Origin of the sequence: Bradyrhizobium sp. BTAi1, from assembly GCF_000015165.1 — a bacterium.
Taxonomy (GTDB): Bacteria; Pseudomonadota; Alphaproteobacteria; order Rhizobiales; family Xanthobacteraceae; genus Bradyrhizobium; species Bradyrhizobium denitrificans.
Genome location: NC_009485.1, coordinates 4,508,423 through 4,623,765, shown reverse-complemented (window position 1 = coordinate 4,623,765; position 115,343 = coordinate 4,508,423). Strand labels below are relative to the sequence as shown.

The window sequence follows — 115,343 nt, the reverse complement described above, 5'->3', positions numbered from 1 at the left end:
CGCTGCCCCCAGGGGCCGGCCAATTCGACCGTATCATCGTCACCGCGGCGATGGACCAGATTCCACAGAGCCTGCTCGACCGGCTGGAGCCGGACGGTATCCTGATCGCGCCAGTGGGACCGCAGCACGGGGTGCAGACGCTGGTGCGGGTCACGCGGACGGGCGATCATTTCGACCGGAAAGAGCTCGTCGACGTGCGATTTGTGCCGGCTATTCCGGGGATTGCACGCGAACTTTGAGGCAGCGGATCAGCAGGCCGCACAACGCTTTATTCGCGGCTTAAGCGCTTATTTACCGCGGCTGTGTTTACTCAAATTCGTTGTTTGTTGCGTACGAGTGAGTAACCATGCCCGCTATCGTCGAGTTGCCTCGCTCGCGCCGCCTGCCGCAGTTCGCGGCGCTGGCGCTGATGTCATTCGGCGTTGCCGGCTGCAGCGCCGATATGTCGACGCGGCTGTCGCAAGCGCAAAATCCCTTTTCGAATCCCTTCGCCTCCGACGCCACCGGTTCGGTGCAGGCGCCCCCGCGGCAGCATCAGCCGGTCGCTCAGCAATACACGCCCGCACCTGCGCCGGCCCCCACTTATTCGTCCTCGGCGCTGCCGCCGCCGGCGGTCGCCACGCCGCAATCCTATCCATCCGGCGGCGGGTCTGGAGGCGTGTCGGGCGGCGGGCGCGGCGTTGCGTCCTATGTGCCACCGGCGGCGGTCCCGGCGGCAGCGCCGCAACCGGCTTACGCCCAGCCGACCCATTCCTATGCGCCGCCGGCGCAGCCGCAGCTCGAGACCACGGGGGCCGTGCCGCCTCGCTCGGTTGCCGCGGCGCGTCCGACGGGAGGCACCAAGATCATCGTCGGGACCAGCGATACGCTCGAGATCCTGGCCAAGCGCTACCGGGTGAGCCCGGCTGAGATCCTTGCGGCCAATGGCTACAAGGGCCCGCGCGCGCTGTCGCCGGGGCAGCAGCTGACCATTCCGCATCCGGGCGCGGTCGCTGCAGCGCCGGCGGCTCAGCCCGTCGCGACGCCCGTGGCTGCGGCGCCGGTCGCGCCGAAGCCGGTGGCGGTTGCAGCAGCCACGGCCCCGTCCACCGTGCATTTCGTCAATCGCGGCGAGACGCTTGCCAGCATCGCGCGCCAGAACCATCTGACGCCGGCCGAGCTCGCCCGCGCCAACAATCTCGATCAGGCTTCGCCCTTGAAGCTCGGTGCCAGGCTGACCGTCCCTGCCAAGGCCGCTGCTGTGGCTGCACCCGTGGCTCCGGTCGCAACCGTTCCCCAGGCGGTTGCGACCGTGCCGGCCCCGGCGCCGACCACCCGGGTGGCGGCGGCGGGTCCGGTCCAGACCGCTCGGCTGGCGCAGGCCAATCCGGCGCCTGAGAAAGAGGAGGAGCCGGCGCGCCCGGCCGAGACCACCAGCTCGCTGCCGACCTTCCGCTGGCCGGCACGGGGCAAGGTGATCACGAGCTACGGCGCCAAGACCAACGGCAAATCCAACGACGGCATCAACATCGCTGTGCCGGAGGGCACGCCGGTGAAGGCCGCCGAGGATGGCGTCGTGGCCTATGCCGGCAACGAACTGAAGGGATATGGCAATCTGGTCCTGGTGCGGCATTCCAACGGCTATGTCACCGCATATGCCCATGCGAGTGAGCTGATGGTGAAGCGCGGTGATCCGATCAAGCGCGGCCAGGTCATTGCCAAGTCGGGTCAATCGGGAGAGGTCGGATCGCCGCAGCTCCACTTCGAGATCCGCAAGGGATCGTCGCCGGTTGACCCGCTGCAATTCCTCAACGGGGCGTGAGGCCGGCGAGCTGTCGCCTCTGGGAAACTGTCATCGTCCGCGCAGGCGGACGGCTTAGTAGACACCGGCTTCTCGGGACGCATGAACGTCCCGGCGCACTGCATGCCCGCCTGCGCGGGGCATCCCAATTTTGAGATCGAGGCGGTGTGCCTCCCACGGCCTGCGCGGGATGACAACCGAGATTGCTATTTCGCGCTCAGCCTTACGCCGAGACGACCTGCCAGATCCTGCGTGAATTGCCAGGCGACACGGCCGGACCGCGAGCCGCGCGTGGTCGCCCATTCCAGCGCCTCGCGCTCCAGCGCCTCATCATCCACCTTGATGGCGAAATGGCTGCAATAGCCTCTGACCATTGCAAGGTATTCGTCCTGGCTGCAGCGGTGGAAGCCGAGCCACAGGCCGAAGCGATCCGACAGCGATACTTTTTCCTCGACGGCTTCCCCCGGATTGATGGCGGTGGAGCGCTCGTTCTCGATCATCTCGCGGGCGAGCAGATGGCGCCGATTCGACGTCGCGTAGAGGATGACGTTCTCGGGGCGGCCTTCGATGCCGCCTTCGAGCACAGCCTTGAGCGACTTGTAGGAGGCATCATTGCCGTCGAAAGAGAGATCGTCGCAAAACACGATGAAGTGGAACGGCGCCGCGCGCAGGATGTCCATCAGGGCCGGCAGGCTCTCGATGTCCTCGCGGTGAATCTCGATCAGCTTCAGCCGGTCGGCCGGCTTGCGGGTGGCGTTGATGCTGGCGTGGGCGGCCTTCACCAGAGAGGACTTGCCCATGCCGCGCGCACCCCATAGCAGCGCGTTGTTGGCGGGCAGGCCGTTGGCGAAGCGCTCGGTGTTCTCGATCAGGATGTCGCGCATCCGGTCGATGCCCTTGAGCAGATCGATCTCGACGCGACTGACGCGCGGCACGGTCGAGAGCCGGCCGTCCGGATGCCAGACGAAGGCGTCGGCCGCATTCAGATCCAGTGCCGGCGCCGCCGCGGTACGGGTGGCTGCCAGATGCGCCGCAATCGCCTCCAGCGCCGTGGCGATCCGCTCCCGCGTGTCGGCGGGAGCAGGGCCGCCGGGACGTTTTGCCGCGACTTTTGCAGGCTTTTGCACTGCGGCCTTGGGACGCTTGGCGAGCGCTCTGAGCACGGTTTTGGCGGAGGCGGGGGACGGGGCTTTGGCTGGTTTTTTCGGCATGCTGCAAGTTCCTGATGGGGCAGCCATATCGGGCCGCGCCGGCGGCCGCAAGCCAAGGAAATGAAGGGGCTCTGTGCCTTGCTATTGGGACCACGGCCGCTATATTCCGCGCCAAATTCACAAAGGCCGGCCCGCGCTGACCGCCGCGGTTCGCCGGCTATTCCCGTCTCACCGGGCTCTGGCCCACGAGGATCGACCGCATGCTGATTACCCCTGCCTATGCCCAGGCCGCCGGCGCTGGTGACACCAACAGCATGCTGATGTCGCTGCTGCCCTTCGCGCTGATCTTCGTGATCATGTACTTCCTGATCCTGCGGCCGCAGCAGAAGAAGGTCAAAGAGCACGCCGACCTGGTCAAGAACGTCCGCCGCGGCGACACGATCGTGACCCAGGGCGGCCTGGTCGGCAAGGTCACCAAGGTCGTCGACGATGATCAGGTCGAGTTCGAGATTGCCGACGGCGTCCGCGTGCGCCAGATGCGCCAGATGATCACGGGCGTGCGCACCAAGGGCGAGCCGGCCAAGGCCGACGCCAAGGACGAGAAGGCGGCGAGCTGAGTTCAGGCTTGCCGGCGCCAATCTGGCCGGCGGTCTGATCTTCGTCTGATGTTCTGATTTTCGGGCCGGCTCGGCCCTTATGGACAACCTCCATGTTGTATTTCACGCGGTGGAAGGCGCTGGGCATCATTCTCACGGCGCTCGTGGTGTGCCTGTGCGCGGTGCCCAACTTCTTCCCCGAAGCGACGGTCAAGACCTGGCCGGCCTGGGCGCAACGCCATATCGTTCTCGGTCTAGACCTGCAGGGCGGCTCTTATCTGCTGCTCGAAGTCGACTCCAACTTCGTCAAGAAGGAGCGGCTCGATGCCGTGCGGGACGACGTTCGTCGGACGCTCCGCGATGCCAAGATCGGCTATACGGGGCTGGTGAGCCGGGGAGACGGCGTCGAGGTCCGGATCACCAAGGACACGGACGCTCCGACCGCATTGTCCAAATTGCGTGAGCTCTCCCAGCCACTCGGCGGCCTGCTGGGCTCCAGCGGCCAACGCAGCCTCGAGGTCAGCGATGCCGGCGGCGGCCTCATCCGCCTGACGATTCCGCAGGCCGCGATCACCGAACGCATCCGCCAGACCATCGAGCAGTCGATCCAGATCGTCGAGCGCCGCGTCAACGAACTCGGCACCGTGGAGCCGGTCATCCAGCGCCAGGGCACCGACCGCATCCTGGTGCAGGTTCCCGGCCTGCAGGATCCCACTCAGCTCAAGGATCTGCTCGGCAAGACCGCGAAGATGGAATTCCGCATGGTCGACACCTCGGTGCCGCCCGACCAGGCGTTGCAGGGGCGGGTGCCGCCGGATTCCGAAGTCCTGCAGAGCGCATCGCCGCCCAACCAGCCCTATGTCGTGAAGAAGCAAGTGCTGGTCTCCGGCGGTGATCTCTCGGACGCGCAGACCGGCTTCGACCAGCGCACCAACGAGCCGATCGTGACCTTCCGCTTCAACTCGGCCGGGTCGCGCAAATTCGCGCAGGCGACCACCGAGAATGTCGGGCAGCCCTTCGCGATCGTGCTCGATAACAAGGTGATCTCGGCGCCGGTCATCCGCGAGCCGATCACCGGCGGTTCGGGCCAGATCTCCGGCAATTTCACCGTGCAGTCCGCCAATGAGCTTGCGATCCTGCTGCGCGCCGGCGCGTTGCCGGCGCCGCTGACGGTGATCGAGGAGCGCACCGTCGGTCCGGGCCTCGGCGCCGATTCGATCGCCAAGGGCGAGCTCGCCTCCTATGTCGGCTCGATCCTGGTCATCGTGTTCATGCTGGTGACCTACCGGCTGTTCGGCGTGTTCGCCAACATCGCCGTCATCATCAACGTCGCCATGATCTTCGGCGTGCTGTCGCTTTTGAATGCGACGCTGACCTTGCCGGGCATCGCCGGCATCGTGCTGACGGTCGGCATCGCCGTGGACTCCAACGTGCTGATCTATGAGCGCATCCGCGAGGAGCTGCGCGGCGGCCGCAACGCCATCTCGGCGATCGACGCCGGCTTCAAGCGCGCGCTGGCGACCATTCTCGACTCCAACATCACGACCTTCATCGCCGCCGCCGTGCTGTTCTACATCGGCACCGGCCCGGTGCGCGGCTTCGCCGTGACCTTGGGCGTCGGCATCCTCACCACGGTCTTCACCGCCTTCACGCTGACGCGTCTGATCGTCGCGTGGTGGGTGCGGTGGAAGCGGCCGCAAAGCGTGCCAATCTAGGAGCTACTGTGACACACTGGGTTCTTATCGGGCTTGGCATCCTGATCGCGGTGCTGACGGTGGTCAGCGCGCTCGGCCTGCTGCCGTCGCTGCGCATCGTCCCCGACGATACGCATTTCGATTTCACGCAGTTCCGTCGCATCAGTTTCCCGATCTCGGCGACGCTGTCGATCATTGCCATCGTGCTGTTCTTCACGCACGGCTTGAACTTCGGCATCGATTTCAAGGGCGGCACGCTGCTCGAAGTCCGCGCGAAATCGGGGACTGCCGACATTGCCAGCATGCGGAGCGAGCTGTCCAAGCTCAATCTCGGCGAAGTCCAACTGCAGCAGTTCGGCGGTCCGGCGGATGTCCTGATCCGCTTCGCCGCGCAACCGGGCGGCGACAGCGCGCAGCAGGAGGCCGTCAACAAGGTGCGCGGCGCACTGGGCGATACGGTCGATTATCGCCGCGTCGAGGTGCTCGGTGCGCGCGTGTCGGGCGAACTGCTGGCGATGGGCATGCTCGGCCTGATGCTCGCGATCGTGTCGATCCTGATCTATCTCTGGTTCCGGTTCGAATGGCAGTTCGCGCTCGGCGCCATGATCGCCAACGTCCACGACATCGTGCTGACGATCGGCTTCATGTCGATCAGCCAGGTCGATTTCGACCTCACCAGCATCGCGGCGCTGCTGACCATTCTCGGCTACTCGCTCAACGACACCGTCGTCATCTACGACCGGATCCGCGAGATGCTGCGGCGCTACAAGAAGATGCCGATGCCGCAGCTGCTCAACGAATCGATCAACTCGACGCTGTCGCGCTCGATCATCACCCACGTCACGGTGACCCTGGCGCTGCTGGCGCTGCTGCTGTTCGGCGGCACCGCGATCCACAGCTTCACCGCCGTCATGATGTTCGGCGTCGTGCTGGTCGGCACCTACACCTCGATCTTCATCGCGGCGCCGATCCTGATCTATCTCGGCGTGGGAACCGTGCGCGGCGATCAGGTCGACGAGCCGAAGAAGAAGCCTTGATGGGACGCCAGCCATTGGACCCGGATCGGGGCTGAAAGGTTGGTCTCGCATGGCGGCTTCCGGGGACGCTCCACACTTTCCGCGATCGGCGTCGATCGACGGCTATGGCAAAGGCGGTTTCGCCTTTGCAGACATGTCGCATCGCGGCTCGCTGTTGTGCCTGCCGGATTCGATCTGGGCCTGGGACGTCACCCAGCCGAGCCAGATCGACCGCTATGCGCTGCAGCGGGTCTTCGATGCCGCCAACAAGATCGACACGCTAATCGTGGGAACCGGCACCGAGGTCTGGATTCCGCCGGCGCCGTTGCGCACGGCGCTGCGCGGTGTCGGTATCGTGCTTGATGCGATGCAGACCGGGCCCGCGATCCGCACCTACAATGTCATGATCGGCGAGCGGCGGCGTGTGGCCGCTGCGCTCATTGCCGTGCCATGAGCGAAACCAGCGCCAGCACCGACGCTGCGTTCTGCGCCAGCCTCGTCCGCGAGCATGATTTCGATCGTTACGCGTCGACGCTGTTCGTTGCGCCGGAGATCCGGCGTGCGTTGCTGTCGCTCTACGCCTTCAATGTCGAGGTAACCCGGATTCGCGATGTCGTGTCACAGCCGCTGCCGGGCGAGCTACGCCTGCAATGGTGGCACGATACGCTGACAGGCCAGGAACATGGCGGTGTCGAAGGCAATCCCGTCGCCGCTGAACTGCTGTTGACGGTGCAGCGCTTCGCCCTTCCGGTCGATCGCCTCACACGCCTGATCGACGAGCATCAGTTCGATCTCTACAACGATCCGATGCCCACGATGGCCGCATTGGATGGCTATCTCGGCGACACGCGCGGAGCGCTGTTCGCGCTGGCTGCACGGATCGTCGTTGGCGCGGTGGCCGACATCGATCATCTCGCTCATCATGCCGGACTTGCCCAAGGCATCCTGCACCTGATCGCCTCGTTGCCCCGGGATGCCGCCCGCCGGCAGTTGTTCATTCCGCTCGATCTCCTCGCCCGGCATGGGCTCGGCCAGGAGCAGGTGTTCGCTGCCAAGGCCACGCCGGTGATCCGGGCCATGCTGGCCGAGCTGCGTGGGCAGGCCCGGCAGCATCTCGATCACACGCTGGAACTGGCGCGCGAGGCGCCAGGCGGCGTGCGACCGGTGCTGCTGCCGCTCGCGCTCGTCAGCCGCGATCTGGTGCGGGCGGAGCGCCGCATCGACGCCGATCCATTCCAGCCGCAGCTCCGCTCGCGTCTGGCAACGCTCTGGACGCTGTGGCGCGCCGCGCGATCGCCGGCCTTTCGGGAGCGCTGACCTCAAGGCGCACGTCACTGTTGAGCCCGATTGGTCCGGAGACTGGTTCCCATCTCCGGATCATCGTTCAAACAGTCGACAGCGCGTTCCAGAGCGGGGGACTGTGCCAGAGCCTCGGCAGGTCCGAAGCCTCGCGCCGGTGGATCGTGCAGCGCGTGTCCCACACAACGAAATCGCCCGGACGGCAGGTGTGAGCCCAGGTGAATTCGGGCCGCTCCGCGATCTGCCAGAGATCGTCGAGCAGCGCGTCCGATTCGGCGCGGTCGAGTCCGGCAATGATGGCGTGATGGCGGTGTCCGAGCGCCAGCATCGACCGGCCGGTGTCGGGATGAGGAGCAACCAGCGGATGAACTGCGCTGGCGAAGGTGGTGTGACAGCCGTTCGCTTCGGCGGCCAGATGACGAATCTTCAAATGAGCGACGCGGCTGCGCAGTGCCGGCGAGAGCGCATCATAGGCTGCGTACAGGCTGCAGAATGTCAGCCTGTCCCCCGACAAAGTGCTGGGCGACGTGTAGGCGAGATCGGCATGGCCAAAGCGACGGCTGAATACGGCGATGTCGCGCTCGCTGAGACGCTGACCGCGGACCAGCAGGACCTGATGCTTGAGCAGCGCGCGCATGAAGGACGCGAATGCCCAATCGTCGAACGATTTGAGATCGACATTGCAGGCCTCGGCACCGAGCGCCTTTCCCATCGGGATGACCTGGATGAGGCCGCTTTCTGCGTTCCGGGCAGCGTTGCTTCTGAGACTCACTTGCGCCATCTCCCAAGTTTCACCAGCCCCGCAAATCAATCACTGTAATTTGTCGGGGGTGTTTCGGCTCGGAGGCAATTCGCGGAAGGATCGCGGCACGATCTGCCGATTGTCGGCACAGTCTGCCGCTCTGAGTCGGAAATTGGACGCTTCAAGGCGACGCGCGAGGAAATATCGAGCAACCTGCAATTCATTTGCAGGCAATGCGACGCCTGATCATGCAGATCTGGCGCGCGAGCGAATCACTGCGGGCGCTCTGTTCCCTTGATCTGGGTTCGGTGCATGATTCGCCGCGCCTGATCGTCGAACGGATCGCGTCGATGCATCGTGGAGCGGTTGTCCCAGATGACGAGATCGCCAACCTGCCAGACGTGCTCCCAGGCGAACTCCGGGCGCGCGACATAGGTCCATAATTCATCAAGCAGCGCTTCCGACTCGGCGAGCTCCAGGCCGACCAGATAGGCGTTGCGCCGGCGGCCGAGATACAGCATCTGCCGGCCGGAATCCGGATGCGTACAGACCAGCGGATGCACAGCGCCCGGCGAGCTCCGCGGATCATCCGTCGGCGTCACGCCCTGCCGCACGAAGCCGCCGCTGTTGTAGGTGCCGTCGTGCTTGATCTTGAGATCCGCGATGCGATGCTTCAGTTCGGTCGGCAGCGCGTCGTAGACCGCGTACATGCTGCAGAACGAGGTGTTGCCGCCGACGGGAGGAATCTCCAGCGCATAGAGCGCGCTCGCGATCGGCGGCGTCTCGAGATAGGACATGTCAGTGTGCCACACGGCCTCGCCTGCGCCGAGGCTGCCGATCGCCTCGCCGTTCACCTTCACATTCGAGACGATATAGATTTCCGGGAGGCCCTCGACGAAGCGCCGGCCATTCTCCTGCACTGGCGCCCAGTCGAGATCGCCGAAGCGGCGGCTGAAGGCGATCAGATCCTGGTCAGACAGGTGTTGTCCGCGGACCAGCAGTACGGAATGAGTGTGGAAGGCGCGAAGCACGGCGGCGAAGGCCGCGTCGTCCAGTTGCCGGAGATCGACATTGCGGATCTCGGCTCCCAACGACCGGTCCGTCGGAACAATCTCGATATTGGCTGACCGAGCGGCCGGGGGCATGCGGGTCTCGACATTCATGGCCAGATCCTCCCAACGGATGGCGTTGCTCGGCAGATTAGAGCGGAAGAACCGCGAAGTTTCGCCGCTCAGGCCGAGGGCAGCTTCAGGTCTGCCTCGAAATTGAATCGATCGCGCAGGTTCTTTCGGGAGTCGAGGATGTCCTTGAGGAACGCGCGGTCGCTGTCGCTCGTGATCATCGGCTCGATCAGGTCGATCTGGTTCATTGCAACCAGCTGCAGCAGCTCGGTGCGCGGCCTGCCGCTGGCGTCGCGTGGCAGCGCATGGACGACCTGAATATGCTCCGGCGGCTTCGGCCCCTTGGCGGATGCCAGCTCGCTCTGCAACTGAGCTTCGAGCCCAGGCTGCTCCGCCTCGACGAAGGCATAGAGGCCGACGCCGGTCCGGCGATCCGCGAAGGCGACGATCGCAGCGTCGCGCACGGCCGGGTTCTTGCGGATCATGTCCATCAGCACCGGCGCATCGTTCACGAGGCGCCGTCCACCGCCCTCGCGGTCGGTGAAATTGAAGATGCCGCGGGTGATCGCGCGGTAGACCTTCTTGCCCGTCATCAGCCAGACCCGCGCGAACAGCGATTTGCGCGCCAGGATCTTGCGCTCTCGTGGCGTCAGCGCCTCGGGCGCGTAGCTGCGCTTGTGCTTGAGGAGATGACGGAGGTCCTCATAGGCCGCGATCCGGAACAGGCGGCTCCGGCGCGAGAAGCATGCGGCGAGCTGGAAGTCGGTCACGTAGCAATGGCCGTCATGGCCGACCAGCCAATTCTGCTCCTTGGCGAGGTCGTTGTGGGTGATGCCGGCGCGATGCAGCCGGCGCATCATCTGCTTGGCCGAACGGAAATAGGCGACGTTGCCGTGCGGCTTGGCCAGATGCAGCGCCACGCCGTTGATGAAGCCGCGCACCAGCGCCCGGTCGCCCGCCCACAGCAGGTCGGGGCCGGCATTGAGGCCCTTCGCGCGCATCAGTGCCTTGCGCTCGCGGGCGAACAAATGGCGCGCCAGCACGAACGACCACCATGGCACCTCGTCGAGCCGGCGCAGCACCGCGTCGACCTCGCCGGCATCGCTCTTGAAGCGGCCGCGCTCGACCGTCGAGAACACGTCGCGTTTGAGCAGGACGCCCTCGCTCCAGCGCGCTGACAGCAGGGCAGAGTCAGTCTTCGGCAAGCTCATCGCACTCTCATGCAGCCGCGGCGACGCGCAGATGTTCGGCGATCCAGCCATCGAGATCTGCCAGTGCGCGGGCGCTCAGCGCCTGCTTCTTCGCGACGGTCTTCTCATTGCCCTTCAATCGGCTGCCATCGGGCTTTCGGGTCGGCGCCACCGCCAATGGTGGGAACAGGCCGAAATTGATGTTCATCGGCTGAAAGGAGCGCGTCGCGCCGTCGATCGTCTCGATATGCCCGCCGGTGATGTGGCCGAGCAGGGCGCCGAGCGCGGTGGTGGCGGGGGGCGGCGACAGGCCTGTGCCGCGCGCTTCCGCAGCCGCGTACAATCCGGCGATGAGACCGATGCTGGCCGACTCGACATAGCCCTCGCAGCCCGTCATCTGGCCGGCAAAACGAAGCCGCGGCTGAGCGCGCAGACGCAGCTGCGCATCGAGCAATTTCGGCGAGTTGAGGAACGTGTTGCGATGCAGGCCACCGAGCCGCGCGAATTCGGCGTTCTCGAGCCCGGGGATGGTGCGGAAGATCTGCTGTTGCGGGCCGTATTTCAGCTTCGTCTGGAAGCCGACCATGTTGTAGAGCGTGCCGAGCTTGTTGTCCTGGCGCAACTGCACGATGGCATGCGGCTTGACTGTCGGGTTGTGCGGATTGGTCAGGCCGACCGGCTTCATCGGACCATGGCGCAGCGTCTCATGGCCGCGCTCGGCCATCACCTCGATCGGCAGGCAGCCGTCGAAATAGGGCGTGTTGGTCTCCCAGTCCTTGAAGTCGGTCTTCTCGCCGGCGAGCAGGGCCGCAACGAATGTGTCGTACTGGTCCTTGGTCATCGGGCAGTTGATGTAGTCGGCGCCGGTGCCACCGGGGCCGACCTTGTCGTAGCGCGACTGGAACCAGGCCTTGGACATGTCGATCGTGTCCCTGTGCACGATCGGCGCGATGGCATCGAAGAAGGCGAGCGCGGTCTCGTCGGTCAGGTCGCGAATCGCTTCGGCCAGCGGCTGAGAGGTGAGGGGGCCGGTGGCGATGATGACATTGTCCCAGTCGGAAGGCGGCAGGCCGGTGATCTCGCCGCGCCGCAGTTCGATCCGCGGATGCCCGTTCAGAGCGGTGGCCACGGCTGCCGAAAAGCCCTCACGGTCGACCGCCAGCGCTCCGCCGGCCGGAACCTGGTTTGCGTCGGCCGCGCGCATGATGAGGGAGCCCAAGCGGCGCATCTCGGCATGAAGCAGGCCGACGGCGTTGTTGGCGGCATCGTCCGAACGGAACGAGTTGGAGCAGACAAGCTCTGCCGGCGTCGCAGTCCGATGCGCCTCGGTCATGCGGTCCGGCCGCATCTCGTGCAGAACGACGTCCACACCCGCTTCCGCGAGCTGCCACGCAGCCTCGGATCCGGCCAGCCCGGCGCCGATCACGTGAACGGTATTCGAAGATGATTTGGTCCCTGTCATGCGCGGGACAGGTAGCGCTTTTCCCGGCGGCTGCAAATGCAACTGTGCGGTTCAGCGCAAGAAACCGGGCGCCTGTGTCAAGGGGCGCCCCAGAAACGGCAACGCCCGCAGCGAGGCGGGCGATGTCCGGTAGGGATCGGAAGCAGGCTGATCAGCCGTTGTACTGACCGGCAGCAACGCGCGGAATGTCCGAACGGTCGAGACCGATGTCGGCGAGTTCGCGATCGCTGAGCTGCGACAGCTCGGCAACGTTGCGCTGATACTCACGGAACGCCTGGATCATGCGGATGAGCGAGAGCAACATGAGAAATCTCCTTTAGTTCGCGATTCAGTTCTTCGCTGGAACCTCATCGTTGAAATGAACATAGAAGAGATTGTTGCGGTGCGGAAGCGTTGATGTTGCGATGCAGCTAAACCACCGGCGCATAGCTCGGGTAACGGTCGAGTAAGAATCGGGCAAGGGCGCCTAGCACGTATGCGTGCTGTAAAAGCTCCGTATTCATGCGGATTCTCGATCGTGCGTTCGATTTGGCGTATCGAGGGATACCGGCTGAATGGTGAAGCTGTCATGGCGTGGCCTCCTCTCGTCACATCCCCGAACGCATGGGTGAATCATTGTGAATTATAATTCATTTTTAGAAGCGTAGCTTAGTTCACGAGCCGATCGCGGTGATGTCATTTCGCCCGACATCACGATGGTGCGACATAATGTCGCGTCTTCGGCAATGATGCCGTCGCACCAGCGAGGAAGAACAATGAACAGCAAACTGTTGGGGGCCGCGCTCATCACTGCGGCAGTTGTTGCGGTTGGACCGGCCCAGGCGGCCAAGATGCATGGCGCCGGCTGCAGCGGGGCCAATCTGGAAAAGACCGAGACGGCGATCGAGGGCATGGCCGACGGCGATGCGCGGTACACCGCGCAGCGGGAGATTGCGGCGGCCCAGGACGCGCTGCTGAGCGGCAAGATGGCGGCCTGCAGCGTGCATCTGACCAAGGCGATGCAGGCCGGGATGGCCAAGTAACGCGGCGCAGCTCGGTCTCGCCAACGATCGGCCGATCGCGACAGTGCGATCGGCCTCATTGTTTTCTGGGACGACGGCTTATGACTATGGAGCCCGCGCCAGTTGCGTCGCGAAGGTCGCGATCGTCCGGGCGTAGACGTCGCTCTTGTTCCATTGCTGGATGACCGCGAAATTGGGACTGCCCGGCTCCCAATCCTTGCCCTTCTGCCAGCCGTAGCCTTTCAGATAATTGGCGGTGGAGGCGAGCACGTCGGGCGCGCTGCGGATCAGGTCGCGGCGGCCATTGCCGTCGAAGTCGACCGCGTATTTGATCCATGACGACGGCATGAACTGCGTCTGTCCGATCTCGCCGGCCCAGGCTCCGCGCATCTCGGCCGGCTGGAGATCGCCGCGGTCGACGATGCGCAGCGCATCCAGCAGCTCGCCGCGGAACTGCTCAGCCCGGCGGCAATCATAGGCCAAGGTTGCCAGCGCGCGGATGGTCGGGAACTTGCCGACATTGACGCCGAAATCCGTCTCCAATCCCCAGATCGCCACCAGCACCTCGCCGGGCACGCCATAGGTCTGCTCGATGCGGGACAACACCGAGCCGTACTGCTTCATCATGTTGGAGCCGCGGGTCAGGCGCGGCGGCACCATGCGGCCGGAAAACTCCTCGAAGGTCTGGCTGAAGACTTTCTGACCGCGGTCGCGATTGAGCACGCTCTGATCCGGGGTCACGCCGGTGAGGGCGGCGTTGATGGCGTTCTGCGAAATGCCCTTGGCTGCGGCCTCGGTCTTGAACTCCGCCAGCCACGCATCGAAATTGCCGGTCCCACAGGGGACCGCAGACTGCGCCGACGCGCAATTTGTCATCACAGCAGCACAGAGGGCGGCGGCGGAGAGGACGCGACGAATCATCGAAACACCTGAACGGCAATGGTCTGAAAAAGCATGTGCGGAACCGATCATGTCGGGCATGACCGCGGCGGCAGCAAGGCCCTTCAGTCAACTTGCCGTTGGTTTGTCGTGAGTATGGTTGCTTGGTGGCTGACCGAAGCCGTCGGACGCTCTCCGCCGCGGCCGCCGCAGAGCGGCGGCCGTCGACGGTCGAGCGATGGTTGTCACATCCGGTCACGCGAACGCCACGGGAACAGGTTGGCCGGGAAGTCGGCGGCGGGCTTGGATCCGCGCGGCGCCGGCGGCACGATGCGGGCGGCGTCGGGATGGATCGCGATGGCCTCGCGATAGAGATGCCAGGTGGCGTGGCCAAGCACCGGAATGACCACGGCGAGCCCGAGGAAGAACGGGATCGTTCCGGCGACGAGCAGCACGGCCACGATGAGGCCCCAGGCCGCGACCGGAACCGGGTTGCGCGCCGCCACACGCAGCGAGGTGACGATCGCTTCGAGGGCGCCGGCGTGACGATCCAGCATCAACGGAAATGACACGATGCTGAGACACAGCGCGAGCAGCGCGAACAGGAAGCCGGCGCCGCAGCCGACGGCCATCAGCCACCACCCTTGCGGCGTGGTGACGACGCGCTGAAGGAACTCACCGACCCCGGCGGCGCCGCCATAGCCGAACACCGCGACATAGATCGCCTGTGCCGTTGCCACCCAGGTGACGAATAGCGCCAGCAGCAGGGTGCCGAGCCCGAGCATCGAGCCGAAGGACGGCGAGCGCAGCACTTCGAACGCATCCCAGGCGCTGGCCTCCTCGCCGCGGTCGCGCCGGCTCGAAAGCTCATACAGACCGAGCGCGGCGAATGGGCCGAGCAGGGCGAAGCCCGCCGCCAGCGGGAACAGCAGCGGCAGCACCGCATAGCCGAACACGGCGCGGGCCAGCACCAGGCCGAGCACCGGGTAGATGGCGCACAGCATCACGGCGTGGCTCGGCACCGCCTTGAAGTCGTCCCAGCCGAGCCGCAGCGCGCGCATCAGGCTGGACAAATCGATCGTGCGAATCGTGATCTCGGCCGCCACCTCGTCGGCGGGCCGAACATGTGCAGCGACATTGCTGTGATAAGTGGCCATCGTCGTTCGCTCCCTCGTGCCTCATGGGCGCTTCCCAACCACGCAGGCCGGGCTGCGCTTGTCGTTGGACGGATCGCGGATGGCCAGACGCGACGAACCCCGGGACGGCCATTCGCGAACGGAAGTGATGAGCATAATCGTGATCACCGCGGCGCCTACTCACGCCTCGGTGAGAGTTGTGAATGTCGCGGTGCATTCAAGCGGCATCTGCGACCAACGAAAGTGAGCATTCCCCGGACAAAGTCATTCCGCCGTCATTCCGCCTTGGGTAAGCTTCACATTCGTCGCGATGTCCGCGTTGGCAGGACGTCGCGGCTGGCGGATGAGCTTATGCGGGCTAATCCGCAACGGAACACCGCGGGCCGAGTTCTTCATTCGATCACTATCCATTGGGAGCCATTGATGAGCGTTTTCGGAAAGATCATGGGCGCGATTTTCGGCCATCATGCCGAGGCCGCGCCGGCCGGCGGCGGCGCCCCGGCTGCAGGTGGCAGCGCGCCGGCCGGCAGCCCGGCTGCGGCTCCGACCTCGGCTCCCGCTGCTGCGCCGCAAAGTGTCGACGTGGCTGCGATCGTCGACAAGGCCGCCGCCGCCAAGCACGAGAAGTTGGAATGGCGGACCTCGATCGTCGACCTGATGAAGGCGCTCGACATCGATTCGAGCCTCGCGGCGCGCAAGGAGCTGGCCAAGGAACTCGGTTACAGCGGCGACACCAATGACTCCGCCAGCATGAATGTCTGGCTGCACAAGCAGGTCATGAGCAAACTCGCGGCCAATGGTGGCAAGCTTCCGCCGGAGATCAAGCACTGAGGCTGTGCCGCTGCCCACAACAAAGCGAAAGGCCCGCCATCGTGCGGGCCTTCGTCGTCTCGGATATTGGTCTTGCTGACGATGCTGCAGAACGATCTCAGGCGAGCACGAAGCCCGCGCGCCGCCAGGCCTCGGCATGCAACTGATCGCGGTTGAAACCGATATCGCGCAGCGTCCTCTCGTCGAGCTGGTCAACATAGGCGAGCTGCGTGCGGTAATGGACGTAGCGCTTGAGAATGTCGAAAATGGCCGTGATGAACATGAGCCTCTCCCCATTGGTCTGGTTGTCTGTTCGGCGGGGGATTGCTGATCCATCCGGGTAGCCATGGGGTTAAGGCCAAGACGTCAATCGTTGCGTTCAGTAGTTCTACGGTCCGCTCACGCCATGATGTCCCGGTTCTCCGGATGGTCGCGGAGGTAATCTGCGACGAAACTGCAGCCTGCGGCCACCTTGCGGCCCTCGCCGCGGATCAGCTCCAGCGCGCCCTTCACCAGCTCGGAGCCGATGCCCCGGCCGCGCAAAGCCGCCGGGGTCTCGGTGTGGGTGATGATGACCGCCAGCGGCGTCGCGCGATAATTGGCAAAGGCGATGTTGCCGTCGATGTCGAGCTCGAAGCGGCTCTTGGCCTTGTTGTCGCGGACTGACGTCATGGGCTCTACCTTCGTGTCGGTTTGTCGGTCAGCTTGATGAACTCTGCCAGCATCTGGCGGATCGACCACGGCTTGCCGTCCACGGCGCCCTTGATGTCGTCGATCTTCCATTGGCCGCCATCGCGCACGAAGTCGTAACGGATGACGTTGTCGGCCTGTTCCTTGCGTTCGGTGCGATGGCCGGCGATCGTGACCGCGACGGTGGCCTTGTCGGCCTCCTGCGTCTCCGGCGTCACCTTGAACGATGCGACGGCAGGGTCCTGCGAATTGGTGATCGGATCGAAATCGACCGCGCCGACCTCGCCCTTGGGCGTGCGGGCGTCCATCCTGGCCCATTCGGCCGCCAGCGATCTGGACAGATATTTCGCGCGCGCCGCCTTGGTCTCGATGACGAAGGTGCCGCCATCCTCGCCCTTGCCCTTGGCCACGCGGGTGTAGATCGCGCTGACGATGCCGGCGGGATCGGTGGCCGCTGACGTCTGCGCGTGCAGCGGTGACGCGGCGACCACGCTGGCAAGGCCGAGGAGCAGAAGGCGACGATCGATCATGGATATCCTCACATCAGATTCGGTGCGCGGTGAGACGACGGAATGCGCGACCGGCTCGGGTTTGTCGCACGATGCCTGCATTCGTTCGAATGACGCGGTCGCATGGGAGCGATGGGCAGGGCGGCCTTGCGAGGGCGCGCCGGACCACGATAAACAGACCGGAGGTAACGGGCGGCTTGAGACCGCCCGACGCATCGATCGAGGGGACGCCGTCATGGATCTATTCATGCACCGCGGGGACGCGAGGGCTCGCCGATGACTGGCGCACAGCTGCGGATGTCCCGCCGGGTGATGAACCTCGCGCACATCGTGACGCAGAATGGCCGCCGGCTCGGCGACCGTATCGGCTTCGTCTGGGGCGACCGGTCCTGGACCTGGCGCGAGCTCGACGCGATGGTGTCGGCGCTTGCGGCGGCGCTCGCCGAGCAGGGCATCGTGAAGGGCGACCGCATCCTGGTACACTCCAAGAATTGCGAGGAGATGTTCGTCTCGATGTTCGCCGCGTTTCGGCTCGGCGCGGTCTGGGTGCCCACCAATTTCCGGCTCATGCCCGACGAGGTCGCCTATCTCGCGACCGCGTCGGGCGCCAAGGCATTCCTCTGCCATGGCGATTTTCCGGAGCATGCCGCGGCGGTGACGACGACCGATTTCACCTGGCGCATCGGCGAGGGGGGCAGCCTCGGCACGCGCGCGGTGGCCGAGGCGATCAGGGCACATGCCGGCGCGGAGATCGCCAACGCCGCGGTGGAGCACGACGATCCCTGCTGGTTCTTTTTCACCTCGGGCACCACGGGCCGCTCCAAGGCCGCGGTGCTGACCCACGGCCAGATGGCCTTCGTCATCACCAACCACCTCGCCGATCTGACGCCGGGCACCACCGAGCACGATGCCTCGCTGGTCGTCGCGCCGCTGTCCCATGGCGCCGGCGTCCACCAGCTGATGCAGAGCGCGCGCGGCGCCAAAACGGTGCTGCTGCCGAGCGAGAAGTTCGATATCGCCGAGGCGTTCAGCCTGATTGAGCGGCATCGCGTCAGCAATCTGTTCACGGTGCCGACCATCCTGAAGATGATGGTCGAGCATCCCGCCATCGATCAGTTCGATCATTCCTCGCTGCGCCATGTCATCTATGCGGGCGCGCCGATGTATCGCGAGGACCAGAAGCGCGCGCTGGCGCGGCTCGGCAAGGTCATCGTGCAATATTTCGGGCTCGGCGAAGTCACCGGCAACATCACGGTGCTGCCGGCCGCGGCGCATGAGGAGGAGGACGGACCGGAGGCGCGGATCGGCACCTGCGGCTATGAGCGCACGGGCATGCAGGTCTCGATCCAGGACGATCAGGGCCGCGAGCTGAAGCCGAGCGAGACCGGCGAGATCTGCGTCATCGGCCCGGCGGTGTTCGCCGGCTACTACGACAATCCGGAAGCCAACGCGAAGGCGTTTCGCGACGGCTGGTTTCGCACCGGCGATCTCGGCCACATGGATGCGCAAGGCTTCGTCTACATCACCGGCCGCGCGTCCGACATGTACATTTCGGGCGGGTCGAACATCTATCCGCGCGAGGTCGAGGAAAAGATCCTGACCCACCCCGCCATCGGCGAGGTCGCCGTGCTCGGCGTGCCCGATCCGGTGTGGGGCGAGGTGGGCGTCGCCGTCTGCGTCGCCCGCGAGGGCGGGGCCGCGCCGAGCGAGAGCGAGATCGCCGGCTATCTCGCGACCAAGTTGCCGCGCTACAAGATGCCGAAGCGCTTCTTCTTCTGGGATGCCTTGCCGAAGTCCGGCTATGGCAAGATCCCCAAGCGCCTGGTGCGCGATGAGCTCGAGGCGCGCGGGCTGCTCGACCTCACCAAACAGGGCTGAGCGCGGATGCGATCCATCAAACAGCCCGGCGCGCCCGTCGCGGACCGCATCCAGTGGGTTGAGGCGCGCGGCCGCGCGTTCACCTTAACCATGGAGCGCGGGCTGCCGCTGCTCGAAGCCGCGCATCGCGGTTTTGCGGCGCAGGGCTTTGCCGGCGGCGTGCTGGACATCAGCGCCGGCGCGCTCGGGCCGTTCGCCTATGTGATGCCTGCGCTGTCGAAGACGCCGGATCATGCCGCGTTCTACAGCGAGACCCATCGGCCAAGCGGGGTCACGCAGCTCTCCACCGCCACGATGACGCTCGGCGTGCGCGACGGCGCGCCGTTCTTCCATTGCCATGCGCTGTGGATGGAGGAGGGCGGCCGCAACGGCGGCGGTCACATCCTGCCCGAGGAGACCGTGGTCGCGGAGCCATTCGAGGTCGAAGCGTTCGGCCTTGATGGAGCGATCTTTGCCGCCGAGCCTGATCCGGAGACCGGCTTCAAGCTGTTCGGACCTGTGGCGGCCGCGCCGCTCGCCGCAACAACCGATCGTTGCGCCTTCGCGCTGCGGCTGCGGCCGAACCAGGATTTTGCCGCCTGCCTCGAAGCGTTCTGCCAGGCGCAGGGCATCCGCGAGGCCCGCATTCGCGGCGGCGTCGGCTCGACCATCGGCGCGCGCTTCGCGAGCGGTGAGGTGGTCGAGCCGTTCGCGACCGAGTTGACCATCACTGCCGGCGTCATCGCGCCCGGCGCCGACGGTCTCGAGGCCGTGCTCGATGTCGCGCTGGTCGACTATACCGGCGCATTGGCGCAGGGCAGGCTGGTCCGCGGCGACAACCCGGTGCTCATGACCATGGAGCTGGTGCTGGAGGTCCTCGCGTAGCCCGCCGGGGGCACTGGCCGCGCCCGCCGCCTTGTGCAAGATGGCCCGTGGTGTCACCGCATTCGTGAAGGCGTCATGGCGAGGAAGCAACGCGAGATCCGGCTGCGCGCGCCCTATCTGAAGCGGCTGTGGCTCGATCCGGCGAAGATCGCGGACCGCAGCGAATATCCGTTCTGCCTGCCGTTCCTGCAGGACGCGTTCGAGCTGAGCTTCACGAGCGCCATCACCATGATCGTCGGGGAGAACGGCACCGGCAAGTCGACTTTGCTCGAAGGGATCGCGGCGCTGGCCGGCTATGACGAAGCCGGCGGTGGCAAGGGCTACATGCCTGTCAATCATGCGCGTGCCGTGGAGCGGATGGGCGGCGCGCTCGGCGCGGCATTCCGCGCAAGCTGGCTGCCGAAGATCACCAAGGGCTGGTTCTTCCGTGCCGAGAGCTTCTTTTCGGTCGCGCGCTATCTCGATGAAGCCGCCTTGGACGATCCGTTCGGCGGTCCGCCGCCCGACTTCCTGTCGCATTCCCATGGCGAGGGTTTCCTGCGCTTCTTCGAGGAGCGCTGCCGGCGCCAGGGCCTCTACATCTTCGACGAGCCGGAATCGGCGCTGTCGCCGGCGCGGCAGATCGAGTTTCTCAAGCTGATGCGGCGCATGGACGAGGCCGGCCATTGCCAGGTGCTGATGGCGACGCATTCGCCGGTGCTGATGGCCTATCCCGGCGCAACCCTGCTGCGGTTGACCAAGTCCGGGTTGGAGCCCGTGCGGGTGCAGGACACCGATCATTTCAAGGCCCTGCGCGAGTTTTGCGCCGACCCGGACGGCTTCGTGCACGCGGTGCTCTCTGAGTGAGGTTGTGCTGTCGCGCATGGCCATTGGCGAGGTCCAGCGGCTTGCTCTGCCGTCATTGTGAGCAGCGAGGCAATCCAAGGCTGGGCAAGGACTCTGGATCGCTTCGTCGCTTTGCTCCTCGCGATGACGGGAAGACATGAGGAGACGTCCCCGCGACGCAGATTGCGCCCAGGTCTTGCTTCATGCGTTGCCCTCTTCAGTGAGAGGGCGCAGGGAAGGCCGGGCATCCGCTGATGCCCGCGGCCCCCGTGCAGGAAAAAATGCACGGGGCAGGAACCACAGGCTCAGCCGAGATGACCCGGCCTTCCCTGCGCGACGGTTTCTACCGGCTTATACGTGCTCTCCTCGGTGCGCCGGGCTTTCTGGCCACCGTCATCGGCGCGATGCGCTGACACATCGACGCCCATTTGACCTCAGCATCGGGAGGCCAGGACCACACGATTTCGCCGTCCACGTCCAGGCCCGTCGTCTTGCGCAAAAGCGCCGGGCCGGCCGCGTCCATCGCATCCCCCACTCAACGCTCGTGACGACCGCGAAGCGCCCCTCTCATGAGTGCAGGATGCGGACAGGAGAACGCAGTTTCCGAAAAAGCGAAAGAAGAATGTTTTTCGCGGCACCACTGGACAGGGGTGATGGCGCGGATCCCGCATCGGAATTTAGATTTTGCGCGCATGGCCGTTTTGGTGTCAAAACGAGCGCGTTGCGCCTTCGCGGGGGGGCGTCGGGCAAATCAGGTCGGGACGCGCGTGAGGGAAGCAGGGTTGCAGATGTCGGAGCAGGCCAACCGTCTCGACGAGCTCGACCAGGCGCTGCTCGCCCTCGACGACCCCGCCATGGTGCTGGAGGAACTCGACGGGTTTATCGCCGGCCTCTTGATCCTGCCGGAGCCTGTGCCGCCGGGCGAGTGGTTCGCCGCAGCGTTCGGGCTTGGCAGGCGTCGGCGCTCGGTGTTTGCGAGCATCGACCATGCCAATGCGGTGCTTGATCTGGTCATGGCCTATCACGACGAGATCGCGCGGACGCTGGCGCAGGAGCCGGAGCTGTACCAGCCGCGTTTTCCAGTCGATCCCGTGAACGGCGATGTGATCTGGGAGCTGTGGATCGAGGGCCTTGCCGCCGCGGTGAACCTGCGTCGCGAGCGGTTCAACGCCTATCCGCAACTCGGCGGCGACGCGGCCATCGCGAGTCGGAGCCTCTCGACGGCGATCGACATCGCGCTCGACGATCGGCGCGACCGGATCAATTCTGCCGCTCTCGATCCCGCGTTGCCCGCTGGCCTCCGCGAGGCCGTGCTGACGCTTTACAAATACCGGCAGAGCGGGGCGCCGGTCCCGGACCGGCCCCCATTCGCCGTCCGTCTCAATCCGTTCGCCGCCTTCGGCAAAATCGGCCGCAACGATCCCTGTCCCTGCGGTTCCGGCAAGAAATACAAGCGCTGCTGCGGGGCGGCCTGAGCGGCCGGCGGCCGCCACGACACGGTCTTTTTTGTTGCAACAATTGGAAGCGGTGCAAAGATGGCGCCGCCGGGCGCACAGATGCGCCGGCCAATGAGAGTGACCGAGGAAACGAGATGAGGATGGTGTTCGGCAAGGCGCTGGCGGTAACGGCGGCGCTCGCGATCGCAACCACGGGCCTGACAATTACGCCCCTGACCACGGCGGATGCGCATGGTCCGACCCGGCGCAAGGTCCAGGAGCATGTCGAGATCAACGCCGCGCCCGCCAAGGTGTGGGCCGTGATCGGCAACTTCCAGGACATGAGCTGGCTCGGCGTGGTCGAGAAGACCGAGGGCGACAAGGGCAACGAGATCGGCGCGACCCGCAAGCTGACCCTCAAGGGCGGCGCGACCGTCGACGAGGAGCTCTACAAATTTGATGCCGAAAAAATGAGCTATTCATACCGGATCACGGCCGTCGACGTGAAGGTGCTGCCGGTGACGAACTATTCCTCGACCATCTCGGTGGCGCCCAGTGCCGACGGCAAGGGCAGCGTCGTGGAGTGGACCGGCGCGTTCTACCGCGGCTTCCCCAACAACGATCCGCCGCCGGAACTGAGCGACGAGGCCGCGGTGAATGCCGTGACCGGGCTCTACAAAGGCGGACTTGAAGGGCTGAAGAAGAAGGTGGAGAGCGGAAGCTAGTGCGGATTGACGACGTTGACGGGGCCGCGCTCTCCATCTCACCGGAATGCGACGAACGACCCGGCCAATCGGTTGCTCCGTCATGGCCGGGCTCGTCCCGCCTGCGCGGCGGAAGCCGCTTCGGCGCGGCGAAGGCCTGGGCATCAACGTCTTTCCGAGCATGCCGAACGACCTGGATGGCCGGAACAAGCCCGGCCATGACGGTCTGGAGACAGACGGGCGCCAGACTCCCATTGCCATATGCAATCGTACGTCCGCACATGGGCAGGGTCAGATGCCGAGCCAGCGGCTCAAGCGCGCATCGTCTCTTGCATCGTCTCCGAGGACTTCTCTCGGCTGTCCTGCTTGTTTCCACCACGTGCACGGCCCACACCGAGGAAGCCTTCGTCACCAATCAGCTGAGCGATGATCTGACGATCGTCAACCTCGCGACCTCCACGCCGGTGGCGACGATTCCGATCGGCGGCAAGCCGGCGGGCGTTGCCGTCGCGGCGGACGGGCGCTTCGCCTATGTGGCGAGTCCGGACGACAAGGCCGTCAGCGTCGTTGACGCCGCCGAACGAAAAGTCGTCGGCCGCATCGAGGTCGGCGGCGGGCCGCTCGGGATCGCGGTCACGCCGGATGGCGCGACGGTCTACGTCGCGGACTGGTACAATGCAGCCATTCGCATCATCGACGCCAAGACGCGGGCCGTGACGGCGAGCATCGCCGTCGGCGCCTCGCCCTCGGGTCTGGCGGTGACGCCCGACGGCAAGCTGCTGCTCTCGGCCGACCGAGACGACGATATGGTGTCGGTGATCGACACTGCGACGCAGACCCGGCTGAAGACGATCAAGGTCGGCACGCGCCCGTTCGGCGTCACCATCGACGGCGATGGCCAGCGCGCTTACACGGCCAATGTCGGCTCCAATGACGTTTCGGTGATCGATCTCGCAGAGGCCCGCGAGGTCGGCCGGATCAAGACCGGCTTGCGCCCCTATGCGGTGGCGCTGGCGCAGGGCAAAGGCTTCGTCACCGACCAATATGACGGCACGGTCACCGTGTTCGACGTGGCGAGCCTGCAGCCGCTCACGCGCATCACCGTGGGCGATTATCCCGAGGGCATCGCGGCGACGGCGGACGGCCGGCGCATCATCGTGGCGAATTGGGAGAGCAACATCCTCAGCGTCATCGACGTCGCGACGTTGAAGGTGACGGGAGAGATCAAGGTCGGCAACGGCCCGCGCGCGTTCGGGTCGTTCCTGCGACGGTAGGTCAGCTCCGGTCGTGTCGGCTTGAGAATATCATCGAAGCCGCAATCTCTGTCATTGCGAGCGCAGCGATGCGGAGCAGGCGGCGGTCGTGTTTGTCCTTGATGTCGCTGATCCTCACACAGGCGCAGCATCCTGTCCGGCCGGCAGGCTCGTCAATCGCTCCACGATCTCTTCCATCCGCTCGAACACGTAATCCGGTTGGCGGTCGCGCAACGCCTTCTCGGCGGCATAGCCCCAGGTCACCGCCCCGCAGGCGATGCCGGCGGCGCGCGCCGCCTCGATGTCGCGGGTCTCGTCGCCGATCGCGATCGCGTCATGGGGGGCAAGACGCGCGCGCTTCAGCACGCGGCGGAATTTTCGCGCTTTGCCGAACACGGAGGCCGAGCAGTCGAAGTCGGCGAACAGCGCGGCCAGCGGACCGAGCTTTTCACGCGCATTGGCCTCCGTGTCGGATGACACCAATGCGAGCTGATGACCATGGGCTGCGAGCGTATCGAGCATCGGGCCGACGCCGGCGAACAGCGGAATGCTGGCGGCGTGTGCGGTCTTCAGCCTGCGCATGTGGCGCGCGATGAACGGCAATTTCCAGCTGGGGACCGCGAGGAAATCAAGGATCTCTCGCGTCGAGGCGTGACGCAGCCGCTCGACATCCTCGTCCTTCACCTGGCGAAAGCCGTAGCGCGCGGCAACCGCGTTCACATGGAGCCGAAACCACGGAAAGCTGTCGGCCAAGGTGCCATCGAGATCGAAGATGATGAGGGTGTAGGGCATCGACAAGGAATTGAAGGGATCACCATGGCTACGCGAGCCAGCGCACGCTGACAAGCGGGCGATCGGGCTGGCGCAAGTAGGCTTGCGGTCGCAACCGATCAACACTGCATCACGCGTTTTGTGAGCGTGCACTGCGGGAACGGCGCCGCAGTGCGGTCGTTGACCCCCGCACAAGCAGCAAGGAGAGACACATGCAACGCACGATCAAGATGGCCGCGCTGGCCGCCGCCACGCTGGTGATCGGGACGGCCGCAGCGTCTGCGCAAGGTTACGCCCGTTACGGCGACTCGATGGCTTGGGTGCCGCCGGCAGCTTCGACCTATGATTCCGAACCGGTCTATGGCGGCGCCCCGGCGCGGGTCTTCGCGCCGGCCCCTGCAACCTGGGGCCGCGGCTACAACGGCACCAACCACCCGACCCCCGGCTCGACCCAGGGCGATGTCGGCCCTGATGGCAACAACAACGGCACGCTGACCGGTGTCTATCGGCAGTGGTAGGCGTCGCCTCGCGCTGAGTGAAGAGATCAGGCCCGCCGCTTGAACACGAGCGGCGGGCCTGTTGTGTCTGCAGGTCAGCCGCGCGCCTGGTGATGCCAGGGCATCGGATCCGGCGCTCGCGGCCATGTCATCGCGGTCACGTGAGCGCGGACATGTGAGCGGTGCGTTGTGTCGCACGATGATCGGCCGCATCGCGGGAACTGCGAGCCCTCGTGATTGTTTGTTCCTCGATGAATTCAGGAACAACGGAGCAAACTCATGACACGTATCCTTGGATTGGCCGCGCTGACTGCCGTCGCGCTGGTGGCAGGCGCCGCCGGAGCCACGGCCGGCGAATATGGTCCGGGCGGCTATGGCTATGGCGGCCAGGTCACCAGCACCTACGCCTATCGCGACTCCTATGCCTGGGCGCCGGCCCCAGTCTATGAGGAAGGCTACGTCGCCGTCGCGCCGGGCCCGTATTATGGCCGGGGTTGGGGCGCCGGGTATAACGGCACCAACCATCCGACGCCGAGCTCGACCCAGGGCGATGTCGGCCCGGGTGGCAACAACAACGGGACGCGGACCGGATATTATCGCTGGTAGGCCGATCTCATAAGAGAGACAATCGTAACAGAGAAGATAAAGCCCGCCGCTCTGTCGAGAACGGCGGGCTTCGCTTTGATTACCTGGGATGCATCACACGCGTCATTGCGAGGAGCGCAGCGACGACGCAATCCAGAGTCGCGCACGCGGCCCTGGATTTCTTCGCTTCGCTCGCAATGACGTTCGACGCGAGGGCACGCCTGTCTCGCGGGCAGCGCCTAGCCCGGATGAGCGCAGCGATATCCGGGATCAGCCCCGGCGCTCGTGGAGAACCCGGATGTCGCTGCGCTCATCCGGCCTACGATGGCGCGGCTACTCCGCCGCCTCGCTGGCCGCGCCGCGGCTGCGCTTCTTCGGCTTGGCTGACTTCTCCAGCACCGGCTTGAGGAATTGCCCCGTATAGCTGCGCGGCGCCTTGACGATGTCTTCGGGCGGGCCCCAGGCGACGATCTCGCCGCCGCCGTCGCCGCCTTCGGGGCCGAGGTCGATGACCCAGTCGGCGGTCTTGATGACTTCGAGATTGTGCTCGATCACGACCACCGTGTTGCCCTGCGCCACCAGCTCGTGCAGCACCTCCAGCAGCTTCTTCACGTCGTGGAAGTGCAGGCCGGTGGTCGGCTCGTCCAGGATGTAGAGCGTGCGGCCGGTGGCGCGCTTGGACAGCTCCTTGGCGAGCTTGACGCGCTGCGCCTCGCCGCCTGAGAGCGTGGTGGCCTGTTGTCCGACATGGATGTAGTCGAGGCCGACGCGGCGCAAGGTCTCGAACGTGTCGCGCACGCGCGGCACCGCCTTGAAGAAATCGGCCGCCTCCTCGACGGTCATGTCGAGCACGTCGGCGATCGACTTGCCCTTGAACAGCACGTCGAGCGTCTCGCGGTTGTAGCGCTTGCCCTTGCACACATCGCAGGTGACGTAGACGTCGGGCAGGAAGTGCATCTCGATCTTGATGACGCCGTCGCCCTGGCAGGCCTCGCAGCGGCCGCCCTTGACGTTGAAGGAGAAGCGGCCGGGCTCGTAGCCGCGCGCCTTCGATTCCGGCAGGCCGGCGAACCATTCGCGGATCGGCGTGAACGCGCCGGTATAGGTCGCGGGGTTGGAGCGCGGGGTGCGGCCGATCGGCGACTGGTCGATGTCGATGATCTTGTCGATATGCTCCAGGCCCTCGATGCGGTCATGCGGGGCGGCGGCCTCGTTGGCGCCGTTGAGCTTGCGCGCGATGGCCTTGTAGAGCGTGTCGATCAGCAGCGTCGACTTGCCGCCGCCGGAGACGCCGGTGATGGCGGTGAACAGGCCGAGCGGGATCTCGGCCGAGACGTTCTTCAGATTGTTGCCGCGGGCGTTGACGACCTTGATGGTGCGGCGATGGTTCGGCGGCCGCCGCTCGGGCACCTCGACCTCGAGCTCGCCGGTGAGATATTTGCCGGTCAGCGACTTCGGATTGCGCATGATCTCGGCGGGCGTGCCCTCGGCGACGATGTTGCCGCCATGGGTGCCGGCGCCCGGGCCGATGTCGAGCACGTAGTCGGCGAGGCGAATGGCGTCCTCGTCATGCTCGACCACGATCACGGTGTTGCCGAGGTCGCGCAGCCGCTTCAACGTGTCGAGCAGGCGGGCATTGTCGCGCTGGTGCAGGCCGATCGAGGGCTCGTCGAGCACGTAGAGCACGCCGGTCAGGCCCGAGCCGATCTGCGACGCCAAGCGGATGCGCTGGCTCTCGCCGCCGGAGAGGGTGCCGGAGGAGCGCGCCAGGGTGAGATAGTTCAGGCCGACATCGAGCAGGAAGGTGAGGCGGTCGCGGATCTCCTTGAGGATGCGGGTCGCGATCTCGGTCTGCTGCGGATTGAGCTGCTTGGGCACCTCGGCGAACCATTCGCCCGCGGCCTTGACGCTGAGCTCCGAGATCTCGCCGATATGCTTGCCGCCGACCTTGACGCACAGCGCCTCGGGCTTCAGCCGAAAGCCACGGCACGCCGCGCAGGGCACGTCGTTGAAGTATTTGCCGAGCTCCTCGCGCGCCCATTCGCTCTCGGTCTCGCGGAAGCGGCGCTCGATATTGGTGATGACGCCCTCGAACGGCTTCTTGGTGTCGTAGGCGCGGACACCGTCCTCATAGGTGAACTTGATCTCGTCATCGCCGGAGCCGTGCAGCAGCGCGTTCTGCGTCTTCTTCGGCAGGTCCTTCCACTTGGTGTCCAAGGTGAATTTGTAGAACTTGCCGAGCGCGGTCAGCGTCTGCAGATAATAGGGCGAGGACGACTTGGCCCAAGGCGCGATCGCGCCCTTGCGGAGGGTGAGGTCCTTGTCGGGGATGACGAGATCGGCATCGACATGCTGCTCGACGCCGAGGCCGCCGCATTCCGGGCAGGCGCCATAGGGGTTGTTGAACGAGAACAGCCGCGGCTCGATCTCGGGAATCGTGAAGCCGGAGACCGGGCAGGCGAATTTCTCCGAGAACAGGATGCGCTCGGGGCCGCTCTTGTCATGGATCTTTGCGACCTTCTTCTTTTCGTCATGGCCGGGCTTGACCCGGCCATCCATCTCTTTTGCGGAGGATGGATCACCGGGTCTCGCGCCTTCGGCGCGGCCCGGTGATGACGACGGAGGGGCGTCGGCGAATTCGATGACGGCGAGGCCCTCCGCGAGCTTCAGCGCGGTCTCAAAGCTTTCCGCCAGGCGCTGGCCGATGTCGGGGCGCACGACGATGCGGTCGACGACGACGTCGATGTCGTGCGGAAACTTCTTGTCGAGCGTAGGCGCCTCGGCGAGCTCGTGGAAGGTGCCGTCGATCTTGACGCGCTGAAAGCCCTTCTTGAGGTACTCGGCGAGCTCCTTCTTGTACTCCCCCTTGCGCCCGCGGACGACCGGCGCCAGCAGATACAGGCGGGTGCCCTCGGGCAGCGCCAGCACGCGGTCGACCATTTGCGACACGGTCTGGCTTTCGATCGGCAGACCGGTGGCCGGCGAATAGGGCACGCCGACGCGCGCCCACAACAGGCGCATGTAGTCGTAGATCTCGGTGACGGTGCCGACCGTGGAGCGCGGGTTCTTCGACGTCGTCTTCTGCTCGATCGAAATCGCCGGCGACAGGCCGTCGATCTGGTCGACATCCGGCTTCTGCATCATCTCCAGGAACTGGCGCGCATAGGCCGACAGCGATTCGACGTAGCGGCGCTGGCCCTCGGCATAGATCGTGTCGAAGGCGAGCGAGGATTTGCCGGAGCCGGACAGGCCGGTGAACACGACAAGCTTGTCGCGGGGGATCTCGACGTCGATGTTCTTGAGATTGTGCTCGCGGGCGCCGCGGATGGTGATCGCCCGCAGGCTCGACGAGTTGGCTTGCGCGCGCTGCTTGGCCTTGAGCACTTCATCCATGACGATCGTCCCACGGCGCGAGGTCGCGCCATCGTTGCAGGCGCGTTTCGCCGGGAACCGGCCATCGGACGCCAGAGGGAAAAGGTATGGTCGGAACGTAGGAAGAACGGAGCTGGATTTCCAGTGCCGTCAGCGAATCATCAACAATGCGCTGGTGGAATGGCAGCGATTGGCAGGAGCGGAGGCACGCGGGGGCGATTCTGGGCCCGAACCGTCAATAAAAAAGCCTCCGCTCTGGCAGAGCGGAGGCTGTGTGCGTTGGCCCGAAGGGCGACGTTCTTAGAAGTGATAGTTCACGCCGACCTGGAAGGTGTGCAGGTTGAGCGTGCCGAGCGGAACAGCGCCACCGAAATAGGTGCTGCTCTCGAGGCTCTTGTAGAGGTACTCGCCCTTCAGCGACCACTTCGGAGCGAACATCCACTCGACGCCAGCGCCGGCGGCCCAGCCGCTCAGGAACTTGGTCTCGGAACCGGCCACGCCACCCACGGTGGCGGACAGCTTGTTGTTGCCCCAGGCGTAACCACCGGTGCCGTACAGCAGCACGGTGTCGAAGGCGTAGCCGATGCGGCCGCGGACGGTGCCGGTCGATTCGATGCGGTCGGTCAGGCCGAAGACACCCGGGATGCCCACGGTGGCGTTGATGTCAGCCCAGGCTGCGTCTGCTTCCAGACCGAACACCAGCGGTCCCTGCTGCCAGTTGTAACCGACAGTGCCGCCTGCGAAACCGCCCTTCAACGCTGCGGTGCTGGCGTCTTCATTGGCATAACCGCCAAAGGCACCGATGTAGAAACCGGTCCAGGTCTGCACCGGCGCGAGGACGGGGGCCTTGGTGTAGGTCGGGCGCGCGGCGAGATCTGCGGCGGCGGCGGGAGCGGCCAGGGCGGCCAGGGCCACGGTCGCGAGCAGGATCTTCTTCATTATTGTCTCCAGTTTCTTCGACGAAGTCCGTATCGCACCGACAATTGCACGCACGAAACAGACTCACTCGTTCAAGTTGACCTCCATCCTATAGCCGGGTTCCTCGCAGATTACCGTCACCCTGAAGCCACAGTCGCGGCGAAACCGCGTTCCCCTGGCGGGGTTCCCAAAAGCTTATGTGGCTCAACTGCTTGGTTCCGGGTGTGGCATCCGGCCCAGGTGGCCTCGGCGCAACAAAAAGGCCGGCTCCGAGCCGGCCTTGGGAACCCTCCAGGGAGGATGACGGTCAGTATTTGGCGATGACCGGCCCACCGAAATGGTAGTTCAGACCCGCCTTGACGGTGTGAACGCTGTCCTTCCACTCGGAGCGTCCGGGAACCCCGACATACTGCAGCGTGCTCTTGCCAAAATCGAGATAGTTGTATTCGAGCTTGGCCGACCAGTTCGGCGCGAACATGTATTCCGCACCGGCGCCGACCGTGTAGCCCCAACGGGTGGTGTTCTGACCGAAGAAGACACCGGCAGCACGGTCGTAACGATGCTGCAATTCGCCGACTGCCGCACCACCGCTGACGAAGAACAGGGCGGGGCCGACCGCGTAGCCCAGACGGCCCTTGATGTCGCCGAAGCTGGTGAGCTTGGTGAAATAGGTGTCGCCGACGCCGGCATTGATGACGGCAGAACGGCCGTTGATATCGGACCAGTGATAGTCGCCTTCCAGGCCGACCACCAAATTGTCGAACTGCCAATTGTAGCCGATCACGCCGCCGACGAAGCCGCCATTGGTGTTGTAGTTCTGGGTGCCCAGGAAGCCCGGCGCATTGAAGCGGCCGATAAAGGTTTCCTTGCTGGTGCCCCAGCCGCCGCCGCCCTGAATACCCGCATAGATGCCCGACCAGCTCAGGATCGGCACAACCACAGGCGGCGCCTTGGTGTAGGGCCGGGCTGCGAGGTCCGCCGCCGATGCGGGCATGGCGGCTGCGATGCCGACGAGGGCCGTCGTGATCACAAGCAACTTCTTCATCAAATGCTCCCCCAAGGAGTTGGAATGACAGGCGATGAAGCCGTCATACACGGGGCATTCCGAACCGGCTGTAACGGATCCGCCACAACCGTGAAAAAGCGTTATAAATCAAATATTTAACACAAAAGAGCCGTCTCGATGCCGGGCTAAGGACACGAAAAAGGCCGGCGCGGGCGCCGGCCTTTGTGATCAGCCTTGGAGCGTGGATTGGGCGCTCAATAGCGCGCCGCCGCCGGGCCGCCGAATCGGTAGTTGACCCTGACGGTCGCCATGTCGATGTCCTGCTTGATGGTGTCGACGCGGGCGTTGACGATGGCGGTGGCCGGGAAGGTGATGTCGCGCGATCCCATGAACAGGTGATCGTACTCGACCGCCACCGACCAGTTCGGTGCGAAGCCGAACTCGACGCCGGTGCCGACGGTGCCGCCCCAGCGCGTCTCGCTTGCTGAATCCAGCAGGGTGCCCACGGCCACGGGCGCTGCCGCATTGGCCGTCCCGGTGTATTTGTTATGCGCGACCGCGGCGCCGCCCTTGACGTACCAGAGCACGTTGCCCCAGGCATAGCCGATCTGGCCGGTGAACAGCCCGATCGCGTCGGTCTTGGTGTTGTTGGTAATGCCCGCCGCGAATGCGGCCGAGCTGGCATTCGAGGATTTCAGGTCGGTCCAGTTGCCCTGGGCCTCGAGGCCGAACACCCAGCTTGCGGCCTGCCAGCGATAGCCGATCTGGCCGCCGATGAGGCCGCTGGTGGCGTTGTGGCATCCTTCGGATTGTGTCGGCACGACCGGCACACCGTTGACCCGGTTCAGCGTCCAGCAATTGCGGCTCCAGTCCGCACCGCCATTGGCGCCGAGGTAGAAGCCGGCCCAGCTCGGCAGCGGCGTGACATAGGCCGGCGGCGGTGCCTTGCCATACGGACGCGCGGCGAAATCGGCGGCCGAGGCGGGCGCCAGGCCCAGCGCAGCGACGCCGGCGGTGACAAACAGAGTGCTTTTCATGGCAGTCTCCCCAATCCCAGTTTCATCGCGTCGGATCCCTCCGATCCGAGCCCACTCGCGTGGTCCGGGGCTGGTTGTAGGAAACACTGGTTGCCAAAGCGGTGATGGCCCGTCCGCGGGCGGGCGGATCTGCTGGTCGTGCTTAAGGGCTGGTAAATATACGGGGTGCCGCGAAGGACAGCGCCACCGGGCAGATCGCAGTCCCGCTGCACTCGGGCCGCAGCGCGAACCTGTTCAGTGCTTGGAGACGACGGGGCCGCCCCAGCGATAGTTGACCCGGACGGTGGCCATGTCGACATCCTGGCCGACGGCGTCGGTTCGCGTGGCAGCGCCTCCGGGCACACCTGAGAAGGTCAGGGTCCGGTTGCCCATGAAGAGATGCTCGTACTCGGCTGCGATCGACCAGTTATTGGCGAAGCCGACCTCGACGCCGGTGCCGACGGCAGCCCCCCAGCGGGTCGCGCTGGCTTGATCGAACGGCGTCCCGGTCGCGGTCGCCAGCCCGCTATACTTCTCGCCAGTGACGGCGGCGCCGCCTTTGACGTACCAGAGCACGTTGTTCCAGGCGTAGCCGATCTGGCCGGTCAACAGGCCGACACCGTTGATCTTGGTCTGGTTGGTCACGCCGGGCGCCAACTGGCTCGCGTTGCGGCCCTTCAGATTCGCCCAATTGCCCTGGCCTTCGACGCCGAACACCCAGCCGCCGGTCTGCCAGCGATAGCCGACCTGGCCGCCGGCCAGCGCGCCGGTCGCGTCATGGCAGCCCTCGGCATTGGTGGCCGCGACGCCGGCAATGGTGACCTGGTTGGTCCAGCAGGTCCGTGCCGATCCGCCGCCGGCATTGAAGCCCAGATAGAAGCCGCTCCAATCATAGATCGTCGCGATCATCGCAGGCGCTTTGGTGAAGGTGCGCGCGGGCAAATCGGCAGCGATGGCCGGCGCAATCCCCAGCGCCAGCGAAGTTGTCGCCCCCAGCAACAGACTTCTCATCGCAGTCCCCAAACCTCGTCCGACGCCCGCACGCACGCTCTCACCAACGCCCACCCGCCAAACCTTGATAGCTGCTCTGATCGGAAAAAGCCGTCACCCAAATGACACAACGGCCCAGCAAGTGCTGGTTATGGCACACAAAAAAAGGCCGGCGCATGGCCGGCCTTTGGTCGTATTCAATTCGAGCGTGTGATCAGTAGCGCGACACGCCCGGACCACCGAAGTGGTAGGAGATGCCCGCCTTGACGGTGTGAACCGTATCGCTCCACTCGGAGCGGTTGGATGCCACCAGTGGGTTGTTGTACTGGAGCGTGCTCTTGCCAAAGTCGAGATAGTTGTACTCGACCTTCGCCGACCAGTTCGGGGCGAACATGTATTCGGCGCCGGCACCGATCGTCCAGCCCCAGCGCCAGTCGTTCTGGATGGTGCTGAAGGCTGGATTGTCGTAGCGGTGCTGCAGGTCGCCGACGGCGGCACCGCCGCTGACGAAGAAGAGCGCCGGACCCGCCGCCCAGCCGAGCCGGCCCTTGATGTCGCCGAAGCCACGCAGCTTGGTGAAGTAGCTGTCGCCGAGGCCCGCGGTGATGACACCCGAGCGGCCGTTGATGTCGGCCCAGTGGTAGTCGCCCTCGAGGCCGAACACGATGTTGTCGACCTGCCAATTGTAGCCGATCACGCCGCCGGCGAAGCCGCCATTGATGTCGTAGCGCTGCGTGCCGGCAAAGCCGAATCCGTTCGGCGCGTTGAAGAAGGTCTCATCGCTGCGGCCCCAGCCGCCGCCGCCCTGCAGACCGATGTAGAAGCCGGTCCAGGTCGGAAGCGGTGCGGGCGCCGCCATCGGCGCCTTGGTGTAGGGGCGGGCGGCAAGATCGGCGGCTCCCGCGGGCGCCAGGGCGCCCAAAACCATCAAGCTGACGGCTCCAAGAAAAACTCTCTTCATCCCAAGTCTCATCCCAACTCTCCCGGGTTTGGCGCCTCCAATTGGTCCCCGGAGGCGCGCTTCTGTGAATTGGTGCGACCGCGCTTGCGGCCTCAATCCATCCGCAAATATACGCGATTCAACCCTGGATACCGTCTCCCAAAAGCCACAGGCGAGGAGGATGTGAGGCGATCTAACCTAATGAAAGTTAATTACTTTTTCGTGATTTAGGGAACTTTTAAGGGGTTCCATTCGGGGAACTCGAGGTTCCATTGGGTTTCATGGAGCTCGACGCGAGGTTGCAACGCGCTGGTGTGAACAAAACTGGAACAATGGCGGTTCTCCTGCTATATGTGGATAAGCAACGAGAAAACGGGTGGCTGGCGCGGCAACCGTATAGGGTCCGCGCCGAGAGGACGGGCGCGCCAGCCTGCACCGGGAGGCCGGTGGGATGACCGGCCCAGTGATGAGATAACCGCGGGAGAGTGTGATGGCGGGTAGCGTGAACAAGGTGATTCTGGTCGGCAATCTCGGGAAGGACCCGGAGATCCGCCGCACGCAGGACGGTCGGCCGATCGCCAATCTGAGCATCGCGACGTCGGAAACGTGGCGCGACAAGGGAACGGGCGAGCGCAAGGAAAAGACCGAGTGGCACCGCGTGGTGATCTTCAACGAAGGTCTCTGCAAGGTTGCCGAGCAATATCTGAAGAAGGGCGCCAAGGTTTACATTGAGGGCGCGCTGCAGACCCGCAAATGGACCGACCAGAGCGGAGTCGAGAAGTACTCGACCGAGGTCGTGCTGCAGGGCTTCAACTCGACGCTGACGATGCTCGATGGCCGCGGCGGTGGCGGCGGCGGCAATTTCGCCGACGACATGGGTGGCGGCGATTTCGGCAGCAGCGGCCCGTCGATGGCGCCCCCGCGCCGCGCGGTGGCTTCGGCTGGCGGTGGCAGCCGCAACAGCGACATGGACGACGACATTCCGTTCTAAGGTCACGCTCCCAGGAATGCGCCCTGCCGCCGATCACGGTGGCAGGGTGTCCATCACCTTTTGCAGTGGGGGCGGACGCACAGGCGCTCGCCAGATCGGCGCGGTTGTCGTGATCTCGATCGCCTCGTCGTCGGACCCGTGCATTTCGATCTCCAAGCCGCGGTCGCGCTGGTCAGCCTCGTCGTAGGCACTGATCCAATCGGTGGCTTCTTCAGCGCCGGTTCGGAGTTCGGCACGACGATCAAGAGCCATAGTCCAACTGGACCACAACGGTTTGGCCGAGCAGGTCTGAGGGCCTGCCGGATCTGGCCGCGGATGTCGCGCCCGGCGAGATGGACCGGCTTCACGTCGGGCTTTTCGTCGCCGGTCGTCGCGCCGTGCGGAGCACGTGAATCGTGGCTGTGGCAGGACGATGTCAAGGGCGCCTGCGGCCGGCTCCCAAGCGAGGCGCGGTGTCCTCGTTAAGTAACTGGAAATGCGACAAAAAAATCCTTCGGGCTGGAGCGTCGGGGGGTGGCCTGCGGCGCAGCGATGCGCTATATGATTCCACGCGATTTTCGCGTGTCAAAACCGACCGGTATCCCCTTTGTCCGATCAAGAAGATGAGAAGCCCGGCGAGCCGGGCGGACCTTCCGACATTCGTCCCGTTTCGATCCTCGATGAGATGAAACGCTCCTATCTCGATTACGCCATGAGCGTGATCGTGTCGCGAGCGTTGCCGGATGCGCGCGACGGCCTGAAGCCGGTGCACCGGCGCATCCTGTATTCGATGTACGAGCAGGGGCACACGCCCGACAAGAAATACGTCAAGTCTGCGCGCGTGGTCGGTGACGTCATCGGTAAATACCATCCGCATGGCGACCAGTCGATCTATGACGCCATGGTGCGCATGGCGCAGGACTTCTCGATGCGCGTGCCGTTGATCGACGGCCAGGGCAATTTCGGCTCGGTCGACGGCGATCCGCCTGCGGCCTATCGATACACCGAGGCGAAGCTCGCCAAGTCGGCGATCCCGCTGCTCGACGACATTGACAAGGATACTGTCGACTTCCAGGCCAACTACGACAACTCCGACAAGGAGCCGTCGGTTCTCCCGGCCAAGTTCCCGAACCTGCTGGTCAACGGTGCCGGCGGCATCGCCGTGGGCATGGCCACCAACATCCCGCCGCACAATCTCTCCGAGGTGATCGACGCCTGCGTCGCGCTGATCGACAATCCTGCGATCTCGATCGACGAACTCACCCAGATCATTCCGGGTCCGGATTTTCCGACCGGCGGCATCATTCTCGGCCGGGCTGGCATCCGCAGCGCCTATCATCTCGGCCGCGGCTCGATCATGATGCGCGGCAAGGTGACCATCGACACCATCCGCAAGGATCGCGAGGCGATCATCGTCTCGGAGATCCCGTATCAGGTCAACAAGGCCACCATGGTCGAGCGCATCGCCGAACTGGTGCGCGAGAAGAAGATCGAAGGCATCTCCGATCTGCGCGACGAATCCGATCGCGACGGCTATCGCGTCGTCATCGAGCTGAAGCGCGACGCTGTGGCCGACGTGGTGCTGAACCAGCTCTACAAGTTCACGCCGCTGCAGACCAGCTTCGCCGCCAACATGCTGGCCCTGGACGGCGGCCGTCCGCAGACGATGACCTTGAAGGATCTGCTGACGATCTTCGTCGCGTTCCGCGAGCGGGTCGTCACGCGCCGGACCAAGTTCCTGCTCAACAAGGCGCGCGACCGCGCCCACATCCTGGTCGGTCTCGCGGTCGCCGTCGCCAATATCGACGAGATCATCCGCGTCATCCGGACCTCGCCCAATCCGACCAGCGCGCGCGACGCGCTGATGTCGCGTGACTGGCCGGCGCGGGATGTCGAGGCGATCATCACCCTGATCGACGATCCGCGTCACAGGCTCGCGGAAGACGGCACGATCAGGCTGTCATTCGAGCAGGCCAAGGCCATTCTCGATCTGCGCCTGCAGCGCCTGACCGCGCTCGGACGCGAGGAGATCTCCGACGAGCTCGACAAGCTGAAGATCGAGATTGCCGACTATCTCGAGATTCTGCGCTCGCGCGCGCGTGTGCAGGACATCATCAAGACCGAGCTCGCCGCCGTGAAGGCGGAGTTCGGAACGCCGCGCCGCACCGCCATCATCGAGCAGGAGGGCGAGGTCGAGGACGAGGACCTGATCCAGCGCGAGGACATGGTGGTGACCGTGTCGCATGCCGGCTACACCAAGCGCGTGCCGCTGTCGGCCTATCGGGCGCAGCGCCGCGGCGGCAAGGGCCGCTCGGGCATGCAGACCCGCGAGGAGGATTTCGTCAGCCGGCTGTTCGTGGCCTCGACGCATACGCCGGTGCTGTTCTTCTCGTCGCGCGGTCAGGTGTATAAGGAGAAGGTCTGGCGGCTGCCGATCGCGGCGCCCAATTCGCGCGGCAAGGCGCTGATCAACATCCTGCCGCTGGAGCAGGGCGAGCGCATCACCACCATCATGCCGTTGCCTGAGGATGAATCCTCCTGGGCCAATCTCGACGTGATGTTCGCGACCACGGGCGGCAATGTCCGCCGCAACAAGCTGTCGGATTTCGTCGACGTGCGCCGTTCCGGCATCATCGCGATGAAGCTCGATGACGGCGAGGAAATCGTCAACGTGCAGATCTGCACGGAGCGCGACGACGTGCTGCTGACCGCGGCGGGCGGCCAGTGCATCCGTTTCCCCGTCACCGACGTGCGGGTCTTCACCGGCCGCACCTCGATGGGCGTGCGCGGCATCGCCCTGGCCGAGGGCGACAAGGTGATCTCGCTCTCGATCCTGCGCCACGTCGAAACCACCTCGGACGAACGCACGGCCTATCTGAAGATGCGCCGGGCGATGTCCGGCGAGACGACCACGGAGGAGCCCGTCGAGACCGAGGGCGAGGAGGCGGCGGGTGCAATCCAGCTGTCGCAGGAGCGCTACGTGGAGATGTCGGCGCAGGAGCAGGTGGTGCTGACCGTGTCGGTCAACGGCTACGGCAAGCGCACCTCGTCCTACGAGTACCGCACCACCGGTCGCGGCGGCAAAGGCATCGTCGCGATGTCCGTCAACAACCGCAACGGCAAGCTGGTCGCCTCATTCCCGGTCGAGGACAGTGATCAGATCATGCTGGTGACCGACAAGGGCCAGCTGATCCGCTGCCCGGTCGACGGCATCCGTATTGCCGGCCGTTCCACCCAGGGCGTCATCGTGTTCAACACGGCTGATGATGAGCATGTCGTCTCGGTCGAGCATATCGGCGAGGAGACGGAGAACGGCAACGGGACGAATGGGACCGAAGCGGGGAATGGCGAATAAGGGCGAGGGGCGAGTACGGGCAAATGGCGAATAGGGAGTAGTGAATAGGGACGAATCACGTCTTCCCGCTTCGCTATTCGCCTCACTGCGTCCGGTCGACGCCGACCATTCGCGCCTGACCAACGGTCGCCTTGGTGCCGGCGCTGCGCAGGCAGGAAGCTTCGAAATTCGGCCAGGCCTGTTGCGAGCAGTCGCGGCCGATCGGACGGATGTCGAGGCGATCGCCCTTGGCGAGCGGGCGCGGCACGCTGGCTTCGACCTGGGGAGCGAAGCCGGGCACGACGGAGAAGGCGGCGGCCACGAAGCCGGCGGCGGCAACGGCAGAAAGCGCTTTGATCATGACGGACCCCTGTCAGGGCCGATTTCGGCCCGTTGTTCGTTGATGTCTTGTTAACCATCTCGGGTTTCGGAAGATCTTCGCCGCCGCAAAAAAAAGGTTTCGTGGGAGCACGGAACTGTTTCGTGGCGGCTGTTCCGACGAAACAATCAGGACCCGGACTCAGGGGGCCGATCTCTTTTGCTGCAGTCGCCGGTCGGCATCACAGCTCCGCCATCGGGCATGACGGCCAGCTTGCCGGCCTGTTCCGGCCGGTATAGGACGGGCACATGCAACGCATCGCGCTCTATCCGGGGTCGTTCGACCCTGTCACCAACGGCCATCTCGACGTGGTCCGGCAGGCCGTCCATCTCTGTGACCGGTTGATCGTCGCGGTCGGCGTGCATCACGGCAAGAAGCCGCTGTTCTCGACCGAGGAGCGGCTGGCTATGGTCCATGAGGTGTTGGAGCCGGTGGCTGCGGCGGCCGGTTGTGGCTTCGAAGCCTCCACCTATGACGATCTCACCGTCACCGCCGCGCAAAAGGCGGGTGCGATCATGATGATCCGGGGCCTGCGCGACGGCACCGACTTCGACTATGAGATGCAATTGGCCGGCATGAACCAGACCATGGTACCGGGAATTCAGACCGTGTTCGTCCCGGCCTCGGTGGCTGTCCGCCCGATCGCGGCGACGCTGGTGCGCCAGATCGCCGCCATGGGCGGCGACGTGTCTCACTTCGTTCCGGCCGCCGTCGCCGCCAGCCTGAAGGCCAAATTCAACTGATCCGTCGGGCGCTGGCCGCTCGGCGCGGTGCCGGTCTCTTTACAGCCTCACATCTCATCGGAGTTGCCATGATCCGAGCTCTTGCTTTCGTTGTTGCTCTCGTCTTCGCGTTGCCAGCGCTGGCGCAATCATTGCCGGCTGGTCTCGACAAGCAGAATGCGCTGGTCATCGACACCACCAAAGGCCGCATCATCATCAAGCTGCGCACCGATCTGGCGCCGCAGCATGCCGAGCGGCTGAAGACGCTGGCGCGTGAGGGCTTCTACAACAACGTGCCGTTCCACCGCGTGATGGACGGCTTCATGGCCCAGACCGGCGATGGCCAGAACTTCAATGGCACCGGCGGCTCGAAATATCCGAACCTGAAGCAGGAGTTCTCCCAGACGCCGTTCAAGCGCGGCACCGTCGGCATGGCGCGGCGCGGCGACAGCAACGATTCAGCCAATTCGCAGTTCTTCATCTGCTTCGGCGACGCGTCGTTCCTGAACGGCCAGTACACCGTGATCGGTGAGGTCGTGCAGGGCATGGATGTCGTCGACAAGCTCAAGAAAGCGCCTCCGGGCTCGGCCGGCGGAGCCGTCACCGACCCGGACAAGATGGTGAAGGTGCAGGTCGCCTCCGATATCAAGTAGGCCGGCGAGAGCAGGGCACCCGGGCCCAGGCCCGGGTTCCCCTTCCTTTAAGGAACCCTTTGCCACGCGCCGCCCGTTGCATCGACAGGACCGGCGGCTTCAGCTTTAAGCCGGATCGGTTTATCCTGCGCCTGCATCGCCCGGGCCCGTCGTCCCCGGCTCGCCGTCAGAAGGGGTGACGGCCGCACATTGGAAGCTCGACATTTCAGACCCAGGATGCCCGTCCTGACCCCGATTCATCCCTAGCGAACGAGAGACCAGCATGGCTGTGACCGAAAATACCTTGATCCTCGAAACCACCCAGGGCCCCGTCACCATCGAGATGCGCCCCGATCTCGCGCCCGGCCATGTCGCGCGCATCAAGGAGCTCGTCCGCGAGGGCTTCTATGACGGCATCGTTTTCCACCGCGTCATCGACGGCTTCATGGCGCAGACCGGCTGTCCGCAGGGCACCGGCATGGGCGGCTCAGGCAAGAAGCTGAAGGCCGAATTCAACGCCGAGCCGCACGTCCGCGGCACCGCCTCGATGGCCCGCGCCGCCAACCCGGATTCGGGCGACAGCCAGTTCTTCATCTGCTTCGACGACGCCCGCTTCCTGGACAAGCAGTACACGGTCTGGGGCAAGGTCACCGAGGGCATGGACAACGTCGACAAGATCAAGCGCGGCGAGCCGGTGCAGAACCCGGACAAGATCGTGAAGGCGTATATGGCCGCCGACGCGGCTTAAAATAGAGACCCTCATGGTGAGGAGCGTGCGCAGCACGCGTCTCGAACCATGAGGCCGACATCGGGGCCTCATCCTTCGAGACGCGCTACGCGCGCCTCAGGATGAGGATCCCGATTGTCGTTCCAGGACGACGATGCGCACCGACCTGTTCGATTTCCATCTTCCCCCTGAGAACATCGCGCTGCGGCCGGCGAGCCCGCGTGAGGCCGCGCGCATGCTGGTGGTGCAGGGCGATGGCGTGCTGCGCGATCGCATTGTCGCGGATCTGCCGGACTGGCTGGAGCCGGGCGATCAGCTCGTGGTCAACGACACCAAGGTGATCGCAGCCCAGCTCTCAGGCCGCCGCGTCAGCCGCGAGACCGAGGCGAAGATCGAGGCGACCTTGATCAAGCGGCTCGACGGCTCGCGCTGGCAGGCGCTGGTCCGTCCTGCGAAGAAGCTCGCCCCTGGCGATACGATCCGTTTCGGTCATGAGGGCAAGGTCTGCCTGCTCGGCCATCTCGACGCGACCGTCGAGGCCAAGGGCGAAGAGGGCGAGGTGACGCTCTCCTTTGTCTTCCATGGCCCGGCGCTCGACCAGGCCATCGCCGATCTCGGACGGCCGCCGCTGCCGCCCTACATCGCCGGCAAGCGGCCCGCTGATGAGCAGGATGCGGCGGACTATCAGACCATGTTCGCGGCCAAGGAGGGCGCGGTGGCCGCGCCGACGGCCGGGCTGCACTTCACCCCGGCGCTGGAGCAGCGGCTGCGCGCCCGCGGCGTCGGGTTGCAGCGGGTCACCTTGCATGTCGGGGCCGGGACGTTCCTCCCCGTGAAGGTCGAGGACACCGAGGGCCACCGCATGCATGCGGAGTGGGGCAGCCTCTCGGCCGAGACGGCCGCCGCGCTGAACGAGGCCCGGGCCAAAGGCGGCCGCATCGTCGCCGTCGGCACCACGTCGATGCGGCTGTTGGAGAGCGCGGCGTTGCCGGACGGCACCATCGCGCCGTTCGAGGCGGAGACCTCGATCTTCATCACGCCCGGCTATCGCTTCCGCGCCGTCGACATCCTGATGACCAATTTTCATCTGCCGCGTTCGACGCTGTTCATGCTGGTCTCGGCCTTCGCCGGCCTGGAGACGATGCAGGCGGCCTATGCGCATGCGATTCGAAGCGGCTATCGGTTCTATTCGTATGGCGATGCGTGTTTGTTGTTTCGCCAGCCGGACGAGCGCATCGTCGAGCCGTAGCTGATAGCCCGCTGGCGCAAAGGCATTGGCGATCGTGACATCCGGGTGTCGTCATTTCGCGCGGCTCTCCACGTTGCGTCGCTCATGGCAGGCCGTGCTCTCACCACGTCATTGCGAGCGCAGCGGCGCAGCGAAGCAATCCAGGCTGCCGCTGCGGCGGGAGTCCTGGATTGCTTCGTCGCCTTCGGCTCCTCGCAATGACGCGTGGAGATGGCTAAGCCATCACCCGCTCCGGCAACAACTCGGCGATCTGCACGGCGTTGAGCGCGGCGCCCTTCAGCAGCTGATCGGCGGCGACGAACATCGCGATCGAATGGCCGGACGGATCGGACAGATCCTTGCGGATGCGGCCGACCAGCACGTCGTCCTGGCCTGACGCGTCGACCGGCATCGGGAAGTAGTTGTTGGCGCGATCGTCGACGATGCGCACGCCTGGCGCGGTGGCGAGGATGCGGCGGACCTCATCCTCCGAGATCGGCTTCTCGCATTCGAAGGTGATCGACTCGCAATGGGCGCGCAGCACCGGCACGCGGACGCAGGTGACGCCGATCGCGATCCCCTCATCCTCGAAGATCTTGCGGGTCTCGTTGATGACCTTCGTCTCTTCGTCGTTGTAGCCCGTCTCCGGATCAATCGCGGTGTTGTGGCTGAACAGATTGAAGGCGAACGGGTGCGGCATCACCTTGGGCGCATAGACTTGGCCGTTGAGGTTCGCGCGGGTCGATTGCACCAGCTCGTCCATCGCGGCCGCACCGGCGCCGCTGGCGGCCTGGTAGGTCGAGATGATCACGCGCTTGATGCGGTTCTTCTGGTGGATCGGCCACAGCGGCACCAGCGCGGTGATGGCGGCGCAGTTCGGATTGGCGATGATGCCCTTGTGGTCGCGGATGCGGCGGGCGTTGATCTCGGGGATCACCAGCGGCACGTTCGGGTCCATGCGGAAGGCGGACGAATTGTCGACCACGACGGCGCCGGAGCGCACGGCGATCGGGGCAAACTTCTTGGAGATGCCGCTGCCGGCCGAGAACAGCGCAATGTCGACGCCCTCGAATGAGCGCTCATTGAGCTCCTCGATCACGATGCTCTGGCCCCGGAAGCTCACGGTCTGGCCGGCCGAGCGGGCGCTCGCCAGCGCCTTCAGCTTGCCGACGCGGACGTTGCGGCGGTCCAGGGTGGCGATGAACTCGGCGCCGACCGCGCCGGTGACGCCGACAATGGCAATGGTGGGATCGTGGGGCACGTCTCAGGTCTCCGGTTGAAATTTAGGCAATAAAAAAGCCCCGGACCTTCATCAGGCGGGGCTTCGGTTCGAAGATGGTCGCGATCGAGGTCGATTACGCGCGCACGCCTCCCGAGGCCCGCAAGGGCTTGGTGGTTTTCGTCGTGCGTTTGGTCGAGGTCGACATGGCGGGGGACCATAGGGGCGTGAGGCACCGCCGTCAACGGCCGCGAGGGGCCGAACTTGTGCCGATCGCGGTTGAATCCGGGGCCGTCCTGACGCAATAAGCCGGCCATGAGCTCCCCCGGCACCGAACTCCCCAATCATTTCGAACTTCTCGGCACGGATGGCGCGGCCCGCACCGGCCGGCTGACCACGCCGCATGGCGTGGTCCGGACTCCCGCCTTCATGCCCGTCGGCACGGCCGGCGCGATGAAGGGCATTCACTGGCGCGACGTGCGCGACGCCGGCGCCGACATCGTGCTCGGCAACACCTATCATCTGATGCTGCGTCCCACGGCCGAGCGCATTGCTGCGCTCGGCGGCCTGCAGCGCTTTACCGGCTGGGGCGGACCGATGCTGACCGATTCCGGCGGCTTCCAGGTCATGTCGCTGTCGGCCCTGCGCAAGGTCACGGAGCAGGCGGTGACGTTCCGCTCGCATATCGACGGCGCCAAGATCGAATTGTCGCCGGAGCGCGCCATCGAGGTGCAGCGGCTGCTCAACTCGGACATCGCGATGCAGCTCGACGAATGCGTGCGGCTGCCGGCCGAGCCTGCTGATATCGAGCGCGCGATGCGGCTGTCGCTGCGCTGGGCGGAGCGCTGCCGTCGTGCCTTCGAGAGCGCGCCGGATGGCTATATGCTGTTCGGCATCGTGCAGGGCGGAGATGTGCCCGCGCTGCGCGTGGCGAGCGCCGCGGCGCTGGTCGACATCGGCTTCCATGGCTATGCGATCGGCGGTCTCGCGGTCGGCGAGCCGCAGGCGGTCATGCTGGAGATGATCGAGGCGACCGTGCCGGCGCTGCCCGGTGACCGCCCGCGTTATCTGATGGGTGTCGGCACGCCGGATGATCTGCTGGAGTCGGTGAAGCGCGGTATCGACATGTTCGACTGCGTGCTGCCGACCCGCAACGGCCGGCATGGCGTCGCCTTCACGCGCTTCGGACCGGTCAATCTGCGCAATGCGCGCCACGCCGATGATCCGCGTCCTCTCGATGAGGAAAGCCCGTGGCCGCCGGCGCGCAGCTATTCGCGCGCCTATCTGCACCATCTGATCAAGGCCGGCGAGGCGCTCGGCGCGACGCTGCTGTCGGAGATCAACATCGCCTATTTCCAGCTGCTGATGGCCGGAATGCGCGCGGCGATCGCGCAGGGCCAGTTCGCGGATTTCTACGCGCGCACCAAGGCGGATTGGACGCGCGGCGACATTGCACGGATCTAGTTGCGCGGCCTTCTGCAAGGCCGCAACGCGCTTCGGCGTACGTCACCAAGCTGCGTGGCACGCCGCCGGGATTTTCAGTTGCAGGCGAACCGGCTTTTTACCGCGTGCTTGGTCACGAAGCCATAGCCGCAGGTGTCGCAGGTCCAAAGGTAGCTGATCGCATTGTCGGCCAGATAGGCCGAGGCCTCGGCAGCAATCATGGAATCGGCGCAGACTGGACATGTCGGCAGATCGCAGCCGCGAGGATCGGGGCGGGGCGTTGCGGTCGACACGAGATCAGCAAGTGCTGACATAGTGACCTCCTGGGCGATCTTTTCTTGTCGAACTTTGCAGGCGCAAATAGATTGCAGTTCAGGCACGAAACGAGGCTCAAAGTTACAACCGGCATCTCCGTCTGACTTCGACTATAGACTGATTTGTTTGACTGTGTCGCAACACAAATGCGTTGGTTTGGCGAAATTTAACAACAAGTTGTTGTGCGTCGCGACGATCAGGCCATCGTGGAAACGTGCTTGCGCAGTGCAGCAGCCTCGTCGAAGATGAACGGACGTGGAAGAGTGTCGCAGTTGCGCCGGAGTGCGCGAGGGGTGAGATCATGGAAACAGCAGCCGCAACGCCGCGTCCCGGGCGTGGACGTGTATTTGACTCAATTGTCGATGCCTTCGGCAACACGCCGATTGTGCGGCTGCGAAAGCTGCCGGAGCAGCACGGAGTCAAAGCGACGATTCTCGCCAAATTGGAATATTTCAATCCAGCCGCCAGCGTGAAGGACCGCATCGGCGTCGGCATGATCCTGGCCATGGAGCAGGCTGGCGTGATCAAGCCGGATACGGTGCTGATCGAGCCGACCTCCGGCAATACGGGCATTGCGCTGGCCTTTGTCGCGGCAGCGCGCGGTTACAAGCTGAAGCTGGTGATGCCGGAATCGATGTCGATCGAGCGGCGCAAGATGCTGGCCTTCCTCGGCGCGGAGATCGTGCTGACCCCGGCGGCACAGGGCATGAAGGGCGCAATCGCCGCCGCGGAAGAGCTGTTGCGAACCACACCGAACTCGGTGATGCCGCAGCAGTTCAAGAACCTCGCCAATCCGGAGATCCACCGCCGCACCACGGCCGAGGAGATCTGGAACGACACCGCAGGCAACATCGACGTGTTCGTCGCCGGTGTTGGCACCGGCGGCACCATCACCGGCGTTGGCCAGGTGCTGAAATCGCGCAAGCCGGGCCTGAAAGTGGTCGCCGTCGAGCCGGAGGAGAGCCCGGTGCTGTCCGGCGGTCAGCACTCGCCGCACAAGATCCAGGGCATCGGCGCCGGCTTCGTGCCTGATATTCTCGATCGCTCGGTGATCGATGAGATCGTCAAGATCAACAGCACGACCGCGATCGAGACCTCGCGTGCGCTGGCCCGCAATGAGGGCATCCCCGGCGGCATCTCCTCGGGCGCCGCGATCGCGGCGGCGATCGAACTCGGCAAGCGGCCGGAGAATGCCGGCAAGACGATCCTGGCGATCGTGCCGTCGTTCTCCGAGCGCTATCTGTCGACCGCGCTGTTCGAAGGGATCTGATCATGGCCGACCAGCCGCGGCGTCCACGGACCCTGGCCGACGCTCGCACCGAGGCGGAAGCCGCTTTCAAGAAGGTCACCACGAAGCCGGTGGAGGCGCCGCCGAAGAAGGCGGCCGTCCCCGGCGTGCGCGAGCAGGTGACCTTGCGGATTGATCAGGACGTGCTGGAGCACTTCCAATCCGAAGGCCCGGGCTGGCAGGACCGCATCAACGCCGTCCTGCGCAAGGCCGCGGGTCTGTAGCGCGATAACCAAGTCCCCGGCTTAGGCGTCGGACGGCTGACTCTCTGGCTCGGCCGGTCGCGGCCGCGCCTGCTCTGCACGCCTTCGGTCACAGGTCAGTGGTGAGGCAATGTGACCGCTTCCGCGCGGCTGATCGCCCCGATGACCGCCGAAGGTCATGGCGGCAGATCACGCGAGGCATTTGCGACACCCCGTCGCATGATCGCAGCGATATATTGGCGCAGCACACGTCTTGGTGGAACTTTTTCTTCTCACCGCCTCGATCCTGATCTACTGTCGTCGAACGTGTTCTTCCATTGTCTCTTGCGTTTCCATCCGGCTACGCGGCGATGTTGTTCAGAGCAAGCCTCTGCAGCGGTCGTCTGCAATGCCTTAATTGTCCCGACTGAGCGATTTCGACGCCTCTCCGGGAGCGTTTCATGAGCGCCGAAGCTGAGCTTCCGGTTCGTGTGCTGCTCGTCGAGAGTGGTCCAGCGAGCGGGCAGGTGGTGCGGGATGCGATCACCGGCCCCTCGATGATGGATGGCTGCGAATTGGTGACTGTTGCAACAGTTGCGGAAGCGCAAGCCATCTTGACGCACCAGCCCATCGACCTGGTGGTGTTGGACGTGGACGATTCCGACGCGCACAGCGTCTTGGATGTCGGCAAGCTCAGAGCCGCTGGCCAGGATATCCCGATCATTGTCGTCAATGGACCGGCCAATGCTGATAGCGCCGCGGCCTATGCTGGGGCTGGAGCTCGTGATTACCTGCCCGGAGCGGAGACCGGACCTTCGACGCTGCGGCGCGCGATGATCTATGCGACCGCTCGGCGCCGCAAGGATCGTATCGAGGACAACAGGCGCTCGCTTGCCAATGATCGGGACTTGTCCTCGGCCGGCCGCGTCACCAGCGTTTCGGCGCATCTGGCCGGACACGGGTCGATCCGGGAGCGCAGGCCTGAGGCCTTCGGTGACCTCGTGGAGCAATATCTGCACCTGTTTCGCGAATACCTGGACCCCAGCGGTGAGCCTCATGCTCGTCCGCTCCGCATGATGGAGAGGATTGCGACATCGATTGGCGATGAAGGCGGCGGGCCGCGCGATCTCCTCGATCTTCACGTTGTGGCGCTCGAGAGGGCGATCGGCGGGACGACCGTCGAGCGGACGAGCACGCTGGTGTTCGAAGGCAGGCTGCTTGCGCTCGAGATGATGGGACTGCTGGTCGACTATTACCGGCTCGGGCATCGACGCCGCATCGCACCGGGAGACAGGGCATGACCCTGCAACTCGGATTGTTCATCACAGGTCAGACATCGAACTCGCTGCGCGCGATGGAAAACCTCCGCAGGATCTGCCAGCACGAGCTGAACATCCCCTGCGAGATCGACATCATCGACGTGCTGGAGCATCCGCAGATCGCCGAGGACGAGAAGATCGTCGCGACACCCACGCTGGTGAAGCGCCATCCCGGCCCGGTGCGAAAGATCATCGGCGATCTCAGCGACACCAGGAAGGTCCTGCTCGGGCTCGGGATCCTCCAGAATTCGTCCGCGGGGCGTATGGGAAAGGAGGAGGGGGCGGGGAATGAGCGCGAGTAGGGCTTTCGAACTTGAGAAATTGCGCACCGGCATCGCCGGATTCGATCAGATTTCGAACGGTGGCCTGCCACTGAATCGAAGCACGCTGGTCTCCGGCACAGCCGGCAGCGGAAAGACCGTGCTCGCGCTGCAGTTTCTCGTCATGGGCGTGCAGACCTGTGCCGAGCATGGCGTCTGTGTCACGTTCGAGGAGGCTCCAGAGGACCTGATGCGCAACGTCGCGTCGTTCGGCTGGGACTTCGAATCCTTGAACCGGAACGGCCAGATCGCGATTGTTGATGCCACGCCGGAGCAGGGCGAGGAGATGGTCGAGGCCGGCGCCTATGATCTCTCGGCGCTGATGGTCCGGATCGAGAATGCGATCCGGAAGGTCAATGCGAAGCGGGTGGTGCTGGATTCGGTCGGCGCGCTGTTTCCGCAGTTCTCGGACGCCAATGTGGTGCGCCGGGAACTGCACCGCATCGCCAGCGCGCTGCGGCTGCTTGGCGTGACCACGATCATCACGATGGAACGTCTCGACGAGGATGGCGGGCTGGCGCGCTTCGGCGTCGAGGAGTTCGTGGCCGACAACGTCCTGGTGCTGCGCAACCGGCTCGAGCAGGAAAAGCGCAGGCGGACCATCGAGATCCTGAAATTTCGTGGCGCCACGCATCAGAAGGGCGAGTATCCGTTTACGGTCGACCACGCCGAGGGTGTTACGATTATTCCGCTCTCGGCCATCGAGCTGAAGCAGCGCTCGAGCGATCTCCGGGTATCCTCCGGCGTGCCCGAGCTCGATCAGATGTGCGGCGGTGGCTTCTACCGCGACTCCATCATTCTGGTGAGCGGAGCCACCGGCACCGGCAAGACGCTGATGGTGACGCATTACCTGAGGGCCGCCATCGAGCGCGGGGAACGTGCGCTGTTGATCGCGGCGGAGGAGAGCCGGGAACAGTTGACCCGCAATGCGTCGAATTGGAACGTCGATTTCGATTCAGCGGAGAAGGAGGGTCTTCTCCGCATCATTGCCAGATACCCCGAGACCATGGGCCTGGAGGATCACCTGCTCTACATCCAGCGGGAGATCAACGAGTTCCAGCCGAGCCGGATTGCGGTCGACAGCCTGTCGGCCTTCGAGCGCGCGGGCACGCCGAAATCCTATCGAGAATTCGTCATTGCGCTGACGAGTCATATCAAGAAGGTCGGGATCACCGGGCTTTTCACCAACACGACATCGATGCTGATGGGCGGCGCGTCGATCACCGAGACCCATATCTCCACCATCACCGACATGATCGTGCTGCTGCGCTACGTCGAGCTCTATGGCGTGATGCGGCGTGGCCTGGCGATCCTGAAGATGCGCGGCACGCAGCACGACAAGGACATCCGCGAGTATGTCATTGACGGTCACGGCATGCATCTGGTCTCCACCTTCCGCGACGTGCACGGAATTCTGACGGGGGCTCCCACCTACATGTTTGCACGCGAGCGCGACCATCTTGCCGAGATGTTTGGCGGATCGCAAAGCGAGCTCTAGGCAGGGACATCCGACATGGACGCATCAACCTACCGAGTGCTGGTGATCGGCGGCGAGGCCGCGGCGCCCCTGCTCGCGGCGGGAGGAAGTGAAGGCGGCGACAAAGCCGAGTTCGACCTGAGCCGGGCATCGACGATCGCGGAGGCGCGCCGCAGGCTCGAAACAGCCTCCTACGACACCATCCTGATGAACCTGGCGTCCTCGCAGGTCGCTGCCGCCTTCCCGGAGGAACTGTACGCGCTGGCTTCCGCGAGCCCCGTCGTGCTCTTCAACCAGTCCGCGGACGGGCACGACGGTGCCGGACAGGCCCGCCTCAGACTGCCGCTTGGCGCGCCCGCGACGCGCGCGTTGTCGGCGGAAAGTCATCGTCACTTCGGCCAGTTGCTCGAGGCCGTGCCGGACGCGTTGATCGTCACCAATCAGGACAACGAGGTCGCCTTCGTCAACCGGGCGGCCCATGAGCTGTTCGGAAAGGCGCGCGACGACTTCATCGGCGAACGCGTCAGCTTCGCGGTCAGCGAAGGCGCGGTTTCGGAGATCGAGGTCTATCGCGGTAAGGACGTCCGGCGCTGCGAGCTGCGCGTGTCGCGATGCGAATGGGAGGGGGCGCCGGCGCAGCTTCTTCTCATTCAGGACGTGACCGAGCAGAAGCGGCTAAACGAGGAGCTTCGGCAGTCTCAGAAGATGGAGGCGGTCGGGGTGCTCGCAGGCGGGATCGCCCACGACTTCAACAACCTTCTCGTCGTGATGATGATCTATGCCGAAATGCTGCGTGAGGAATGTCTCGGCGACGATCCGCGGTTGCCGGATGTCATGGAGCTCATCAAGGCGATTGAACGAGGCCGCGATCTGACGCGGCAGCTGCTGGCTTTCTCGCGCAAGCAGCCGGCGACCCCGACCTTGCTCGATCTCGGCGCCACTCTGGCGGATCTGCAGAAGATGTTTCGCCGGCTGCTGCCCAGCAATATCGAGATCAGCATCGATGTCGAAGAGCAGAGCTGGCCCGTGATCGCGGATCGGGTGCAGGTCGAGCAACTGATCATGAACCTCGCTCTCAACGCCCGCGATGCGATGCCCTCGGGCGGGCAGCTGACGATCAGGTTGGCCAACAGGACGATCCAGTGCGGCGACGAGGGCATGGAGCCGGGCGACTATGTCATGATGACGGTGAGCGACACCGGCACCGGGATTCCTCCCGATGATCTGGATCGCATCTTTGATCCGTTTTTCACGACCAAGGTCCGCGGCGGCGGCACCGGACTCGGACTTGCGACCTGCTACGGCATCGTGAAGCAGGCGGGCGGCAGCATTGCTGTGCGGAGTGCGATCGGCGAGGGGACCAGCTTCATCGTGCTATTGCCGCGTGCGAACGAGACCATCCAGACCGAGGCTGCGCCGGCTCCTCCCGTTCAGCAAGCCAGGGGAGGCGAACGGATCCTGCTGGTCGAGGACAATTCTCTCGCCCAGCGCGCAACAGCGGCGATGCTCACGCGGGCGGGCTATTCGGTTCAGTCCACGAGCAATGGCGAAGAGGCGCTGCGCTTTCTTCGCGAGCATGCAGATGCGGTGGACCTGGTCCTGAGCGACGTGGTCATGCCGCGGCTCAGCGGGCCGGAACTCGCCCGGCAACTGGCCGTTTCGCATCCTGATCTGCCGGTGCTGTTCATGACAGGCTACTCGAACGATCCCATCATCGCTGATGCCGGAGAGCACCGGATCGGCGGCCGGCGGACGATCATGAAGCCGTTCAAGCGCGAGGACCTGCTGGCCTTTATCAGCGACGCCATTGAACGCAAACGTTGCGCCGAGGCCAGCTGACCCGACCGACCGGGCAACGCGTCTTCGGCCGCCTGCAGCCGCGCGGTTGCCGAGATCAGCGACGGAAGGCGCCGCCGAGAATGCCGCCCATCATTCCGCCGATGAAGGCTGCGCCGGCGTCCGGACCGCCGCCGCGATGATGGCCACCACCCCCGCCACCGTTGCTGCGCTGCGTCCGGCGGGCCGGGCGCTCATCCTCGCTGGCGCTTGCCGTGACCGAGGCCGGGATGATCTCGGCGAGCAGGGCCTTGTGCTGCAGCTTGGTCAGATAACCGCTCGACGGATAGCCGCGCGCCGCCTGCCAGCGCTTGAGCACGGCTCGGGTCGGTTCGTCGAACTTGCCGCTGGCCTTGGTGTCGAAGCCGAGGCCGGTCAGGCGCCGCTGCACGTCGCGGCGCTGCCCCTTGTCGAGCCCGATCTGGTCCTCCGTCACCTGGGTGCCCTCTTCGGTGAAGGTCGCGGGATCGACGCCGGTGGTCAGGTTGCGCGTCGTGGTGGACGGGCCATTCTCGAGCGAAGCCACCCGCGCCAGCGCCAGCGATCTGAACTGGCCATTGGGATAGTTGGTCAGATAGGCCTTCAGCTCCTCGGCCTTGTTGGAGTCCTTGACCGAGCGCCAGAACTCCAGCTCGACATCGTTCGCGGGCTGCACCGCCGCGACCGCCGCCGGAACAGTCCCGGCGCTCGGGCCTGCGGGCGCTCCTCCGGCTGCCGGGTTCAGATAGACCGCGCCGATAAGGTTGGTGTGGCCCCATGGCAGCTGGCCCTTGCCGGTCTCCTCGTTTACCTGCGCGCGGACCTGGGTCATGGCCTGCTGGATTTCCAGGCCGGGCTGGGTGATGTGCGCGATCAGAGCCCTGGTGAACGGGCTGTTGGTGCCGGCTTCGCCGTCCAGTGCGGTCTGCCCCGGACCCGTGGCAAACGCGATCAGCGTGCCTTCGCCGGATTTCATCTCGGCGAGGCCGGTCTGCACCGAGACGCTGCGCGTCGATGCGCTCGACCGGATCTTGGCCGCGAATGGATTGTCCCGGCAGGCGTCGAGGAACACCAGCTTCACCTTGGCGTCACCCAGCGTCTGATCGAGCGTCACGTCGACATTGATGGCGGCGCCGAGCTTGGCGTCCATCTCCGATTTGATGTCGGCGTCGATCGGCAGCAGATAATTGGTGCCGGAAATCGCGATGCCGTGACCGGCGTAATAAAACACGGCGACGTCGGCGCCCTGGCTGCGGCGGCCGAAATCGAGCAGTTTCTCCGTCATCTGCTCGCGGTTGAGATTGGTACCCTCGACAACGTCAAAGCCGACATTGCGCAGGGTGACGGCCATGGCCTTGGCGTCAACCGGCGGATTGGGAAGCTGGGCCACGTTCTTGTAAGCGCCATTGCCGACGACGAAGGCCACGCGCCGGTCCGCCGATGCGCTGTCGATCGCAAGCGTAACCAGGACCAGCGCCAAAATGAGCCTTGGAATGAGGCTGATCCCCCGCATCTGAAATCTCCTTGGCGAAGCATAGGCGACGGCTGAAATTCGCCTCCATATCTACACCAAAAAGCCGTGATTGGCCCAGGTCAAATCGGCGGTTGTGGCTGCCTTGTCGGTCGGCAGCAAAAGCCCGTGCCTTGCGGCACGGGCTGACAGCTGTTGTCGAATGATAGCAGGAGAAACTAGCGACGCAGCGCGCTGCCGAGAACGCCACCCATCATGCCGCCGATGAACGCGGCGCCCGCGGCATTGCCGGCGTTGTCCTGCGGCGGCGGGTTGCGATAGACCGGCGCGGCCTGCGGCGGCGGCGCGCCAGCGGCGACATTGCCGGCCGGCTTGGCGCGGCGGGGCTTGGCCTCGTCGCCGACCGCGGCCGTCGCCGGAGCCGGCTGAGGCTCGGCCAGCAGCGCCTTGTGCTGCAGCTTGGTCATGAAGCCGGTCGCAGGATAGCCACGGGCCGCCTGCCAGCGCTTCATGACGGCGCGGGTCTCGTCATCGAACACACCCGTCATCTTGGTGTCGAAGCCCAAACCGGTGAGGCGACGCTGTATGTCACGCCGCTTGGTCTTGTCGAGGCCGATCTGATCCTCACTGACCTGTGTGCCTTCTTCCGTGAAGGTGGCGGGATCGACACCCTTGGCGACGTTGCGGGTCGCGGTATTGATGGCGCCGCTCTCGATCGACGCGATGCGCGCCATCGCCAGTGACTTGAACTGCCCGTTCGGATAGGTCGAGAGATAGGCGTTGAGCTCTTCGGGCTTGTTGGAATCCTTCACCGAGCGCCAGAATTCAAGCTCGGCCTCGCCGGCGACCGGACTTGCGACGACGGCGGCCGGAGTGGTTCCGGAAGAGGCGGTGGTTGCGGCGGGGGATGCGGCCGGATTGAGATACACCGCGCCGATCAGGTTGGTATGCCCCCAGGGCAGCTGCCCCTTGTTGGTCTCTTCATTGACCTGGGCGCGCACCGAGGTCATCGCCTGCTGGATCTCGACGCCGGGCTGCGCGATGTGCGAGATCAGCGCGCGGGTGAACGGGCTGTTGGCGCCGGCATCGCCATCGAGTGCGGTCTGGCCGGGACCGGTCGCAAACGCGATCAGCGTCCCCTCGCCGGATTTCATCTCGGCGAGGCCGGTCTGCACCGACACGCTGCGGGTCGGTGAGTTCGACTTGATCTTGGCGGCGAACGGGTTGTCGCGGCAGGCATCGAGGAACACCAGCTTGACCTTGGCGTCGCCCATCGTCTGATCGAGTGTCACGTCGATATTGATCGCCGAGCCCAGCTTGACGTCCATCTCCGATTTCAGGTCGGCATCGACCGGCAGGAGGTAGTTGGTGCCGGCGATCGCAATGCCGTGGCCTGCGTAATAGAACACCGCGATGTCGGCCCCCTGCGCCTTGCGGCCGAAGTCGAGCAGCTTCTCGGTCATCTTGTCGCGCGTGAGATTGGTGCCCTCGACCACGTCGAAGCCGACATTGCGCAGGGTTGCCGCCATGGCCTTGGCGTCGACCGGCGGGTTCGGCAACTGAGCCACGCTCTTATAGGCGCCGTTGCCGACCACGAAGGCGACGCGACGGTCGGCGCGTGCGGCTTCCGCCGTCAGCACCATGCAGAGCAGGGACAATGTGATGGTGAGAAAGCGCATCAGGAGATCCCCCAACGAATTAGCGAAGCGATCACTTCCGCATTTGTCGCTGCGCGGGCCGAAAAGTCTTGTTCCGATGTAAAAAATCTCGCTTTGGCCGCAAAGCTTTTTGGCGAGTGTTGCGCCGGACCAACGCCAACCACGTGCAGGGGCTGTCTTCCGTGACGAGGATCACAGCGCAGCCAGCGCCTCGGAGGGGTGCTCCGGGACTCAGGTCCCCGCTGAGCGGCTCAATGGAACCGGGCGAGCCGGGGCAGGGCGCAGGTTCAGGAGGTTTCCGGCCAGGATCAGAGCTGCGCCGACCAGCGTGAAGCCGTCGAGCCGTTCCGAATAGACGAGCCAGCCGACGGTGGCCGTCAGCGGCACCCGCAGGAAGTCCATCGGCACGACCACGGTTGCATCGGCATAGAGCAGCGCTCGCGCCATGCAGAAGTGCGAGAACGTCCCGGCAAGCGCGACCACGACGATCCAGCCCCATGCCGTCGCCGACGGCCATGCCCACATCGCGATCGAGGGGGCAAGCCCCGCCATGGCTTGGACCGCGAGCATCCAGAAGATGATCGAGGCGGTCGGTTCGGTGCGGGTGAGGATTTTGACCAGGGCGACCGAAACGCCGAAGCCCACGGCGGCGGCGAGCGCGATGAGCTGTCCCGGGTTCACGGCGCCGGCGTCAGGTCGAACGATCACGACCACACCGACCAGGCCGAGCACGATGGCGATGAGCTTCGAGAACGTGATGCGCTCACCGAGGAATGTCGCTGCCAGCAACGCTGTCCAGATCGGCATCGTGAATTCGATGGCCACGACCTGGCCAATCGGAATCAATGTGAGGGCCAGAAACCAGCCCAGCTGTGCGCCGTAATGGATCAGGTTGCGCACCACATGCAGCGTCAGCCTGGCGGTGCGGAGCTTGGCAAAGCCGCCGCTCAGCGCGATGACCGGTGACAGCAGCACGAGGCCGATGAGACAGCGGAGCTCCATCAGCTCGAACACGTTCAGCTCCCGCATGGCCTCGCGCCCTGCGACCACCATGACAAGCATGAGAGCGAGCCAGCCCGCCATCCATAATGCGGCCGTCATTTTCGAAGCGGAGCGATGCATCAGGCAGCTGTCTTGGAAAGGATCGGGGCGAGGAGCGGAGGGGCTGTATCTCCGCCCCGGTCCGGTCTTGCAAATGTTTTCCACGATGCGCTGCACCAATGGCTGCAGGGAATCGCAGCCCCGACCAAAGCTGTCCGTCGAGAAAAACGTGGAGTGTGGCCCGGTTTCGTCCTAAAGCCACCGCCCCGAAACAGCAGGGCAGAGCTTCAGACATGACCGAACGTGCCGCCTCAGCCGACTTCCTGACCGCCTTTGCCACCGGCTGGCCGGAGCGGGAGCCTCATCTCATGGTGCTGTCGCTGACCACCCAGAAGGGCGTGCAGGACTTCGCCATGACCCGGGAGCAGGCGCTGCTGATTGCCAAGACCATCAAACGGACCGCGGCGCAATTGGCGCCCGCTCCGGCCGGTGGTCCGGTGCCAGGCGTGAAGCGCGCTTGAGCGGGCGCCGCGCCGGTCAGAGCGCGACGCGCTTCCGTCCGTGTCTCTTTATTGTCTAGGTCGTGGACTCAAACCGCATCCAGAGGCGGGTTGAGGCGAGCAAGACGGCGGAGAGGAAATTGCGAGCGCTCTTATCGTAGCGGGTCGCGATGCGGCGGAAATGCTTCAACTTGTTGAAGAAGCGTTCGATCAGATTGCGCTGTCGATAGAGAGCAGGATCGACCGAACGCTGAACCTTGCGGTCGCGGCAGGTTGGGATGTGAGCGCGCCCGCCACGGCTTTCGACCAGATCGATGAGGGCTCGGGCATCGTAACCGCGGTCGGCGACCAGATCGCGCCCCGGCTCGACCGCTTCGATGAGGGGCGGCGCCACGGTCTTGTCCGAGGACTGGCCCTGCGACAGCACAATATGGACCGGCATGCCGGCCTGATCGACGATGGCGTTTATCTTGGTGCTCAGTCCTCCACGAGAACGGCCGATGGCGTTATCCGGGCCCCCTTTTTACCACCGGCGGCGTGCTGGTGAGCGCGGATGATCGAGGAGTCGATTAACTGCAATGACTGTGGAGACTTCGCTGCCAAGGCCTCAAATATCTGCAGCCAGATGCCCTTCTTGGCCCATCGATTAAAGCGATTGTAGGCTGTTGTGTAAGGGCCATAGCGCTCAGGCAGATCGCGCCACGGCGTGCCAGTGCGCAAGACGAAGAAGATGCCGTTGAGCACCTTGCGGTCATCCGGCCGCGGCCGGCCGTTCTTCTTGCCCTCCGCTCCAGGCAACAGCGGCGCGATGATTGTCCACTCCGTGTCTGAAAGGTCGAAGCGAGCCATCGGGACCTCCTCTTTTGGGAAGCCTTGAATCACTCCGCCCCGTCACCCGCAAGGGGTTTGGGTACAGGACCTAGCGCGAGAGCGAGATCGTCGCTGCGCGGAACTGGCTGTCGGCGCGGATTGATACCGATTGCTTGTTGCCGCGGGTGGCGAGCGCGATATTGGCGTTGAAGCCGGCGGTCGTCGCGACGAGCTGGAAGTTGCCGCCGCCGCCGCGCCCCTGCAGCACACCGCTGACGCCGCGGCTGGTCTCGCTCCAGCTTCCCGAGATCGCCGAGCCCTCGGCGACCACATCGGCCTGCAGCCCGAATTTATAGGCGTCGCTCGCGCAGGTCAGGACCAGGCCCATGCGCGGACCCGCGACCGCGTAATTGGCCCGGCAACGGATGCGTTCGGTCGAGCCGTCCTCGAGCGCCACCGTGCCGCTGCCGCTCCACGTCCCGGCCAGGCCGGTGAAGGCGCCCGGATCGGCCCATGCCGGGCCATCGGCAAAGAGTGCACACAGCAAAACGGCGGCTGTCGAAAGCCGCCGCCTGGAGAAGGGGGCGTGGCGTGCCTTAGAGGCGGGACGCCTGCCAGCGCCCGCTGCACGGGATACCTGCCGAAGCTCCATTCCATTTGCCGGAGCCGGAATTGCCGCTGAGCTGACCATTCGCGTATGCGCCATTGATCGAGACCTTGACCACGCCCTCGCGCCCGATCGAACCCGAGACGTTGGCGCCGGCGGCCGAAATCTTACCGTCGGAGACGATCAGGGTCGAGCTGGCCGTGGGCTCGCAGCTGCCGCTGTTGGTGACGATCGTGACCTGCCACTGTCCGTCATAGGGCGATTGGGCAAAAGCAGGAGAGGTTGCAGCGCCTGCCAGGATCGACGCGGCGAAAGCCATTCCAATGCGATCGAGACGCATGAATCGATGTCCCTCAATGTCTGTGATCGGCTAGCTTATTTGGAAGAATTGTGACGAAAATTTGCCGCGCCGCCGCAATGGAAAATTATCTCGTCTTTTCAAACGGGTAAAGGTTAATCCAAAACTCGGCCTTGAGCCATTTCGGCGACATTGCGGGGAAATTGGGAACTCGTGCGCGACTCGAGCACATCGGCGCCATCGCGTTGCACCGTCTGGAAAATGCCGCCGCTTGCTCAACCGGCGCGGCAGAACAGAGCGATCATGTGGCGCAAGATGCGGTGCGACGATCCGCACTTTAGATCATCATGCGTTTCCACGGAAACGCATCATGATCTTTCCTCTTTGTTTGAGCATGATCTTTTCGGAAAACCGGTTTCCACCAGTGACCGCGATGCTCAGTGCGGCGTCTGCTCAGTGCGGCGTCAGGCTCGGCGCCTTGGTCGCGAACTGCTCGTCCTGCGGCTTGGCGGGGATCGTGCCATGGGCTTTGGCATATTCGACGACGTCGCCGAACAGCTTGAGGCCGAGCGGCGCCAGCGCGCGCTCCCACAATTCGCGGGCCGTTTCGCCCTTCTTCACAAAGCACCAATCCTGCGCGGCAATGGCGCCGGCATCCATGCGCTCGGCCAGATGATAGATCGTGCCGCCCGCGATCGGATCGCCCTCTTTGACAGTCCACTCCACGGCCGCAATGCCGCGATGCCGCGGCAGCAGCGAAGGATGATAGCCGATGCCACCCAGCGGTGCCGCCTGGACCGCCTCCTGCGTCACGCGGGCATGGCTGTGGGCGGTGACGATCAGATCCGTCCCCGGGGCGATCTCGTTCGCAGGCACCACCTTCGGGTTGGCCTGAACGAGAACCTCGATGCCGGCCGCACGCGCCGCCGCGGCGAGCCTGTCCTCGCCATCATGCACGACGACCCGCGCGATCTCGATGCCTCTCTCACGCAGCATGTTCAGTGTGGCCACACCGAAATGGCGGGAGCCGACGAGGGTGATACGCATGGCCAGGGATCTTCCACGGTTGGGGCGGGGCAAAACCCAGGCTGCTTTCGCAGTCCGGGTGAGTTCGGGTCAAACCAAGCCTTGCGCCTCAGGTCAAGCGGCTGCGGTGCGTTCATCACAGTCACAGGGAGCGTCCGGCAGCCGCACCGCCAGCCGACGGCCGTGCATCGTCTAGGGCTGCGGCGTCAGCAGGTTCTGTCCGATGGCGTGAAACCACGGTTCGATCCAGACCTCGGAGGAGCGCGACATGCCGGGTCCGACGATCGCAGACAGGAACAGCTTGTCCCCGACATGCTCGCCGAGACTGCGATAGGCCTCGAACTGGGCCTCGGTGAAGAACTGATTGGCGGTGGAGTGGTGCGGGAAGTCCGGCTCGTCCAGCCGGTAGCGACGAATGAACTCGCCTTCATTGCCGGTCAGCGACAGCTTGAGATAGATCAGATAGCCGAAGCTCTCGCTGCCGCCGCGTTCGGCGTTCGGATAACGGATGCGGCAGAAGGCGAAATGCGAGTGGCTGAGTCCGCTCGTCTTGCTCAGCCGCAGCGCATCCAGCCCGATCTCGATGGTGACACCGAGGTCGATCGCGGCCAGCCGCTGCAGGGTCGTCAGGCCGTGAAACGTCATCTGCGCGTCCTGCTCGCCGTCGATCGCGACGATATATTTGCAGCGCCGGCGCAGCAGCTCGTACACGCCGAGATTCTCGATGTGGCCGCCATCGGAGACGTTGAGGAAGGGCCTGGTCTCGTCGGCCTGGCCTAAGACCTCCTGCAGCAGGTAGGACAGGCCGGGCGGACCCACCTCGGCGGCACGTGCGTGGCCGGGATTCCTGATCCAATGGCCGAGCCGGATGTTGAACAGCGCCAGCCAGAAGCTGAGCGACTTGATCGTGCCAGTGCCCATCTGCGGCGCCGCGGCCGCGCCGGAGATCGCCATCGCCGTCCCAATGTCGAGATCGGTATTGAGACGTTCCCACGCGTCGGTCGGTTGGTGGCCGGTGAGGGGGCTGCCGCAAAAGTCCCTGCTGAACAGGAAGAAATCCGTCAACCGTCCCTGCATGCGGGACGCCTTGGAGGCGGGCACGTTCAGCGCGCAGTTGATCAGATGATACGGGCCGCGCCCGGCTTCGTTGCAGCTCGAGAGCGGGACCGACACGTTCTGCCTGAGAGGACCGAGCGGGTCGGCGGGATCGGGCTGCACGAGATAGGCCTCGGCGAGCTTCTTCTTGTAGTGGCGGTGCGGCGCGGTGAAGTTGATGTCGAACAGGTCGCAGAACAGCCAGAAGCCGATCGCGACCAGGACGCCGGCGATGAAGATGTTGCTGGTTGCTCCAAGCACCGGCAACACGGTGTTGCCATCGAGCTGATCATAGATGATGAGCTCCGCTCCGACGACGACCAGCGGCAGCGCGACCCACGACACAATGTACAACAGGATGCGAAGCGGAGCCGCCATGCGGCCGGACAGCGCGAGCATCGCGGAAGCAAGCAGCGGTGCGAGCGGGATCAACAGATAGAGCGGGTGCCATCTGAGGTTGTGGTGAAGCCAGCCGAGCCCATGCCACGCCAGCAGGACAATCAGGATCAGGCAGAGGACGAGCAGCAGCCGGTCGGCCATGCTGCGATGAGCCGGGCGCCGCCACAGCAGGGGCAGCACGAACGGGGTGAGCAGAAGCGCAGCGCCCGCGATCAATACGGGCGTGGGCCAGAACGCGGCCGGCGGCAGAGCAAGCCGCAGCATATACTCGACAACAGCGGCGATGGCCGCGAGGTAGATAACGCCGAGCCCGTTCATCACCATGCCATAGACCTGCGCGAACGCGATCTGCAGCCGTTCGACGCCGCTGCCGGTGGCGAGGTACTTGCTATGATGGCGGACATGTCGCAACGCGGCCGCCTCGCCATCCTCGCGCTGAAACGGCAGGTCGTCGCGCAGCAGGCCGAGCGGTGGCCCGGCTGTGGTTTCGCTGCTCAGAAATTGGCTGCTCAGGAAGGTCGTCATGAACGCGCCGATATAGCCGCCGCCCGAGACCGTGGAGAGATAATCGAACTGAAACAGCAGATTGCGCCGGGCGAGGGCGACCAGGACCCCGAGCGCAAAGGTCGCCGAGCGGATGCCACCGCCGGAAATGGCAAGGGCTGCGGCATGGGGCCGTTCCGTCCAATCCTGCTCGGGCGCTGTCCGTCCCTGCGCGGCAAGCCGCGCCGCATAAAGCGTGCGGCGATGCGCAATGGCGGCGCGCTCGGCGCTGTTGATGCCGGCCGCGACCCGGGGCGGCAGGCCGCCGAACTTTTCGTCGATCCCCCAAGGGAGTGATGCGTTCATCTCCTCCGCGATCGATTTGTTATGATCCATGGCGCCGTCGATGCCGGGCTCGGCAAACGGCGCGCCGTCGCGGATGGCGACGAGCAGCGCGTCCATACGCCGCAGGATCGGCTGCAATCGGGCCAACTCGTCCCGGAATGTGTCGGTCGCATCCAGCGCCTCGAGCGCACCGCGCTCGCTCAGGCGGTGCCATTTGGCGGTGAAGGGCCGGACATGGACATTGAGAACGTGCCAGACGAGGTCGTTCAGCAGCCCGCATTGCGGGTGCTCGTCGAAGATGGTCCGGGCCTCCTTGAACAGCTGATAGACGCTCGTGAGCGCCGCGACCTCCTCGCCATCCACATAGGGCAAGGCCTGGGTCGCGATGCGAGAAACCAGCTGAATATGCAGGCGGCCCGCCGCAGTCCGGTCTTCGTCAGTCGGGTCCGGCGCAGCTGCGGCGCGCGAGGGCAGGGGCGAATTGGCGAAGAGATGGGGCCGGCTTCGATTGGCCGCCTCCAGGAGCTCGCCCCAGCGCGTCATCGCAATCCTTTCCACGCATCGCGCCACCCTCGGGCCGTCGCGCAACGTTCGAAATTCGACCGGAAACACAATTGAATGAGGAAAGAAATCTCAACGAATATCTATAGTTGCGGTTGGATGGTTTGCCAAGTCGGCTCGCGCGGTCGCGCCCGCATGCTGCAGCACAGCATCGCCTGCTGGCGGCGAAACGTGGCCTCACGCGGGCGCTTGAGAGAGGGGCGGTCCATTCTTGACCGATCACCGGACACGCTAAGCGCGAGTAGTTTGCGTCAACGGATGTTCAACTGGAGGTAGATTATGAAAAGCGCGCTGGTGCGTAGTTCAACTGACAGCATTTCGAAATAATGAGGATAAATTTTTAAAGGGATTGGAGCACTATGTTTGTGCCGCTCCGCCGCGCGGCCGGATAGCCGGGTGCCTCGCCTGTCACCGATCCCTGGGCCAGAGCACCCGGTTATTGCGGCGTTCTCCCTCGCTAGGCTGGCGGCGGAGACGCGATGCCGAGCGCCTCGTAGAGCGGCCCGAGATGCTTCTCATAACGGCGCCAGCTGCCGATCGAGCGGCGGTAGAGTGGTTCGCGCACCTGCATCAGGCTGGCCGTCCGCACCATGCGCTCGGTCCGGTGGAAGTCGAGGCACGCTTCTTCCCAGTCAAGGTCGCAATGGGCGAGCACGCGGCGCGAGACGCCCTCGAGATCATCGACCAGATCCTCATATTGGACGTCCATCAGGACACCGGGCGGCAGCACGGCGTGCCAGTGCTCCATCACGCGCTCATAGCCCCTGTAGTAATGGCCGAGCTCGGTCAGGTCATAGGCGAAAGGCTGCGCTCCTGTGAACAGCAGCGAGTAGCAGGAGACGCAATTGTCCAGCGGATCACGCCGGGTGTTGATGATTCTGGCGCGAGGGAAGGCGGCATGGATCAGTCCGACAAACAGGAAGTTGAGCGGCATCTTGTCGACAATACGCTCGGCCTCGGGGGCCAGGACGCGCACGCGGGCCGTATATTCCCGGCCGAGCGCGGTCATCTCCTCCGGCGGCAGCAGCGCGATCAGGTCGGGAAAGGCAGGGGGCACCCTCTGACGGTTGGCGCATTCGCCCACGAGCTCCTTGAACGTCTCGAGCTCGCCGGCCCCGAATACCTTCGAATGGCTCGATAGCACCTGTTCCATGAGGGTCGTGCCGGAGCGCGGCATGCCGACGATGAAGATCGGCGCCCAGGACTCGTCGCCATGTCCGACCACCGAACGGAAGAATTCCGGCGTGAAGCGGCTGGCCACATTCTTCATCATCGCAAGACGCTGCTCCGAATCGTAGTCGAAGCTCTGGCGCTTGAGCGTGTTCGCCTGGCGTAGATGCGCGAACGCAGCATCGTAGTCCTTGAGATCGGACAACGCTTTGCCGAGCGCGAAATGAGCGGCGATCTGCTTTTCCTGATCGAGCTGATCAGCACGTTCGACCAACGCCCGCAGTCCAGGCAGCCGCCGATCGTCCGGCTTGAACTTCGCCATGTTGGCGAGGTTGAGGTGGATCGGCGCATCGTCCGGCGCCAGCTCCAGCGCCTTCTCGAACGCTGCGGTCGCCTCCTCGAAGCGGCCGAGCGCCTGATAGGCCACGCCCAGATTGTTGTATGAGCCGAACCGCTCCGGCTTCAGCTTGAGCGCGAGCAGGTTCTGCTCGATCGCTTCTTCGAGGCGATTGAGCTCGAGATAGGCATTGCCGAGATTGCCATAGGCATCGCCATAGTCGGGGCGGCTCGCGATCGCCCGCTTGTAATGCTCGATGGCGCGCTCGCGATGGCCCTGGCGCAATAGCACATTGGCAATGTTGTTGTGCGTTTCGGCGTGCTCCGGGCTGAACTCGAGAACCTTGAGGTAGCACTTCGCCGCTTCAATATCCTTGCCGGCCGTGTAGAGCAGGTTGCCCAGGGCAAAATGGGCGTCGAGATGCTGCGGCTTGTTCTCGATGGCGCGCCGCAGCAGCACCATCGCCTCCTCGCTCATCCCCTGGTTCTGGCGCACCATCGCGAAGGCGTAGAGAATGCCGGGATGGTTCGGGGACAGAGAGAGCGCAGTCTCGTAATGGCCGACGGCCGCATCGTAACGTCCGGCCGAAGCCTCGACCGCGCCGATGCTGCCATGGGCCTCGGCGGATTTCGCGTTGACGGCGACCGCCCGCTGGAAGCAATCCTTCGCCTCGTCGAGCCGGCTGCTGCCGCTGCAGATCATGCCGAGCCCGACCAGCGCGTCGAACTGGCGTGGCTGGCCGGCGAGGATCAGCCGGAAGATCGCTTCCGCATCATTGTTGTCGCCGCGCCCCTGGAGCTTCCTGGCCACCGCCACCGCGCCGTCCGCCAGCGTCTGCAAAGCTCCGAGTTGGTCGGCATCGAAAAGCGGGGTGTCGCCGATCGGTGTGGCCACCGGCGGCGCGAGGTTCGTCGGCGACGGCTGCATCGAGCCGGAGATGGCGTCGGCGACGGGCGCCTGCACCTCGGCTGGACCCAGCGCGTCGAGCAACGGCTTGAGCCGGTCGCCATACAGCCGCCAGCGGCCGACCGATCCGGTGAACAGCGGCTTGCGCACCTGGACCAGGCTCGCAGTGTTGACCGGCCGCTTGGTCTCGTGGAACGAACGGCAGCGTTCATCCCAGTCGAGGCCGGCATGGGCGACGATCTTGCGCGCGTGGGGCTCGAAATCGCGCACCACGTCCTCGTAGGCCACATCGAGCATCACGCCGTCCGGCAGGATCGCGCGCCAGTGCTCCATCAGCGCCTCATAGGCACGGTAGTAGCGGCCGAGCTCGGCCAGATCGTAGGAAAAGGGCTGCGGCTCCGAAAACAGCTGGGAAAAGCAGGACAGGCAGGTGTCGATCGGATTGCGTCGGACGTGGATGATGCGCGCGTTGGGCAGCGCAAGATAGATCAGGCCCGCAAACAGGAAGTTCGAGGGCATTTTGTCGACGATGCGGGTCACACCTGCGGGCAGATCGGTAAAGCGCGCGAGATAGGCCTCGGCGATCGAGCCAAGATCGGCATCTGCGAGCTTGGCCAGCATGTCCGGATAGTCGCTGCGTGCACGATCGGTGAACAGCCCGGTCGCGGCCGCGAAGTAGTTCACCTCACCGGCCCCGTAAGCCGCCGGGTGACTCGAGAGGATCTGCTCGATGAGGCTGGTGCCGGAGCGCGGCATGCCGATCACGAACACGGGGGCGGTCGACGGGTCACCATGATTGGCGCGCGCCTGCAGCATGTCCCGGGAGAACACGTCGCGGATGCGCTCCATCTGACGCAGCGTCTGGTTCTCGTCATAGCTGATGCGGCGTCGCTCGAGCGCATTGCCGGCCTGAAGGTGCCGCAATGACTTTTCGCCGTCCTTGACGTCGGCATAGGCGCGGCCAAGCGTGAAGTGCAGCGTGATGCGTGCGTCGTCGCTCAGCGTCTCTACGCTCGCCGCCAGATCCTGCAGCGCCGGCCAACGCGAATCATCGACCGTGAACGGCTTGACGACGCCGTAATTGAGATGGACGCCGATGTTGCGGGGATTGATCGCCAGCGCCGATCGGTAGGCCTGTTCGGCCTCGTCGAGCCGGCCGACGATCATCAGCACGCCGGCGAGATGATTCAAGGTCGTCGTATCGGCGGGTTCGAGGGCGAGGGCGTCGTGATAACCGGCGATGGCCTCGTCGAACCGCTTCATGTTGCGCAGAGTATCAGCGCGGTTGCGGTGCGCGATTGCGTAGCTCGGCCTGCGGCGCAGCGCCTCGTCATAATGCGCCAGCGCCTCCTCATGCCGGCCGCGTGACTGCAGCGCATTGGCGAGATTATTGTGGGCCTCCGGAAAATCCGGCCGTTCGGCGATCGCGCGCTCGTAGTGGAAGACTGCGATCGGCCAGCTGTTCATCTCCAGATGAAGGTTGCCGAGGTTGTAGTGCGCCTCGGCGAGATGCGGGCTCAGGACGAGGGCGCGTTGATAGGTGCGGACCGCGGCCTCGGTCTGGCCGATGGCCTGCTGGCAGCCGCCGATATTGAGCAGGACGGCTGGGGCATTGGGCTGGAGCGTGAGAGCGCGCTCGTAATGGGCGATGGCTTCGGCATGCCGGCCGAGCTGGCGGCAGGCGTCTCCGAGACTCGCAGCGGCGGCGGCGAATTGCGGCCGGGCCGCGAGTGCCGCCTCGTGATGCGACATCGCGCGCTCGAATTGTCCGAGGCGCTGCAGCGCGAAGCCAAGGGTCTGATGGGCGTCGGCATCATCTGCGTCGGCCGCGAGCGCAAGCTCAAGGTGCCGGACTGCGCCTGCCGGATCTCCGAGGTTGGTGAATGCGCTGCCCAGCAGGATCCGGGCCTGGATCAGCGTGTCGTCGAGCGCCACGGCGCGCTGGAAATGGACGCTCGAGGTCGCCAGGTCGCCCAGGCCAGCGAAGGCCTTGCCGAGCATCAGATGAAATTCCGCGGAGTCGCCGGCCTCGCGCGCTGCCTGATCGAGCAGGGTGCGCGCTTCGTGGACGTCGCCCAACTGCAGCCGCACCATGGCGAGGCCGCACAAGGTGCGGAAATGGTGCGGTTGGAGCGCCAGCACTTTTCGGTAGGCCTGTTCGGTGATCCGCAAAGCACGTTCATCGATCGCCGTCGCCGAAGGCGCGACGGGACCGGTCGAGGCGTTGATACTCCGAGGACGTAAGGCGAAGGCGGGCTCGTTCATGATCTCAACTTGCTGGGATGCGACGAAGGCCGTTTTCCAGGCGGATTGAAGCGAAACAGAGGCCCGAGCAGGGCAGCGATGAATCGATGGTGTAGAAGCGTTCGAGTCTGTTTGCCCGCTACGCCCCCTCGTCGTGCTGTCCACGGAGAGGGCCGCGTCTCGCGTACCTAAACGTTCGCTCCCGTGCTGCGTCCTGACGCAATGAAGCCGGCGCAGACCTCGGGTCTGCGCCGGTCGAGATCGATACGTCGTTCGAAGGCGGGGTCAGCCCCACATGTGATGCATGGCGTGGTGATGCGACATGTCGGGGCCCGTCGCGGCCGCTGCAGCCGTGTTGGCGGCCGCCGCTGCGGCATGGTGGTCTTGGCTGTGATGGCTGTGGTGGCTATGGCAGTGATGGGTCGTCGTGGTCTGGTTGTTGCCGCCTGTGGTGCCGCCGCCATTGGCGCCGCCGCCCGCGTTGCCCCCACCGGCGTTACCTCCACCGGCATTACCGCCGCCGGCGTTGCCACCAGCGTTGCCGCCGTCGGTCGCTCCGCCACCGGCTGTGCCGCCGCCAGTCGTGCCTCCGCCCGCGTTACCTCCGCTGGCGGTGCCTCCGCCGGCAGCGCCACCTCCGCCGGCCATGCCGCCGCCACCGGGGGTGGTCGTGCTCGCCGGTGTGCCGCCGGTACCGTTGGCGATGTTCGGGTTGGCGCCGGCCGGCGCACCCGTGCCCATAGCGATGCCGTTGACGGCTGTGGCCGTGATGAAGCTCGTGACCGAGTTGACGTAGGCTGATCCGCCGACCGCGATGTTGTTTCCGGAGATGTCGCCGGCATTGCCGATGAAGTTCGCCGCCGCAGCCTTCAACATTGCCTGATCCGTCGCCAGGGCGGCACCGGTGTCGCCGTTCATGATGCCCATGAGGGCCTTGGTCGCCATCGCGGAGTCCGCCTGCAGCGCTCCTGCGACGAGCTCATTGTCGAAACGGCCTTGGAATACGGCACCCTGCGCCTGATCGAACTTGACGCCGAAGTTCTGGTAGTTCGCGATCTGGGTGATGATGTCCTGTGTCGCGTTCGCGGTCCCGTTTGCCACAGCGTTCAGCTTGGCGCCGAGCGTGTTGGCTTCCGCCAAGAACGAAGCCCAGAAGTTAGTCTGCACCTGGTTGTCCTGGAACTTGGTGACCGTTCCGGTGAGGCCTCCCGGCATTTCGGAAAAGCCGCCGCCATGGCCCGGCATGCCGGTGCCGCCGGCGGCCTTGTTCAGGGTCGCGTCGTTCTGGAACACGTCGATCATATCCAGAATGTTGTCTGCGGTGCCGCGGAGCGCGGTCGGATTGGCCTGTGTTTCCGGGCTATCATATTTGTTCAACTGCAGACCGATCTGGCCGACCAAGGTCTGCAGATGCAGGGTCGTCGTCTGAGCATCGACTGCGGTCAGACCGGCTTCCAGCGCCGCCAGCTTGGCGGGGTCGTTGAGGATCGCCTGCAAGCCCTGCTGCACAGCGGTGAAGTCGGCCGTGACTTGTCCCAGATTGTTGGCGCTGATGCCACCGAGCGCGAGGTCGGCCACTGCGTTATAGACTTGGCCGATGGCGACGAGATCGCCGGCGGTGGCCTTGGCGAGATTGGCGGCGCCGTCATTGCCGGCCGGGAGAGACTGGAAGGCGACGTCCTGCGCGCCTGTGTTGGCCAGGAAGGTGAAGTTCGTCAGAGCCGAGGACAGATGGGCATCGCCCTGGATCTGCTGCAGGATCATCTGCTGCACGTTGTGGATGGTCTGGTCGGCCTCGGCCAGCGTGTTGGGATTGGTCGTGTTGGGCGCCGCGTTGATCAGCGTTGTGATCTCGCTCTGCACCTGCGTCAGCACCGCCGTGTCGGTCGCATTGAGCGTGAACGCCTTGCCGCCGAGCGTCACCTGGCCGGGATTGGCGAGCATAGCGGCGATGTCGTTCTGCACGGCATGCAGATCGGTCGTGTAGCTGGTGAGGAAGGGATTGGAGTTGCCGCTGTTCTGCGGCGTCGAGAACAGGCCGGTCGAGATGCGAACCGCGTCATTGAAGACGACGCCGGCCTGAACGAGGTCGGTGGACAAGTTGAGCGCGTCGGCGCGGTTCAGCAGATTGGACGTGCCATTCGCCAGCGCCGTCGGGTTGAAGGTATTGGCTGCCATTGATCATCTCCCCAAGTTTCAACCCGGCGTCTGCTGCTTGGCGTCTCGGCAGCACGCGGGCGTTGATCGGGATGCGACGTCTCACTCACTCCTTCCGGAGCGGGCGATTTGTCGCAGCCACAGAGCACTTGGGAATTATTTGCTCCAATGGGGCCAAAAGAAGCGGTGCAGGGTCCTCAAATATGATGTTGTTCGGGCACAGGCGCGCTGTCGCCCGCAAGCCACGTCAGCCCTTGGTAATGTTCTAACTCGTTGATTTTAGTCGTGGCCCCTCTGCAACAATGCGTTGTAATCGATGGACCGATGCACGTTATCGACAAGAAGTTGCCCTGATCTGGCGATGGTTCCTCGGCCTCTCCTTGGAACCGTTCCAACGTCCCTCGACTCGGTCCGCTGGAAGATCCTGGTTTCGGCGGTGGCGCAAGCGGCAGCCGAGCGGGGCTCGGCTGGGCTCGCACCGGCGCTTCCGCGGCGTGATCATGGCGAGCGGAGCAGCTCAGGTGACTGCTCCGCCGCTCGGTCACACACCTCACGCCCACATGTGATGCATCGCGTGATGATGCGACAGGTCAGGGCCGGTCATCGCACTCTGGGCAGTCACGTGTGAGCTGTGATCGTGATGGTGATCGCTGTGGTGTGCATTGTTGCTGCCATTGTTGGCAGTCTGTCCGCCGGTTGACGTCCCGCCATTGTTAGCTGTGCCTCCGCCATTGTTGGCGGTGCCGCCGGCATTGCTGGTTCCGCCAGCCGCTGCGCCGCCATTCGCTGTCGTTCCGCCGGCCGCGCCCGCAGCTCCGGCAGCCGCCCCGCCCGCGTTGGTCGTTCCTGCCGCCGCCGTGCCGCCGGTGCCGTTGGCGAGGTTCGGTGTGGCGGTGACCGGAATGGTGCCGTGAGCGGTGCCCTTGATGGACGTCGCTGCTGAGATGGTGGTCGCCGTGCCGACATAGGTGCCGCCATTGACCGGGATGTTGTTGCCCGAGACGTCCATGGCGTCGGCGGCAAAACCCTGTCCGGCCGCGGCGATCATCGCCTTGTCCGCTGCCAGTGCCGCGCCGGTGTCGCCGTTGAGGATGCCCTGCAGGCCCTTCACGGCGGCGGCCGTATCGGCCTCCAGCGTGCCGCTCAGGAGCTCGTTGTCGAAGCGGCCCTGGAACACCGCACCTTGGGCGGCATCGAAATTGGCGCCGAACTGCTGATAGTTCTGGATCTGGGTGATCAGCGCGGCGCTGGCTTGTGCTGCGCCGGTGGCGATCTTCTGCAAGGTCGCATTGATGGTATTGCCCTCGGCCAGGAAGGCAGCCCAGAAATTGGTCTGTGCCTGATTGTCCTGGAACTTGGTCACGGTGCCGGTCAGGCCGCCCGGATCCTCGGCAAAGCCGCCGGCATGACCCGCTTGGCCATTGCCGCCGGCCGCCTTGTTCAGATTGGCGTCGTTCTGAATGATGTCGATACTGTCGAGCAGATTGTCGGCCGTGCCACGCAGCGCGGCCTGGTTGCCGGTGGCGGCGGCCGCATCATATTTGTTGAGCTGAAGGTTGACCTGTCCGAGCACGGTCTGCAGATGGATCGTGGTCAACGCGGCCGCGTTTGCGGTCTCGCCGGTTTCGATCTGCGCAAGCTGCGTCTTGTTATTGAGGATGGCGGTCAGCCCTTGCGACACCGCCGTCAGATCGGTGTTGATCTCGGCGAGATTGCCGGCGTTGACTCCGCCGGAGGCGAGCTCGACGGCCTTGTTGAACACCAGGCCGACATCCTTCAGGCTGTTGCCCGCGGTGGCCGCAGCAAGGCTCATGGGGTCATCCGCACCGGCGGGGGACGTCTGGAACGCCACGTCCATTCCTCCCGTATTGGCCAGGAATGGAACGTTGTCGAGCGCGTTCGTAAGATGCGCGTCGTTGTGGATCTCCTGCAGGATCTCCTGCTGCAGCGCGTGGATCGTCTGGCTGGCGGCTGCTTGCGTGTTGGCGTTCGCGAACTGTCCGGCGGCCTGGAGCAGCGTCCCGAGCTGGCCCTCGACATTGGTGAGGACAGCGGTGTCGGTGGCGTTCAAGGCGAATGTCTTGCCGCCGAGAGTCACCTGGCCTGGATTGGCCAGCATCGCGGCGATGTCGGTCTGCACCGCGGTGATGTCAGCCTGATAGCTCGTCAGGAAGGCCGGCGAGTTGCCGCTGTTGGCGAGGCTGAACAGACCGAGCGATGCGCGCACCGCATCGTTGAAGACGACGCCCGCCTGGACCAGATCCGTCGAGTGCTGGATCGCGGTGGCCCGTGTCAGCAGGTTGGATGTGCCATTGGCCAGCGCGGCCGGATCGAAATTCACTGGCGTGGTGTGCATCCCGCCCGTGCCGGTTCCTCCACCAGCACCGCCGCCGCCAGTGCTCGGCGGCGTGGTGGACGAGCCGCCGGTGCCGTTGGCGAGGTTCGGGGTCGCGGTGACGGGGATGGTGCCCTGGGCCAGGCCGTGCACGGAGGTCGCTGTCGACACCGTCGTGGCTGAGCCGACATAGGTCGCGCCGCCAATGGCGATGTTGTTGCCGGACACGTCCATCGCGTCCGCCGCGAAGCCCTGTCCGGCGGCTGCGAGCATCGCCTTGTCGGCCGCCAGCGCGGCGCCGGTGTCGCCGTTCAGAATGCCCTGCAGGCCCTTTACCGCAGCGGCCGTATCGGCTTCCAGCGTGCCGCTCAGAAGCTCATTGTCGAACCGGCCACGGAAGACATTGCCTTGGGCCGCATCGAAATTGGCGCCGAATGCCTGATAGTTCTGGATCTGAGTGACCAGTGCGGCGCTGGCCTGCGCGCCGCCGGTTGCGATCTTCTGCAGCGTCGCGTTGATGGTGTTGCCCTCGGCCAGGAAGGCGGCCCAGAAATTCGTCTGCGCCTGGTTGTCCTGGAACTTGGTCACGGTGCCGGTCAGCCCGCCCGGATCTTCCGCGAAACCGCCGGCGTGACCGGGCTTGCCGTTTCCGCCCGCGGCCATGTTCAGATTGGCATCGTTCTGAATGATGTCGATACTATCAAGAAGATTGTCAGCCGTGCCTCGGAGCGCGGCCTGGTTGCCGGTGGTCTCGGCTTTGGCATACTGATTCAGCTCGAGATTGACCTGTCCCAGCACCGTTTGCAGATGGATCGTCGTCAGAGCTGCGGCATTCGCGGTCTCGCCCTTCTCGATCTGTGCCAGCTGGGTCTTGTTGTTGAGGATGTTGGTCAGGCCCTGCGAGATCGCGGTGAGGTCGGTCGTCACCTCCTGCAGATTCGCGGTGCTGATGCCGCCGGAGGCGAGATCGACGACCTTGTTGAAGACGACTCCGACGTCCTTGAGGGTGTTGCCCGCGGTCGCGGCCGCCAGACTCGCCGCATCGTCGGCGCCAGCCGGCGTGTTCTGGAAGGCGACATCCTGGCCGCCAGTGTTGGCGAGGAAGGCGACCTTGTTGAGGGCGCCGGAAAGATGCGCATCACCGTTGATCTCCTGCAGGATCTCCTGCTGGACCGCATGTACCGTCTGGTCGGCGGCCGTGATCGTTGCGGCGTTCGCGGTCTGCGGTGCAGCTGCGAGCAGCGTCGTGATCTGCGCCTGCACATTGGTGAGGACAGCGGTGTCGGTGGCGTTCAGCGTGAAGGTCTGGCCACCGAGGGTGACCTGTCCGGGATTGGCCAGCATCGCCGCAATATCGTTCTGAACGGCGTGCAGATCGGTCGTGTAGCTGCCGAGGAACGGGTTCGAGTTGCCGCTGCCGGCCTGCGTGAAGAGGCCGAGCGAGGCGCGGACCGCATCGTTGAACACCACGCCCGCCTGGACCAGGTCTGTCGACAGGTTGAGCGCCGACGCCCGCACCAGCAGGTTCGACGTTCCGTTGGCCAGAGCCGTCGGGTTGAAGGTGTTATTCGCCATAAATCACTCTCCCCAAATTCATCCGCCCGGTGGGCCCCGTGCGTGACTGCCCAGCGCCGAAGCGTTGTCAGCTCGAGCCATGTCCAGCGTCGATCGCGCTCGCGCCGGGCATGCGCCAGTTTGTCGCACTGTGCTATTTGGTCGCAGCAATCAGGCCAAAAGAAGCGTGGGAGAGTCCGCGATTGTGTTGTTGTTCGGGCATCGCGGGTTCGTGACCGCTTGCCCCGGTGGTTTGCCAAGTGCTTGATTTCGACTGGCAAGCTCAAAAGCGGGCTACGGCGATCTGACGCGAATTACATCTTCTCGTCAAGATGCTGCCCGCATCTTGCCGGGCGTTCAGCGGCGTGCATGCGCAGGGGATCAACGGTCCGCGATCGGAATGTCGTGCGACGTCGCGTGGAACTGTGGAGGGCCGCAGCCGGTGCTCAGGAGGCCGGCGCGCCCTGGCGGAGAAGCAGGAGTGTGTTCCTGATTTTCGGCAGCAGCGTGCGGGAGAGCTGGTTCCACGCCGGATCCTGGTTGTTGGCGCTCAACGCGCGCTGCACCAGGCCGAGGCTCACCCGATAGGCGGCGAGCGCGCCATGACCATGTCCGAGCGGAATGAGCGCATCGCCCAGGCTCTGATAGGAATTCGCCAGCGCCCTTTGCAGGTTGGACTCGCCCGGAGCTGCCGCGCACATCTGCGTCGTGAGGGCGGTATTGGCGCGGCGGTGATCGAAGGCCTCCTGGTGCCGGCTCTCGGCCGTGAGCACGTCGGCCAGCAGCGCATGGGACCAGGCGAGGTCACGTTGGTAGCCGGTATTGTTAGGATAGGCTGCGTGGAGCCGCTCGGCGACGGCGAGGCTTGCGCGATAGGTGGCGTGTGCGCGTTCGAGGTCGCGCTGCACAAACAGAATTGCGCCGATCCGGTTCAAGGCCACTGAGAAGTTGCGCTGGAAACCTGGATGGTCCGGATCGGCTTCGGTCAAAGTCCTGACCATGGCTGCGCTTCGCATGTAGCTCGCAATCGCCGCAGCCAGCTCACCGGCGGTCGCGGCGCGGTCGCCTTCTGCGATGAATTCTGCAGCCTGATCCAGCATCTTCCCGGCGCCAACGGTGAGGCCGACCGCAAACCCGCCGCGGTGAACATCGCCGAGACTGCGCTCGAGCAGTTCGCTGATCGCGAGCGGCTCTTCGTCGGACGAACCGTCCGGCTCGGCCAATGCGGCGCGCGCGTCATATGCATCGGAGGCGTCGGTCGGTTCGGCCACGCCGGAGGAGGGCAGTTGGGCCGAAGGCGGCAAGCCCTCGCCAAATCCCGGAATGCTCAGCAATGTCGCCTTGACATGATCCGCGGTGATGAGGCGCGTGCATTCGAATTGTCTCGGCGTGTCCTTCAGGCGCGGACACCAGAGAGCGTCAGCATGGTCGAATTGATGGCCCGCGTCGTTCCAACAGCCGTTGCAGGCGTGATAATTGATGACGCGGAAGGGTGTCGCAAACTCGTTGGTCGGATGAGTGAAGCCGCTGATCAGTACGACCGGCGTGCCGGAGGCCCATGCCAGCCATGACAGGCCGCTCGACAGCCCGATGAAGAAGGCGGCATGCCTGAGCCATCGGGCGCGCTCCTGCAACGGCCGATCGCCGGTCTGGTCCTCAGCCGCCGCCGGGATCTGCGTCCGATACGGATCACGGGTGGTGACGGGATGCTGATCGATGCAGACCACGCGATAGCCCCGTGCTCTCAGGAAGGCGACCGTGCGATCCCAGCCTTCTGGATTGTTCCAATGCTTGCATTGGGTGGTGGCCTGCACCGAGATGCAGACGTAAGGCTCGGCGATCGGGCGGCTGTCGTCCGCGAGCGCGACAAAGGGCGGCTGCTCGGCCGGGTCGACGCCGAGGATATAGGCCGCGGTCCGGTGCAGGCCGACCTGGCGGAAATCGCAGGGCTGATAGACGAATTCAGCGTCGTCGAAGAACAAGGCGACGGAGTAGGTCGCGTAAAATCGATCTGCCTCCACCATCTCATGAGTGACGAAGGTGATGTCAGGATAGGCGCTGCGGAACAGCGCGATGAGCGGCTCGCCCATGGCGCAAGTAAGCCGGCATTGGTGTACGTCCTTGAACTTCACCGCGTAGCTGAACCAGCCGATGACGTCGCCGATCGTGCCGACCGGAAACTGGATCAGAACGTCGCGCCCGCGCGCATCGTAGTCGTGACGGAGCACGCGCTCGTCGTCCGACCAGACCTCCAGCCTGAACGGGACGAAATAGCGCTTGGCGCTGTTGACGTGGCCCGACCGCAGATCGACGTCGAACAGCACGTTCCCGGTCTGACGATCGCTCAGCCGGACGCGCCAAGCCCGTCCCGTGTCGGGCAGCATGACGCGGCAGCCGTCGTTGAAGTCGAATCGGAGTCCAGCCGGTGCTTCCTGGGTCGGTGCCGTCGTGGGCCTCGGCAGGCGCGGCTTCGGCGCCAGTTCAGCCGATGGTGCGGCGCTGATCCCGGCGGTCGACGGTTCTCCTGCGCCCTGCCACAGCGGCGCAGGGTCGGAGGGACGCGGAAAATTTGCAAAGTTCATTTTGAATGGGACAGGCGGTCTGCGGCCTCCGCGAGGAGGAACGCAGACCGCGACATCGCGGTTCTACTGCTCGACGAAGGCGCGCCGCCACTGGTCGGTGATCGGCTTCATCAAATAGCTCAGCATCGTTCGGCTTCCGGTCTGGACGTAGACTTCGGCCTGCATGCCCGGCATCAGATTGACGCCGCCGAGCCGCTGCCGCTCCTCCTCGGACAGGGTGATCCGCACCGTGTAGAAGGTCGAGCCCGATCTCGGATCGTTGGTGATGTCGGGGGCGACGAATGAGACCTGACCGCTCAGCTGCGGCGTCGTGCGCTGGTTGAACGCATTGAATCGCACCATCGCGTTCTGTCCGGTGTGGACGTGATCAATGTCCTTGGGCTGCACATGCGCCTCGACCTGAAGCTCATCGGAATCGGGGACGAGCTCCATGATGGTCTCGCCAGGCTTGATCACGCCGCCGATCGTGTGCACGGCGAGCTGGTGAATGGTGCCGGAATTCGGTGCGCGCATTTCGATGCGGTCCAGCTGATCCCGTGCCGCAACGCCCTTCTCGACCAGATCGCCCTCCTTGGCCTGCGCGTCGCCGAGATCCTTGACGACTTCGCTGCGGAAGTCCTGATCGATCTTGACCGTCTGGAGCTCGGCTTCGCTGATCTTGGACCTCGTCTCCGCCACACTCGACACCAGCTGGCCGCGCTCGCCGTCGATTCGCGCGGCTTCCCGCTGCAGCGTCGTCAATCGCGTGAGTGGGACGAGACGCTTGTCGTAGAGTTCCTGCACACCGGCGAGTTCGCCCTTGATGAGCTCGATCTGCTTGTTCTTCGAATCGAGCTGGGACTCCATGCCGCTGATTTCGTTGTTCAGCTGGACGATGCGGCCCTGCAGCAGTTCCTTCTGGCTCTTGCGGGTGGTCGCGCGCGCCTTGAACAGCGCGTTCTCCGATGCGATCACGGCGCGGACATGTGCATCGTCCGGACGTGACGTCAGCGATGTCGGATATTCCGGCTGATCGAGGCCGTCGCGCTCCGCCGAGAGCCGGGCGATCTTGGCGCGCTGCTCGTTCAACTGCTTGGTGATCGCCTGCAGCTGCGCCTGGCTCTGCGTCGCATCGAGCCGGACCAGCAGATCGCCGGCGGTGACCCGCTTGCCGTTGTCGACCTTGATCTCGGCGATGATGCCGCCGGTCGGATGCTGGATCGCCTTGACGTTGGATTGCACCACGAGATTGCCCGGCACGACAATGGCGCCGGCGAGCGGCACCAGGGTCAACCAGCCGCCGCCGAGCACCGCGGCCACGAGCAGCACACGCAAGCCGAGACGCAACTCGTTCTCGAACATGCGGCCGACCCGCGGCACGAGCGGTTCGTCCGATGGGCCATCGAGCGCAGCCGCCGTTCCCTGGGCCGCAATGAACGTCATGCCTGTGGTCAGCGCCGTGCCGGCGGTGCCGACGATGCGTCCGACGCGGGTTTGCGGAACGGCGTATGCATGGTCGACGCGCGCCGGAACGTTATGCTGCGGCATCGCGCGCAGGGCTCCGCCGCCGACATTGCCGTCGCGATTGGCGTTCCGCAGGTCGAGCAGGGCTGCATCATGGGTTGGCGGGCGCGTCTGCTGCTGACGTGGCGGCGGTGAGAATTCGGGTTCGCGTGATCGCATGGCTGGCGCGTGGCCGTGCACTTGGCCTTGCAGCTGGCCTTGGGCCTGGTCTTGCCACTCCATCTCGCGGATGCCGGACGCGCGTTGCGGTCGGGCGGTCGCGCTGCGGAAGCCGAGCAGCGACAGCGACGCCCCGAGCGCCCGTCCCATCTTGCCCGGCCGCTTCTTGGTGCGGGGTGATTTGTTGCGCACCGCCGATGGCGGCGCGCGCCGCTTCTTGCGGGATCCGCGATTGTCGCGCGGATCGGCATCCGAGCCGTCGTCGAAGGCACCCTGCAGCCGCTGCAGCTCGAGGATCAGGGCATCGCCCTGCGGTCCGACCGCGCGCGTCTTCGGCCGCACATAATCTTCGTCATCGAAGGGCCGGAAGTCGTTGATGTGTTTCATTGATCAAACGCTTTCTGCTGGGGCGGCGCGACGAAGCGATCTCACGTTCGGATTCGGAGCTTGCGCAGGGGCTGCGACCCTTGGCGCAGCCGCGGCATGCGCGACAGCCGGTCCGGCCGGCGGCTTGGCCCCGGCGACGCGTGCAAAGATCTCCTGGCAGGGACCGAATGCGATCGCCTTACCTTCGTAGAGGACCAGCGCCATATCGAGTGCGTTCAGCGCGCTCGGGCGGTGCGAGATCACGATCACGATGCTCTGATTCTGCTGCCGCATGATCTGGATGGCGCGGCTCAGAGCATTCTCGCCGTCAGTGTCGAGATTGGCGTTGGGCTCGTCCAGCACGATGAGGAACGGATCACCATAGACCGCACGGGCGAGTCCGACGCGCTGGCGCTGACCCGCCGACAGCGACATGCCGCCTTGGCCGATGCGTGTCGCATAGCCCTCCGGCAGCCGCAGGATGATGTCGTGGACACCTGCGATCTGTGCCGCCTTCAAGATCGAATCCGAACTCGCATTCTCGTCGAAGCGGCAGATGTTGTCGGCGATGCTGCCGTCGAACAGCGCGACATCCTGCGGCAGGTAGCCGATATGGCGGCCGAGATCCTCGTTGCTCCACTGGTCGAGCGCTGCACCGTCGAGCCGGACCGTGCCTTGCAGCGCAGGCCATATGCCCACCAGTGCCTTGGAGAGCGAGGTCTTGCCGGACGCGCTGGCACCGAGCAGCGCAAGCCCCGTGCCCGCCTTGATCGAGAACGACACATTATGGACGATCGGGCGATCGGTGCCGGGCGCGGCCACGGTCAATTCCTGCACCGTCAGCTCGCGATAGGGCCGCGGCAGGGCGACGGGCGGTGCCTCCGGCTTGGCGGTCGCCTTGCAGATGTCGCGCAGCCTGGCGATGCCTTGCCGCGCGGCAACGAGCTGCTTCCAGCTGCCCAGGGCGAGCTCGACCGGCGCCAGCGCGCGGCCCATCAAAATGGACGAGGCCATCATGACGCCGCCGGACGCCTGGTCCGACACCACGAGCGCGGCGCCGATGCCGAGCATGCCGGACTGCAGGATGAAGCGCAGCACCTTGGCTGCCGATCCGAGATTGGCATAGACGTCGCTCGCGCGGATATTGTCCTTCAGATAGCGCTCGTTGATAGCGTTCCAGCGTACCGAGAACCGATCCATCATTCCAAGCGCGCGAATCACCTCGGCGTTGCGCTGGGTGGCGTCGGCGAGAACCTGGCGCGCGGCGCTGGTATCGCTGGCCGATCGGCTCGCCTGCCGTGACAGCCGCTCGGTCACGAGCGTCATCGAGATGATGCCGACGGTGCCGATGATCGCGGTGACGCCGATCAGCGGATGAAACAGGAACATGCCGATCAGAAAGATCGGAATCCACGGCATGTCGAGGAATGCAGTCGGCCCCATGCTCGACATGAAGGCCCGCAACTGGTCGAGATCGCGCAGCGGCTGCTGCATCAGCATCGGCTTCGTCCCGCGCAAGGGCAGGGTGGCCAGGGCGTGATGGATGGCGTCCTGCAGGCTGGCGTCGAACACGGTCGCCACCCGACACAGCATGCGGGTGCGCAGGGCGTCGAAATAGCCCTGGATGATATAGACGAACAGAATCATCACCGAGAGACCGATGAGCGTCGCCATGTTCTTGCTCGGAATGACCCGGTCGTAGACCTGCATCATGTAGATCGAGCCGGACAGCATCAGGATGTTGATGACGCCGCTGAATACGCCGATGCCGGCCATGCGCCTGACCGCCTGGCGCAGACCCCGCGTCACGGGATCATCGCTCCCGGACAGGAGGTCATTGAGGGCAGCCGCGGCTTTCGTTCGCGGGCGGTCTTGAGCCAGACTCATCCAGGCGCGTCTCCCAAACGACAATGCTTCGATCACCGCTCTTGCCTGTCGATGCCGACGAATTTCCGGCAACAATGCGACACATGGGCATTTCTGTCGCAGCACGCGGCATATAGAGAAGCGGATAGCTGTAAACAGCGGTGCCGTTCGGCGCATCTGAATGGAACCGTCGCCGGCTGTCCGAGCGGTTCGAATTAGGACGCAGTTCTCTATAGTTGCGTGTCGATGTTGAGGCGCGATGTGCTGAGGGCGTCACACATTCGTCCGTCTATCACCTTGCTTCCGCACTCATTGGCCGCTGTCCGGGCCGATTGACGCCACGAAGCCGAATAAATCTTCCTGCGGTGCAACGGACTCGCGTTGTCATCTCGACGATGCGGTAATCCGTTGCGGGTGTGAGAGCGGAAATGGCGGCGGCAACATCCGAGCACACAGGTCTGCATCATGATGAGATGATTACGATCATTCATTATGGCCACGACAGGTCGCTGCCCGGATGTGACCGGAACTCTGCAAGCCAGCGGCCGATACGCACCGGGTATCCGGTCACAAAGAAAGACGAGACCAAATCAGGGAGGGCAAAATAGGCCAGTTCATTCGTGCTCCGAAGCAACCCGTCACCGGCTTTGGGTACAGCAACTGGTCTTTGATCGACGTGATCTTGAGGATCACGCCGGACGTAGTGGGGCAACGATCGAAAGGAGAGGGCGACGCCGCCGGCGTCGGTGTCGGACAGAGAGTTGCTGAGTGAAGAGTATCTTGGGGGACGAGAGTTGCTGAACTACATCACCATCGGAACATGCGATGCGGGACTCCTATCGCGTCGAGAGCAGAAGATTGGCGCCGCAGGTTCGGCCAGCCATGCTGCTGACGACCTGTTCAGCCTGAATGCGGTGACTGGATCGGCCGCGAGGGTTTGCGTCGGCGTCGGTCGGGAGGCGCACGCATGAAGGTCCGGAAGACGGATTACGGGACGATCATTCTGCACTGGACCCTGGTCGCCGCGACTGTGGTCGCGTTCCTGACGGGACTGCGCATGGCGACCGAGGCGCCGAATCATGCCTGGATCGCCAACAATCTCGATTGGTTGCTGCCGCGGCACCGGACCTGGACCTGGCACATGCCGGCAGGCGTCGTTCTTGCGAGCGTGGCCGTCGCCTACATGATCTACATCTCGAAGTCGGGCCTTGGTCGGCGCGTCACCATCGACAAGATGCGGTTCAAGGGATTGCTCGGTCGCCGGCCGGCGCGGCTCGGCTCAATCAGCGTCATGCTGCATTGGGTGCTGTTCATCGCAATGGCGATATTGATCGTCACCGGCGGCATGCTCTTCTTCGGTGTCGCGTCCGGCTATATGACCATGATGATCCACTGGTATGCGACCTGGGTCATCCCGGTGTTCGTGGTGATGCACGTTCTGGTTCACTTCAGCATCGGCGGGAAGATGCAGCTGTATCGCGTGTTCCGCCCGGCCCCGTTGCCGCCGCCGCCGCCGAAGCTCGATCCGGTCGAACTGCTGACGATGCTGGTCGAGCAGTCGGAGAAGCTCGAAGAGGCGGAGGCGCCTCCGAAGAAGAAGCCGGCGCCCGCCGCGCGGCCACCGATGCGCGAACCCATGCCGGCGCCGCGACGGATGGAGGAGCCTCCGCGCGTCCGTGCGGAGACACGCCCAGCTCCGGGGCGAATGCGTGCGCCGGCGCCGACTAAAGGCAATTCGCGTCGTCGCAACCCGAGCTTTCAGGCCAATCCGTTCGTCGTCGCCACGGCTGCTGCGATCGTGATCGGCTCGGCGATGTTTGCGGCCGACTACTACGCCGAGGACACGGTGACGGTCTATCGGATCGCCAGCTCCGATGCGCCCACGCTCGATGGTGATTCGTCCGATCGGGTCTGGCGCAACATTCAGCCGCACATGGTCACGACCAACCAGGGCGACAATTTCGACGGCACCGGAGAATCGCGCGTCTGGATCAAGGCCGCCCATGATGGAACATGGGTTTATTTCCTGGTCATCTGGGAGGATCCGACCCGCTCGTTGAAGCAGCTGCCGTTGATCAAGAAGGCCGACGGCTGGCACATGCTGCACAACGGATTTGAAAAGGGCGACGAGAACGACTTCAACGAGGACAAGTTTTCGCTGCTGTTCACGACGCTGCCGATCACCTTGGCCGCTGACCGAACGTTCCACATGAGCGCGCAGCCGATGCCGGACAAGCCGGCGACGCTGTCGGGTCGCGGTATCCACTATACGCCGGCGCCGAATTTGTACGCGGATGCCTGGCTGTGGAAGGCGACCAGCGGCGGTCCGACCGGCTGGATGGATGATGATCATTTCGGTCCCCCCGCCGAGCCGACGCCCGATCAGGTCAAGGGGCTCACGCCATACAAGGGAGGCTTTGCGCCGGATCCGGGCACGGCGAACTATTCGGACAATTTCGTGATCGACCGGGAGGCGGCGAGGCTTGGCAATCGCGGCGTGCGACCGAAGCGCCTGCCCAAGGACATTGCGGCGATGACCGCGGCGATGGGCGAGATCTCGCTCGATCCGAATATCGGCGAGAGCGAAGGGGCACGATGGTTCATGACCGAGGCTGAATCCGTGCCGTATTCCGCGGAAGCCGACGCGCAGACGCCGATCGGAACGGTCGTGCCCGGCGTCATCGTCAATGGTGAATTCACCGGAGACCGCGCCGACATCCGGTGCGCGGCGCGCTGGGCCGCGGGTCACTGGACGCTCGAGATTGCCCGCAAATTGGACACACACAGCAAGTACGACGTTCCGATCAAGAATGGCGTCTTCATGCGGGTCGCGGCTTTCGACCATACCCAGATCAGACATACGAGGCAGATCCGGCCGATGCGACTTGAGGTGCAGTGATGGGTAAGATTTGCAAAATCCAGTACAACAGGGAAACGTTCTACGCGAATGTGGGCGATATCCTGCTCGACGGCGCCATCAATAGTGGCGTGGATTTGCCCCATGACTGCCGCAGCGGAATCTGCGGATCCTGCAAGGTGACTGTCGTCGACGGCAAGCTGTTCGGCGGCATGGAAGGCGACATGGCGCATGCGTGCCAGGCCCGGGTGGTGTCGGATCTGAAGATCATCACCGAGCCGGTGCCCGATACGGTGACGATGAATTGCGAGGTCGGCGATCTCGTGCGGCTCGCGCCCGACGTCGTCGGCGTCACCATCGAGATGCCGAAGCCGCTGCGGTTCTTCCCCGGACAATATGCCAAGGTGCAGTATCGCGGCTTCCCGACGCGTTGCTACAGCCCGACCTATCCGATGGTCGGCGCGCCCGACAGTCATCTGCTGTATCTGCACATCCGCATTCTGAAAGACGGCCTGGTGTCATCGGCACTCGGCCGCGACATTCAGGTCGGCCACCGCGTCAAGCTGACGGCTCCGCTCGGCACGGCATTCTTCCGGCAGAAGCATCGCGGCCGAATCATCCTGGTCGCGAGCGGCACCGGCTTTGCGCCGATGTGGGCGATTGCGGTCGCAGCGATCACCGAGAATCCGAAGCGGGAGATCGTCTTCATCGTCGTCTCGCGCACGCTGCAGTCCTTCTACATGCATCAGGCACTGTGCCGGCTGGCGCGCTTTCCGAACGTCAAGATCATCCCGATCGTGTCGGAGCCTCAGAACGTATCGCCGGCGATCCGCAGCGGCCGCCCGACCGAGCACATGCCTGAGCTCACGCCGAACGACGTCGTCTATACCTGCGGCGCGCCGGCGATGACCGAGGCCGTGGCGAAGATGTCGCGCGCCGCCGGCGCAAAGTGTCATTGCGATCCGTTCGTCTCGTCGGCGCAACCCTCGGAGCAGAGCGGCGGCCTGATGGACCGTCTGGTCGGCTGGCTCGACAGCCAGCGCGGACGACCGGCGATGTTCCAGCCGGCGGAATGAGTTCGCGCGGCCGCTGAGAATGCGGCCGCGCGATCCTGCTGATGCACGCTGATCAGCTGGCCACGAAGGCGAGCAGGGTGCCGGTGGCCGCTGCCGGCGGTACGACAAGGCTGGTGCCGCTGTGCACGGCAGCGGCGCCGAGGGCCTTTGCAGTGGCGGCCAGATCATACGAGGCCAGCACCAGGCCGGCACCGCCGCGCTCCGGCAGGCCAGACAGCGATACGCCGGGATAGCGCGCCGCGAGCTGATCCCGGGTCAGGAAGACGAAATCGGCGCGGTCGCCTCCCGAGGTCACCGTCACGGCTCCATCGCTCTCGGGGCGGCCGTCGCGGTCGATCAGGCGGGACAGATGCGCCGCGTCCTTCGCCGGGTCGGGCGTGACGATCAGGGCCTGCTTGAGTTGCTTGGCGCCGTTGGCATGGCGCATCAGCTCCGGGATCCACACCGTCTCGCGGGTCTTGTGCTGGCAGGCAAAGATCCGCAACCCGCCGGGAGCTTCCGCCACCGGCCATTGAAACACGCGGAACCGGGCCGCCGAGATCGTGCCGTCGGGGAGGGGGACCGGACGCTCGAAGTCGATCGGTCCGATCGGCTCGAAGCCCTTGGCCCGGATCTCCTCGGCGCCCGCAGCGGAATCGATCGCCGTGAAGGCGATCCGCTCGATGCCCTCGCCGCGCTGTGCGAGGAAGTTGCGCGTCGGGACATTGTGATCCGTCTCGGCGAGAATGCCGAGTAATTCGATGTAATCCGGATCAAGCATGATCGTGTAATTGCCTGACCCCATCTTGGCGCTGTGGGTGCCGCGCGGCGACAGCGTGAAGCCCAATCGCTTCCAGGTCTCGGCCGCCGCGTCGAGATCCTTCACCACGACGACCGCGTGATCGATACCGATGACATTCTTGAGGGCCACGCATTTGTCTCCTTGCAGCGAACTTGGCATATTGCGGCCGAACTATGCCCAAACGACCCATGCGCCGCAACCGGCGCGGCCGGGCGCTGGGCGCAAGGCAAGATCGGTCTCCACGAGGTCGGTCGGTCAGCAAGGATGAGCCGTCCACGATGAGTACGACCACAGATATCGTTCAATGGCCTCCGTCCTTGTGGGCCGCACAGACTGCGCCTGGACCGAATCTGCCGGTGTTGCACGGCAACCAGCAGGCCGATGTCGTGATCATTGGCGGCGGCTTCACCGGGCTGTCCACTGCGCTGCATCTGCGTGAGACCGGGGTCGATGTCGCGATCGTGGAGGCGATGGAGCCAGGCTGGGGCGCCTCGGGCCGCAACAATGGCCAGGTCATTCCGACGCTGTCGCGGCCCGATCCCGAGGATCTCATCGCTCGTCACGGTGCGGCCGGAGAACGCTTTGTCGCGATGCTGCGTGACAGCGCCTCGAACCTGTTCGACACGGTGCGGCGCTACAAGATCGACGCCGAGCATGAGCAGAGCGGCTGGGTGCAGCCGGTGCATTCTCCCGGCCGTATCAAGATCGCTGAGCGCCGTTTCAAGCAATGGTCGAAATTCGGCGCCGATGTCGAGCTGCTGTCGCGTGACCAGGCGCGCGACATGCTCGGCTCAGACGCGTGGCATGGCGGCTTCTGGAACAAGACCGGCGGCCACATCAATCCGCTTGCCTTGGCCCGTGGTCTTGCACGGACCGTGCTGAGCCTTGGCGGCCGCATCTACGCCCGCTCGCCGGTGATCGATTTCGCGCGGCGTGGCGACCGCTGGGTGGTGCGGACCGCGCGGGGCGAATTGTCGGCGCGTGCCCTGGTCCTGGCCAGCAACGCCTATACCGGCGAATTTTCCAAGGCGCTCGCGCCTGACCTGGCCCATGAGGTCATGCCGGTGCTGTCGTGGCAGATGGCGACGCAGCCGCTGTCGGACAATGTCCGCAAGACCATCATCCCCGCCCGGCAGGCGATGTCCGATACCCATGGCGAGCTCTATTTCGCGCGCTATGACGCCCGCAATCGCCTGGTGACGGGGGGCGCCGTGATCGGTCCCGGCAACAAGGCCGAGCGGCTGAAGGCGCGCGTCGCCAGCCGCCTGCAGCTTCTGTGGCCGCAGATCGGCGAGGTTCGATTCGACTACGTCTGGAACGGCTATGTCGGCATGACCACGGACTACATGCCGCGGATTCATCGCCTCGGCCCGGATGCCTATGGCTGGACCGGCTGCAACGGCCGGGCGGTGGCGCTGACGATTCCGCTCGGTGCCGAGCTGGCCAAGGCCGTGCGCGGCGTTCCGGACAACGAGCTGGCGCTGCCTTTCACCAATGCCGTCACCATTCCCGCGCATGCGCTGCTTCGGCCATTTGCGCCGTTGATGCTGCTGCTCTACCGCTACCGCGATGCCCGCGAGATTGCTTAGCGCGTGAGGCTTGTTCGAGCCTTTCGGAAAACGGGTTCTTCGTTCCGGATCATGCTGCAGAGCTCACGGATGCGGTGTCCGGGCGAAGTCGCCGCCCGGTATGGCGTCGAGCAGCGCCCGCGTATAGGCATGCTGCGGCGTGCCGAACACCTGATGGGTGAGGCCGTGTTCGACGACCACGCCGTCCTTCATGACCGCGACGAGGTCGCAGATCTGCGCCGCGACCCGCAGATCATGCGTGATGAAGATGATGGACAGGCCGAGCCGCTCGCGCAAGCTGGTGAGAAGCCTCAGGACCTGCGCCTGCACGGAGACGTCGAGCGCAGACACCGGCTCGTCGGCAACCAGCACGTCGGGCTTCAGCGCGAGCGCGCGCGCAAGCCCGATGCGCTGGCGTTGGCCGCCGGAGAATTCGTGCGGAAGGCGATCCGCCGCAGACGGATCGAGCCCGACGAGCTGGAACAGCTCACGCGCCTCGCTGAGCGCCTTGTCGCGCGGTGTGCCATGCACGATCGGCCCTTGAGCCACCAAGTCGATCGCCTTGCGACGCGGGTTCAGCGAGGCGAACGGATCCTGGAACACCATCTGCATCTGCTGCGTCCGCTGCCGGATCTCGCGGCGTGACATCAGCGCCCAGTCGTGGCCGTCGAGCAGGATCGATCCCGCATCGGGATCGATCAGCCGGATGATGCAGCGGGCGAGGGTCGATTTGCCCGAGCCGGACTCGCCGACGATGCCGAGCGTCGCGCCCTTGGGCAAGGTGAACGAGACATCCTTGACCGCATGGGTCACGCGCGCGCCACGGCCGAGAAAGCCGCCGGCGCGATAGGTCTTGACCACGCCCGACAGCGCGAGAAGCGTCTGGTCCGACAGTCGGCGCGGCGGCGGCGCGGCGACGGGCGGCACCGCGGCGATCAGCTGCTGCGTATAGGCATGTCGCGGGTTGCGGAGCACCTCGCGCGCCGTCCCGTGCTCCACCACCACGCCATGCTGCATGACGACCACCCGGTCGGCGATTTCGGCGACGACGCCGAAATCGTGGGTGATGAAGAGCACCGCGGTGTTGCGACGCTGTTGCAGCTCGCGAATGAGCTTGAGGATCTGCGCCTGCGTCGTGACATCGAGCGCTGTGGTCGGTTCGTCCGCGATCAGCAGCTTCGGATCGAGCGCGAGCGCCATCGCGATCATTGCGCGCTGCCGCTGGCCGCCGGACAGCTCATGCGGATAGGCCTTGGCAGCCCGCGGCGGATCCGGGATGTGGACGTCGCTCAGCAGCGAAAGCACGCGCGACCGGATCTCGGCCTTCGCGAGACCGGTGTGGATGTCGAGCACTTCGCCGATCTGATCGCCGATCGTGCGCAGCGGATTCAGCGCCGTCATCGGCTCCTGGAACACCATCGCGATCTCGGCGCCACGGATGCTGCGCATCTCGGCGGCCGATGCGGCGCAAAGATCACGACCGACGAACAGGATGCGCCCATGGTCGGTGGTGACGCCCTGCGGCAGCAGGCGCATGATCGCATTGGCCATCATCGACTTGCCGGAGCCGGACTCGCCGACGATGCAGACGATCTCGTTTTCGGCGACCGACAGCGACACCTCGGTGATCGCATGGCTGCGGTCGGCGCCCTTGGGGAGACGAACGCTGAGGCGGTCGACCGTGAGAATGGGGCCCGTTGAGCTCATCGCTGTTTCAGCCGCGGGTTCAATGCGTCGTTGAGGCCCTGGCCGACGAGCGACACCGCGAGCACGGTGATCAGAATGGCAACGCCGGGGATCGCCGAGACGTACCATTGCACCCGCAGCACATCGCGCCCGAGGCCGATCAGATTGCCCCAGGAGGCGACATTGGCGTCGGACAGGCGCAGAAAGGCGAGCGCGCTTTCCAGGAGGATCGCGACCGCCATCACGACACCGGCATAGACGATGACCGGTGGCAGCGCATTCGGCAGGATCTCGCGCAGGATCAGCTGCGCGTCGGGCATGCCGAGCGTGCGGCCGGCCTGGACGAATTCGCGGCTGCGCAACGAGAGAAATTCCGCCCGCGTCAGCCGCGCCGGCGCCGGCCATGACACGATGCCGACCGCGATCGTCACCGTCGTCAGGGTGGAGCCGAACACCGCGACCAGCACCAGCAGCAGCACGAAATTCGGCAAGGTCTGGAACGCCTCGGTGATGCGCATCAGGATGTTGTCGATCCAGCCGCCATAATAGCCGGCGATGGCGCCGACCATGACCCCGATCGTGACCGCGATCAGCGTCGCGACGCCGCCGATGAGCAGCGAAATCCGCGCGCCATGAAAGATCTGGGCGGCGATGTCGCGCCCCGAATTGTCGGTGCCGAGCAGAAAGCGCGGATTGGTGAAAGGCCAGACGAGAGGACGTCCGGCGAGCGCAAGCGGATCGCGCGGATAGAGATAGCCGGCGCTGATCGCCATGCCCACGACGATCAGCAGCAGCACAAGGCCGAGCACCGCGGCGGGACTGCGGAAATAGCGTTTCAGGGCGTCCATGCGCTAGCTCTCGGCCGCGATGCGCGGGTCGAGCCGCGCGTAAAGCAGGTCGGTGACGAAGTTGACCAGGATCACCAGCAACGCGGAGACGAAGACGATTCCCAGCAGCGTGTTGAGGTCGCGCTGCACCACGGATTCATAGGCCAGGCGTCCAAGGCCCGGCAGCGAGAAGACGGTCTCGACCACGACCGAGCCGCCGAGCATGGTCCCGGCCTGCAGTCCGATCAGCGTCACCATCGGCAGCAGCGCGTTGCGCAGCACGTGGCGGGTGATGATCCTTGTCTCGTCGAGGCCCTTGGCGCGCGCCGTGCGGACAAAATCGAGATTGAGCACTTCGAGCATCGATGCCCGCATGATGCGGAGATAGATGGCCAGGAAGATCAGGCCCAAGGTCAGCGACGGCAGGATCAGATGGCTGGCGATGTCGAGCACCCGCCAGATCCCGGTCCTGATCGCGCCGATATCCTCGAAGCCGCCGGCGGGCAGCCATTGCAGATAGATCGAGAACACGACAATGGCCATCAGGCCGAACCAGAAGGAGGGCGTGGCGTAGAAGATCAGACCGACCGTGGAGATCAGCGTGTCCGGCCAGCGGTTGACGCCGCGCGCGGCGATCACCCCGAACACCAGGCCGAAGAAGAACGCGAAGGACAGCGCCGAGGTCATCAGCAGCAAGGTCGGCGGCAGCCGTTCGAGGATCACGGTCGCGACCGGCTTGCCGTAGATCGCGGAGAAGCCGAGATCGAGCCGCACCAGGCGCCACAGATAGTTGGCGAGCTGCATCGGGATCGACAGGTCCAGCCCGTAGAAGCGGCGGAGCTCACGCGCGGTGGCGGCATCACCGCCGCCCATCTGCGCCATCATCGCGTCGACCGTGTCGCCCGGCGCGAGCTGCAGCAGCAGAAAGACGCCGACCAGGATCAGGACCAAAGTAGGGATCGAGGCGGCGAGCCGCCGCCCCGCAAGGCTCAAAATGCGCATGGTCTCATTCTGACCGACTTCGGCTCAGGCGGAAAGCCAGAGATCATGCCAGCTCGACGATCCCCAGCGCGGCGTGTTGGAGTGGTTGCGTGCCTTCGCCGTGATCACGGTGACGAAGATCTGCTCGATTGGCATCCATACCGGCAGCTCGGTATTGGCCTCGCGCACGAAGTCGGCATAAAGCGCCTTGCGCTTGACCGGATCGACCTCGGTCGCCGCGTCATCGATGATCTTGTCGATCTTGGCATCGTCCCAGCCCCATTGGTTGGTCCAGGGGGCGCCCTTCGGCTGGCCGGAGCGGTACCACACCGTGGTGGAGACCGCCGGGTCGTTGCGGTACTGGTGCCAGCCGGTGGCGAGATCGAAGGCGTGCTCGTCATAGACCTGTTTGAGGAAGCCGCCGCCGTCATTGCGAACGATCTCGATCGCGATGCCGACCTCGCTCAGGGATTGCTGGATGAAGGTCGACCACAGCGAGATGTCCTCACCCCATGGCGCGGGCAGCAGCTTGAGCGAGAAGCGGGTTCCCCCGGCGCCGGGCTTGTAGCCGGCCTCGTCGAGCAGCGCTGCAGCCTTGGCCTTGTCATAGGGATATTGCGGCGTATTCGCGCCGGGATAGAAATCGGTCGAGGTCGACGGGATCGGCCCGGTGCCGAGCTTGGCGAAATCGCCGAGGAAATTCTCGATGAAGAAGGGGACGTTGATCGCGTGCGCGATGGCGCGTCGCACCTTGATGTCGGACAGTTCCTTGCGGCGAACGTTGAACTCCAGCGTATTGGTGCGGGCGTTGCCCTCATTGCCCTTGGTCGAGACGATGAAACGCTTGTCCTTGCCGAGCCGCGCCATGTCCGAGATCGTCAGCCCCGAGAACGGGCTATAATGCAGCTCGCCGGCCTCGAGCTGAGCGGCGGCGGCGGCGCGGTCGGTGATCACCTTCCACACGATGCGGTCGAGATAGGGCGCGTTGGAACGCCAATAGTCTGCATTGCGCTCGGCAATGATGTATTGCCCGCGCTCATATTTGACGAACTTGAACGGGCCGGTGCCGACAGGGGCGAGGTTGGCGGGGTTCTGCCGGATGTCGCCGTTCTCATAGATGTGCTTGGCGGAGATATAGCCGAGATCGGGCAGCGCGCGCAGCAGCAGATTGAGCGGCATCGGGCGCTCGTAGCGGAAGATCGCGGTCTGCGGATCCGGCGTGTCCACCGCCGTCAGAAACAGCTGCAGCGTCGATCCGTAATTGAGGATCTTCTTCCACATGTTCATGGCCGTGAAGGCGACATCGTCGGACGTGAACGGCTTGCCATCATGCCAGGTGACGCCCTTGCGCAGCTTGAACGTGATCGTCTTGCCGTCGGGCGTGGCCTCCCAGCTCTCGGCGAGCACGCCGACCGGCTGACCGTTGGCGTCGAGATCGACGAGGTTTTCCTGGATCTTGCCGCCGATGATGTAGACACCGGTCGAGGCCTGCAGGCTCGGATTCAGCTGCCGCTGCTCGGCGCCGTAATGGACGTTGAAAACGCCGCCCTTGCGCGGGGTCTCCTGGGCGAAGGCCCGGAAGGGGTTGACCACGTTTGCGGCGATGGCGGCAGAGGTCAGAAGAGCGGTACGGCGGTTGATCTCGAAACGGCTCAAATTCATCAAGGTCTCCCGAAGGCCATGTCGACGCTGGCCGATGGTGCAATCGCGGCGAGATTACGCGGATCGAGAGGCTGAGTCATTCCCAATCACGCAGCCGGACCTTGGCTGCGGTGACCGCCGTGCCTGCGCCGCTGGGCAATGGATCGCTCGTATACAAACATTCGGCAGCATGTTTGAGCTCTCGCGCTGTGTCGCGATAGGTTTTGCGGCCAGGCGCGCGCCGGCTGACCCGCGTCCAGTGTGGATTGATCCCGCCATCCTCCACAGCAATATGGTCGTCGGCGTTCAACCTCGAAGGAGGTTGCCAACTCAGATGCTATTTGAGGTGTACGCGGCTGGCGTCTTCGGCGTCTCGGGCCGGCATTCGCAGCGCGAAGCTGACCTCGGTCGTGTCCGGCAGGAGGTCGATCGCGCCGCCATGGCTGGTCATGATGGCCCGCACGATGGCCAGCCCCATTCCGGTGCCGCCGCTGTCCCGGCGGGTGGTGAAGAACGCATCGAAGATCCGCTCGCGGTTCCCCGCGGAGATCGGATGACCGTCGTTGCTGACCCGCAGGATCAGCTGATCCCCATGCTCCTCCGCCGTCAGACGGATGGTCCGGGCGCCGTGACGCACGGCGTTGTCGGCGAGATGCGTCAGGGCTATCAGAAGCGTCTCGCCGGAGAGCTCGACGCGACGGCTCAGCGCGCCCTGCGTTTCGAGCTGCACCGCCGGAAACAGAGCGCGCAGCTGATCGACGACGTCGGCCGGGCAGCAGGCGTCGCTCTGCGGCAAGACTTCGGCCCGGGCCAGTTCGCGCAGCCGCTGCGCCATCTGTTCCAGCCGCTCGGTATCGCCAAGAATGTTGAGAAGAAAGCGTTCCTGTTCGGTCCTTGTGAGGTGATCCGACGAGGCCCGGAGCGAATCCAACAGCAGCTCCGCCGCGCCCTTGATGGAGGTCAGCGGCGATTTCAGCTCATGCGTCAGATGCGCGGAAAAGTTCTTCAGGTAGCTGGAGCGCCGCGCCAGCTGCTCGGCCATGGCGAAGAAATGCTCGGCCAGCTCGGCGAAATCCCGCGTGCCGTAATGGGCCAGCGGCCGGAATCCTGCCGGATCGTTCCGGCCGATCCTGCCGGCGCGATCGACGAGCTCGCGCATCGGTCGCGTGATCGTGCGGGCGACGATCAGCCCGATCAGCAAGGTCGTCAGGATGATCGCGGAGCCCGCCGCGATGAACTTGCCGCGCTCCTGATAGAGGTGTTCGAAGATGTTGCGCGGTGTTCGCGACGTGTAGATCACGCCGGCGACGTGATCATTGACGATCACGGGCATGGCCGAGAAGACATGGACGCCGACTCCGCGGCTGATCGAATAGATCGGGGGAGGTGATTTGTCGGGAATGCGGATGCGCAGCGCGGCGCTGTATTTTCCGGTGAGAGCGGTGGCGACCTCTTCGATGTGAGCGAGCGACTTGCCCATCTCATCGCGGCCGGCGATCACCACCCCGTGCGGATCGAGTATACGAAATCCAGCGAGGGTGACCTTCTGCGTTTCGCGGACGACCGGCCAGAGCCGTTCGCCGATCGCGACATAGGCCGGGTCCGCAGGCCGGATGGCCTCGCGGGCGTCGGGGCGGCGGACGAACAGATCATTCCCCAGGAGATCGAGCAGGGGCCGGATCGGGGTGACCTCATCTGACGCGTCGGGCCTGGCCTCGGGCGGGATCTCGGCACCGAGCGCAATTCCCGCTGGGACGCGCGCCGCAACCTCCTCGGCAAAAATCGCGGCCAGCACGCGGCTCTGCGCGATCAGCTCGGCTTGCGTCTGACGGATCAGCTGGTTGTCGTAGATGCGGAAGAAGAACAATCCGACCAGCGGCAAGGTTGCGACCAAGGCCAGCACGCCGAAGACGATCTGTCCCAGCGACGGTCGCCATTTCTCCTTCGGTTTCGGCGCGATCATGGCGCGCCGCAGCGTCCGAGCCGGAAGCCGACGCCATGCACCGTTTCGATCGCGTCCTCACAACCGGCGGAGGCAAGCTTGGCGCGGATGTTTCGGATGTGGCTGTCGATGGTGCGGTCGGAGACCTGTATATTGAGCTGATAGGCCGCCGTCATGATCTGCTCGCGGCTGAATACGACCGTGGCGCGCGTCATCAGCGTACGCAGGATGCTGAATTCGAGCGCCGTCAGCGTCAGCGGCGTCTCGGCAAAGCAGGCGAGGTGCTGCTGCGGGTCGAGGCGAAGCCGGCCATGGATCAGCTCGTCCGGCTCGACCGTGCGATGGGCTCCGGCGGTCGCGACGCGACGGAGAATGACATTGACCCGGGCCACCAGTTCGCGCGGGCTGAACGGCTTGGTGACGTAATCGTCGCCACCGATCTCCAGCCCGAGGATGCGGTCGATCTCCTCGTCCCGCGCCGAGAGAAACAGGATCGGCACCTGCGATGTCCTGCGGATGCGCCGGCAGACCTCCAGCCCGTCGAATTCCGGCATGCCGACGTCGAGGACGATCAGGTCTGGTCGCTCGTCGGTGAACTTGATCAGAGCGGCGCGGCCGTCGGCGGCTTCCGTCACCGCCATGCCGGCCTTGCTTAACGCAACGCGCACAACCTCCCGGATATGCGGGTCATCGTCGACAATGAGGATTCGGGGGGACACGGTCGGAGGCTCCGCGGCGACACATCAGCTGGGGTTCTGCAACAGGGGATGTGTATCGAGATAGCGCTGCAAGCGCCAGCCGCGAAAGCTCCAGGAGCGCCAGTCCGCCATGCGAGTTTGCTGCTGCAGGAGGAGGCGGTCTCGGTCCGCTGTCAGCCGCCGGTCGGATGGCGACATCAGCATGGCCCGGTCGATCGCCGGCAGCGCCTGCGGCCCGAGCCAGACGAGGTAATCGCTGTCGATGGACGGGCCGCTCCGCCCGGCCTCGCGGCTGTGGGCCACGTTGTAATCGGCGATCACGGCGTCAAGATTGACGAACGTGCAGGCGTAGATCGTGATCGAAAGCATCACCAGGTTCATGCGGATCAGCCAGGCACTCGGCTTGTCGAGGGCGATCCTGAGCACGATGAGAACGAGGCCCATTGCAACCAGGATCATCCAGATCAAGGCTGCGAGTCGCCAGTAGGTCAGGGCGTAGGTGTCGACGTACATGTGCAGCCGCTGGATCGAGGAGACGACCAGCAACACATTCTGTGCCACCCAGAGATAGATCAGTGGACGAATGAGCGGCGATCCGGTTGCCGTGATTTCGGAGCGGCCTGCGACGATGACGAAAACGGCTGCAAGCAGCGCCGTGACGATCAGCACATAGGCGCCTCGGTGCGCATAGGCCGCGTAGGTCACGCCGTTCGGAAGCGCAGCATGTCCCCACAGATAGGCTCCGTCGAGAATGGTCTGGATGGCAAACAGGACGTTGAACAGGATCAACGACCGGATCACGGTCGCGGGACCGAGCACGGTGGACAGCAGGGAGGGGGCCTGATCGGGCTCGCGGTCGACCGCCGGCTGCGTCGGTTCGACACGCTGGCGCCAGCGCAGGTGGACGAACGGCCATATCATCGACAGCGCCAATAGCCAGAAGATCGCACGCGCCGTCGTTAGCTCCGAAGCAGAGCCGTCGAAGCTGAAGACATCGAGCCATTGCGCGATGACCGGATTCGCGACCGCGAACAACAGGACGAAGACCCCGCCGAGCGTCAGTGGGATGCTCCAGACCAGCAGGGCGCGCGTGAGCGAATGATCGCGCAGCATCATGATGATGTCGGGCACGAGCCGGAATGGTCCGATCAGGAGCAACTGTCGGGCGGCGGTCAGCGGCAGCGTGAATCCGCGGGCGCCTGGATCGGTCGCGAACGCCACCGCCGACAGGATCATGACCAGCATGATGGGGAATGACAGCAGGCCCAGATCCTCGACGACAGGAGCCAAGCCGGCGACGAAGAGGGCGGTCGCTCCGATCAGCCGGGCGCGCGAGGTCATCGCGACATTGACGAGGATGCCGGCCGTGGCGAGCGCGGCGAGGAACAGCGGCAGGCCAAGGCCGATCGGGCGGCCGTCGTAAAGCAGGATGTCGGCCATTCCGACGAGGCCCAGAGCGATTGCGAGTTTGAGCCATCTGGAATCAGACGCGGCTGGGGTGGCCGTCAGCTCGGCGGAGGCGGTCATGCGAAGGTCCTCGATGGAAGCGATGCGGCCGGGATGCACCAGCCGATGAGCCACCATGACGCCGCCACGTGCAGCCGCTGACGAGCGGGTCTGCAGCATTTCAGGATTTGTTTGCAGATTTCGTGCAGAGGCGACTCCGCCGCTGGCGAAGGCGGATCGGCATTGTTACGCAAAAGCCGTCTTTCCCCTGGAATGATCGGCTGCACACATGCTCGGGCGTATCAGGACGGCAGTCCTCTGGAGCCTTGCTCTGCTCTTCATCTTCATCACGTTCAACAGTAACGAGCCGTATCTCGTTCGGCTCCGCGGCACGGGTCACGCCGCCTTGCTGATCGTCGGTCTGGCGGCTCCGCTTCTGCTCCTGCTCAGCGGACGCTGGCGGCACGGTCTCTCCGGGAGGCTGCTCGTCCTCGTCTGGTGCATCCCGCTGCTCGCGCTGACATCAACGCAATTCACGTTCGCCTGGCGCAAGTACGAGACGTTCGACACTGCGCCCGAGGTCGCGCGGCTGCTCGGACGGCATTTCATGGTCGGTTACACGTCAACGGCGGATGCTGCCGCGCTGGCGCGGCAGGGCCTGATCGCCGGCATCTACGTGACCCACCACAACATCCGAGGGCGAACCGCTGCTCAACTTCGTGCTGAGATCGCGCGGCTGCAGGCCGAGCGGGTCAGCGCCGGCCTGCCACCTCTGCTGGTCTCGGCCGATCAGGAGGGAGGCTCTGTCGCGCACCTGTCTCCGGCTGTGCCGAACATGCCCGCTCTTGCGACCTTGGCCGACCTGCCGGAGGCGCGGCGGATGCAGCGGGCGTTTGAGATGGGACAGAGCCAGGGACGGTCCCTCGCGGACGCCGGTATCACCTTGAATCTCGCGCCGGTCGTCGATCTGCGGCCGAGTTGGACGCACAACAGGTTCGATTTCCACACGCTGATCAGTCGGCGCGCGATCTCCAATGATCCGGCCGTGGTCGGCGACATCGCGCTCGGCTATGTGCGCGGTCTCGAGGCCAGTGGCGTTCGCGCCGCCGTCAAGCACTTCCCAGGTCTCGGGCGCGTTGCGGCCGACACGCATCATTTCTCGGCAGATCTCGAAACACCTGCGGAGGTCTTGGAACAGGCGGATTGGCGGCCCTTTCGACAGGTGCTCGACAATTCGGATGCGGCGATGATGGTCGGCCACGTCGTGGTCGATGCGATCGACCGCGAGCGTCCGGCATCGCATTCCAAGGCCGTGCTCGACGGTCTGATCCGGGGCCGATGGAACTACCAGGGCGTGATCGTCACCGACGACCTCGTGATGGGCGCGATCTACGGCCGCGATCTCTGCAAGGCTGTCGTCGAGGCTCTCAGCGGCGGCGCCGATCTGCTGCTCGTCGCCTATGATGGCACGCAGTTCTACCGCGTGCTGGCCTGCGCCAAGACGGCGCTGGCGGAAGGACGGATCGATCTGGCGGCCCTCCGCAGGAGCGATGAGCGTTTGCGGCGCTGGATGTCACGGGAGGAGGGGCCCCTGGCAGCGAATGCCTCGACAGGCGACATGGCCGCGCCGACCCGGCATCGCAGCCTGGCCGATGAGGACACTGGTCCAACAAACGGCGCGTCGTCAGCGCGGACCGTTGCCGGTCCAGTCGCGCCATGAGACATTGGAGAGGCTTCGCAGATCCGTAGCCAGCGGCCGGCGCGCCTGCTTGTCATATTGGCCGATGACCTGCTCTGACTCGCGGATCTTGAGCTGGAGCTCAGCCACCTGCCGCTTGGTCCGTTCGATCGCCTTGGCGTCGGCGCTTTCGCCGACTGTGAACCGCGCTGTCTCGATTTGCTTCAAAGCCGCGCGGTACTTCTTGAGCTGAGCGCGATGCCAGGCAACCTTGCTGTCACTGTCCGCAACCATGGGGTACTCCCGCGAAATGCGGCAAGACTAGACGACCGAGTCCTGATTCGCGACCTTTTCAGGCTGTTTCAGCCTGTCGCCGAAGCCACTGGAATACCGGTCCCGCTACTTGGTGGACAGATCGAACGATCTCAGTCCAATCCCGCTGCGCGCCGCATCTCGTCGATCAGCTCGGACGCTTCAGCCTTGGTCCGCACGTCCTTCGTCGGATCGGGCTGGCCTGCCTGCTCACTCAGAGTCTTCAAGTAGGAGGCTTGCGCATTGGTCACTGGATCGTCTCCCGACGCCCAATCCTTCGGATCCTTTTCAATCTTCTCGGTCATGCCGATTTCCACTCTTGGCTGCATCTCACGTGGTTGAATCCCATGAGGTGCCAACGCGGATGATCGTAGAATGTTCCGTATATGTTCTTTTTACGAAAAGAAGGCTGGTCGTGCCAATTGCCCGTGCTCATGAGGACGTCTCTGCCGCCGTCTTCTTTCCCGCAGGCGACGGGCGTTGCTCCGCGCCGTTGTCAAGAGTCCGGTCAGCGCTGCGCGCGTCTGGAAAAACGATCTCTTGGCCAGGAGCTCCAGCAAGCTCGTCCGCCGTGGCTTCGCAAGGTTTGATCTCGAAATTGTTGTCGAGCACCTTCTCGCCGTGCGTATCCAAGGTCACGAGATCTGCACGCTCCGCGGCCTCCCAAACCTCGCGCTCGGTCCGAAACGGACGGGTCATTTGTTCGTCGTTTTCAAAGAGTGCATAGGGCACGGGGAGCTCCAGATCGGAATCCGTCGATGGAGCGTCCGGCTGGTCCGCTTGGTGAGGGCGGACAGACAGGGGCTGCTCCCGCATACAAACTGCGGCAGAGCTTCGCTGTTCCATGGCGAGCCCCCCGCGCTCGATGAGTTGTGACGATCAGTCCTGACCTGCGGCGGGAACGATGGTCGCGCCGGTCGGGTTGGCCAGCGTGTCCGTCTGAACAGGAGAGCACCATGGATATCAAGGGAAAGAAGATCGCCATTCTCGCCACGAACGGCTTCGAACAAGCGGAGCTCGAAGTGCCGCGCGATCGCTTGAAGCAGGCCGGGGCGACCGTCGACGTGATCTCGCTCGCCGCCGGCCAGATCAAGGGCTGGGACCAGAAGGATTGGGGACGCCCCGTCAAGGTCGACAAGACGCTCGACCAGGCATCGGCATCGGACTACGACGCCATCGTGCTGCCAGGCGGCCAGATCAACCCGGACCTGTTGCGCCTCGAGCCGAAGGCGCTGAAATTCATCAAGGACATCTTTGAGGCAAAGAAGATCGTGGCCGCGGTCTGTCATGCGCCATGGCTGCTGATCGAGACGGGCATCGCGAAAGGTCGCAAGATGACGTCCTACAAGTCCATCAAGACCGACGTCGTGAATGCCGGTGCCGATTGGCAGGATGAGGCGGTCGTCGTCGACCAAGGTGTCATCACGTCGCGCAATCCCGGCGATCTGGAAGCCTTCAGCGCCAAGATCATCGAGGAGGTCAAAGAGGGCCGGCATCTGCAGCGGAGCGCCGCTTGAGGCGGCTGCCAGGGCCGGGAAGGCCGGCTGAACCGGCATCTCGGCCCGAACGGGCCCAGCGCTCGAAGGGTCGAACGCTGGGCCGCAGTCCACACGGAGTTGCCTTCGGCGCGATGGGGGAATGCCGCCGGAGACAGAGGGAAAGACGTCGGCTGCGGCGCGTCGTTCCTAATTTCGTGTCACCGGCGTCGTCGGCTGCCGATCAGCCGGCGGCCCGCTGTCGGGCTGCCTTGGGCGCCGCGCTCGTGAAGGCGCTGGTCATTTCCGGCGGCATCGCGCCCGGACGCAAGGGCACGATCAACCGACAGACCAGCCCTTCGGGCCGCCAGTCAAACAAAGCCCGCCCGCCGAGTTGGCTCTCGACGCTTGCCATCAGGCTGCGGGTCCCAAATCCGCGGGAGGTCGGCACGTGGACCCGCGGCCCGCCGGTTTCGATCCACACGATCTCGAGAACATCGTCCTCGATGGTCCATTTGACCGAGAGATGACCAGAGCGGACCGACAGGGCGCCGTATTTGGCCGAGTTCGTCACCAGCTCGTGCAGGGCCAGCGCCAGGGTTTGTGCCGTCGCCGGCTGGAGCTGGAGTTCGGCACCGCCGAACGCCACCTGTCCGCCGGTCGCATAGGGCGCGAGCTCCTCGCCGATCAGCCGGCTGATCTCTGCGCCCTGCCAGCTCGAAAGCGAGAGAATGGTGTGAACGCGTGCGAGCGCGCTGATGCGGCCCTCGACTGCGCTGACATAGGTCCGCACGCTGTCAGCCTTGGTGAGCCTCACGATCGACTGCGCCAGGGTCAGCGCGTTCTTGGCCCGGTGATCGACCTCGCGGGTCAATAGGTTCTGGCGCTCTTCGGCGCGCTTGCGCTCGGTAATGTCGATGGTGACGCCGCTGACCCGGATCACGCGTCCAGCCTTGTCGGTCGTCGCCGCCGCCGTTCCAACGCACCAGCGCTGTTCGCCATCGGGCCTGTTGATGCGGAACTCGGCCTCGCAGGACGTCGTGCCCCGGCCGAGCTCGGCGACCACCTGCCGCGCACGCTCGGCGTCGTCGGGATGCAAGAGGCTCATGATGTTGACGTTGTTGAGCTCGAAGGTCTGCGGCGTGACGCCGAAGATGCGGTATTGGCCTTCGTCCCACATCCAGTCGCCATTGATGCCGTCCCAGTCCCAGGACCCCATCCTTCCGGCCGCGATGGCCATGCTGCGGCGCTGCTCGCTCTCCAGTAGCTGGGCCGTGGATCTTTCGAGCTCTGCGGTGCGCGCGCGAACGCGGTTCTCGAGCTCCTGGTTCAAATGTTCCAGCTCGCGCGTCTTGCGATAGAGCTCGGTGAACACCTTGATCTTCGCGCGCAAGACCTCCGGCACGACCGGCACCGGCACATAGTCGACCGCGCCCATTTCATAGCCGCGCAACCGGTCGAAATCGCTGACTTGAACCGCCGAGATGAAGATGATCGCGATCTTCTGAAACCGCGGATGCTCACGGATCATCTGCGCCAGCTCGAAGCCGTCGAGCTCCGGCATGCAGACGTCCACGAGGATGACCGCGATCTCGTTCTTCAGGAGAATCTCAAGCGCCGCGCGGCCTGACGTGGCGACCACGAGGTTTTCGCCGAGTTCCTTGAGGATGACCTCATAGGCCAGCAGCTTCGCGGGCTGGTCGTCAACCAGGAGGATGTTGACCTTTTCATGTTCCATGATCATGCGCCGTTCAGCGGTGCAGCCACATGCGGATCGCAAGAAGCAACTGCTCGGTGTTGACGGGTTTTGCGAGATAATCGGAAGCGCCGGCTTCGAGGCACTTCTCGCGATCTCCCTTCATGGCCTTCGCGGTCAGCGCGATGATCGGGAGCCGGGCAAAGGCAGGGTTCTGCCGGATGACGCCGATCGTCTGGTAACCATCCATCTGCGGCATCATGATGTCCATCAGCACGATCGAGATCGCAGGCGTGCTCTGCACCAAGTCGATCGCTTCGGCGCCGGTCGTCGCGGTCAGCACCTTCATGCCGCGGCGCTCCAGCACGCTCGACAGCGCGAAGATGTTGCGGGCGTCGTCGTCGACCAGCAGAACCGTTTTTCCGACGAGGTCTTCGTCGGAACTGTTCAGCTTTTCGAGCATTCGCTGCTTTTCTATCGGCAGTTCCGTGATGACGCGGTGAAGGAACAAGGCTGTCTCGTCGAGCAGCCGCTCCGGCGACTCCACGCCCTTCACGACGATGCTGCGGGCCATCGTGTGTAGTTCCGCGTCCTCCTCGGCGGACAATTCACGGCCGGTGAAGACGACGACAGGAATGCCTGACAGGGTTTCGTCCGAACGCAACTGATCGAGCACGTCGAATCCGCTCATGTCCGGGAGGCGGAGATCGAGAACGACGCAATCGCAGGGCGTGCCGCGCAGCGCCTCCAGCGCGCCCGCACCGGTGTCCGCTGCGAGGATCTCGATGTCGTCATGATCAAGCAGCTGACGGATGCTGAGCTGTTCGGCCGCATTGTCCTCGACGATCAACAGGCGCTTGCGGCGCGGCTGCGCGTACTCCTTGATCTGGCTGAGCGCGGCACTCACGCCCTCGGTGGTTGTCGGCTTGTTGACGAAGGAGAACGCTCCACGCGCCAGCGCATGCTGACGGTCCTCGTCCAATGTGATGATCTGCACCGGAATGTGCCGGGTCAGAGGATTGTGCTTGAGCTGGCTCAGAACCGTCCAGCCCAGCATGTCCGGCAGGAACACATCCAGGGAAATGGCTGCGGGCTGGTACTGCTTGGCGAGGTCGAGGGCTTCCGCGCCGCGGGTGGCGACCAGGATCTTGAAGCCCTTGTCGCGCGCGAGATCGATCAGCACGCGGGCATAATGCGGGTCGTCCTCGACGATCAGAAGGGTCGTGTCGCCGGGGGCGAGCTCGAGCCTGTCGTCGGCCAGCTGTTCGGCGACGCGGTCGGAGGCCGGAGGCTGCTGAGCCGGCAGCAGCGGCGGAGTGTAGGACGCAGCTGGTGTCGGGCTGATGCGCGGAGCGACGGCCGGACCGGAATATTTCAGCGGCAGGTAAAGTGTGAACGTGCTGCCCTTGCCGGGGGCGCTCTTCAGATGAATTTCACCGCCCAGCAGGTTCGCGAGCTCGCGGCTGATGGCGAGCCCGAGCCCGGTGCCGCCATATTTGCGGCTGGTCCCGGCGTCGGCCTGCTGGAAGGCCTCGAAGATCAGCTTCTGCTTGTCCTGGGGAATGCCGATGCCGGTGTCGGAGACTTCAAAGGCGATGACGGCCGGCGCGGTGTTGAGGACCGGATGCTCAGCGCTCCACCCGCCAAGTGCAGCCGAGACTTTCAGCCGGACGCCGCCGTCCGCAGTGAATTTGAAGGCATTCGAAAGCAGGTTCTTCAGCACCTGCTGCAGCCGCTTGGAATCCGTGACGATGCTTCGCGCAAGGTTCGGATCGACATCGATATTGAAGGACAGCAGGCGGTTTTCCGCCTCGTGCCGGAACGGACGGCCGACCGTCTCCAGGAGGTTGGCGGTGAGGATCTCCTCGGCGTCGACGGTCACCGTGCCGGACTCGATCTTGGACAGATCGAGAATGTCGCTGATCAGGTTGAGAAGGTCGGTGCCTGCGCCATGAATGGTGCGGGCGAATTCGACCTGCTTCATGGTGAGGTTGCCGTCGGGGTTTTCGGTCAGCTGCTGGCCCAGGATCAGGATGCTGTTGAGCGGCGTGCGCAGCTCGTGCGACATGTTGGCCAGGAACTCGGACTTGTACTTGGAGGTGAGGGCAAGCTCCGTTGCCTTTTCCTCGAGCGCGCGCCGGGCCTGCTCGATCTCCTGGTTCTTGCGTTCCACCTCGACGTTGCGCTCGGCCAGCTGCTGGGCTTTCTGTTCGAGCTGCTCGTTGGTCTGTTGCAGCTCGCGCTGCTGCGCCTGCAGCTCTGCCGCCAATTGCTGGGACTGTTTGAGCAGGCCCTCGGTCTGCATGGTGGCTTCGATCGAGTTGAGCACGATGCCGATGGAATCGGTGAGCTGCTCCAGAAACGTCATCTGCGACGTCGTGAACGGGCTGAGCGACGCCAGCTCGATCACCGCCTTGACCTGGTTCTCGAATAGCACAGGGAGCACGACGAGGTTCTTAGGGACGGCGCGAAGCAAAGCAGAGCCGACCGGAATGACGTCGGATGGAATCTCGGAGATCAGCCGTTGCCGCTTGTCGATGGCGCACTGGCCGATCAGCCCTTCGCCGAACTGGACCGACTGGCGATGGGGATACACGCCGTCATCGGCGTAGGAGGCGAGCAGGCGAAGCTGCGGCGTATACTCGTTCTCGACCTGGTAGATCACGCCGCGATGCGCATTCACGAGCGGCGTCAACTCACTGAGCAGCAGGCGGCCGACGGTTGTCAGGTCGCGCTGCCCCTGCAGCATGTTGGTGAAGCGGGCGAGGTTCGTCTTCAGCCAGTCCTGCTCGGTGTTGAGGTCGGTCGTGAGCCGCAGGTTGGTGATCATGGTGTTGATGTTGTCTTTGAGCTCGGCCACCTCGCCGCGCGCATCGACCTGAATGCTCCGCGTGAGGTCGCCCTTGGTCACGGCAGTCGCGACTTCGGCGATGGCGCGGACCTGCGAGGTCAGGTTGGCCGCGAGCAGGTTGACGTTGCCGGTCAGATCCTTCCAGGTGCCGGCCGCGCCAGGCACGTTGGCCTGGCCGCCGAGCCGCCCTTCGACGCCGACCTCGCGGGCCACGCTGCTGACCTGATCGGCAAAGGTCGCGAGCGTCTCGGTCATGTTATTGATGGTGTCGGCGAGGGCTGCGACCTCACCCTTGGACTTTACGGTCAGGTTCTGCTTGAGATCGCCATTGGCCACGGCCGTGACCACCTTGACGATGCCGCGGACCTGCTCGGTCAGGTTGGCCGCCATGAAGTTCACGGTGTCGGTGAGGTCCTTCCAGGTTCCGGCGACACCTGGCACCTGGGCCTGGCCGCCGAGCTTGCCTTCGGTGCCGACCTCGCGGGCCACGCGTGTCACCTCGCCGGCGAAGGCGTTGAGCTGATCGACCATCGTGTTGATGGTGTTCTTCAGCTCGAGAATCTCGCCCTTCACGTCGACGGTGATCTTGCGCGACAGGTCGCCGCGCGCAACCGCCGTGGTGACCTCGGCGATGTTGCGAACCTGCGTGGTGAGATTGGCCGCGAGCAGGTTGACGTTGTCGGTCAAATCCTTCCAGGTGCCGCCGACGCCGGGCACCACGGCCTGGCCGCCGAGCCGGCCCTCGGTGCCGACCTCGCGCGCCACGCGCGTCACCTCGGCGGCGAAAGAGCGCAACTGCTCGACCATCGTGTTCAAGGTGTCCTTGAGCAGCAGGATCTCGCCGCGCACGTCGACGGTGATCTTCTTCGACAGGTCGCCGCCGGCGATGGCGGTCGCGACCTCGGCGATGTTGCGGACCTGCGCCGTCAGGTTGGAAGCCATGAAGTTGACGCTGTCGGTGAGGTCCTTCCAGGTGCCGGCGACTTCAGGCACCTCGGCCTGGCCGCCGAGCTTGCCTTCGGTGCCGACCTCGCGGGCGACGCGCGTCACCTCGGATGCGAAGGCATTGAGCTGGTCGACCATGGTGTTGATGGTGTTCTTCAGCTCGAGAATCTCGCCCTTCACGTCGACAGTGATCTTGCGTGACAGGTCGCCGCGCGCCACGGCTGTGGTAACCTCGGCGATGTTGCGGACCTGGGCGGTGAGATTGCCGGCCATCGAGTTGACGCTGTCGGTGAGATCCTTCCAGGTGCCGGCGACGCCGGGCACGTTGGCCTGGCCGCCGAGCCGGCCCTCGGTGCCGACCTCGCGGGCGACGCGCGTCACCTCGCCGGCAAAGCGGTTGAGCTGATCCACCATCGTGTTCAGCGTTTCCTTCAGGCTCAGGATCTCGCCGCGGACGTCGACCGTGATCTTGCGCGACAGGTCGCCACCGGCGATGGCGGTGGCCACCTCGGCGATGTTGCGGACCTGGGCGGTGAGATTGCCGGCCATCGAGTTGACGCTGTCGGTGAGATCCTTCCAGGTGCCGGCGACGCCCGGCACCTCGGCCTGGCCGCCGAGCTTGCCGTCGGTGCCGACCTCACGGGCGACGCGCGTGACCTCGCCGGCGAAGGCGTTGAGCTGATCGACCATCGTGTTCAGCGTCTCCTTCAGCTGGAGAATCTCGCCTGACACATTGACGGTGATTTTCTTGGAGAGATCGCCCTTGGCGACGGCGGTGGCCACTTCGGCGATGTTACGAACCTGGCCGGTCAGGTTGGAGGCCATCGAGTTGACGCTGTCGGTCAGGTCCTTGCCTTTCCACTCCGATGCGAGCGCCTCGGTCAGGCGATGCACACCGGATTTGGAGGCAGCGTAGGGGCCCATGCCGGCGCCGGCCTGCAGCGCGCCCATCGCGCCGATATTGACGATGCGGCCGGTGCTGGAACGCACCAGATGCGGGATTGCAGCGCGCGAGGCATGCAGCGCCGTCATGAGATTGCGCGCATGCATCTTGTCCCAGACCGTATCGTCGCCATCGGCTGCATTCTCGAACGCAAATGCGCCGGCGATGTTGATCAGGGCATCCAGAGTGCCGAAATGGGCCGCGACCGAGTCGATTGCGACCTTCGCCTGTTCGGGATCGGACAAGTCGACCCCTCCGAGTTCGATGCGGTCGTCGCTGGCTGGGATTTCTGCCTGGGCATGATCGATTCCGGCCACGTGCGCGCCCCGCGCCAGAGCGAGATCGGCAACGCTCCGCCCTAGCGCCCCCTGCGCGCCCGTAATGACAATCACTGCTCCGTTCATTCCGTCCCCTGGTCTCCATTCGCCCCGCGTGCCCGGCTTTTATACTATTGCCACGCCGACGAGTTGCAATGGCTGCGCGGCCCGCGGGATGGAATTGCATCTGAGTGTGAGCCATTCGATGACGATGATGACGATCGGCTCGTGAGCGAATGCGTGACCGCCCATGTCATCCGGGCACTTGCCGAAGCCGTGGGCACCGCGGGCCTGATCGATAAAATTTGTCGGACTTTCGTAAGAGGATCGCCAGGGTGAGAGGCTAGCGTCGTCTTATGCCGCCTGAGGGGCGTTGGAGCTTTGTCATGATGAGACATCTGCCGGACCATGGTTTGCCGCTGGTGCAGCTGAAGGAACAGCGGCGGGATCTCGTGGTCGCCTTGCAGAACCGTGCCGGTCCGGTCACCGGCTGGGAGTTGATGCAGATTGCAGCGGTGCAGCAGGCGATTTCCGCATTCGAGGAGGTCATTGCCGATCTCGACGCGATGGAAGCCGCTGAGACGGCGGATATCGAGGCCGCCTGAGACCGAGGCTGCCGCGAGCGGCGCAGCCCGATCTACGACGATGTCCCCTGGGCCGTAGCCGTCAATCGTCCATGCAGACGACAATGCCGAGCTGCGCTTGCGGGCGCAATGCCGCTAACATCAGACGCATGAATCGAATTGGCGCAAGCATTGCGGTTATCGGCATCATCGCCGCTGCGAGCACGACCGCGGTCGCGGCTGGAGCTGAGGCACCCTGTGTGCCTGATCAACATCAGAGCTTCATCTGTGGCACAGGCCAGGGGGCGATCCGCGTGTTCCCCGAAACCATTGCCCCCTCGGGCAAGCTTGCCTTCGGCTGGCGGACGTCCAAAGGATTGCCGTCCGGAGCGTCCGAGCCGTCCGGCGCCGTCGAAAACGTCCTGATCAGACTTCCGGATGGTGCAGTGCTGGGGACGCTCGGCAGCACCTATTGGGCCTCCGGCGAGATGCGGGCCAACCGCCGTGACCTGATTGCCGCCTGGTCGCCCGACAGCCGCGCCGTGGTGGAGGTCGAGAACAGCCGCTGGGAAACCGAGTCCTTGCGCTTCCATGGCATTGGCGACGGCGACGTGGTGTCGCTGGACCTGCGCGATCTCGTCGAGCGAGCTGTCAGCCAGGCCGCTGGCGGCGCAGCCAAGGGGCGGGTGTTTCGTGTCCGCGAAGATCTGCCGGTGAAGCTCGATTCCGGTGGGCATCTCTCCTTCGCGGCGATCCTGTTCTTTCCGAAGAGTGAGGAGGCGGCGCTCGGCTTCCGTCTTGAGCTGATGGTCAAGACCGTCAGATCGTCCGCAGCGGCGCGCGTGGTCTCGATCCAGCGCGCGAAACTGCCGAACTGAGCAGCTCAACGCGTGAGATAGCGATCCTGCAGGGCCCTGCGCTCTGCAGCGCCGAGACCGAGCCCGTCGCGCAGATAGTGTTCGAGACCGCCATGATCATCGCGAATGGCGTCGAACGCCGCCGTCAGAAATGACGCCTGCACCGTTCTGATGGCCTGCAGGATCTCCTCGGGCAGATCCGGCCGAACTGCGCTATCGCGCCGGTAGAACTGGTTCGTGAGCAGGTAATCTTCGAAGATCACATCCTCGGGGACTTCGAGTGCGTGCAGCAGCAGCGCGCAGGCGACGCCGGTGCGGTCCTTGCCCGCCGTGCAATGGATCACGAGGGGCGCGGTGTCCCGCAGCAGGTGATCGAACAGCGTCCGAAAGCGCGGCGTGTGATTGCGGATGTAGTTGCGGTAGGAGTCCCGCATCAGGCCGAGCGCATCCTCGGCGTTGAGCCGTCCTGCCATGGCCCGGGCCCGTAACGCCGGGACGACACTCGGCTCGATCGACAATGAGTGCACGGCGATGTCGTCGAGCGCGCACAGGCCGGCCAAACGCTCGTCGCGACCGCGGAAATCGAACGCCGTGCGAATGCCGAGCTGACGCAGGACGGCGGTATCGGATGTCGTCAACTGACCGAGATGGTTTGACCGAAACAGCTGTCGCCAGCGCACATGCCGGCCATGGCTGCTGGGATAACCGCCGAGATCCCTGAAATTGCTGGCCCCTTGCAGGCCGAGATGGCGGCGATTCGGATCGAGCATGCGCTTACGATAGAAGATGGCGCTTCGTGGGGGAACGTCCTTGCGTGCGTTCGGGGCAAGATCCGCCGCTCACAAGGGGCGGGCATCGCATCGCGTGGGAGCCATGAAGCAAAAGGGCCGGAACCTCGTCGGTCCGACCCTTTAGCAAAGGCGCAATTGCGTCACGGCATCGTCTGACATCAGCGGTCCCACGCCGGTTTGGCTTCCTGGATCGCCTCGTCGTGATACCAGCTGCCGCTGTAGATCGAGGGCTGCAAGGCCGGAGCGACCTGCCGGGCAGATGCGATTGCAGGATGCCGAGGCGCGAGACCGGCCCGTCCTCCGCGTGGGAATTGATAGATCCTTGCGGATCCCTCGTTCACGTTCGTGTCCATTCCTCAGTCTCCTTTCCATCGGACCACGGATGATGGTGCGCCCGACTCGTTCTCTTGTGGTTACCAGTCTCGATATCGGCGCTGCCTTGGAGAATGCAATATGATCAAAATGAAATCACATGTTGCGCATTTCGAGGGCATTTCAGCATTTGCCCCGTGCGAAGCAACGGGCAGGTGACTAACGCTTGGGCCGGATCAAAGGTTGCGGGAGGAGCGCGACTTCTTTTCGAAAATGTCCCGGGCTTGCTGATGCCTTGGTCGCCCTGTTTTTCGCATTGCCGCAAATGCCAAGGAATCAAGCGTGTTTTTGACGCGCTGTTCTTGTCGCCATGCACTCCGTGCAATCCCGGCCGCGCCGCTTTGCCGCACCTTTGGGGTGTGAAAGTCGGGGGGCGCGGTGTCCGGATGAGCCCCGGTGCGTGCGACGGGACGCCGCAGGACTTGGCACGTTCCGTGCTTAAGAGAGCGCTGGCCGATCGTGGCCGGGTAAGCGGGGTGCCTTCGATTGCTGGGCTCCCACCTTTCGATAAGACAGAGAGGCTCAATGACGAAATACAAGCTCGAGTATATCTGGCTCGACGGCTACAAGCCGGTGCCGAATTTGCGCGGCAAGACACAGATCAAGGAATTTTCCTCGTTCCCGACCCTGGAACAGCTGCCTCTTTGGGGCTTCGACGGCTCGTCGACGATGCAGGCCGAAGGCCATAGCTCCGACTGCGTGCTGAAGCCGGTCGCCGTGTATCCCGATGCCGCCCGCACCAACGGCGTGCTGGTGATGTGCGAAGTGATGATGCCGGACGGCAAGACCCCGCATCCGTCGAACGCCCGCGCCACCATCCTCGACGATCCGGACGCGTGGTTCGGCTTCGAGCAGGAGTACTTCTTCTACAAGGACGGCCGTCCGCTCGGCTTCCCGGAGTATGGCTATCCGGCTCCGCAGGGTCCGTACTACACCGGCGTCGGCTTCAAGAACGTCGGCGACGTCGCCCGCAAGATCGTCGAAGAGCATCTCGACCTGTGCCTCGCGGCCGGCATCAACCACGAAGGCATCAACGCCGAGGTGGCAAAGGGCCAGTGGGAATTCCAGGTGTTCGGCAAGGGCTCGCGCACGGCTGCTGACCAGATGTGGATGGCCCGCTACCTGATGCTGCGTCTCACCGAGAAGTACGGCATCGACATCGAGTTCCACTGCAAGCCGCTCGGCGACACCGATTGGAACGGCTCGGGCATGCACTGCAACTTCTCGACCAAGTACATGCGCGAAGTCGGCGGCAAGGAGTACTTCGAGAAGCTCATGGACGCTTTCAAGGAGGCCCGCGCCGACCACATCGCCGTGTACGGTCCGGACAACCACATGCGTCTGACCGGTAAGCACGAGACCGCGTCGATCGACACCTTCAGCTGGGGTGTGGCCGACCGCGGCGCCTCGATCCGCGTGCCGCATTCCTTCGTGAACAACGGCTACAAGGGCTATCTGGAAGACCGCCGTCCGAACTCCCAGGGCGACCCCTACCAGATCGCGTCTCAGGTCCTGAAGACGATCTCGACGGTTCCGACCGGCGCGAAAGCCGCGGCCTAAGACGCCGACCACAACACCCCGGGGCAGGGGCTGACATGATGATCCGCCGGAGCAGCCGCTCCGGCGGATCATTCGTTTGTGAAGGCACTTCGTCGGTGGCGTGCGTTCGTCGTCCGTCTTGATCAAACGCAAGTCCGGGTCCGGACGGGGACGGTATGTCTGCTGGATGGCGGAGACGCGGATCTGGGAAGCGGAGTGTCGAATGAATAATCGCAAATGGTTGGCTGGCATCGTGCTGGCCGGCGCGGCCGTGTCGCTGGCCGTCATGCCGGCGGCGTCCGGTGCCGAGCAATATTTGCCGCGGCTCGGCGACATCATGAATCTCGTCCAGGTGAGGCACGCCAAGCTGTGGTTCGCCGGGCAGGCCAAGAACTGGGATCTTGCGGGCTACGAGCTGGCGCAGCTCAAGCAGAGCCTCTCGGATGCGGCCGCCTTCTATTCGGGTCTGCCGGTGGACAATGTGACCACCTTGAGCCAGCCGATCCAGTCGATCTCCGATGCGATCACCGCCAAGGACGGCAAGCGCTTCGCCTCGGCGGTGACCGAGCTGACCTCGGGCTGCAATGCGTGCCACGCGTCGATGGATCGCGGCTATGTCGCCATCCGCATCCCGACCGAGAAGCCGTTCGGCAACCAGGATTTCCGGCCGCAGGGCCGCTGACCGGGCCCGCTTGGGGCGTGAGTTGCGGTGCAAAATTGCGCCTTCCACCCGCGGCGCGCATCGACTAAGAGCGGCGGCAACCCGTCCACCGCCTGAGCCCTCATGATCCGCCTCGACAACGTCAGCAAGCAAGTCGGCCACCAGATTCTGTTCATCGAGGCCTCCGCCGCGCTCCAGCGCGGCGAGAAGATCGGGCTGGTGGGCCCGAACGGGGCCGGCAAGACGACGCTGTTCCGGATGATCTCGGGCCGTGAGCAGCCGGACGAAGGTCAGGTCTCGATCGATCGTGGCGTCTCGATCGGCTATTTCAACCAGGACGTCGGCGAGATGAGCGGCCGCAGCGCCGTGGCGGAGGTCATGGACGGAGCAGGGCCGGTGTCGGCGGTCGCGGCCGAGCTCAAGGAGCTTGAGGCGGCCATGGCCGATCCGGACCGCGCCGACGAGATGGACGAGATCATCGCGCGTTATGGCGAGGTGCTGGCGCGGTTCGAGGAGCTCGACGGCTATGCGCTCGACAGCCGCGCCCGTGAGGCGCTGGCCGGCCTCGGCTTCTCCGAGGAGATGATGGACAAGGATGTCGGCCTGTTGTCCGGCGGCTGGAAGATGCGTGTCGCGCTGGCCCGCATCCTTCTGATGCGCCCCGACGTCATGCTGCTCGACGAGCCGTCCAACCATCTCGATCTCGAGAGCCTGATCTGGCTGGAGCACTTCCTGAAGGGTTATGAGGGGGCGCTGCTGATGACCTCGCACGATCGCGAGTTCATCAACCGCATCATCAACAAGGTCATCGAGATCGACGCCGGCCAGCTCACGACCTATTCCGGGGACTACGATTTCTACGAGCAGCAGCGGGCGCTGAACGAGAAGCAGCAACAGGCGCAATATGAGCGCCAGCAGGCGATGCTCGCCAAGGAGATCAAGTTCATCGAGCGCTTCAAGGCGCGGGCGTCGCATGCGGCGCAGGTGCAGAGCCGGGTCAAGAAGCTCGACAAGATCGAGCGCGTCGAGCCGCCGAAGCGCCGCCAGACGGTGGCATTCGACTTCCTGCCGGCGCCGCGCTCGGGCGAGGACGTCGTCGCGCTGAAGAAGGTGTCCAAGAGCTATGGCAGCCGCCGCATCTATGAGGGGCTGGATTTCATGATCCGGCGCAGGGAGCGCTGGTGCGTCATGGGGGTCAACGGCGCCGGCAAATCGACGTTGCTGAAGCTGGTCGCCGGGACCGCCGAGCCCGACGACGGCTCGGTGACGATCGGCGGCAGCGTCAAGATGGGCTATTTCGCGCAGCATGCGATGGATCTGCTCAACGGCGACGAGACCGTGTTCGAATCGCTGGAGCATTCGTTCCCGCAGGCTGGCCAAGGCTCGCTGCGCGCGCTGGCCGGCTGTTTCGGCTTTTCCGGCGACGATGTGGAGAAGCGCTGCCGGGTGTTGTCGGGCGGCGAGAAGGCGCGGCTGGTGATGGCCAAGATGCTGTACGATCCGCCGAACTTTCTGGTGCTGGACGAGCCGACCAACCATCTGGACATGGCGACCAAGGAGATGCTGATCGCGGCGCTGTCGAGCTTCGAAGGAACGATGCTGTTCGTCTCGCACGATCGACATTTCCTCGCCGCACTGTCCAACCGCGTGCTCGAATTGACGCCGGATGGCCTGCATCAATATGGTGGCGGCTACACCGAATATGTCGCCCGCAGCGGCCACGAGGCGCCGGGCCTGCGCAGCTGATCGCGTGGTGGCAACGGCCGGTCATCGCTTCAGCCACTCGACGACGAGCGGAGCGGCGCGCCGGAGCGTGTCGTCCATCGCGGGGCCGTTGCCGGCGACCGCCTGACGGCTCGCCGACGGTTCGTCAAAGCCGTGGCTCGCGCCGGGATAGATCGTTGTATCGATCGTCGTGCCCACCTGCCGCGAGCGCTCGGCCATGGCGCTGCAGAGCGCAGGCGAGACCTCCTCGTCGTCGGCGGCGAGGAACAGCTGGACCGGGACATGGCTTCTGAGCGTCGGGCCCAGCAGCGAGTTCTCGCCACAGCCCGGATAGAAGATCAGCGCGCCGCGGAAGCCGGTTGACGCCAGACCCTGTCGCAGCAGCACGTTCAATGCCGTGCTGCCGCCGTTGGACCAGCCCTGCAGCACGATGCGATCTGGTACGACGTCCCTGCGCTGGCGCAGATAGGCGAGCGCCCCCTCGGCATCGAGCGGCCGCACCGTCCTCTCGTTGACGTCGGCGCGATCCGGATCGTCATGGGTACCGCGGCCGAAGCCGTGCGCCTTGCCGCGTGGACCGAAGCTGTCGGGCAATAGCGCGAGGTAGCCGTGCTCGGCCCAGTAGTTGCCCCACATCACGTGCCGTTTCGACAGTGTGACGGCATTGCATGGCGATGCCGGTACCGCGCGCGAGACCAGCGTGCAGTCCGCGTTGACGTTGGACGAGTAGGGGCCGCCCCGGCCATGGAGCATGACGATTGCCGGAAATGGTCCTGTGCCCTGCGGCTTGAACAGATAGCCGGTCAGTTCGGCGCGGCCATCGGCGCTCGGGAAGTAGACCGTATCCGGTTGAACAGCGGCGGCGGGCGCCAGCCACAGCGTCGTGAGCACCGTCAGCATCGCAAGCCGCCCAATGCTCTTCGGTGCGGTGCCGCAGTCATGATGACGGGATGCGAGGCGGGGGCTCATGCAACTAGCTCATTTGGACGTGGGTGAAGATGAACAGGAACAGCGCGCCGATCGCGATCAGAAAGAGACCGACCCAGAGCGGAGCGGCGACGCCGCTCTTGTTGGTTGGATCGAGCACGGCCGTCTCGGGCCGGGTCGGATCGTAGAAGACCGTGACGTCGCTGTTGACCGGGTATTGGGCGGCGATGGCTTCGGCGCTTGACCTGTCCGGATACAGTGCGGTCCAGCCCCAGTTCCAGTGCATGCTGTGGAAGCTGCGGCCGCCGACGGCATAGCTGTAGTCAATGGTGACGCGGAAGCGTTCCTCCTCGACCTCACGCCCGCGGTCGTTCTCCCGCCGCGTGATCTCCACCGTCACGCCCGAGCGCGTGATCCGCCCCGGCGTGGTCGGCCAGGACCGGCTCGCCATGCTCTCCTGACGAAGCTTCCAATAGGAGGCGAGGGCGACGGCGCCGAAGCCCAGCAGGGCGAACGGCAGCAGGAAGGCGAACAGCGGCACGCCAGCCTCCGTCGTCAACACCTTGCCGGCGAGCGAATGTGCCACGAGCACCGCGGTGACGGCGCACATCACGATGAAAAGCGCCGCCAGCGCAGCCGTGCCGCTGGCATCGGCCGGCTCGAGCACCGACTGCGACGGGCGCTTCGGATCGTAGAAGACGCGAACCTTCGCGCCTTTTGGATATTTGCCGGTAAGCTCCTCGGCCTGCAGGCGGGTGACGTGGCTCGGGCTGCCGAAGCGGATTCGATGACCTTCGTAGCTCGTCCCGAGCACCTCGTAGCGGTAGCGGATGTCGGGCTTGGCGTCGGTGTCGTCAGCCGAACGATGTGTCGCCGCGAGAGACACCTCGGACGCTACGACCTCGCCTTCGACGACCGGCCAGTGGCGCCCGCCGATGGTCTTCTTGCGCTGGAGCCAGAGGCCGTAGCCGGAATTCAGGGCCAGAAAGCCGAAGATGCCGGCGGCGATGCGGGTCCAGAGCAGGGCGGAGGCAGTCAGCATGGTCATCTCGCATGAGCCCGTCGCTGCGGGCGCCATGCAGTGGTGTGCCTCGAGTTCCCTTGGGTTCAATACTCTCGCGGCTCTCCTCTCCTTACCCCTCCACCATCTCGGTGACGCGGCCGGCCAGTGCTTCGACATCGAAAGGCTTCGTCAGCACCTGCATGCCCGGAGCGAGTTGGCCGCTGCTCAGGATCGCGTTTTCGGCATAGCCCGTGATGAACAGGATCTTGAGGCCGGGCCGCGTGGCACGGGCCGCGTCCGCAAGCTGACGGCCGTTCATACCCCCGGGCAGGCCGACATCGGTGATCAGCAGATCGATCCGCGCGTTGGACTGCAGAGCCGCGAGCCCTGTTGGGCCGTCCTTGGCCTCGATGACGGCATAGCCGCGATCATCGAGCACCTCCATGACGAGCATGCGTATGGTCGGCTCATCGTCCACGACCAGATGGTCTGTCCCGTGGACGACGCCATCGGAGCTCCGCGCTGGTCGGGATCGGCAGGCTCGGCCTCGCCGACATAATGGCGGGGAAAATAAAGACACATCGTGGTGCCTTCACCCAGTTCGGAATAGATCCGCACCTGGCCGCCCGACTGGCGCGCGAAGCCGTAGACCATCGAGAGGCCGAGGCCGGTGCCTTGACCGATCGGCTTGGTCGTGAAGAACGGATCGAAAGCATGTTCGATCACGTCGGGCGTCATGCCGGTTCCCGTATCCGTCACGCAGAGCGAGATGTACTGGCCCGGCGGCAGATCGCGTTCGCGGGCGGCGCGATCGTCCAGCCATTTGTTGGCGGTTTCGATGGTGATCCGGCCTCCCTCAGGCATCGCGTCGCGCGCATTGATGCAGAGGTTCAGCAGAGCGCTTTCGAGCTGGGGCGAATCGATCAGTGCCGGCCACAGTCCGGCGGCGGTCACCACTTCGAGCGTGATCTGCGGGCCGACGGTGCGGCGCACCAGCTCCTCCATGCCCATCGCCAGCCGGTTGACGTCGGTCGGCTTGGGATCCAGCGTCTGGCGGCGGGAGAAGGCCAGCAGTCGGTGCGTGAGCGCGGCGGCACGCTTGGAGGCGCCCTGGGCCGCCGCGACGTAACGGTCGACGTCCGAGAAACGGCCCTGGCGCAGACGGGTCTGCAGCATCTCGAGCGAGCCCATGATGCCGGTCAGCAGATTGTTGAAGTCATGCGCAATGCCGCCGGTCAGCTGTCCGACCGCCTCCATCTTCTGCGATTGGCGCAGCGCCTCCTCGGCCTCACGCAGCCGCGCCTGCTCGCGCAGCCGGTCGGTGACGTCGTAGGCGAATTGATAGGCGCCGATCTGCTCGCCGGTGGCGTCGCGCAGCACCGAGAAGCGCATCTCGTAAAAGCGTCGGTTGCGGCTGACATCGCCGAATTCGTCGACCGCGACGAATTCCTCGCCGGCCAATGCCCGCGACCACACGGCCCGAACGGCCGATCGATGCTCCGGAAGGTCCTGGAACAGCTCCAGCAGGTGATCGCCGACCTTGGGCCGAACGTCGAAGATGCGTTCGAATTCCTGCACGGCTGCGCCGTTGATCGCGATCAGCCGGAATTGCATGTCGACCACCTGGACGAAGGCGTTGGTGCCTTCGACGATGTCGGCAAGCAGCTTGCGCTCGGCGAGCGCTGCGACGACGCGCGCTTCCAGCGTGTCATTGATCTCCTGCAGTGCCGCCTCGGCGCGCTTGCGCGCGGTGATGTCCTGGAACAGCACCGCGACCTGGCGTCGCGTCGCAGGCTCGACCCGGAACGCGGCCAGCTCCAGGTGCCGGCCGGTCGCGACCAACTCGCGCTCGAACCGGATCGGCGCGCCGCTGCGCAAGACGTCGCCATACAGCTCGACCCAGCCGTCAGCCTCGTTCGGCACCATCTCCCGGACCTTCTGGCCGACCACGTTCGGGATGCCCGCGTGCAGCGCATAGGCCGGATTGGCCTCGATATGGATGTAGTCGCTCAGCGGGCCGTGCGGGCCGTCGAAGAACTCGATGATGCAGAAGCCTTCATCGATCGAGTTGAACAGCGTCCGGTAACGCTCCTCACTCTCGGCGAGCGCCGTTTCGGCGCGGGCGCGGCGACCGGCGTCGGCGGTGAACAGCGCCTGCAGTCGGGCATTCTCGCTTTCCAGCTCCTGAATCCGTTGCTCGAGCGCGGCGAT

The 115,343-nt window shown here is 64.8% G+C and carries 94 protein-coding genes and 1 pseudogene (2 of these 95 running past the window's edge); 41 read left to right on the top strand and 54 right to left on the bottom strand.

All coding sequences use genetic code 11. From position 1 onward, the window contains the following. Positions 1 to 239, top strand: partial view of a protein-L-isoaspartate(D-aspartate) O-methyltransferase gene (locus BBTA_RS20605; RefSeq protein WP_012044446.1) — the 3' portion only. It extends 409 nt beyond the left edge of the window; the window shows 239 of its 648 coding nt (coding positions 410–648); the start codon falls outside the window, past its left edge; the stop codon is at positions 237 to 239. 107 nt (positions 240 to 346) lie between these two features. Further along, entirely contained in the window at positions 347 to 1,801 is a 1,455-nt protein-coding gene (locus BBTA_RS20600; protein ID WP_012044445.1) for a LysM peptidoglycan-binding domain-containing M23 family metallopeptidase, read from the top strand. A 185-nt stretch (positions 1,802 to 1,986) separates the two neighbouring features. Here BBTA_RS20600 and BBTA_RS20595 read toward each other — a convergent pair whose 3' ends face one another. Further along, a complete protein-coding gene (locus BBTA_RS20595; protein ID WP_041750797.1) occupies positions 1,987 to 2,991 on the bottom strand; it encodes an ATP-binding protein in 1,005 nt (334 codons plus the stop codon). A 200-nt stretch (positions 2,992 to 3,191) separates the two neighbouring features. Between BBTA_RS20595 and yajC the strand changes: the two genes are divergently transcribed. From yajC to BBTA_RS20570, 5 genes are all read left to right on the top strand, one after another. After that, positions 3,192 to 3,548 (top strand): preprotein translocase subunit YajC, encoded by a 357-nt coding sequence (gene yajC, locus BBTA_RS20590; RefSeq protein WP_012044443.1) that lies wholly within the window; start codon positions 3,192 to 3,194, stop codon positions 3,546 to 3,548. 92 nt (positions 3,549 to 3,640) lie between these two features. After that, entirely contained in the window at positions 3,641 to 5,242 is a 1,602-nt protein-coding gene (secD, locus tag BBTA_RS20585; protein WP_012044442.1) for a protein translocase subunit SecD, read from the top strand. Between the two features lie 8 nt (positions 5,243 to 5,250). After that, positions 5,251 to 6,258: a protein translocase subunit SecF gene (secF, locus tag BBTA_RS20580; RefSeq protein WP_012044441.1), complete on the top strand. Its 1,008-nt coding sequence runs from the start codon at positions 5,251 to 5,253 to the stop codon at positions 6,256 to 6,258. A 49-nt stretch (positions 6,259 to 6,307) separates the two neighbouring features. Beyond that, entirely contained in the window at positions 6,308 to 6,691 is a 384-nt protein-coding gene (locus BBTA_RS20575; protein WP_012044440.1) for an Mth938-like domain-containing protein, read from the top strand. Further along, on the top strand, positions 6,688 to 7,554 hold the full coding sequence (locus tag BBTA_RS20570; protein ID WP_012044439.1) for a phytoene/squalene synthase family protein: 867 nt from the start codon (positions 6,688 to 6,690) through the stop codon (positions 7,552 to 7,554). Before BBTA_RS20575 ends, BBTA_RS20570 begins: the two co-directional genes overlap by 4 nt. Positions 7,555 to 7,621: 67 nt before the next feature. On the opposite strand, the gene BBTA_RS20565 is transcribed toward BBTA_RS20570, so the two are convergent. The 5 genes from BBTA_RS20565 to BBTA_RS39045 form a co-directional block, all read right to left on the bottom strand. Then, a complete protein-coding gene (locus BBTA_RS20565; protein ID WP_012044438.1) occupies positions 7,622 to 8,308 on the bottom strand; it encodes a TauD/TfdA family dioxygenase in 687 nt (228 codons plus the stop codon). Between the two features lie 242 nt (positions 8,309 to 8,550). Continuing rightward, complete coding sequence (locus tag BBTA_RS20560) at positions 8,551 to 9,441, bottom strand: TauD/TfdA family dioxygenase (RefSeq protein WP_012044437.1); 891 nt, start codon at positions 9,439 to 9,441, stop codon at positions 8,551 to 8,553. A gap of 68 nt (positions 9,442 to 9,509) precedes the next feature. Next, complete coding sequence (locus tag BBTA_RS20555) at positions 9,510 to 10,610, bottom strand: serine/threonine protein kinase (protein ID WP_012044436.1); 1,101 nt, start codon at positions 10,608 to 10,610, stop codon at positions 9,510 to 9,512. A gap of 7 nt (positions 10,611 to 10,617) precedes the next feature. Next, positions 10,618 to 12,051, bottom strand: coding sequence for a methylenetetrahydrofolate--tRNA-(uracil(54)-C(5))-methyltransferase (FADH(2)-oxidizing) TrmFO (gene trmFO, locus BBTA_RS20550; RefSeq protein WP_041750796.1), 1,434 nt, complete (start codon positions 12,049 to 12,051; stop codon positions 10,618 to 10,620). A 151-nt stretch (positions 12,052 to 12,202) separates the two neighbouring features. After that, positions 12,203 to 12,355, bottom strand: coding sequence for a DUF1127 domain-containing protein (locus BBTA_RS39045; protein ID WP_083780687.1), 153 nt, complete (start codon positions 12,353 to 12,355; stop codon positions 12,203 to 12,205). A gap of 451 nt (positions 12,356 to 12,806) precedes the next feature. Between BBTA_RS39045 and BBTA_RS20545 the strand changes: the two genes are divergently transcribed. After that, the gene (locus BBTA_RS20545; protein ID WP_244424057.1) at positions 12,807 to 13,073 is read left to right on the top strand and encodes a hypothetical protein; all 267 of its coding nucleotides are present in this window, start codon (positions 12,807 to 12,809) and stop codon (positions 13,071 to 13,073) included. A gap of 84 nt (positions 13,074 to 13,157) precedes the next feature. Here the strand turns inward: BBTA_RS20545 and BBTA_RS20540 are convergent, their stop codons facing one another. Together BBTA_RS20540 and BBTA_RS20535 are read right to left on the bottom strand one after the other, a co-directional pair. Beyond that, a complete protein-coding gene (locus BBTA_RS20540) occupies positions 13,158 to 13,973 on the bottom strand; it encodes a lytic transglycosylase domain-containing protein (RefSeq protein WP_012044432.1) in 816 nt (271 codons plus the stop codon). A gap of 203 nt (positions 13,974 to 14,176) precedes the next feature. Then, on the bottom strand, positions 14,177 to 15,088 hold the full coding sequence (locus tag BBTA_RS20535) for a DUF2189 domain-containing protein (protein ID WP_012044431.1): 912 nt from the start codon (positions 15,086 to 15,088) through the stop codon (positions 14,177 to 14,179). 402 nt (positions 15,089 to 15,490) lie between these two features. On the opposite strand from BBTA_RS20535, the gene BBTA_RS20530 reads away from it, so the two are divergent. Beyond that, the gene (locus BBTA_RS20530; protein ID WP_012044430.1) at positions 15,491 to 15,898 is read left to right on the top strand and encodes a DUF3597 domain-containing protein; all 408 of its coding nucleotides are present in this window, start codon (positions 15,491 to 15,493) and stop codon (positions 15,896 to 15,898) included. Between the two features lie 97 nt (positions 15,899 to 15,995). Here the strand turns inward: BBTA_RS20530 and BBTA_RS39040 are convergent, their stop codons facing one another. From BBTA_RS39040 to BBTA_RS20520, 3 genes are all read right to left on the bottom strand, one after another. Continuing rightward, a complete protein-coding gene (locus BBTA_RS39040; RefSeq protein ID WP_012044429.1) occupies positions 15,996 to 16,160 on the bottom strand; it encodes a DUF1127 domain-containing protein in 165 nt (54 codons plus the stop codon). A 116-nt stretch (positions 16,161 to 16,276) separates the two neighbouring features. Further along, positions 16,277 to 16,549, bottom strand: coding sequence for a GNAT family N-acetyltransferase (locus tag BBTA_RS20525; RefSeq protein WP_012044428.1), 273 nt, complete (start codon positions 16,547 to 16,549; stop codon positions 16,277 to 16,279). A 5-nt stretch (positions 16,550 to 16,554) separates the two neighbouring features. After that, a complete protein-coding gene (locus BBTA_RS20520) occupies positions 16,555 to 17,097 on the bottom strand; it encodes a DUF3828 domain-containing protein (protein WP_012044427.1) in 543 nt (180 codons plus the stop codon). A 255-nt stretch (positions 17,098 to 17,352) separates the two neighbouring features. Between BBTA_RS20520 and BBTA_RS20515 the strand changes: the two genes are divergently transcribed. From BBTA_RS20515 to BBTA_RS20490, 6 genes are all read left to right on the top strand, one after another. Beyond that, positions 17,353 to 18,954 (top strand): acyl-CoA synthetase, encoded by a 1,602-nt coding sequence (locus BBTA_RS20515; protein WP_012044426.1) that lies wholly within the window; start codon positions 17,353 to 17,355, stop codon positions 18,952 to 18,954. 6 nt (positions 18,955 to 18,960) lie between these two features. Beyond that, the gene (locus BBTA_RS20510) at positions 18,961 to 19,818 is read left to right on the top strand and encodes a PCC domain-containing protein (protein ID WP_012044425.1); all 858 of its coding nucleotides are present in this window, start codon (positions 18,961 to 18,963) and stop codon (positions 19,816 to 19,818) included. Between the two features lie 75 nt (positions 19,819 to 19,893). Then, on the top strand, positions 19,894 to 20,664 hold the full coding sequence (locus BBTA_RS20505) for an AAA family ATPase (RefSeq protein ID WP_012044424.1): 771 nt from the start codon (positions 19,894 to 19,896) through the stop codon (positions 20,662 to 20,664). 767 nt (positions 20,665 to 21,431) lie between these two features. Next, the gene (locus tag BBTA_RS20500) at positions 21,432 to 22,118 is read left to right on the top strand and encodes a UPF0149 family protein (protein ID WP_012044423.1); all 687 of its coding nucleotides are present in this window, start codon (positions 21,432 to 21,434) and stop codon (positions 22,116 to 22,118) included. Between the two features lie 116 nt (positions 22,119 to 22,234). Then, positions 22,235 to 22,804, top strand: coding sequence for an SRPBCC family protein (locus tag BBTA_RS20495; RefSeq protein WP_041750795.1), 570 nt, complete (start codon positions 22,235 to 22,237; stop codon positions 22,802 to 22,804). A 260-nt stretch (positions 22,805 to 23,064) separates the two neighbouring features. Beyond that, on the top strand, positions 23,065 to 24,057 hold the full coding sequence (locus BBTA_RS20490) for a cytochrome D1 domain-containing protein (protein ID WP_083780686.1): 993 nt from the start codon (positions 23,065 to 23,067) through the stop codon (positions 24,055 to 24,057). Positions 24,058 to 24,171: 114 nt separating this feature from the next. On the opposite strand, the gene BBTA_RS20485 is transcribed toward BBTA_RS20490, so the two are convergent. Next, a complete protein-coding gene (locus BBTA_RS20485; protein WP_012044420.1) occupies positions 24,172 to 24,828 on the bottom strand; it encodes an HAD-IA family hydrolase in 657 nt (218 codons plus the stop codon). Between the two features lie 191 nt (positions 24,829 to 25,019). Here BBTA_RS20485 and BBTA_RS20480 point away from each other — a divergent pair, with 191 nt between their 5' ends. After that, the gene (locus BBTA_RS20480; RefSeq protein WP_012044419.1) at positions 25,020 to 25,325 is read left to right on the top strand and encodes a hypothetical protein; all 306 of its coding nucleotides are present in this window, start codon (positions 25,020 to 25,022) and stop codon (positions 25,323 to 25,325) included. Positions 25,326 to 25,583: 258 nt separating this feature from the next. Then, positions 25,584 to 25,910, top strand: coding sequence for a hypothetical protein (locus BBTA_RS20475; RefSeq protein ID WP_041750794.1), 327 nt, complete (start codon positions 25,584 to 25,586; stop codon positions 25,908 to 25,910). A 312-nt stretch (positions 25,911 to 26,222) separates the two neighbouring features. Here the strand turns inward: BBTA_RS20475 and uvrA are convergent, their stop codons facing one another. From uvrA to BBTA_RS20445, 6 genes are all read right to left on the bottom strand, one after another. Further along, positions 26,223 to 29,282: an excinuclease ABC subunit UvrA gene (gene uvrA, locus BBTA_RS20470; protein ID WP_012044417.1), complete on the bottom strand. Its 3,060-nt coding sequence runs from the start codon at positions 29,280 to 29,282 to the stop codon at positions 26,223 to 26,225. Positions 29,283 to 29,561: 279 nt separating this feature from the next. Beyond that, on the bottom strand, positions 29,562 to 30,200 hold the full coding sequence (locus BBTA_RS20465) for an outer membrane protein (protein WP_012044416.1): 639 nt from the start codon (positions 30,198 to 30,200) through the stop codon (positions 29,562 to 29,564). Between the two features lie 286 nt (positions 30,201 to 30,486). Beyond that, positions 30,487 to 31,224 carry an outer membrane protein gene (locus tag BBTA_RS20460; RefSeq protein WP_012044415.1) on the bottom strand — a complete coding sequence of 246 codons (738 nt, stop codon included), beginning with the start codon at positions 31,222 to 31,224 and terminating at the stop codon, positions 30,487 to 30,489. A 215-nt stretch (positions 31,225 to 31,439) separates the two neighbouring features. Continuing rightward, positions 31,440 to 32,222: an outer membrane protein gene (locus BBTA_RS20455; RefSeq protein ID WP_012044414.1), complete on the bottom strand. Its 783-nt coding sequence runs from the start codon at positions 32,220 to 32,222 to the stop codon at positions 31,440 to 31,442. A 234-nt stretch (positions 32,223 to 32,456) separates the two neighbouring features. Then, on the bottom strand, positions 32,457 to 33,212 hold the full coding sequence (locus BBTA_RS20450; protein WP_012044413.1) for an outer membrane protein: 756 nt from the start codon (positions 33,210 to 33,212) through the stop codon (positions 32,457 to 32,459). 193 nt (positions 33,213 to 33,405) lie between these two features. Continuing rightward, positions 33,406 to 34,152 (bottom strand): outer membrane protein, encoded by a 747-nt coding sequence (locus BBTA_RS20445; protein WP_012044412.1) that lies wholly within the window; start codon positions 34,150 to 34,152, stop codon positions 33,406 to 33,408. A gap of 469 nt (positions 34,153 to 34,621) precedes the next feature. Between BBTA_RS20445 and BBTA_RS20440 the strand changes: the two genes are divergently transcribed. After that, positions 34,622 to 35,122, top strand: a complete 501-nt coding sequence (locus tag BBTA_RS20440; protein ID WP_012044411.1) for a single-stranded DNA-binding protein — start codon at positions 34,622 to 34,624, stop codon at positions 35,120 to 35,122. A 33-nt stretch (positions 35,123 to 35,155) separates the two neighbouring features. On the opposite strand, the gene BBTA_RS20435 is transcribed toward BBTA_RS20440, so the two are convergent. Then, a complete protein-coding gene (locus tag BBTA_RS20435) occupies positions 35,156 to 35,374 on the bottom strand; it encodes a hypothetical protein (RefSeq protein ID WP_041750793.1) in 219 nt (72 codons plus the stop codon). A 334-nt stretch (positions 35,375 to 35,708) separates the two neighbouring features. On the opposite strand from BBTA_RS20435, the gene gyrA reads away from it, so the two are divergent. Continuing rightward, complete coding sequence (gene gyrA, locus BBTA_RS20430; RefSeq protein ID WP_012044410.1) at positions 35,709 to 38,456, top strand: DNA gyrase subunit A; 2,748 nt, start codon at positions 35,709 to 35,711, stop codon at positions 38,454 to 38,456. An 82-nt stretch (positions 38,457 to 38,538) separates the two neighbouring features. Here the strand turns inward: gyrA and BBTA_RS20425 are convergent, their stop codons facing one another. Then, positions 38,539 to 38,796, bottom strand: coding sequence for a hypothetical protein (locus tag BBTA_RS20425; protein WP_012044409.1), 258 nt, complete (start codon positions 38,794 to 38,796; stop codon positions 38,539 to 38,541). Positions 38,797 to 39,062: 266 nt separating this feature from the next. On the opposite strand from BBTA_RS20425, the gene coaD reads away from it, so the two are divergent. The 4 genes from coaD (at position 39,063) to queA (ending at position 42,144) form a co-directional block, all read left to right on the top strand. After that, positions 39,063 to 39,557 carry a pantetheine-phosphate adenylyltransferase gene (gene coaD, locus BBTA_RS20420; RefSeq protein WP_012044408.1) on the top strand — a complete coding sequence of 165 codons (495 nt, stop codon included), beginning with the start codon at positions 39,063 to 39,065 and terminating at the stop codon, positions 39,555 to 39,557. A 68-nt stretch (positions 39,558 to 39,625) separates the two neighbouring features. Then, on the top strand, positions 39,626 to 40,189 hold the full coding sequence (locus tag BBTA_RS20415) for a peptidylprolyl isomerase (protein ID WP_012044407.1): 564 nt from the start codon (positions 39,626 to 39,628) through the stop codon (positions 40,187 to 40,189). Between the two features lie 262 nt (positions 40,190 to 40,451). Continuing rightward, positions 40,452 to 40,916 carry a peptidylprolyl isomerase gene (locus BBTA_RS20410; RefSeq protein ID WP_012044406.1) on the top strand — a complete coding sequence of 155 codons (465 nt, stop codon included), beginning with the start codon at positions 40,452 to 40,454 and terminating at the stop codon, positions 40,914 to 40,916. 133 nt (positions 40,917 to 41,049) lie between these two features. Beyond that, complete coding sequence (queA, locus tag BBTA_RS20405; RefSeq protein WP_012044405.1) at positions 41,050 to 42,144, top strand: tRNA preQ1(34) S-adenosylmethionine ribosyltransferase-isomerase QueA; 1,095 nt, start codon at positions 41,050 to 41,052, stop codon at positions 42,142 to 42,144. A 214-nt stretch (positions 42,145 to 42,358) separates the two neighbouring features. Here queA and BBTA_RS20400 read toward each other — a convergent pair whose 3' ends face one another. Next, entirely contained in the window at positions 42,359 to 43,384 is a 1,026-nt protein-coding gene (locus BBTA_RS20400; RefSeq protein ID WP_012044404.1) for an aspartate-semialdehyde dehydrogenase, read from the bottom strand. A 273-nt stretch (positions 43,385 to 43,657) separates the two neighbouring features. Between BBTA_RS20400 and tgt the strand changes: the two genes are divergently transcribed. After that, entirely contained in the window at positions 43,658 to 44,806 is a 1,149-nt protein-coding gene (gene tgt / locus BBTA_RS20390; RefSeq protein WP_012044402.1) for a tRNA guanosine(34) transglycosylase Tgt, read from the top strand. Between the two features lie 74 nt (positions 44,807 to 44,880). On the opposite strand, the gene BBTA_RS20385 is transcribed toward tgt, so the two are convergent. After that, the gene (locus tag BBTA_RS20385; RefSeq protein WP_012044401.1) at positions 44,881 to 45,099 is read right to left on the bottom strand and encodes a hypothetical protein; all 219 of its coding nucleotides are present in this window, start codon (positions 45,097 to 45,099) and stop codon (positions 44,881 to 44,883) included. Positions 45,100 to 45,401: 302 nt separating this feature from the next. Between BBTA_RS20385 and cysK the strand changes: the two genes are divergently transcribed. From cysK to BBTA_RS20355, 6 genes are all read left to right on the top strand, one after another. Continuing rightward, positions 45,402 to 46,370, top strand: a complete 969-nt coding sequence (gene cysK / locus BBTA_RS20380) for a cysteine synthase A (RefSeq protein ID WP_012044400.1) — start codon at positions 45,402 to 45,404, stop codon at positions 46,368 to 46,370. Between the two features lie 2 nt (positions 46,371 to 46,372). Continuing rightward, positions 46,373 to 46,612, top strand: coding sequence for a BrnA antitoxin family protein (locus BBTA_RS20375; RefSeq protein ID WP_012044399.1), 240 nt, complete (start codon positions 46,373 to 46,375; stop codon positions 46,610 to 46,612). Positions 46,613 to 47,031: 419 nt separating this feature from the next. Further along, positions 47,032 to 47,871 (top strand): response regulator, encoded by an 840-nt coding sequence (locus BBTA_RS20370; RefSeq protein ID WP_012044398.1) that lies wholly within the window; start codon positions 47,032 to 47,034, stop codon positions 47,869 to 47,871. Next, positions 47,868 to 48,191, top strand: a complete 324-nt coding sequence (locus BBTA_RS20365) for a circadian clock KaiB family protein (protein WP_012044397.1) — start codon at positions 47,868 to 47,870, stop codon at positions 48,189 to 48,191. The genes BBTA_RS20370 and BBTA_RS20365 overlap by 4 nt, the downstream gene beginning before the upstream one ends. Beyond that, positions 48,178 to 49,707: a circadian clock protein KaiC gene (gene kaiC, locus BBTA_RS20360; RefSeq protein ID WP_012044396.1), complete on the top strand. Its 1,530-nt coding sequence runs from the start codon at positions 48,178 to 48,180 to the stop codon at positions 49,705 to 49,707. The genes BBTA_RS20365 and kaiC overlap by 14 nt, the downstream gene beginning before the upstream one ends. 15 nt (positions 49,708 to 49,722) lie before the next feature. Then, positions 49,723 to 51,525: an ATP-binding protein gene (locus BBTA_RS20355; protein WP_012044395.1), complete on the top strand. Its 1,803-nt coding sequence runs from the start codon at positions 49,723 to 49,725 to the stop codon at positions 51,523 to 51,525. 55 nt (positions 51,526 to 51,580) lie between these two features. Here the strand turns inward: BBTA_RS20355 and BBTA_RS20350 are convergent, their stop codons facing one another. The 3 genes from BBTA_RS20350 to BBTA_RS20340 all read right to left on the bottom strand — a co-directional run bounded on the left by BBTA_RS20350 (position 51,581) and on the right by BBTA_RS20340 (position 55,752). Continuing rightward, the gene (locus tag BBTA_RS20350) at positions 51,581 to 53,014 is read right to left on the bottom strand and encodes a caspase family protein (protein ID WP_012044394.1); all 1,434 of its coding nucleotides are present in this window, start codon (positions 53,012 to 53,014) and stop codon (positions 51,581 to 51,583) included. 176 nt (positions 53,015 to 53,190) lie between these two features. After that, positions 53,191 to 54,651: a caspase family protein gene (locus BBTA_RS20345; RefSeq protein WP_012044393.1), complete on the bottom strand. Its 1,461-nt coding sequence runs from the start codon at positions 54,649 to 54,651 to the stop codon at positions 53,191 to 53,193. A 210-nt stretch (positions 54,652 to 54,861) separates the two neighbouring features. Continuing rightward, positions 54,862 to 55,752, bottom strand: a complete 891-nt coding sequence (locus tag BBTA_RS20340) for a DMT family transporter (protein WP_012044392.1) — start codon at positions 55,750 to 55,752, stop codon at positions 54,862 to 54,864. A 212-nt stretch (positions 55,753 to 55,964) separates the two neighbouring features. On the opposite strand from BBTA_RS20340, the gene BBTA_RS20335 reads away from it, so the two are divergent. Continuing rightward, positions 55,965 to 56,192 carry a hypothetical protein gene (locus BBTA_RS20335; RefSeq protein WP_012044391.1) on the top strand — a complete coding sequence of 76 codons (228 nt, stop codon included), beginning with the start codon at positions 55,965 to 55,967 and terminating at the stop codon, positions 56,190 to 56,192. Between the two features lie 55 nt (positions 56,193 to 56,247). Here the strand turns inward: BBTA_RS20335 and BBTA_RS39035 are convergent. The 11 genes from BBTA_RS39035 to BBTA_RS20275 all read right to left on the bottom strand — a co-directional run bounded on the left by BBTA_RS39035 (position 56,248) and on the right by BBTA_RS20275 (position 78,884). Then, positions 56,248 to 57,020, bottom strand: a protein-coding gene (locus tag BBTA_RS39035; RefSeq protein WP_148221378.1) for an IS5 family transposase whose coding sequence is annotated in 2 segments (ribosomal slippage) — positions 56,248 to 56,687 and positions 56,687 to 57,020 — 774 coding nt in all. Because the reading frame shifts where the segments join, the coding sequence is not laid out codon by codon here. Between the two features lie 70 nt (positions 57,021 to 57,090). Further along, positions 57,091 to 57,633 (bottom strand): hypothetical protein, encoded by a 543-nt coding sequence (locus BBTA_RS20320; RefSeq protein WP_041750792.1) that lies wholly within the window; start codon positions 57,631 to 57,633, stop codon positions 57,091 to 57,093. Beyond that, a complete protein-coding gene (locus tag BBTA_RS20315) occupies positions 57,578 to 57,928 on the bottom strand; it encodes a hypothetical protein (protein WP_012044389.1) in 351 nt (116 codons plus the stop codon). The genes BBTA_RS20320 and BBTA_RS20315 overlap by 56 nt, the downstream gene beginning before the upstream one ends. 411 nt (positions 57,929 to 58,339) lie before the next feature. Continuing rightward, positions 58,340 to 58,933, bottom strand: a complete 594-nt coding sequence (locus BBTA_RS20310) for a formyltransferase family protein (RefSeq protein WP_012044388.1) — start codon at positions 58,931 to 58,933, stop codon at positions 58,340 to 58,342. A 171-nt stretch (positions 58,934 to 59,104) separates the two neighbouring features. Further along, the gene (locus tag BBTA_RS20305; RefSeq protein WP_041750791.1) at positions 59,105 to 61,777 is read right to left on the bottom strand and encodes a hypothetical protein; all 2,673 of its coding nucleotides are present in this window, start codon (positions 61,775 to 61,777) and stop codon (positions 59,105 to 59,107) included. Between the two features lie 475 nt (positions 61,778 to 62,252). After that, on the bottom strand, positions 62,253 to 66,473 hold the full coding sequence (locus BBTA_RS20300) for a sulfotransferase (protein ID WP_012044386.1): 4,221 nt from the start codon (positions 66,471 to 66,473) through the stop codon (positions 62,253 to 62,255). A 264-nt stretch (positions 66,474 to 66,737) separates the two neighbouring features. Further along, on the bottom strand, positions 66,738 to 68,630 hold the full coding sequence (locus tag BBTA_RS40820; protein WP_012044385.1) for a hypothetical protein: 1,893 nt from the start codon (positions 68,628 to 68,630) through the stop codon (positions 66,738 to 66,740). Between the two features lie 529 nt (positions 68,631 to 69,159). After that, positions 69,160 to 72,519: a hypothetical protein gene (locus BBTA_RS41125; RefSeq protein ID WP_012044384.1), complete on the bottom strand. Its 3,360-nt coding sequence runs from the start codon at positions 72,517 to 72,519 to the stop codon at positions 69,160 to 69,162. A gap of 425 nt (positions 72,520 to 72,944) precedes the next feature. Next, complete coding sequence (locus tag BBTA_RS20285; RefSeq protein WP_012044383.1) at positions 72,945 to 75,080, bottom strand: autotransporter strand-loop-strand O-heptosyltransferase; 2,136 nt, start codon at positions 75,078 to 75,080, stop codon at positions 72,945 to 72,947. A 63-nt stretch (positions 75,081 to 75,143) separates the two neighbouring features. Then, positions 75,144 to 77,129, bottom strand: coding sequence for an HlyD family type I secretion periplasmic adaptor subunit (locus BBTA_RS20280; protein ID WP_012044382.1), 1,986 nt, complete (start codon positions 77,127 to 77,129; stop codon positions 75,144 to 75,146). A 3-nt stretch (positions 77,130 to 77,132) separates the two neighbouring features. After that, complete coding sequence (locus BBTA_RS20275) at positions 77,133 to 78,884, bottom strand: type I secretion system permease/ATPase (RefSeq protein ID WP_012044381.1); 1,752 nt, start codon at positions 78,882 to 78,884, stop codon at positions 77,133 to 77,135. 1,057 nt (positions 78,885 to 79,941) lie between these two features. On the opposite strand from BBTA_RS20275, the gene BBTA_RS20270 reads away from it, so the two are divergent. Beyond that, on the top strand, positions 79,942 to 81,873 hold the full coding sequence (locus tag BBTA_RS20270) for an ethylbenzene dehydrogenase-related protein (protein WP_012044379.1): 1,932 nt from the start codon (positions 79,942 to 79,944) through the stop codon (positions 81,871 to 81,873). Then, positions 81,873 to 82,907, top strand: coding sequence for a 2Fe-2S iron-sulfur cluster-binding protein (locus tag BBTA_RS20265; RefSeq protein ID WP_012044378.1), 1,035 nt, complete (start codon positions 81,873 to 81,875; stop codon positions 82,905 to 82,907). Before BBTA_RS20270 ends, BBTA_RS20265 begins: the two co-directional genes overlap by 1 nt. 52 nt (positions 82,908 to 82,959) lie before the next feature. Here BBTA_RS20265 and BBTA_RS20260 read toward each other — a convergent pair whose 3' ends face one another. Next, the gene (locus BBTA_RS20260; protein WP_012044377.1) at positions 82,960 to 83,817 is read right to left on the bottom strand and encodes a VOC family protein; all 858 of its coding nucleotides are present in this window, start codon (positions 83,815 to 83,817) and stop codon (positions 82,960 to 82,962) included. Between the two features lie 149 nt (positions 83,818 to 83,966). Between BBTA_RS20260 and BBTA_RS20255 the strand changes: the two genes are divergently transcribed. Continuing rightward, the gene (locus BBTA_RS20255) at positions 83,967 to 85,277 is read left to right on the top strand and encodes an FAD-binding oxidoreductase (protein ID WP_012044376.1); all 1,311 of its coding nucleotides are present in this window, start codon (positions 83,967 to 83,969) and stop codon (positions 85,275 to 85,277) included. A 63-nt stretch (positions 85,278 to 85,340) separates the two neighbouring features. Here the strand turns inward: BBTA_RS20255 and BBTA_RS20250 are convergent, their stop codons facing one another. The 7 genes from BBTA_RS20250 to BBTA_RS20215 form a co-directional block, all read right to left on the bottom strand. Next, positions 85,341 to 86,963 carry an ABC transporter ATP-binding protein gene (locus tag BBTA_RS20250; RefSeq protein WP_012044375.1) on the bottom strand — a complete coding sequence of 541 codons (1,623 nt, stop codon included), beginning with the start codon at positions 86,961 to 86,963 and terminating at the stop codon, positions 85,341 to 85,343. After that, positions 86,960 to 87,790 (bottom strand): ABC transporter permease, encoded by an 831-nt coding sequence (locus BBTA_RS20245; protein ID WP_012044374.1) that lies wholly within the window; start codon positions 87,788 to 87,790, stop codon positions 86,960 to 86,962. The genes BBTA_RS20250 and BBTA_RS20245 overlap by 4 nt, the downstream gene beginning before the upstream one ends. 3 nt (positions 87,791 to 87,793) lie before the next feature. After that, positions 87,794 to 88,771, bottom strand: coding sequence for an ABC transporter permease (locus tag BBTA_RS20240; RefSeq protein WP_012044373.1), 978 nt, complete (start codon positions 88,769 to 88,771; stop codon positions 87,794 to 87,796). 24 nt (positions 88,772 to 88,795) lie between these two features. After that, a complete protein-coding gene (locus BBTA_RS20235) occupies positions 88,796 to 90,412 on the bottom strand; it encodes an ABC transporter substrate-binding protein (RefSeq protein ID WP_012044372.1) in 1,617 nt (538 codons plus the stop codon). 316 nt (positions 90,413 to 90,728) lie between these two features. Continuing rightward, positions 90,729 to 92,354 (bottom strand): ATP-binding protein, encoded by a 1,626-nt coding sequence (locus tag BBTA_RS20225; protein ID WP_012044371.1) that lies wholly within the window; start codon positions 92,352 to 92,354, stop codon positions 90,729 to 90,731. Next, positions 92,351 to 93,052 (bottom strand): response regulator transcription factor, encoded by a 702-nt coding sequence (locus BBTA_RS20220; RefSeq protein WP_041750789.1) that lies wholly within the window; start codon positions 93,050 to 93,052, stop codon positions 92,351 to 92,353. The genes BBTA_RS20225 and BBTA_RS20220 overlap by 4 nt, the downstream gene beginning before the upstream one ends. A gap of 24 nt (positions 93,053 to 93,076) precedes the next feature. Next, positions 93,077 to 94,558: a DUF4173 domain-containing protein gene (locus BBTA_RS20215; protein ID WP_012044369.1), complete on the bottom strand. Its 1,482-nt coding sequence runs from the start codon at positions 94,556 to 94,558 to the stop codon at positions 93,077 to 93,079. Positions 94,559 to 94,766: 208 nt separating this feature from the next. Here BBTA_RS20215 and BBTA_RS20210 point away from each other — a divergent pair, with 208 nt between their 5' ends. Next, positions 94,767 to 96,197 carry a glycoside hydrolase family 3 N-terminal domain-containing protein gene (locus BBTA_RS20210; protein WP_012044368.1) on the top strand — a complete coding sequence of 477 codons (1,431 nt, stop codon included), beginning with the start codon at positions 94,767 to 94,769 and terminating at the stop codon, positions 96,195 to 96,197. Here the strand turns inward: BBTA_RS20210 and BBTA_RS20205 are convergent. The 3 genes from BBTA_RS20205 to BBTA_RS20195 all read right to left on the bottom strand — a co-directional run bounded on the left by BBTA_RS20205 (position 96,162) and on the right by BBTA_RS20195 (position 97,199). Beyond that, positions 96,162 to 96,449, bottom strand: coding sequence for a hypothetical protein (locus BBTA_RS20205; RefSeq protein ID WP_012044367.1), 288 nt, complete (start codon positions 96,447 to 96,449; stop codon positions 96,162 to 96,164). The two genes, BBTA_RS20210 and BBTA_RS20205, sit on opposite strands and share 36 nt — an antisense overlap. 131 nt (positions 96,450 to 96,580) lie before the next feature. After that, positions 96,581 to 96,772 (bottom strand): DUF3072 domain-containing protein, encoded by a 192-nt coding sequence (locus tag BBTA_RS20200; RefSeq protein WP_012044366.1) that lies wholly within the window; start codon positions 96,770 to 96,772, stop codon positions 96,581 to 96,583. 127 nt (positions 96,773 to 96,899) lie between these two features. Further along, on the bottom strand, positions 96,900 to 97,199 hold the full coding sequence (locus tag BBTA_RS20195; protein ID WP_041751541.1) for a hypothetical protein: 300 nt from the start codon (positions 97,197 to 97,199) through the stop codon (positions 96,900 to 96,902). Between the two features lie 224 nt (positions 97,200 to 97,423). On the opposite strand from BBTA_RS20195, the gene BBTA_RS20190 reads away from it, so the two are divergent. Continuing rightward, complete coding sequence (locus BBTA_RS20190) at positions 97,424 to 97,984, top strand: type 1 glutamine amidotransferase domain-containing protein (RefSeq protein ID WP_012044364.1); 561 nt, start codon at positions 97,424 to 97,426, stop codon at positions 97,982 to 97,984. A 202-nt stretch (positions 97,985 to 98,186) separates the two neighbouring features. Here the strand turns inward: BBTA_RS20190 and BBTA_RS20185 are convergent, their stop codons facing one another. Continuing rightward, positions 98,187 to 99,680 (bottom strand): HWE histidine kinase domain-containing protein, encoded by a 1,494-nt coding sequence (locus BBTA_RS20185; RefSeq protein ID WP_041751540.1) that lies wholly within the window; start codon positions 99,678 to 99,680, stop codon positions 98,187 to 98,189. A 13-nt stretch (positions 99,681 to 99,693) separates the two neighbouring features. Then, entirely contained in the window at positions 99,694 to 104,781 is a 5,088-nt protein-coding gene (locus tag BBTA_RS20180) for an SDR family NAD(P)-dependent oxidoreductase (protein WP_012044362.1), read from the bottom strand. 299 nt (positions 104,782 to 105,080) lie between these two features. Between BBTA_RS20180 and BBTA_RS20175 the strand changes: the two genes are divergently transcribed. Further along, positions 105,081 to 105,299 (top strand): hypothetical protein, encoded by a 219-nt coding sequence (locus BBTA_RS20175; protein ID WP_012044361.1) that lies wholly within the window; start codon positions 105,081 to 105,083, stop codon positions 105,297 to 105,299. Between the two features lie 218 nt (positions 105,300 to 105,517). Continuing rightward, positions 105,518 to 106,135 (top strand): hypothetical protein, encoded by a 618-nt coding sequence (locus tag BBTA_RS20170; RefSeq protein WP_244424051.1) that lies wholly within the window; start codon positions 105,518 to 105,520, stop codon positions 106,133 to 106,135. A gap of 5 nt (positions 106,136 to 106,140) precedes the next feature. On the opposite strand, the gene BBTA_RS20165 is transcribed toward BBTA_RS20170, so the two are convergent. Together BBTA_RS20165 and BBTA_RS20160 are read right to left on the bottom strand one after the other, a co-directional pair. Further along, the gene (locus tag BBTA_RS20165; protein ID WP_012044359.1) at positions 106,141 to 106,884 is read right to left on the bottom strand and encodes a tyrosine-protein phosphatase; all 744 of its coding nucleotides are present in this window, start codon (positions 106,882 to 106,884) and stop codon (positions 106,141 to 106,143) included. A gap of 179 nt (positions 106,885 to 107,063) precedes the next feature. Then, complete coding sequence (locus BBTA_RS20160) at positions 107,064 to 107,258, bottom strand: DUF2735 domain-containing protein (protein ID WP_012044358.1); 195 nt, start codon at positions 107,256 to 107,258, stop codon at positions 107,064 to 107,066. Between the two features lie 544 nt (positions 107,259 to 107,802). Between BBTA_RS20160 and BBTA_RS20155 the strand changes: the two genes are divergently transcribed. The 3 genes from BBTA_RS20155 to BBTA_RS20145 all read left to right on the top strand — a co-directional run bounded on the left by BBTA_RS20155 (position 107,803) and on the right by BBTA_RS20145 (position 111,223). Beyond that, positions 107,803 to 108,837: a glutamine synthetase beta-grasp domain-containing protein gene (locus tag BBTA_RS20155; RefSeq protein ID WP_041750787.1), complete on the top strand. Its 1,035-nt coding sequence runs from the start codon at positions 107,803 to 107,805 to the stop codon at positions 108,835 to 108,837. A 202-nt stretch (positions 108,838 to 109,039) separates the two neighbouring features. Continuing rightward, complete coding sequence (locus BBTA_RS20150) at positions 109,040 to 109,498, top strand: hypothetical protein (protein WP_012044356.1); 459 nt, start codon at positions 109,040 to 109,042, stop codon at positions 109,496 to 109,498. Between the two features lie 102 nt (positions 109,499 to 109,600). Further along, the gene (locus tag BBTA_RS20145) at positions 109,601 to 111,223 is read left to right on the top strand and encodes an ABC-F family ATP-binding cassette domain-containing protein (protein ID WP_012044355.1); all 1,623 of its coding nucleotides are present in this window, start codon (positions 109,601 to 109,603) and stop codon (positions 111,221 to 111,223) included. Positions 111,224 to 111,244: 21 nt separating this feature from the next. On the opposite strand, the gene BBTA_RS20140 is transcribed toward BBTA_RS20145, so the two are convergent. The 3 genes and pseudogenes from BBTA_RS20140 to BBTA_RS20130 form a co-directional block, all read right to left on the bottom strand. Next, the gene (locus BBTA_RS20140) at positions 111,245 to 112,171 is read right to left on the bottom strand and encodes a dienelactone hydrolase family protein (RefSeq protein ID WP_012044354.1); all 927 of its coding nucleotides are present in this window, start codon (positions 112,169 to 112,171) and stop codon (positions 111,245 to 111,247) included. Between the two features lie 4 nt (positions 112,172 to 112,175). Beyond that, the gene (locus BBTA_RS20135) at positions 112,176 to 113,171 is read right to left on the bottom strand and encodes a DUF3592 domain-containing protein (RefSeq protein WP_012044353.1); all 996 of its coding nucleotides are present in this window, start codon (positions 113,169 to 113,171) and stop codon (positions 112,176 to 112,178) included. A gap of 91 nt (positions 113,172 to 113,262) precedes the next feature. Beyond that, a pseudogene (locus BBTA_RS20130) lies at positions 113,263 to 115,343 on the bottom strand (ATP-binding protein); it runs 15 nt beyond the window's last position.

Excerpts from the sequence above, each read along its gene's own strand:
- trmFO (WP_041750796.1), bottom strand. The coding sequence starts at position 12,051 with ATGACAGGGACCAAATCATCTTCGAATACCGTTCACGTGATCGGCGCC.
- BBTA_RS20490 (WP_083780686.1), top strand. The coding sequence starts at position 23,065 with ATGGGCAGGGTCAGATGCCGAGCCAGCGGCTCAAGCGCGCATCGTCTC.
- queA (WP_012044405.1), top strand. The coding sequence starts at position 41,050 with ATGCGCACCGACCTGTTCGATTTCCATCTTCCCCCTGAGAACATCGCG.
- BBTA_RS41125 (WP_012044384.1), bottom strand. The coding sequence starts at position 72,519 with ATGGCGAATAACACCTTCAACCCGACGGCTCTGGCCAACGGAACGTCG.
- BBTA_RS20250 (WP_012044375.1), bottom strand. The coding sequence starts at position 86,963 with ATGAGCTCAACGGGCCCCATTCTCACGGTCGACCGCCTCAGCGTTCGT.
- BBTA_RS20240 (WP_012044373.1), bottom strand. The coding sequence starts at position 88,771 with ATGCGCATTTTGAGCCTTGCGGGGCGGCGGCTCGCCGCCTCGATCCCT.
- BBTA_RS20270 (WP_012044379.1), top strand. The coding sequence starts at position 79,942 with ATGAAGGTCCGGAAGACGGATTACGGGACGATCATTCTGCACTGGACC.
- tgt (WP_012044402.1), top strand. The coding sequence starts at position 43,658 with ATGAGCTCCCCCGGCACCGAACTCCCCAATCATTTCGAACTTCTCGGC.
- BBTA_RS20155 (WP_041750787.1), top strand. The coding sequence starts at position 107,803 with ATGACGAAATACAAGCTCGAGTATATCTGGCTCGACGGCTACAAGCCG.
- BBTA_RS20540 (WP_012044432.1), bottom strand. The coding sequence starts at position 13,973 with ATGATTCGTCGCGTCCTCTCCGCCGCCGCCCTCTGTGCTGCTGTGATG.
- BBTA_RS20520 (WP_012044427.1), bottom strand. The coding sequence starts at position 17,097 with ATGATCGATCGTCGCCTTCTGCTCCTCGGCCTTGCCAGCGTGGTCGCC.
- yajC (WP_012044443.1), top strand. The coding sequence starts at position 3,192 with ATGCTGATTACCCCTGCCTATGCCCAGGCCGCCGGCGCTGGTGACACC.
- BBTA_RS20385 (WP_012044401.1), bottom strand. The coding sequence starts at position 45,099 with ATGTCAGCACTTGCTGATCTCGTGTCGACCGCAACGCCCCGCCCCGAT.
- BBTA_RS20275 (WP_012044381.1), bottom strand. The coding sequence starts at position 78,884 with ATGGCCGGCATCGGCGTATTCAGCGGCGTCATCAACATCCTGATGCTG.
- BBTA_RS20525 (WP_012044428.1), bottom strand. The coding sequence starts at position 16,549 with ATGACGTCAGTCCGCGACAACAAGGCCAAGAGCCGCTTCGAGCTCGAC.
- BBTA_RS20340 (WP_012044392.1), bottom strand. The coding sequence starts at position 55,752 with ATGCATCGCTCCGCTTCGAAAATGACGGCCGCATTATGGATGGCGGGC.
- kaiC (WP_012044396.1), top strand. The coding sequence starts at position 48,178 with ATGAGCGCGAGTAGGGCTTTCGAACTTGAGAAATTGCGCACCGGCATC.
- BBTA_RS20410 (WP_012044406.1), top strand. The coding sequence starts at position 40,452 with ATGGCTGTGACCGAAAATACCTTGATCCTCGAAACCACCCAGGGCCCC.
- BBTA_RS20595 (WP_041750797.1), bottom strand. The coding sequence starts at position 2,991 with ATGCCGAAAAAACCAGCCAAAGCCCCGTCCCCCGCCTCCGCCAAAACC.
- BBTA_RS20210 (WP_012044368.1), top strand. The coding sequence starts at position 94,767 with ATGCTCGGGCGTATCAGGACGGCAGTCCTCTGGAGCCTTGCTCTGCTC.
- BBTA_RS20200 (WP_012044366.1), bottom strand. The coding sequence starts at position 96,772 with ATGACCGAGAAGATTGAAAAGGATCCGAAGGATTGGGCGTCGGGAGAC.
- BBTA_RS20485 (WP_012044420.1), bottom strand. The coding sequence starts at position 24,828 with ATGCCCTACACCCTCATCATCTTCGATCTCGATGGCACCTTGGCCGAC.
- BBTA_RS20450 (WP_012044413.1), bottom strand. The coding sequence starts at position 33,212 with ATGAGAAGTCTGTTGCTGGGGGCGACAACTTCGCTGGCGCTGGGGATT.
- BBTA_RS20350 (WP_012044394.1), bottom strand. The coding sequence starts at position 53,014 with ATGCGGGGGATCAGCCTCATTCCAAGGCTCATTTTGGCGCTGGTCCTG.
- BBTA_RS20480 (WP_012044419.1), top strand. The coding sequence starts at position 25,020 with ATGCAACGCACGATCAAGATGGCCGCGCTGGCCGCCGCCACGCTGGTG.
- BBTA_RS20345 (WP_012044393.1), bottom strand. The coding sequence starts at position 54,651 with ATGCGCTTTCTCACCATCACATTGTCCCTGCTCTGCATGGTGCTGACG.
- BBTA_RS20280 (WP_012044382.1), bottom strand. The coding sequence starts at position 77,129 with ATGAAACACATCAACGACTTCCGGCCCTTCGATGACGAAGATTATGTG.
- BBTA_RS39045 (WP_083780687.1), bottom strand. The coding sequence starts at position 12,355 with ATGTTGCTCTCGCTCATCCGCATGATCCAGGCGTTCCGTGAGTATCAG.
- BBTA_RS20225 (WP_012044371.1), bottom strand. The coding sequence starts at position 92,354 with ATGATCGCGCCGAAACCGAAGGAGAAATGGCGACCGTCGCTGGGACAG.
- BBTA_RS20435 (WP_041750793.1), bottom strand. The coding sequence starts at position 35,374 with ATGGCTCTTGATCGTCGTGCCGAACTCCGAACCGGCGCTGAAGAAGCC.
- cysK (WP_012044400.1), top strand. The coding sequence starts at position 45,402 with ATGGAAACAGCAGCCGCAACGCCGCGTCCCGGGCGTGGACGTGTATTT.
- BBTA_RS20445 (WP_012044412.1), bottom strand. The coding sequence starts at position 34,152 with ATGAAGAGAGTTTTTCTTGGAGCCGTCAGCTTGATGGTTTTGGGCGCC.
- BBTA_RS20320 (WP_041750792.1), bottom strand. The coding sequence starts at position 57,633 with ATGGAGCTTCGGCAGGTATCCCGTGCAGCGGGCGCTGGCAGGCGTCCC.
- BBTA_RS20365 (WP_012044397.1), top strand. The coding sequence starts at position 47,868 with ATGACCCTGCAACTCGGATTGTTCATCACAGGTCAGACATCGAACTCG.
- BBTA_RS20310 (WP_012044388.1), bottom strand. The coding sequence starts at position 58,933 with ATGCGTATCACCCTCGTCGGCTCCCGCCATTTCGGTGTGGCCACACTG.
- BBTA_RS20140 (WP_012044354.1), bottom strand. The coding sequence starts at position 112,171 with ATGAGCCCCCGCCTCGCATCCCGTCATCATGACTGCGGCACCGCACCG.
- BBTA_RS20530 (WP_012044430.1), top strand. The coding sequence starts at position 15,491 with ATGAGCGTTTTCGGAAAGATCATGGGCGCGATTTTCGGCCATCATGCC.
- BBTA_RS20285 (WP_012044383.1), bottom strand. The coding sequence starts at position 75,080 with ATGAACTTTGCAAATTTTCCGCGTCCCTCCGACCCTGCGCCGCTGTGG.
- BBTA_RS20145 (WP_012044355.1), top strand. The coding sequence starts at position 109,601 with ATGATCCGCCTCGACAACGTCAGCAAGCAAGTCGGCCACCAGATTCTG.
- BBTA_RS20570 (WP_012044439.1), top strand. The coding sequence starts at position 6,688 with ATGAGCGAAACCAGCGCCAGCACCGACGCTGCGTTCTGCGCCAGCCTC.
- BBTA_RS20180 (WP_012044362.1), bottom strand. The coding sequence starts at position 104,781 with ATGAACGGAGCAGTGATTGTCATTACGGGCGCGCAGGGGGCGCTAGGG.
- BBTA_RS20455 (WP_012044414.1), bottom strand. The coding sequence starts at position 32,222 with ATGAAAAGCACTCTGTTTGTCACCGCCGGCGTCGCTGCGCTGGGCCTG.
- BBTA_RS20440 (WP_012044411.1), top strand. The coding sequence starts at position 34,622 with ATGGCGGGTAGCGTGAACAAGGTGATTCTGGTCGGCAATCTCGGGAAG.
- BBTA_RS20500 (WP_012044423.1), top strand. The coding sequence starts at position 21,432 with ATGTCGGAGCAGGCCAACCGTCTCGACGAGCTCGACCAGGCGCTGCTC.
- BBTA_RS20255 (WP_012044376.1), top strand. The coding sequence starts at position 83,967 with ATGAGTACGACCACAGATATCGTTCAATGGCCTCCGTCCTTGTGGGCC.
- BBTA_RS20505 (WP_012044424.1), top strand. The coding sequence starts at position 19,894 with ATGGCGAGGAAGCAACGCGAGATCCGGCTGCGCGCGCCCTATCTGAAG.
- BBTA_RS20135 (WP_012044353.1), bottom strand. The coding sequence starts at position 113,171 with ATGCTGACTGCCTCCGCCCTGCTCTGGACCCGCATCGCCGCCGGCATC.
- BBTA_RS20160 (WP_012044358.1), bottom strand. The coding sequence starts at position 107,258 with ATGGACACGAACGTGAACGAGGGATCCGCAAGGATCTATCAATTCCCA.
- BBTA_RS20560 (WP_012044437.1), bottom strand. The coding sequence starts at position 9,441 with ATGAATGTCGAGACCCGCATGCCCCCGGCCGCTCGGTCAGCCAATATC.
- BBTA_RS20465 (WP_012044416.1), bottom strand. The coding sequence starts at position 30,200 with ATGAAGAAGATCCTGCTCGCGACCGTGGCCCTGGCCGCCCTGGCCGCT.
- BBTA_RS20510 (WP_012044425.1), top strand. The coding sequence starts at position 18,961 with ATGCGATCCATCAAACAGCCCGGCGCGCCCGTCGCGGACCGCATCCAG.
- BBTA_RS20545 (WP_244424057.1), top strand. The coding sequence starts at position 12,807 with ATGAACAGCAAACTGTTGGGGGCCGCGCTCATCACTGCGGCAGTTGTT.
- BBTA_RS20495 (WP_041750795.1), top strand. The coding sequence starts at position 22,235 with ATGAGGATGGTGTTCGGCAAGGCGCTGGCGGTAACGGCGGCGCTCGCG.
- BBTA_RS20575 (WP_012044440.1), top strand. The coding sequence starts at position 6,308 with ATGGCGGCTTCCGGGGACGCTCCACACTTTCCGCGATCGGCGTCGATC.
- BBTA_RS20555 (WP_012044436.1), bottom strand. The coding sequence starts at position 10,610 with ATGAGCTTGCCGAAGACTGACTCTGCCCTGCTGTCAGCGCGCTGGAGC.
- BBTA_RS20150 (WP_012044356.1), top strand. The coding sequence starts at position 109,040 with ATGAATAATCGCAAATGGTTGGCTGGCATCGTGCTGGCCGGCGCGGCC.
- BBTA_RS20265 (WP_012044378.1), top strand. The coding sequence starts at position 81,873 with ATGGGTAAGATTTGCAAAATCCAGTACAACAGGGAAACGTTCTACGCG.
- BBTA_RS20600 (WP_012044445.1), top strand. The coding sequence starts at position 347 with ATGCCCGCTATCGTCGAGTTGCCTCGCTCGCGCCGCCTGCCGCAGTTC.
- BBTA_RS20475 (WP_041750794.1), top strand. The coding sequence starts at position 25,584 with ATGACACGTATCCTTGGATTGGCCGCGCTGACTGCCGTCGCGCTGGTG.
- BBTA_RS20185 (WP_041751540.1), bottom strand. The coding sequence starts at position 99,680 with ATGGAACATGAAAAGGTCAACATCCTCCTGGTTGACGACCAGCCCGCG.
- BBTA_RS20190 (WP_012044364.1), top strand. The coding sequence starts at position 97,424 with ATGGATATCAAGGGAAAGAAGATCGCCATTCTCGCCACGAACGGCTTC.
- BBTA_RS20245 (WP_012044374.1), bottom strand. The coding sequence starts at position 87,790 with ATGGACGCCCTGAAACGCTATTTCCGCAGTCCCGCCGCGGTGCTCGGC.
- BBTA_RS20300 (WP_012044386.1), bottom strand. The coding sequence starts at position 66,473 with ATGAACGAGCCCGCCTTCGCCTTACGTCCTCGGAGTATCAACGCCTCG.
- BBTA_RS40820 (WP_012044385.1), bottom strand. The coding sequence starts at position 68,630 with ATGGCAGCCAATACCTTCAACCCGACGGCGCTGGCGAATGGCACGTCC.
- BBTA_RS20355 (WP_012044395.1), top strand. The coding sequence starts at position 49,723 with ATGGACGCATCAACCTACCGAGTGCTGGTGATCGGCGGCGAGGCCGCG.
- BBTA_RS20215 (WP_012044369.1), bottom strand. The coding sequence starts at position 94,558 with ATGACCGCCTCCGCCGAGCTGACGGCCACCCCAGCCGCGTCTGATTCC.
- BBTA_RS20415 (WP_012044407.1), top strand. The coding sequence starts at position 39,626 with ATGATCCGAGCTCTTGCTTTCGTTGTTGCTCTCGTCTTCGCGTTGCCA.
- BBTA_RS39040 (WP_012044429.1), bottom strand. The coding sequence starts at position 16,160 with ATGTTCATCACGGCCATTTTCGACATTCTCAAGCGCTACGTCCATTAC.
- BBTA_RS20205 (WP_012044367.1), bottom strand. The coding sequence starts at position 96,449 with ATGGTTGCGGACAGTGACAGCAAGGTTGCCTGGCATCGCGCTCAGCTC.
- BBTA_RS20175 (WP_012044361.1), top strand. The coding sequence starts at position 105,081 with ATGATGAGACATCTGCCGGACCATGGTTTGCCGCTGGTGCAGCTGAAG.
- secD (WP_012044442.1), top strand. The coding sequence starts at position 3,641 with ATGTTGTATTTCACGCGGTGGAAGGCGCTGGGCATCATTCTCACGGCG.
- BBTA_RS20515 (WP_012044426.1), top strand. The coding sequence starts at position 17,353 with ATGACTGGCGCACAGCTGCGGATGTCCCGCCGGGTGATGAACCTCGCG.
- BBTA_RS20460 (WP_012044415.1), bottom strand. The coding sequence starts at position 31,224 with ATGAAGAAGTTGCTTGTGATCACGACGGCCCTCGTCGGCATCGCAGCC.
- uvrA (WP_012044417.1), bottom strand. The coding sequence starts at position 29,282 with ATGGATGAAGTGCTCAAGGCCAAGCAGCGCGCGCAAGCCAACTCGTCG.
- BBTA_RS20165 (WP_012044359.1), bottom strand. The coding sequence starts at position 106,884 with ATGCTCGATCCGAATCGCCGCCATCTCGGCCTGCAAGGGGCCAGCAAT.
- BBTA_RS20305 (WP_041750791.1), bottom strand. The coding sequence starts at position 61,777 with ATGACGCGCTGGGGCGAGCTCCTGGAGGCGGCCAATCGAAGCCGGCCC.
- BBTA_RS20375 (WP_012044399.1), top strand. The coding sequence starts at position 46,373 with ATGGCCGACCAGCCGCGGCGTCCACGGACCCTGGCCGACGCTCGCACC.
- BBTA_RS20370 (WP_012044398.1), top strand. The coding sequence starts at position 47,032 with ATGAGCGCCGAAGCTGAGCTTCCGGTTCGTGTGCTGCTCGTCGAGAGT.
- BBTA_RS20425 (WP_012044409.1), bottom strand. The coding sequence starts at position 38,796 with ATGATCAAAGCGCTTTCTGCCGTTGCCGCCGCCGGCTTCGTGGCCGCC.
- BBTA_RS20235 (WP_012044372.1), bottom strand. The coding sequence starts at position 90,412 with ATGAATTTGAGCCGTTTCGAGATCAACCGCCGTACCGCTCTTCTGACC.
- BBTA_RS20535 (WP_012044431.1), bottom strand. The coding sequence starts at position 15,088 with ATGGCCACTTATCACAGCAATGTCGCTGCACATGTTCGGCCCGCCGAC.
- BBTA_RS20335 (WP_012044391.1), top strand. The coding sequence starts at position 55,965 with ATGACCGAACGTGCCGCCTCAGCCGACTTCCTGACCGCCTTTGCCACC.
- coaD (WP_012044408.1), top strand. The coding sequence starts at position 39,063 with ATGCAACGCATCGCGCTCTATCCGGGGTCGTTCGACCCTGTCACCAAC.
- BBTA_RS20315 (WP_012044389.1), bottom strand. The coding sequence starts at position 57,928 with ATGCGTCTCGATCGCATTGGAATGGCTTTCGCCGCGTCGATCCTGGCA.